The 115,343-nt window shown below is 28.1% G+C and carries 119 protein-coding genes, 2 tRNA genes, 3 rRNA genes and 1 pseudogene (2 of these 125 running past the window's edge); 68 read left to right on the forward strand and 57 right to left on the reverse strand.

Annotated elements, in window-relative coordinates; translation table 11 throughout:
• A protein-coding gene (gene pyrG, locus AACT_RS14715) for a CTP synthase (protein ID WP_172128162.1) crosses the window boundary here: on the forward strand, window positions 1-1,012 show its 3' portion. The gene continues 605 nt to the left of window position 1, outside the view; only the last 1,012 of its 1,617 coding nucleotides appear in the window; the start codon falls outside the window, past its left edge; its stop codon occupies window positions 1,010-1,012.
• Window positions 1,012-2,577 (forward strand): single-stranded-DNA-specific exonuclease RecJ, encoded by a 1,566-nt coding sequence (gene recJ, locus AACT_RS14720; RefSeq protein WP_172128164.1) that lies wholly within the window; start codon window positions 1,012-1,014, stop codon window positions 2,575-2,577. Before pyrG ends, recJ begins: the two co-directional genes overlap by 1 nt.
• Here recJ and AACT_RS14725 read toward each other — a convergent pair.
• Both AACT_RS14725 and AACT_RS14730 read right to left on the reverse strand, forming a co-directional pair.
• Window positions 2,572-3,168, reverse strand: a complete 597-nt coding sequence (locus AACT_RS14725) for a FlgO family outer membrane protein (protein WP_172128166.1) — start codon at window positions 3,166-3,168, stop codon at window positions 2,572-2,574. The genes recJ and AACT_RS14725 overlap by 6 nt on opposite strands.
• Window positions 3,168-3,809 carry a FlgO family outer membrane protein gene (locus AACT_RS14730; RefSeq protein ID WP_172128168.1) on the reverse strand — a complete coding sequence of 214 codons (642 nt, stop codon included), beginning with the start codon at window positions 3,807-3,809 and terminating at the stop codon, window positions 3,168-3,170. The genes AACT_RS14725 and AACT_RS14730 overlap by 1 nt, the downstream gene beginning before the upstream one ends.
• Before the next feature lie 161 nt (window positions 3,810-3,970).
• Between AACT_RS14730 and AACT_RS14735 the strand changes: the two genes are divergently transcribed.
• From AACT_RS14735 to AACT_RS14760, 6 genes are read left to right on the forward strand one after another with little or no spacing between them, the layout of a single operon-like run.
• On the forward strand, window positions 3,971-4,522 hold the full coding sequence (locus tag AACT_RS14735) for a DJ-1 family glyoxalase III (RefSeq protein ID WP_172128170.1): 552 nt from the start codon (window positions 3,971-3,973) through the stop codon (window positions 4,520-4,522).
• Between the two features lie 51 nt (window positions 4,523-4,573).
• Window positions 4,574-5,341 carry a UDP-2,3-diacylglucosamine diphosphatase gene (locus tag AACT_RS14740; RefSeq protein ID WP_172128172.1) on the forward strand — a complete coding sequence of 256 codons (768 nt, stop codon included), beginning with the start codon at window positions 4,574-4,576 and terminating at the stop codon, window positions 5,339-5,341.
• Entirely contained in the window at window positions 5,307-6,089 is a 783-nt protein-coding gene (locus AACT_RS14745; protein ID WP_172128174.1) for a patatin-like phospholipase family protein, read from the forward strand. The genes AACT_RS14740 and AACT_RS14745 overlap by 35 nt, the downstream gene beginning before the upstream one ends.
• Before the next feature lie 25 nt (window positions 6,090-6,114).
• Window positions 6,115-9,660, forward strand: coding sequence for a DNA polymerase III subunit alpha (gene dnaE, locus AACT_RS14750; RefSeq protein ID WP_172128176.1), 3,546 nt, complete (start codon window positions 6,115-6,117; stop codon window positions 9,658-9,660).
• Window positions 9,657-10,445, forward strand: a complete 789-nt coding sequence (gene surE / locus AACT_RS14755; protein ID WP_172128178.1) for a 5'/3'-nucleotidase SurE — start codon at window positions 9,657-9,659, stop codon at window positions 10,443-10,445. The genes dnaE and surE overlap by 4 nt, the downstream gene beginning before the upstream one ends.
• Window positions 10,446-10,455: 10 nt before the next feature.
• Window positions 10,456-10,719 (forward strand): hypothetical protein, encoded by a 264-nt coding sequence (locus AACT_RS14760; protein ID WP_172128180.1) that lies wholly within the window; start codon window positions 10,456-10,458, stop codon window positions 10,717-10,719.
• 39 nt (window positions 10,720-10,758) lie between these two features.
• Here AACT_RS14760 and AACT_RS14765 read toward each other — a convergent pair whose 3' ends face one another.
• The 3 genes from AACT_RS14765 to AACT_RS14775 all read right to left on the reverse strand — a co-directional run bounded on the left by AACT_RS14765 (window position 10,759) and on the right by AACT_RS14775 (window position 12,857).
• Entirely contained in the window at window positions 10,759-11,898 is a 1,140-nt protein-coding gene (locus tag AACT_RS14765) for a tyrosine-type recombinase/integrase (protein ID WP_172128182.1), read from the reverse strand.
• Complete coding sequence (locus tag AACT_RS14770) at window positions 11,895-12,305, reverse strand: hypothetical protein (protein WP_172128184.1); 411 nt, start codon at window positions 12,303-12,305, stop codon at window positions 11,895-11,897. Before AACT_RS14770 ends, AACT_RS14765 begins: the two co-directional genes overlap by 4 nt.
• A gap of 147 nt (window positions 12,306-12,452) precedes the next feature.
• Window positions 12,453-12,857 (reverse strand): hypothetical protein, encoded by a 405-nt coding sequence (locus AACT_RS14775; RefSeq protein WP_172128186.1) that lies wholly within the window; start codon window positions 12,855-12,857, stop codon window positions 12,453-12,455.
• A gap of 187 nt (window positions 12,858-13,044) precedes the next feature.
• Between AACT_RS14775 and istA the strand changes: the two genes are divergently transcribed.
• The gene (gene istA, locus AACT_RS14780; protein ID WP_228720489.1) at window positions 13,045-14,571 is read left to right on the forward strand and encodes an IS21 family transposase; all 1,527 of its coding nucleotides are present in this window, start codon (window positions 13,045-13,047) and stop codon (window positions 14,569-14,571) included.
• 22 nt (window positions 14,572-14,593) lie between these two features.
• A complete protein-coding gene (gene istB / locus AACT_RS14785; protein WP_172127369.1) occupies window positions 14,594-15,340 on the forward strand; it encodes an IS21-like element helper ATPase IstB in 747 nt (248 codons plus the stop codon).
• A 50-nt stretch (window positions 15,341-15,390) separates the two neighbouring features.
• On the opposite strand, the gene AACT_RS14790 is transcribed toward istB, so the two are convergent.
• Window positions 15,391-15,699, reverse strand: coding sequence for a hypothetical protein (locus AACT_RS14790; RefSeq protein ID WP_172128188.1), 309 nt, complete (start codon window positions 15,697-15,699; stop codon window positions 15,391-15,393).
• Window positions 15,700-15,848: 149 nt separating this feature from the next.
• Here AACT_RS14790 and AACT_RS14795 point away from each other — a divergent pair, with 149 nt between their 5' ends.
• On the forward strand, window positions 15,849-16,913 hold the full coding sequence (locus tag AACT_RS14795) for a hypothetical protein (protein ID WP_172128190.1): 1,065 nt from the start codon (window positions 15,849-15,851) through the stop codon (window positions 16,911-16,913).
• Window positions 16,914-17,079: 166 nt separating this feature from the next.
• On the opposite strand, the gene AACT_RS14800 is transcribed toward AACT_RS14795, so the two are convergent.
• Window positions 17,080-17,547 carry a hypothetical protein gene (locus tag AACT_RS14800; RefSeq protein ID WP_172128192.1) on the reverse strand — a complete coding sequence of 156 codons (468 nt, stop codon included), beginning with the start codon at window positions 17,545-17,547 and terminating at the stop codon, window positions 17,080-17,082.
• Between the two features lie 185 nt (window positions 17,548-17,732).
• Between AACT_RS14800 and AACT_RS14805 the strand changes: the two genes are divergently transcribed.
• Window positions 17,733-20,771, forward strand: a complete 3,039-nt coding sequence (locus tag AACT_RS14805; protein ID WP_172128194.1) for an Eco57I restriction-modification methylase domain-containing protein — start codon at window positions 17,733-17,735, stop codon at window positions 20,769-20,771.
• A complete protein-coding gene (locus AACT_RS14810) occupies window positions 20,772-21,053 on the forward strand; it encodes a hypothetical protein (protein ID WP_172128196.1) in 282 nt (93 codons plus the stop codon).
• Here the strand turns inward: AACT_RS14810 and AACT_RS14815 are convergent.
• The gene (locus AACT_RS14815) at window positions 21,050-22,651 is read right to left on the reverse strand and encodes an IS1634 family transposase (RefSeq protein ID WP_172124149.1); all 1,602 of its coding nucleotides are present in this window, start codon (window positions 22,649-22,651) and stop codon (window positions 21,050-21,052) included. The genes AACT_RS14810 and AACT_RS14815 overlap by 4 nt on opposite strands.
• A gap of 97 nt (window positions 22,652-22,748) precedes the next feature.
• On the opposite strand from AACT_RS14815, the gene AACT_RS14820 reads away from it, so the two are divergent.
• The 3 genes from AACT_RS14820 to AACT_RS14830 all read left to right on the forward strand — a co-directional run bounded on the left by AACT_RS14820 (window position 22,749) and on the right by AACT_RS14830 (window position 24,202).
• Window positions 22,749-23,231, forward strand: a complete 483-nt coding sequence (locus AACT_RS14820) for a hypothetical protein (protein WP_172128198.1) — start codon at window positions 22,749-22,751, stop codon at window positions 23,229-23,231.
• Window positions 23,232-23,346: 115 nt separating this feature from the next.
• Window positions 23,347-23,973 carry a recombinase family protein gene (locus tag AACT_RS14825; RefSeq protein WP_172128200.1) on the forward strand — a complete coding sequence of 209 codons (627 nt, stop codon included), beginning with the start codon at window positions 23,347-23,349 and terminating at the stop codon, window positions 23,971-23,973.
• A complete protein-coding gene (locus AACT_RS14830; protein WP_172128202.1) occupies window positions 23,966-24,202 on the forward strand; it encodes a DeoR family transcriptional regulator in 237 nt (78 codons plus the stop codon). Before AACT_RS14825 ends, AACT_RS14830 begins: the two co-directional genes overlap by 8 nt.
• A gap of 50 nt (window positions 24,203-24,252) precedes the next feature.
• On the opposite strand, the gene AACT_RS14835 is transcribed toward AACT_RS14830, so the two are convergent.
• The 14 genes from AACT_RS14835 to moaC form a co-directional block, all read right to left on the reverse strand.
• The gene (locus AACT_RS14835) at window positions 24,253-24,462 is read right to left on the reverse strand and encodes a hypothetical protein (RefSeq protein WP_172128204.1); all 210 of its coding nucleotides are present in this window, start codon (window positions 24,460-24,462) and stop codon (window positions 24,253-24,255) included.
• A 32-nt stretch (window positions 24,463-24,494) separates the two neighbouring features.
• Window positions 24,495-25,421, reverse strand: a complete 927-nt coding sequence (locus AACT_RS14840) for a helix-turn-helix transcriptional regulator (protein ID WP_172128206.1) — start codon at window positions 25,419-25,421, stop codon at window positions 24,495-24,497.
• A 27-nt stretch (window positions 25,422-25,448) separates the two neighbouring features.
• Window positions 25,449-25,880 carry a hypothetical protein gene (locus AACT_RS14845; protein WP_172128208.1) on the reverse strand — a complete coding sequence of 144 codons (432 nt, stop codon included), beginning with the start codon at window positions 25,878-25,880 and terminating at the stop codon, window positions 25,449-25,451.
• A gap of 19 nt (window positions 25,881-25,899) precedes the next feature.
• On the reverse strand, window positions 25,900-26,364 hold the full coding sequence (locus AACT_RS14850) for a hypothetical protein (protein WP_172128210.1): 465 nt from the start codon (window positions 26,362-26,364) through the stop codon (window positions 25,900-25,902).
• Window positions 26,306-26,446, reverse strand: coding sequence for a hypothetical protein (locus tag AACT_RS14855; RefSeq protein ID WP_172128212.1), 141 nt, complete (start codon window positions 26,444-26,446; stop codon window positions 26,306-26,308). Before AACT_RS14855 ends, AACT_RS14850 begins: the two co-directional genes overlap by 59 nt.
• Window positions 26,446-26,907: a hypothetical protein gene (locus tag AACT_RS14860; RefSeq protein WP_172128214.1), complete on the reverse strand. Its 462-nt coding sequence runs from the start codon at window positions 26,905-26,907 to the stop codon at window positions 26,446-26,448. The genes AACT_RS14855 and AACT_RS14860 overlap by 1 nt, the downstream gene beginning before the upstream one ends.
• Window positions 26,908-26,918: 11 nt before the next feature.
• Complete coding sequence (locus AACT_RS14865; RefSeq protein ID WP_172128216.1) at window positions 26,919-27,188, reverse strand: hypothetical protein; 270 nt, start codon at window positions 27,186-27,188, stop codon at window positions 26,919-26,921.
• Window positions 27,189-27,286: 98 nt separating this feature from the next.
• On the reverse strand, window positions 27,287-28,414 hold the full coding sequence (locus AACT_RS14870; RefSeq protein ID WP_172128218.1) for a Fic family protein: 1,128 nt from the start codon (window positions 28,412-28,414) through the stop codon (window positions 27,287-27,289).
• Window positions 28,415-28,521: 107 nt separating this feature from the next.
• On the reverse strand, window positions 28,522-29,133 hold the full coding sequence (locus AACT_RS14875) for a hypothetical protein (RefSeq protein ID WP_172128220.1): 612 nt from the start codon (window positions 29,131-29,133) through the stop codon (window positions 28,522-28,524).
• Window positions 29,134-29,191: 58 nt separating this feature from the next.
• Window positions 29,192-30,478, reverse strand: a complete 1,287-nt coding sequence (locus tag AACT_RS14880) for an McrC family protein (protein ID WP_172128222.1) — start codon at window positions 30,476-30,478, stop codon at window positions 29,192-29,194.
• Window positions 30,468-32,828, reverse strand: coding sequence for an AAA family ATPase (locus AACT_RS15565; protein WP_228720500.1), 2,361 nt, complete (start codon window positions 32,826-32,828; stop codon window positions 30,468-30,470). The genes AACT_RS14880 and AACT_RS15565 overlap by 11 nt, the downstream gene beginning before the upstream one ends.
• Entirely contained in the window at window positions 32,825-34,306 is a 1,482-nt protein-coding gene (locus AACT_RS14890; RefSeq protein WP_172128224.1) for a DUF2779 domain-containing protein, read from the reverse strand. The genes AACT_RS15565 and AACT_RS14890 overlap by 4 nt, the downstream gene beginning before the upstream one ends.
• Before the next feature lie 369 nt (window positions 34,307-34,675).
• Window positions 34,676-34,939: an HP0495 family protein gene (locus AACT_RS14895; RefSeq protein ID WP_172128226.1), complete on the reverse strand. Its 264-nt coding sequence runs from the start codon at window positions 34,937-34,939 to the stop codon at window positions 34,676-34,678.
• Window positions 34,940-35,419 (reverse strand): cyclic pyranopterin monophosphate synthase MoaC, encoded by a 480-nt coding sequence (gene moaC, locus AACT_RS14900; protein ID WP_172128228.1) that lies wholly within the window; start codon window positions 35,417-35,419, stop codon window positions 34,940-34,942.
• Window positions 35,420-35,532: 113 nt separating this feature from the next.
• On the opposite strand from moaC, the gene rpsU reads away from it, so the two are divergent.
• Window positions 35,533-35,745, forward strand: coding sequence for a 30S ribosomal protein S21 (rpsU, locus tag AACT_RS14905; RefSeq protein WP_041655391.1), 213 nt, complete (start codon window positions 35,533-35,535; stop codon window positions 35,743-35,745).
• A 504-nt stretch (window positions 35,746-36,249) separates the two neighbouring features.
• Here the strand turns inward: rpsU and rrf are convergent.
• The 5 genes from rrf to AACT_RS14930 form a co-directional block, all read right to left on the reverse strand.
• Window positions 36,250-36,365, reverse strand: a 5S ribosomal RNA gene (gene rrf, locus AACT_RS14910).
• A gap of 268 nt (window positions 36,366-36,633) precedes the next feature.
• Window positions 36,634-39,547: ribosomal RNA gene (locus tag AACT_RS14915) — 23S ribosomal RNA — on the reverse strand.
• Between the two features lie 425 nt (window positions 39,548-39,972).
• Window positions 39,973-40,048, reverse strand: a tRNA-Ala gene (locus tag AACT_RS14920).
• Between the two features lie 95 nt (window positions 40,049-40,143).
• Window positions 40,144-40,220, reverse strand: a tRNA-Ile gene (locus tag AACT_RS14925).
• 104 nt (window positions 40,221-40,324) lie between these two features.
• Window positions 40,325-41,841 (reverse strand): 16S ribosomal RNA (locus AACT_RS14930).
• The 16S, 23S and 5S rRNA genes sit together here with 2 tRNA genes alongside, the layout of an rRNA operon.
• A 568-nt stretch (window positions 41,842-42,409) precedes the next feature.
• Between AACT_RS14930 and AACT_RS14935 the strand changes: the two genes are divergently transcribed.
• Together AACT_RS14935 and AACT_RS14940 are read left to right on the forward strand one after the other, a co-directional pair.
• Window positions 42,410-43,108, forward strand: a complete 699-nt coding sequence (locus tag AACT_RS14935) for a Bax inhibitor-1/YccA family protein (RefSeq protein WP_172128230.1) — start codon at window positions 42,410-42,412, stop codon at window positions 43,106-43,108.
• A gap of 40 nt (window positions 43,109-43,148) precedes the next feature.
• Window positions 43,149-43,553 (forward strand): thiamine-phosphate pyrophosphorylase, encoded by a 405-nt coding sequence (locus AACT_RS14940; protein WP_172128232.1) that lies wholly within the window; start codon window positions 43,149-43,151, stop codon window positions 43,551-43,553.
• On the opposite strand, the gene AACT_RS14945 is transcribed toward AACT_RS14940, so the two are convergent.
• On the reverse strand, window positions 43,505-44,200 hold the full coding sequence (locus AACT_RS14945) for a methyltransferase (RefSeq protein WP_172128234.1): 696 nt from the start codon (window positions 44,198-44,200) through the stop codon (window positions 43,505-43,507). The two genes, AACT_RS14940 and AACT_RS14945, sit on opposite strands and share 49 nt — an antisense overlap.
• Window positions 44,201-44,306: 106 nt before the next feature.
• Between AACT_RS14945 and secG the strand changes: the two genes are divergently transcribed.
• From secG to AACT_RS14990, 9 genes are read left to right on the forward strand one after another with little or no spacing between them, the layout of a single operon-like run.
• Entirely contained in the window at window positions 44,307-44,663 is a 357-nt protein-coding gene (gene secG / locus AACT_RS14950) for a preprotein translocase subunit SecG (protein ID WP_172128236.1), read from the forward strand.
• Window positions 44,664-44,684: 21 nt separating this feature from the next.
• Entirely contained in the window at window positions 44,685-45,626 is a 942-nt protein-coding gene (locus AACT_RS14955; protein WP_172128238.1) for a polysaccharide deacetylase family protein, read from the forward strand.
• 13 nt (window positions 45,627-45,639) lie between these two features.
• On the forward strand, window positions 45,640-46,197 hold the full coding sequence (gene frr, locus AACT_RS14960; RefSeq protein WP_172128240.1) for a ribosome recycling factor: 558 nt from the start codon (window positions 45,640-45,642) through the stop codon (window positions 46,195-46,197).
• 2 nt (window positions 46,198-46,199) lie between these two features.
• On the forward strand, window positions 46,200-46,808 hold the full coding sequence (gene pyrE / locus AACT_RS14965; protein WP_172128241.1) for an orotate phosphoribosyltransferase: 609 nt from the start codon (window positions 46,200-46,202) through the stop codon (window positions 46,806-46,808).
• A complete protein-coding gene (locus tag AACT_RS14970) occupies window positions 46,808-47,290 on the forward strand; it encodes an RDD family protein (RefSeq protein ID WP_172128243.1) in 483 nt (160 codons plus the stop codon). The genes pyrE and AACT_RS14970 overlap by 1 nt, the downstream gene beginning before the upstream one ends.
• Window positions 47,290-48,378, forward strand: coding sequence for an MFS transporter (locus tag AACT_RS14975; protein WP_172128245.1), 1,089 nt, complete (start codon window positions 47,290-47,292; stop codon window positions 48,376-48,378). The genes AACT_RS14970 and AACT_RS14975 overlap by 1 nt, the downstream gene beginning before the upstream one ends.
• Window positions 48,379-48,421: 43 nt before the next feature.
• On the forward strand, window positions 48,422-49,075 hold the full coding sequence (locus AACT_RS14980; RefSeq protein WP_172128247.1) for a hypothetical protein: 654 nt from the start codon (window positions 48,422-48,424) through the stop codon (window positions 49,073-49,075).
• Window positions 49,076-49,110: 35 nt separating this feature from the next.
• Window positions 49,111-50,925, forward strand: coding sequence for a mechanosensitive ion channel family protein (locus tag AACT_RS14985; protein ID WP_172128249.1), 1,815 nt, complete (start codon window positions 49,111-49,113; stop codon window positions 50,923-50,925).
• A 47-nt stretch (window positions 50,926-50,972) separates the two neighbouring features.
• Window positions 50,973-51,938, forward strand: coding sequence for a DUF475 domain-containing protein (locus tag AACT_RS14990; RefSeq protein WP_237682641.1), 966 nt, complete (start codon window positions 50,973-50,975; stop codon window positions 51,936-51,938).
• Between the two features lie 9 nt (window positions 51,939-51,947).
• On the opposite strand, the gene mgtE is transcribed toward AACT_RS14990, so the two are convergent.
• From mgtE to AACT_RS15015, 5 genes are all read right to left on the reverse strand, one after another.
• Entirely contained in the window at window positions 51,948-53,312 is a 1,365-nt protein-coding gene (gene mgtE / locus AACT_RS14995; protein ID WP_172128253.1) for a magnesium transporter, read from the reverse strand.
• Between the two features lie 2 nt (window positions 53,313-53,314).
• Window positions 53,315-54,298 (reverse strand): zinc transporter ZntB, encoded by a 984-nt coding sequence (gene zntB / locus AACT_RS15000; RefSeq protein WP_172128255.1) that lies wholly within the window; start codon window positions 54,296-54,298, stop codon window positions 53,315-53,317.
• Between the two features lie 12 nt (window positions 54,299-54,310).
• Window positions 54,311-55,048: a YaaA family protein gene (locus tag AACT_RS15005; protein ID WP_172128257.1), complete on the reverse strand. Its 738-nt coding sequence runs from the start codon at window positions 55,046-55,048 to the stop codon at window positions 54,311-54,313.
• An 8-nt stretch (window positions 55,049-55,056) separates the two neighbouring features.
• A complete protein-coding gene (locus AACT_RS15010) occupies window positions 55,057-55,482 on the reverse strand; it encodes a YchJ family protein (RefSeq protein ID WP_172128259.1) in 426 nt (141 codons plus the stop codon).
• A 99-nt stretch (window positions 55,483-55,581) separates the two neighbouring features.
• Window positions 55,582-55,854, reverse strand: a complete 273-nt coding sequence (locus AACT_RS15015; protein ID WP_172128261.1) for a ComEA family DNA-binding protein — start codon at window positions 55,852-55,854, stop codon at window positions 55,582-55,584.
• 139 nt (window positions 55,855-55,993) lie between these two features.
• On the opposite strand from AACT_RS15015, the gene AACT_RS15020 reads away from it, so the two are divergent.
• Window positions 55,994-56,404, forward strand: a complete 411-nt coding sequence (locus AACT_RS15020; protein WP_172128263.1) for a hypothetical protein — start codon at window positions 55,994-55,996, stop codon at window positions 56,402-56,404.
• Window positions 56,405-56,421: 17 nt separating this feature from the next.
• Here the strand turns inward: AACT_RS15020 and AACT_RS15025 are convergent, their stop codons facing one another.
• Window positions 56,422-57,069, reverse strand: coding sequence for a Crp/Fnr family transcriptional regulator (locus AACT_RS15025; protein WP_172128265.1), 648 nt, complete (start codon window positions 57,067-57,069; stop codon window positions 56,422-56,424).
• A 115-nt stretch (window positions 57,070-57,184) separates the two neighbouring features.
• Here AACT_RS15025 and AACT_RS15030 point away from each other — a divergent pair, with 115 nt between their 5' ends.
• Window positions 57,185-57,532 (forward strand): nitrous oxide-stimulated promoter family protein, encoded by a 348-nt coding sequence (locus tag AACT_RS15030; RefSeq protein ID WP_172128267.1) that lies wholly within the window; start codon window positions 57,185-57,187, stop codon window positions 57,530-57,532.
• A gap of 3 nt (window positions 57,533-57,535) precedes the next feature.
• Here AACT_RS15030 and ung read toward each other — a convergent pair whose 3' ends face one another.
• From ung to AACT_RS15045, 3 genes are all read right to left on the reverse strand, one after another.
• Window positions 57,536-58,180 (reverse strand): uracil-DNA glycosylase, encoded by a 645-nt coding sequence (gene ung, locus AACT_RS15035; RefSeq protein ID WP_172128269.1) that lies wholly within the window; start codon window positions 58,178-58,180, stop codon window positions 57,536-57,538.
• Between the two features lie 80 nt (window positions 58,181-58,260).
• Window positions 58,261-59,652, reverse strand: coding sequence for an aldehyde dehydrogenase family protein (locus AACT_RS15040; RefSeq protein WP_172128271.1), 1,392 nt, complete (start codon window positions 59,650-59,652; stop codon window positions 58,261-58,263).
• Between the two features lie 20 nt (window positions 59,653-59,672).
• Complete coding sequence (locus tag AACT_RS15045) at window positions 59,673-61,319, reverse strand: acetolactate synthase large subunit (RefSeq protein WP_172128273.1); 1,647 nt, start codon at window positions 61,317-61,319, stop codon at window positions 59,673-59,675.
• 227 nt (window positions 61,320-61,546) lie between these two features.
• Here AACT_RS15045 and AACT_RS15050 point away from each other — a divergent pair, with 227 nt between their 5' ends.
• The 4 genes from AACT_RS15050 (at window position 61,547) to AACT_RS15065 (ending at window position 64,412) form a co-directional block, all read left to right on the forward strand.
• A complete protein-coding gene (locus AACT_RS15050) occupies window positions 61,547-62,140 on the forward strand; it encodes a LemA family protein (RefSeq protein WP_172128275.1) in 594 nt (197 codons plus the stop codon).
• Complete coding sequence (locus tag AACT_RS15055) at window positions 62,140-62,757, forward strand: TPM domain-containing protein (RefSeq protein WP_172128277.1); 618 nt, start codon at window positions 62,140-62,142, stop codon at window positions 62,755-62,757. The genes AACT_RS15050 and AACT_RS15055 overlap by 1 nt, the downstream gene beginning before the upstream one ends.
• Window positions 62,754-63,662, forward strand: a complete 909-nt coding sequence (locus AACT_RS15060) for a TPM domain-containing protein (protein ID WP_172128279.1) — start codon at window positions 62,754-62,756, stop codon at window positions 63,660-63,662. The genes AACT_RS15055 and AACT_RS15060 overlap by 4 nt, the downstream gene beginning before the upstream one ends.
• 93 nt (window positions 63,663-63,755) lie before the next feature.
• Window positions 63,756-64,412: an HAD family hydrolase gene (locus AACT_RS15065; RefSeq protein WP_172128281.1), complete on the forward strand. Its 657-nt coding sequence runs from the start codon at window positions 63,756-63,758 to the stop codon at window positions 64,410-64,412.
• 25 nt (window positions 64,413-64,437) lie between these two features.
• Here the strand turns inward: AACT_RS15065 and AACT_RS15070 are convergent, their stop codons facing one another.
• Window positions 64,438-65,253: a DUF4405 domain-containing protein gene (locus AACT_RS15070; protein WP_172128283.1), complete on the reverse strand. Its 816-nt coding sequence runs from the start codon at window positions 65,251-65,253 to the stop codon at window positions 64,438-64,440.
• A gap of 105 nt (window positions 65,254-65,358) precedes the next feature.
• Between AACT_RS15070 and AACT_RS15075 the strand changes: the two genes are divergently transcribed.
• A complete protein-coding gene (locus tag AACT_RS15075) occupies window positions 65,359-65,604 on the forward strand; it encodes a hypothetical protein (RefSeq protein ID WP_172128285.1) in 246 nt (81 codons plus the stop codon).
• Between the two features lie 50 nt (window positions 65,605-65,654).
• Here AACT_RS15075 and AACT_RS15080 read toward each other — a convergent pair whose 3' ends face one another.
• Window positions 65,655-67,013 (reverse strand): IS4 family transposase, encoded by a 1,359-nt coding sequence (locus AACT_RS15080; RefSeq protein ID WP_172124157.1) that lies wholly within the window; start codon window positions 67,011-67,013, stop codon window positions 65,655-65,657.
• Between the two features lie 137 nt (window positions 67,014-67,150).
• On the opposite strand from AACT_RS15080, the gene AACT_RS15085 reads away from it, so the two are divergent.
• The 3 genes from AACT_RS15085 (at window position 67,151) to AACT_RS15095 (ending at window position 70,033) form a co-directional block, all read left to right on the forward strand.
• Window positions 67,151-68,329 carry a zinc-binding metallopeptidase family protein gene (locus tag AACT_RS15085; protein WP_172128287.1) on the forward strand — a complete coding sequence of 393 codons (1,179 nt, stop codon included), beginning with the start codon at window positions 67,151-67,153 and terminating at the stop codon, window positions 68,327-68,329.
• A gap of 124 nt (window positions 68,330-68,453) precedes the next feature.
• Window positions 68,454-68,876 (forward strand): MarR family winged helix-turn-helix transcriptional regulator, encoded by a 423-nt coding sequence (locus AACT_RS15090; protein ID WP_172128289.1) that lies wholly within the window; start codon window positions 68,454-68,456, stop codon window positions 68,874-68,876.
• A gap of 2 nt (window positions 68,877-68,878) precedes the next feature.
• The gene (locus AACT_RS15095) at window positions 68,879-70,033 is read left to right on the forward strand and encodes a multidrug effflux MFS transporter (RefSeq protein WP_172128291.1); all 1,155 of its coding nucleotides are present in this window, start codon (window positions 68,879-68,881) and stop codon (window positions 70,031-70,033) included.
• 13 nt (window positions 70,034-70,046) lie between these two features.
• Here the strand turns inward: AACT_RS15095 and AACT_RS15100 are convergent, their stop codons facing one another.
• Together AACT_RS15100 and AACT_RS15105 are read right to left on the reverse strand one after the other, a co-directional pair.
• Window positions 70,047-70,430 carry a hypothetical protein gene (locus AACT_RS15100; protein ID WP_172128293.1) on the reverse strand — a complete coding sequence of 128 codons (384 nt, stop codon included), beginning with the start codon at window positions 70,428-70,430 and terminating at the stop codon, window positions 70,047-70,049.
• Window positions 70,431-70,610: 180 nt separating this feature from the next.
• Entirely contained in the window at window positions 70,611-71,855 is a 1,245-nt protein-coding gene (locus tag AACT_RS15105; protein WP_172128295.1) for an adenylate/guanylate cyclase domain-containing protein, read from the reverse strand.
• 287 nt (window positions 71,856-72,142) lie between these two features.
• On the opposite strand from AACT_RS15105, the gene AACT_RS15110 reads away from it, so the two are divergent.
• The 7 genes and pseudogenes from AACT_RS15110 (at window position 72,143) to AACT_RS15135 (ending at window position 75,349) form a co-directional block, all read left to right on the forward strand.
• Entirely contained in the window at window positions 72,143-72,538 is a 396-nt protein-coding gene (locus tag AACT_RS15110) for a bacteriohemerythrin (RefSeq protein ID WP_172128297.1), read from the forward strand.
• Between the two features lie 60 nt (window positions 72,539-72,598).
• Window positions 72,599-72,985: pseudogene (locus tag AACT_RS15745) on the forward strand (bacteriohemerythrin); the annotation flags it as partial.
• Between the two features lie 90 nt (window positions 72,986-73,075).
• Window positions 73,076-73,441 carry a hemerythrin family protein gene (locus AACT_RS15750; RefSeq protein WP_430385348.1) on the forward strand — a complete coding sequence of 122 codons (366 nt, stop codon included), beginning with the start codon at window positions 73,076-73,078 and terminating at the stop codon, window positions 73,439-73,441.
• 8 nt (window positions 73,442-73,449) lie between these two features.
• The gene (locus AACT_RS15120) at window positions 73,450-73,794 is read left to right on the forward strand and encodes an antibiotic biosynthesis monooxygenase family protein (protein ID WP_172128301.1); all 345 of its coding nucleotides are present in this window, start codon (window positions 73,450-73,452) and stop codon (window positions 73,792-73,794) included.
• Entirely contained in the window at window positions 73,778-73,969 is a 192-nt protein-coding gene (locus tag AACT_RS15125; RefSeq protein WP_172128303.1) for a hypothetical protein, read from the forward strand. Before AACT_RS15120 ends, AACT_RS15125 begins: the two co-directional genes overlap by 17 nt.
• A gap of 61 nt (window positions 73,970-74,030) precedes the next feature.
• On the forward strand, window positions 74,031-74,429 hold the full coding sequence (locus AACT_RS15130) for a hypothetical protein (protein WP_172128305.1): 399 nt from the start codon (window positions 74,031-74,033) through the stop codon (window positions 74,427-74,429).
• A gap of 98 nt (window positions 74,430-74,527) precedes the next feature.
• Window positions 74,528-75,349, forward strand: coding sequence for a hypothetical protein (locus AACT_RS15135; protein WP_172128307.1), 822 nt, complete (start codon window positions 74,528-74,530; stop codon window positions 75,347-75,349).
• A gap of 23 nt (window positions 75,350-75,372) precedes the next feature.
• Here the strand turns inward: AACT_RS15135 and AACT_RS15140 are convergent, their stop codons facing one another.
• The 4 genes from AACT_RS15140 to AACT_RS15155 form a co-directional block, all read right to left on the reverse strand.
• Window positions 75,373-76,656, reverse strand: coding sequence for a DASH family cryptochrome (locus AACT_RS15140; protein ID WP_172128309.1), 1,284 nt, complete (start codon window positions 76,654-76,656; stop codon window positions 75,373-75,375).
• Window positions 76,657-76,702: 46 nt separating this feature from the next.
• Window positions 76,703-77,071 (reverse strand): HepT-like ribonuclease domain-containing protein, encoded by a 369-nt coding sequence (locus AACT_RS15145; protein WP_172128311.1) that lies wholly within the window; start codon window positions 77,069-77,071, stop codon window positions 76,703-76,705.
• Complete coding sequence (locus AACT_RS15150) at window positions 77,064-77,354, reverse strand: nucleotidyltransferase family protein (RefSeq protein ID WP_172128313.1); 291 nt, start codon at window positions 77,352-77,354, stop codon at window positions 77,064-77,066. Before AACT_RS15150 ends, AACT_RS15145 begins: the two co-directional genes overlap by 8 nt.
• A 398-nt stretch (window positions 77,355-77,752) precedes the next feature.
• Window positions 77,753-78,997 (reverse strand): IS110 family RNA-guided transposase, encoded by a 1,245-nt coding sequence (locus AACT_RS15155; RefSeq protein WP_172128315.1) that lies wholly within the window; start codon window positions 78,995-78,997, stop codon window positions 77,753-77,755.
• A 301-nt stretch (window positions 78,998-79,298) separates the two neighbouring features.
• On the opposite strand from AACT_RS15155, the gene AACT_RS15160 reads away from it, so the two are divergent.
• Window positions 79,299-79,667: a DUF2237 family protein gene (locus tag AACT_RS15160; RefSeq protein ID WP_172128317.1), complete on the forward strand. Its 369-nt coding sequence runs from the start codon at window positions 79,299-79,301 to the stop codon at window positions 79,665-79,667.
• A gap of 155 nt (window positions 79,668-79,822) precedes the next feature.
• Here the strand turns inward: AACT_RS15160 and AACT_RS15165 are convergent, their stop codons facing one another.
• The 4 genes from AACT_RS15165 to AACT_RS15180 form a co-directional block, all read right to left on the reverse strand.
• The gene (locus AACT_RS15165; RefSeq protein WP_172128319.1) at window positions 79,823-80,152 is read right to left on the reverse strand and encodes a type II toxin-antitoxin system RelE family toxin; all 330 of its coding nucleotides are present in this window, start codon (window positions 80,150-80,152) and stop codon (window positions 79,823-79,825) included.
• Entirely contained in the window at window positions 80,133-80,402 is a 270-nt protein-coding gene (locus AACT_RS15170) for a ribbon-helix-helix domain-containing protein (protein ID WP_172128321.1), read from the reverse strand. The genes AACT_RS15165 and AACT_RS15170 overlap by 20 nt, the downstream gene beginning before the upstream one ends.
• Window positions 80,403-80,705: 303 nt before the next feature.
• Complete coding sequence (locus AACT_RS15175) at window positions 80,706-81,362, reverse strand: RusA family crossover junction endodeoxyribonuclease (RefSeq protein WP_172128323.1); 657 nt, start codon at window positions 81,360-81,362, stop codon at window positions 80,706-80,708.
• Window positions 81,363-81,414: 52 nt separating this feature from the next.
• Window positions 81,415-82,641, reverse strand: a complete 1,227-nt coding sequence (locus tag AACT_RS15180) for a BaiN/RdsA family NAD(P)/FAD-dependent oxidoreductase (RefSeq protein WP_172128325.1) — start codon at window positions 82,639-82,641, stop codon at window positions 81,415-81,417.
• 96 nt (window positions 82,642-82,737) lie between these two features.
• Here AACT_RS15180 and AACT_RS15185 point away from each other — a divergent pair, with 96 nt between their 5' ends.
• The 4 genes from AACT_RS15185 (at window position 82,738) to AACT_RS15200 (ending at window position 85,477) form a co-directional block, all read left to right on the forward strand.
• A complete protein-coding gene (locus AACT_RS15185; RefSeq protein WP_172128327.1) occupies window positions 82,738-83,739 on the forward strand; it encodes an ATP-binding protein in 1,002 nt (333 codons plus the stop codon).
• Window positions 83,740-83,741: 2 nt separating this feature from the next.
• Window positions 83,742-84,884, forward strand: a complete 1,143-nt coding sequence (locus tag AACT_RS15190) for a vWA domain-containing protein (protein WP_172128329.1) — start codon at window positions 83,742-83,744, stop codon at window positions 84,882-84,884.
• Window positions 84,885-84,957: 73 nt separating this feature from the next.
• Window positions 84,958-85,212 carry a prevent-host-death protein gene (locus AACT_RS15195; protein ID WP_172128331.1) on the forward strand — a complete coding sequence of 85 codons (255 nt, stop codon included), beginning with the start codon at window positions 84,958-84,960 and terminating at the stop codon, window positions 85,210-85,212.
• On the forward strand, window positions 85,202-85,477 hold the full coding sequence (locus AACT_RS15200) for a type II toxin-antitoxin system RelE/ParE family toxin (RefSeq protein WP_172128333.1): 276 nt from the start codon (window positions 85,202-85,204) through the stop codon (window positions 85,475-85,477). Before AACT_RS15195 ends, AACT_RS15200 begins: the two co-directional genes overlap by 11 nt.
• Here the strand turns inward: AACT_RS15200 and AACT_RS15205 are convergent.
• Window positions 85,474-85,794: a cupin domain-containing protein gene (locus tag AACT_RS15205; RefSeq protein WP_172128335.1), complete on the reverse strand. Its 321-nt coding sequence runs from the start codon at window positions 85,792-85,794 to the stop codon at window positions 85,474-85,476. The genes AACT_RS15200 and AACT_RS15205 overlap by 4 nt on opposite strands.
• Before the next feature lie 209 nt (window positions 85,795-86,003).
• Here AACT_RS15205 and AACT_RS15210 point away from each other — a divergent pair, with 209 nt between their 5' ends.
• From AACT_RS15210 to AACT_RS15255, 10 genes are all read left to right on the forward strand, one after another.
• The gene (locus AACT_RS15210; RefSeq protein ID WP_172128337.1) at window positions 86,004-87,272 is read left to right on the forward strand and encodes an O-acetylhomoserine aminocarboxypropyltransferase/cysteine synthase family protein; all 1,269 of its coding nucleotides are present in this window, start codon (window positions 86,004-86,006) and stop codon (window positions 87,270-87,272) included.
• Window positions 87,273-87,281: 9 nt separating this feature from the next.
• Window positions 87,282-87,695: an RrF2 family transcriptional regulator gene (locus AACT_RS15215; protein ID WP_172128339.1), complete on the forward strand. Its 414-nt coding sequence runs from the start codon at window positions 87,282-87,284 to the stop codon at window positions 87,693-87,695.
• Between the two features lie 22 nt (window positions 87,696-87,717).
• Window positions 87,718-88,650: a cysteine synthase A gene (cysK, locus tag AACT_RS15220; protein ID WP_172128341.1), complete on the forward strand. Its 933-nt coding sequence runs from the start codon at window positions 87,718-87,720 to the stop codon at window positions 88,648-88,650.
• Between the two features lie 48 nt (window positions 88,651-88,698).
• Window positions 88,699-88,929, forward strand: coding sequence for a DUF2061 domain-containing protein (locus AACT_RS15225; RefSeq protein ID WP_172128343.1), 231 nt, complete (start codon window positions 88,699-88,701; stop codon window positions 88,927-88,929).
• Between the two features lie 8 nt (window positions 88,930-88,937).
• Window positions 88,938-89,642: a phosphoadenylyl-sulfate reductase gene (locus AACT_RS15230; RefSeq protein ID WP_172128345.1), complete on the forward strand. Its 705-nt coding sequence runs from the start codon at window positions 88,938-88,940 to the stop codon at window positions 89,640-89,642.
• A gap of 74 nt (window positions 89,643-89,716) precedes the next feature.
• Window positions 89,717-90,628 carry a sulfate adenylyltransferase subunit CysD gene (gene cysD, locus AACT_RS15235; protein WP_172128347.1) on the forward strand — a complete coding sequence of 304 codons (912 nt, stop codon included), beginning with the start codon at window positions 89,717-89,719 and terminating at the stop codon, window positions 90,626-90,628.
• A 56-nt stretch (window positions 90,629-90,684) separates the two neighbouring features.
• On the forward strand, window positions 90,685-91,032 hold the full coding sequence (locus tag AACT_RS15240) for a four helix bundle protein (RefSeq protein WP_172128349.1): 348 nt from the start codon (window positions 90,685-90,687) through the stop codon (window positions 91,030-91,032).
• A 43-nt stretch (window positions 91,033-91,075) separates the two neighbouring features.
• The gene (cysN, locus tag AACT_RS15245; RefSeq protein ID WP_172128351.1) at window positions 91,076-92,533 is read left to right on the forward strand and encodes a sulfate adenylyltransferase subunit CysN; all 1,458 of its coding nucleotides are present in this window, start codon (window positions 91,076-91,078) and stop codon (window positions 92,531-92,533) included.
• On the forward strand, window positions 92,533-93,627 hold the full coding sequence (locus tag AACT_RS15250) for a sulfite reductase (RefSeq protein WP_172128353.1): 1,095 nt from the start codon (window positions 92,533-92,535) through the stop codon (window positions 93,625-93,627). The genes cysN and AACT_RS15250 overlap by 1 nt, the downstream gene beginning before the upstream one ends.
• Window positions 93,628-93,739: 112 nt before the next feature.
• Window positions 93,740-95,041, forward strand: a complete 1,302-nt coding sequence (locus AACT_RS15255; RefSeq protein ID WP_172128355.1) for an aminotransferase class V-fold PLP-dependent enzyme — start codon at window positions 93,740-93,742, stop codon at window positions 95,039-95,041.
• Between the two features lie 30 nt (window positions 95,042-95,071).
• Here AACT_RS15255 and AACT_RS15260 read toward each other — a convergent pair whose 3' ends face one another.
• Complete coding sequence (locus AACT_RS15260; protein ID WP_172128357.1) at window positions 95,072-96,961, reverse strand: sensor domain-containing diguanylate cyclase; 1,890 nt, start codon at window positions 96,959-96,961, stop codon at window positions 95,072-95,074.
• Window positions 96,962-97,357: 396 nt separating this feature from the next.
• Here AACT_RS15260 and AACT_RS15265 point away from each other — a divergent pair, with 396 nt between their 5' ends.
• Window positions 97,358-98,254 carry a metallophosphoesterase gene (locus AACT_RS15265; protein WP_228720501.1) on the forward strand — a complete coding sequence of 299 codons (897 nt, stop codon included), beginning with the start codon at window positions 97,358-97,360 and terminating at the stop codon, window positions 98,252-98,254.
• A gap of 146 nt (window positions 98,255-98,400) precedes the next feature.
• Here the strand turns inward: AACT_RS15265 and AACT_RS15270 are convergent, their stop codons facing one another.
• Window positions 98,401-98,814, reverse strand: coding sequence for an Hsp20/alpha crystallin family protein (locus AACT_RS15270; protein ID WP_172128361.1), 414 nt, complete (start codon window positions 98,812-98,814; stop codon window positions 98,401-98,403).
• A gap of 332 nt (window positions 98,815-99,146) precedes the next feature.
• On the opposite strand from AACT_RS15270, the gene AACT_RS15275 reads away from it, so the two are divergent.
• Genes AACT_RS15275 through AACT_RS15285 form a run of 3 tightly spaced genes read left to right on the forward strand, consistent with a single transcriptional unit; the run spans window position 99,147 to window position 105,968 of the window.
• Window positions 99,147-102,512, forward strand: a complete 3,366-nt coding sequence (locus tag AACT_RS15275) for a transglutaminase family protein (RefSeq protein ID WP_172128363.1) — start codon at window positions 99,147-99,149, stop codon at window positions 102,510-102,512.
• Window positions 102,513-105,002: a circularly permuted type 2 ATP-grasp protein gene (locus AACT_RS15280; RefSeq protein ID WP_172128365.1), complete on the forward strand. Its 2,490-nt coding sequence runs from the start codon at window positions 102,513-102,515 to the stop codon at window positions 105,000-105,002.
• A gap of 3 nt (window positions 105,003-105,005) precedes the next feature.
• The gene (locus AACT_RS15285; RefSeq protein WP_172128367.1) at window positions 105,006-105,968 is read left to right on the forward strand and encodes a transglutaminase family protein; all 963 of its coding nucleotides are present in this window, start codon (window positions 105,006-105,008) and stop codon (window positions 105,966-105,968) included.
• Here AACT_RS15285 and AACT_RS15290 read toward each other — a convergent pair.
• The 5 genes from AACT_RS15290 to typA form a co-directional block, all read right to left on the reverse strand.
• Window positions 105,955-106,887, reverse strand: coding sequence for a M14 family metallopeptidase (locus AACT_RS15290; protein WP_172128369.1), 933 nt, complete (start codon window positions 106,885-106,887; stop codon window positions 105,955-105,957). The genes AACT_RS15285 and AACT_RS15290 overlap by 14 nt on opposite strands.
• Window positions 106,874-107,827 (reverse strand): M14 family metallopeptidase, encoded by a 954-nt coding sequence (locus AACT_RS15295; RefSeq protein ID WP_172128371.1) that lies wholly within the window; start codon window positions 107,825-107,827, stop codon window positions 106,874-106,876. Before AACT_RS15295 ends, AACT_RS15290 begins: the two co-directional genes overlap by 14 nt.
• A gap of 3 nt (window positions 107,828-107,830) precedes the next feature.
• Window positions 107,831-108,490 (reverse strand): alpha-E domain-containing protein, encoded by a 660-nt coding sequence (locus AACT_RS15300; protein ID WP_172128373.1) that lies wholly within the window; start codon window positions 108,488-108,490, stop codon window positions 107,831-107,833.
• A 1-nt stretch (window position 108,491) separates the two neighbouring features.
• A complete protein-coding gene (locus AACT_RS15305) occupies window positions 108,492-109,850 on the reverse strand; it encodes a circularly permuted type 2 ATP-grasp protein (protein WP_430385349.1) in 1,359 nt (452 codons plus the stop codon).
• 305 nt (window positions 109,851-110,155) lie between these two features.
• Window positions 110,156-111,970, reverse strand: coding sequence for a translational GTPase TypA (typA, locus tag AACT_RS15310; RefSeq protein ID WP_172128399.1), 1,815 nt, complete (start codon window positions 111,968-111,970; stop codon window positions 110,156-110,158).
• A gap of 177 nt (window positions 111,971-112,147) precedes the next feature.
• Between typA and AACT_RS15315 the strand changes: the two genes are divergently transcribed.
• From AACT_RS15315 to AACT_RS15330, 4 genes are all read left to right on the forward strand, one after another.
• Window positions 112,148-113,770, forward strand: coding sequence for a phosphoethanolamine transferase (locus AACT_RS15315; RefSeq protein WP_172128401.1), 1,623 nt, complete (start codon window positions 112,148-112,150; stop codon window positions 113,768-113,770).
• Window positions 113,751-114,440 (forward strand): phosphatase PAP2 family protein, encoded by a 690-nt coding sequence (locus AACT_RS15320; protein ID WP_172128403.1) that lies wholly within the window; start codon window positions 113,751-113,753, stop codon window positions 114,438-114,440. The genes AACT_RS15315 and AACT_RS15320 overlap by 20 nt, the downstream gene beginning before the upstream one ends.
• Window positions 114,437-114,802, forward strand: a complete 366-nt coding sequence (locus AACT_RS15325; protein ID WP_172128405.1) for a diacylglycerol kinase — start codon at window positions 114,437-114,439, stop codon at window positions 114,800-114,802. The genes AACT_RS15320 and AACT_RS15325 overlap by 4 nt, the downstream gene beginning before the upstream one ends.
• A gap of 92 nt (window positions 114,803-114,894) precedes the next feature.
• Window positions 114,895-115,343, forward strand: partial view of a PhoX family protein gene (locus AACT_RS15330; RefSeq protein ID WP_228720502.1) — the 5' portion only. 1,756 nt of this gene lie beyond the right edge of the window; 449 of the gene's 2,205 nt are visible here — the first part of the coding sequence; its start codon is at window positions 114,895-114,897; the stop codon falls past the right edge of the window.

The raw sequence follows: 115,343 nt of genomic DNA on the forward strand, positions 1-115,343 counted from the left end.
TACTCCTCATATGTTAGTTTGTAGAACAGAAAGAGAATTACCAAAAATTTTAAAAGATAAACTTGCACTTGCTTGTGATATTGATAGAAATGCAGTTATTGAAGCAGGTGATGCACAATCTATTTATCAAGTTCCTTTACAATTCATTAAAGAAGGTATTTTAACTCCATTATCAGAGCATTTTAATATCAAAATTAAACCAAATATGGAAAAATGGGATACTTTAGTTAAAAACATTTTAGTTCCTCAATCTGAAGTAACAATTGCATTTGTTGGGAAATATCTAGATTTAAAAGAATCATATAAATCACTTATTGAAGCATTAATTCACGCAGGCGCACACTTAAATACAAAAGTAAATATCCACTGGTGTGATAGTGAGAGAATCGAAGATGTAGGAGCTTATGAAATTATTGGAAACTCTGATGCTATATTAGTTGCAGGTGGATTTGGACACAGAGGTGTTGAAGGAAAACTAGCAGCTATTAAATATGCAAGAGAAAACAAAGTTCCTTATCTTGGAATTTGTTTAGGTATGCAACTAGCAATTATTGAATTTGCAAGAAATGTTCTTGAACTTGAAGATGCAAACTCTATTGAATTTGATCCTAATACTAAAAACCCATTGATTTATTTAATTGATCAATTTATGGACCAAAATGGAGATACTCAACTAAGAACACATGAATCACCAATGGGTGGAACAATGAGACTTGGAGAATATCCATTTGAGCCATTAAAAGGTACACATCTTCAAAAAGCTTATGGAAATAATGATGTTTATTTTGAAAGACATAGACATAGATATGAAGCAAATCCTGCATATAAAGAAGCATTAGAGAAAGCAGGAATGATAATTTCAGGTCAATCAAATGGTTTAATTGAAGCTGTTGAATTAAAAGATCATCCTTGGTTTGTAGGCGTTCAATTCCATCCTGAATTTACTTCTCATTTAGAAACACCAAATCCAATTATTTTAGAGTTCGTAAAACAAGCAGTTAAAAATAAATAATGTCTAAAATAACAAAGAATAGACTTTTTGAACTACTTTCAGCAAGACATTTGAATAATCCTTATTCAAAACTTGCTGATATTCCTTCTCCTGATAACTTTAAAGATATCCACATTGCAACTAAAAGAATTAAAAAAGCCATTTTAGAAAAAGAAACTATTACAATTGTAGGTGACTATGACGTAGATGGTGTTGTATCAACTACTATTATGCTAGATTTTTTTAATACAATTGGCGTAAAAGTAAATCATATTATTCCAAATCGTTTTGAACATGGATATGGTCTTTCTGTAAAAATAGTTGATTTAATAGATGATGGTTTAGTAATAACTGTTGATAATGGGATTTCAGCATATGAGGCATCTGTAAAACTAAAAGAAAAAAATATTGATTTAATCATTACAGATCATCACACAGTAGGGACTCAAATACCTCTTGCACTTGCTATTATAAATCCAAAACAACATGACTGCAACTTTGAATTTAAAGATATTTGCGGAGCGCAAGTTGCTTGGTATTTATGTGCAGCTATAAAAAAAGAGTTAAACTTAGATATAAATATGACTAAGTTTTTAGATTTACTTTGTGTTGCAATAATTGCAGATATAGTGCCAATGACTGCTTTAAATTATACCTTAGTAAAACAAGGTTTAAAAAAAATCAAAACCTCTTCAAGGGAAGCCTTTAAAAGGCTAAATGAAGTTATGTCAAAAGAGTTCCTAGTATCAGATGATATAGGTTTTTTCATAGCTCCAAAACTTAATAGTGCAGGAAGAATGGATGATGCTAGTGTTGCTTTATCTTTTTTATTATCTGAAAATGCATTTAATGCAAATGAAACTTTATCTTTATTAGATGAACTAAATAACTATAGAAAAACCTTACAAGAAGAGATTTCAAGAAAAGCTGATTCAAAAACTGATAAAAATGATAATGCTGTTATTGTTTGGGGTGAAAATTGGCATGAAGGTGTTATTGGAATAGTTGCTTCAAAACTATCAAACGCACATAAAAAACCAGCTTTTATTTTTTCTATTCATAATGGAATTGCAAAAGGAAGTGCAAGAGCTAATGCTAACATCAATTTATATGATGTTATTACAAAAGCAAAGCATTTGTTATTAGGTTATGGGGGACATAAGAATGCAGCTGGATTATCATTAGATGCTTCAAATCTTGAAGAGTTTAAAACTATTATAAATGAAGAATTAGAAAGCTCAAAAGATGATTTACATATAGAACCTATTACACTTGGAGAACTTGATGTTTCTTCTGTAGATTTAGATTTTATCTCTATAATAGAACAATTTGAACCATATGGATTAGAAAACCATAGACCAATTTTTAAAATATCAAATGCAACTTTAGTAAAATATGATTTATTGGGAAAAGATAAAAATCACTTAAAATTAACACTAAACTGTGAAGGTGTAATATTTGAAGCTTTAAAATTTAATGACTCAAATACCAATATTCCGCAAAATTTAGATTTAATTGTATCAATAAGTAAAAATGAGTTTAGAGGAGTAGTTACCCCTCAATTTTTAATTCAAGATATTTTATAAAACTAAAAAAGGTCTTGAAGCTGGAGCTTTTTTAGTACTTCCACCTTCACTATTTCCTTCAAGTCCTAAAATCTCATCATCAATATCAGTTCTTGCATATGAAGAAGATAAGATATATCCTGTATTTATATCTATTAGTTTAATAAAAACATTTAAACTTCTACTTGTAATTGAATATGTTCCAACAACTGCATATCGTGATTTAACTTTATCAGAGAGTATTCTATCTTTTTCTCTAGTTAATAAATTAAAACCTGATTTACCAAATTCAAACTCTTTTCCAAATTCAACTTCTCTAACAATTATATTTAAAGAAACTAAACTATCTTTTAACATACTTGATAATAAAAATCCAAGTTGTGATTTATTTTTTAATTTATCTAAATTCACAAAATCAGAAACTAAAACAACATCATCAGCTTGTAAATTCTTTTTTATTTTATTAGCAGAATCATCAACTAATTTTGAAACTAAAGAGTGAAAATTATTACTTCCGTTTATTGGATTTTTATAAGCACACGAAGTGAAAAGAAGTGAAAAGAGTGATGAAATTATAACTAATTTCAAAACTCTTAAAAAAGATAATGACATTATCTTTCTTTTACTATATTAATCGTTCTAGCGGGGGCACAATCTCCAAACATCATACAATCATTTGCAACACCATGTGCGTAAGTAGATCTAGCACTTGTTATGATTTTTCCAGTAATATTATCAATAACTCTTGCATTTAACATAATTCTACCAGCTTGTCTTGAGTAAGTTCCAACAACTACATATGTATTTGGGATACTACCTTTGATTTCATAGGGTTTTCTTGAAATAAAATATTCACCTTCTTCATTTATTGAAACAGCCATTTGACCTCTAAATTCAATAATATTAAACCCTCTATTTGAAAGTTCATTTATTAAACTTTCGCTTATAACTCTTCCAAATTCAGTTGTTTTTTTGAATTGATCAAGTCTTACAAATGAAGTAATAAGAACAGGTTTATTTGTATCCATTTTCTTATTTTGCATCATTTGTGCTGCTAGCGATGAGATAGTAGCATCTAGTGTATTTTGAGTAGTTACATATTTTTGATTATCAGCTGCAACTTCCAAATGTTGTTTTGTAGTTTGAACTCTATCATTTTCTTGAGAAAGAGCATCATTACTTTTGTGTGCACATCCTACAGTTAACAATAAAGAGCTAGCCAAAATACTTGACTTTAGAACACTTTTAAACATTAAAACCCCTTTTCATAATTCTTTAAATTTTATTTAAAGTTAGCTTAGATACTCTTGAATGATTGTTTACTACTTTAATTTTATTATTATATCTTATATTATTTAGAATATTATTTTAAAGTAAGATAATATAAAATCATTTAAAAATTATAGGAGAAATTATGGCAAAAATTATAATACCAATTTCAAATGGATTTGAAGAAATTGAAACAATTTCAATTATTGATGTATGTAGACGTGCAAATATAGAAGTTACTATAGCAGCTGTTGAAAACTTACAAACAATAGGTGCGCATAATGTGAAAATAGAAGCTGCTTGTAAAATTGAAGATATAAATTCTGATGATTTTGATATGATTGTTTTACCAGGTGGTTTGCCAAATGCTTTTACTCTTGCAGAAAATGAAAAAGTTCAATCATTATTAAAAGAGTTTAAAGAAAAAAATAAAAACATTGGAGCAATTTGTGCAGCACCATTTGCTCTTCATAAAGCAGGTGTTTTAAATGAAAATTTCACTTGTTATCCAAGTTTTGAGCAAAAAATAAAACTAAATGGTTACCACGAAGATGATGCTGTTGTAATTGATAATAAGGTAATTACTTCAAGAGGTCCTGCAACTGCTATGATATTTGCTCTTGAAATAGTAAGTATTCTTTGTGGTGAAGAAACATCAACTGAAGTTAAAAATGGTTTATTAATGGCTGATTATTAATAAATAAATTTTTGTTATTCAATTGTAATCAAAAGGATTTAAAATGCCCTTATGAAATACAAAAGCATTTTTATATCAGATATACATCTAGGAACACGCTTTTCAAAGGCTAAAGTTCTTTTAAATTTTTTAAAACATAATGAATCAGATCAATTAATTTTAGTAGGAGACATCATTGATGGCTGGGCTATAAAAAGAAAATTGATTTGGCCGCAAGAACATTCAGATGTTATTCAAAAAATTCTAAAAAAAGCTAAAAAAGGAACAAAAGTAACGTTTATTACAGGGAACCATGATGAATTTCTAAGACCTTTTGTTCCTTTATTATTAGGAGATTCTGTAAGTATTGCAAATGAACTTGAATATGTAGCTATAAATAAAAAGAAATATTATATAACCCATGGAGATTTTTTTGATTCAATTACCATGACAAAAAAATGGTTAGCAATTTTGGGTGATTATGGATATGATCTACTTCTACACTTAAACGTTGTTTTAAATTTTCTTAGAAAAAGAATCGGTATAAAAAAGTACTGGTCACTTTCAAAATATGTAAAAGACAATGTAAAATCATCTGTTTCATTTATTAGTGATTTTGAAGCTGTTTTATCCACCCATGCAAAAAACAAAGGATATGATGGTATTATTTGTGGACATATTCACAAAGCAGAAATTAGAGATATTGAAGATATTGAATATCTAAATTGTGGAGATTGGGTTGAATCTTGTACTGCAATTGTGGAAACATATGAAGGTGAATTTAAAATAATAAATTGGTTAGAAAATGATAACTCAAGTAAAAAGAATTCCAACGAATAATCTAGCATTAGCCTTAAGTGGAGGAGCAGCACGTGGTGCTTTTCATTTAGGAATACTTGACTTTTGCGAAGAATATAAAATAGAGATAAAAGCTTATAGTGGATCATCTATTGGAGCTATAATATCAGCTTCCCATGCAAGTGGAATAAGTGCAAAAGAACAACTAAAAATATTCTCATCTAAAGATGTAAGACAAGCTTTGAAATTTAACTACTTTAGAAATGGTTTATTAAAAATAGATTCTTCCAATAAAATCATAAAAGAGCTTCTTCCAATTGAAAAACTAGAAGATATTCCAAAACCTATTTGGGTAAATGCTTATGATTTAAAGAAAAAAGAGTTGCATTATTTCAATTCTGGAGATACAGTTACCCTATGTTTAGCATCAAGTGCATTAGTACCTTTATTTAAGCCTATTGCTTATGAAGGTATGAATTTAATTGATGGTGGATTATTTGATAACATTCCTATTCGTCCACTACTTGATAAAAATTATGATATTTATGCCATTGATTTATTCGCTAAAGACAATGAAATCAAAACAAAAAACTTCAATCCATTAAGAAATATAAAAAAATCTTTATTTAAACAATTACATGAAAACCACAAACATTCACTCGAAAATACTAATTATTATTTAGGGAGTAAACATATTAGAAATTTTTCACTTTTTACTTTTAAAGAATTAGAACAGTGTTTTAACTTAGGTATTAAAGAGGCTCAAAATCATTTTTTAGATATACTATAAATAAAAATACAAAAAGATTTATATTATGTCACAAACACCACAATTTACCCATCTACACTTACATACAGAATATTCACTACTTGATGGTGCAAATAAAATTAAACCCCTAGCAAAAAAAATAAAAAAAATGGGAATGACTAGCGTTGCTATGACTGACCATGGAAATATGTTTGGAGCTATTGATTTTTATAATGCAATGAGAGCAGAAGGTATAAAACCAATTATTGGAATGGAAGCATATATTCATAATAGTGAAGACCTAGGAGATAAAACAACTAGACAAAGATACCACTTATGTTTATATGCAAAAAATGATATAGGTTATAAAAACTTAATGTTTTTAAGTTCACAAGCTTATATGCATGGATTTTATTATTACCCTCGAATTAATAAACAACTTTTAAGAGAAAATTCTGAAGGCCTAGTTTGTAGTGCTGCCTGTTTACAAGGTGAAGTTAACTGGCATTTAAACACACAAAATGAAAGAAACGTAAAAAATGGTGCAAAAGGATATGAGGGTGCAAAAGCTGTCGCACTTGAATATAAAGAAATCTTTGAAGATGATTTTTATTTAGAAATAATGAGACATGGAATTGGTGACCAGCATTTTGTTGATGATCAAATCTTACGAATCTCAAGAGAAACAGGAATAAAAGTAGTTGCTACAAATGATACTCACTATTTAGAACAAAAAGATGCTGACGCACATGAGGCTTTTATGTGTATTGCGATGAATAAACTTTATGATGATCCAAATAGATTAAGACATAGTGTTCATGAATTTTACTTAAAATCACCAGAACAAATTGCAAAATTATATGCAGATATTCCTGAAGCCATTGAAGCAACTCAAGAGATTGCTGATAAATGTAATTTAGAAATAAAACTAGGAAACCCTACTCCTCCCAATTTTAAATTTACAAGACAAAAAGCTGAAGATTTAAATTTAACACTACCAGAGCCAGAGCTTGAGTATTCTCTTGAAAATGATAAAGTTTTATTTATTCACGAATGTCGAATAGGATTAGAAGATAGATTAAAAATTGTTCCAGAAGAAAGACATCAAGAATATAAAGATAGACTTGAGGTTGAAATTGAAATTATTAATAATATGCGATTCCCAGGATATATGCTTATTGTTTGGGATTTCGTAATAGTTGCTAAACAAATGGGAATTCCAGTGGGTCCTGGACGAGGATCAGCGGCTGGAAGTTTAGTTGCCTTTTCTTTAAAGATCACAGATATTGACCCAATTCCTTACGGTTTACTTTTTGAGAGATTTCTAAATCCAGAAAGAATATCAATGCCCGATATTGATATGGACTTTTGCCAAGCAAGACGTGGGGAAATTATTGATTATGTTGTTCAACAATATGGTCGAGCCAACGTTGCTCAAATTATTACCTTTGGTAAACTCTTAGCAAAAGGGGTAATTAGAGACGTTGCAAGAGTTCTTGATATGCCATATGCAAGAGCAGATGCTATGGCAAAACTAATTCCTGATGAATTAGGAATAAATCTTACAAACTCATATGAAAAAGAACCAAAAATAAAAGAACTTTGTGATGCAGACCCACAAGCAGCAAGAGTTTGGGAATATGCTTTAGCGCTTGAAGGATTAAATAGAAATGCAGGAACACACGCAGCAGGTGTTGTTATTTCAAATGAGCCTTTATGGAAAAAAACACCCCTTTTTAAACCCTCAGGACTTGATACGCTAGCAACTCAATATAATGGTAAATACGTTGAGGATGTGGATTTAATTAAATTCGACTTCTTGGGTCTTAAGACCCTAACAGTTATTGAAGAAGCAAATAAACTAATAGAACAACGTCATGGAAAAAGAGTTGATTTCATTACCACAGATGTAAATGATAAAGGTGTCTATGACCTTATTCAAACTGGAAATACAATTGGACTATTCCAAATAGAGTCAGATGGTATGCAAGATTTATGTAAAAGATTGAAACCTTCAAATTTTGAGGATATTATCGCCGTTCTTGCACTTTATAGACCAGGTCCAATGGAATCAGGAATGCTTGATGACTTTATTGATAGAAAACACGGTCGAGCAGAGATTAACTACTTCTACGATGAATTTGATGCGCCTTTAAGACCAATTCTTGAAACAACTTATGGAGTTATCGTTTACCAAGAGCAAGTAATGCAAATCGTACAGACTATCGGTGGATTTAGCCTTGGAGGTGCCGATTTAGTTAGACGAGCTATGGGTAAAAAGATTAAAGAAGAGATGGATAGATTAAAAGGAGAATTCGCAGTTGGTGGAGTAAAAAAAGGTTATCAAAAACCTCACTGTGAAGAACTTTTCGATCTTATCGTAAAATTTGCTGGATATGGATTTAATAAATCTCACTCAGCAGCTTATGCACTTGTAACATTTTATACTTCGTATTTAAAAAAATATTATCCATCAGAATTTATGGCAGCTTTACTTACACTTGAGAAAGATAACACAGATAAAGTTGTTAAATATGTGGATGAAGTAAAAAGACTAGGACTTGATTTATTTCCACCTGATATTAATAAATCAGATTTAGTATTCTCAGCTAAAAAAATTGATGGTGAAGAAGTTGTAATGTTTGGAATGGGTGCTATTAAAGGTGCTGGAGATGTTGCAATTAAATCTATTTTAAAAGCAAGAGATGAAGGTGGATTATTTACTGATTTAGCAGATTTTATTTCAAGAATTGATGGAAGTAAAGTAAATAAAAGAGTAATAGAATCACTTACGAAAGCAGGAGCCTTTGATAGTTTTGGTTATTCACGTCACGCATTACTTGAACAAATAGAAAAGATTGTTGAAACAGTAGGAAAAGCAGCACAGGCAAAAAAAATGGCTACAGGTTCTTTATTTGGAGATTGTGATGAACTTACAAAAATAGATATAGAGTTAGAGCATCTTCCTGAATATAATGCAAAAGAAATATTAGAGTTTGAAAAAGCTTCTTTAGGATTTTATGTATCTGGTCATCCACTTGATCAATATAGAGAACAACTAGAAAAAGTAAATTATACACTTTCTTCTCAAATTGATGAACTAGCAGATGGTAGTCAAGCAATTTTTGTTGGGAAAATAGAAAATATTACTGAAAAAATATCTAAAAAAGGTAATAAGTTTGGAATTGCAACAATCATGGATTTACATGGAAATATTGAGCTTATGCTTTTTGAAGATAGATTAAAAGAGTTAAAAGAGAGCTATAACTTAGAAGAGCCAATTGCCTTTAAAGTAAGAATTTCAAAAGATGATAACTTCACAAGAATGAATATCTTAAAAATAGAAACAATCTTAGATGCACAAAAAGAAAAAGTAAAAACCAAACAAAAAGAAGTCCAAGAGCCACCATTAACAATAGCACTTCCTTTTACAAATGATGAAAGCACTATGTATAAACTATTTGATATAGTTGCAAATAATCAAGGGAAAAGAGAGTTAAAACTTTTGATAAAATCAAAACTTGCAGACTTAGAGTTAGAAACTGGTTTTAAAGTTACATCTCAAGTTGAAAATTTAATTCAACAAATAGAAGGAGTATATGTAGTAGCATGAAACACATCCTATTAACAAATGATGATGGTTTTGATGCGGTTGGATTAAAAGCTTTAATAGAAGCATTATTACCAATAGCAAAAATAACTGTTGTAGCACCGGCAAGAAATAAATCAGCTTGTGGTCACTCATTAACTTTGGATAAACCACTAAGAATGATTTGTGTAGAAGATGATTATTATAAAATAGATGATGCTAGTCCAACTGATTGTATTTTCATTTCTCTTAGTAATCTATTTAAAGAAGGTTACAAACCAGACCTTGTAATAAGTGGTATAAATATTGGTGCAAATATGGGAGAAGATATAACATATAGTGGAACAGCAGCAGGTGCAATGGAAGCTGTAATTCATAAAGTTCCAGCAATTGCAATCTCTCAAGTATGTAATGATAAGTGTGAAGATATAAAAAATGGATGGGATTTTGAGTTAGCAAAAAAAGTTATTGTTGAACTTGCAAGTAAAATATTGGATAATTCCTTTCCATTAGATGAAAGAAAGTTTTTAAATGTTAATATTCCACCAATAAAAGCTGATGAGTGTAATGGAATAAAAGTTACTAAAGTTGGATATAGAGAATATGGTAATGATACCCATAGACATTTAAATCCAAGAGGTGAAGAGTATTATTGGATTGGATTACATCCATTAATCTGGAAACCATCAGAAAAAAAAGATTGCGACTTTGAAGCAATAAAAGCTAATTATGTATCAGTTACACCTATTATGCTTGATTTAACTTCTTACAACGATATTCAAGCCATTGAATCATGGCTAAAAAAATAAAAGGGAAAAAATGAATTTTACACAATCATTATTAAAACATATTGATAAACTTGTTGGATCGTTAAGATCAGATGAACAATTACAAGAAATTTTAAAAAGAAAATTTACTAAAAAAGAGTACAAAGTATTTGTGGCTTTTGAAGAAGGTAAATCAATTGAAGAAATTAAAACTCTTGTAAAAGAAGACGAAGAACAAATTAAAAAACACTATAAAGTAGCTTGTAAAAAATTAAATCAAGAAAAAATGAAACAAGAGTTAGTATCTTACGAATAAGATACTTGTTTTCGACTAAAACTCCTTGTTTACGCTACTTTAGGCAACATCTATATCCGATAGAGACGAAACAGAGACGTTTTCTAGGAATAATGCACGCTTTTTCCTATCCTTTTTATTCTCTGATAACTTATAAAAATGTGTATAAGTTCTCAGTGTAATATCAACATTTTCATGTCCCATCATTTGTGAAACCCAAGAAATATCTTCCCCTTCATTTATCATCATTGATGCAAAAGTATGTCTTAACTGATACAAATATCTATTATCATCTTTTGATAACAATTTTTTAAACCTTGATGCAATATTATCATGACTGTAAAATGGTTTATTGTTAGAACTACAAAATACTTGATTAGCAACATTATCTTTTGTAAGAGAATATTGCTGTAGAAAGTATTTTTTTACAATTGGAAGTATTTCAATTTCTCTTCTTGATGCTCTTGTTTTTGGTAATCCATCACTTCCAAGAATTCTTGTCTTATTTATTGAAATAGTTTCATTTTCAAAATCTATATCATCCCATCTTAAAGCTAATAATTCACCAGGTCTCATTCCTGTAAATGCTGATATTGCAATGAAATTTTTCAAATAGCCATCTGCTTTACTTATTAAATCATTTACCTCATCCAACGAAAATGGATTAATTTTTGATGATGTTTCAAGCTTCTTTTGTTTTTTTGGCTTTAATACTTGAGCAAAAGGATTTTTCTCAATTAATTCCTCAAACAATGCATCTCTTAAGATTTGATTGAATATTGCTCTAAATTTTTTTACACTTGATTCTTTATATGATTTCAATTTATCATTTTGCCAATCAAGTAATTCCATAGATTTAATACTATCTAATCTTCTTTTCCCAAAATATGGGAGAATATGTTTATTGAAATTCATTAAATTTCTTTTTGATACATGTTCTCTTCTATCGTTATTATGACGCTCAAAACATATCAATGCATATTCTCCCAAAAGAAAAACTTTTTTTTCTCTTTTGTTTGGGTCAAATGTTCCTTCATTTATCTTTTTTTCTATATCTGGGATAATATTTTTTTCTAATAATTTCCTATTTTTAGAATTATCTTTTAATCCCATAGAACGTCTTATTCTTCTTCCATTTCCATAATGAATATCTAAATATAAAATATCACTATCTTTTTTTGTTCTTATCTTAACACTCATAAAATACCTTCCTCGGCACTTCTAGACCCGTTAAATATATCTAATCTTTGTTTTAGACCTTCTAAAGTATCCTTATTTGTATCTTTTCTTTTTCTTCCAACTTGTCCTGATTGTTTAAATTTTATAATTTCATCAGCAAAGAATACCTTGCAGTTTTTTTCATTATAGTAATGAATACCTTCTTCAAATATATTATTCTTAATATATGTATTAAATGTAGTTTTTGTGATTTCTAAAAAATGAATCACACCATTTTGAGTTGTTAAATCTGGAGTGTAAAGGTTAATAGAAGAATTTAAACTTCTAATTTCTTCCAATACTTGCATCATAATTTCTTCTAAATACATCTTACTAGCCATACCAGAAGATGAAATACTTTTTTCTAAATACTTAATTTGTTCAGTCACGTTGACTCCTTTTTAAGTATTTATTAATTTCATTTCAGAATAATTGAAAATATACTAATATTTAAGAGTCTAAAGTTATAAATAATTATTCTATAAAGATTATAAAATAGACTCCTTATGATAAATTGTAACTATAAAAGTATAAAATTAAATGTATTCTTTTTTATATCTAGATTTTATAAAATGTCTTAATGCTGAAATACTGCCATAGCCTAAGTCTTTTAATATTTCATTCGGTGCTTTTCCACAATTTAATCTATATCTTATTATTTCTTTATCTCTATCAAATTGACTTACTCCTTTTTTATTTTTTGGTCGTCCAAACTTCCAAACTTTATTTTTAGCTAGATGTTCATTTTTTTTATTATCTCTTCCTATTTTTTGAATTGATTTCTTTAAAAAAACATTTAGATTATCCCTTTGTGAATATTTTATATCTGATAAAAGCAGGTATTCAAATTCCTCATTTTCTGATTTCAAGCTATGACTAAAATATTCACTAATATCAAAATATATGTTCTTAATAAAGATAATGTCTTTATTAAATTGCATACGCCGACCACATTCGGACAGCCAGCCGATTAACATCCGGACACTCAGCCGAAGTTGATTCGTACACTTTGCCGATTTACATTCGGACAATTTAATTAATTTCCGGCTGGAAAATTAAAGTAGAAGTTTTTCTAAAATTTAATTACACTTTGTTAAAAACAAGGGGTAAAAAATGAGGAGACTTTCTATGAAAAAAATTAAAGATGTATTGAGGTTAAGATTCATTACCAATATATCCTATCGTCAAATAAGCAGAGCTTTAAATACCCCAAGTTCAACCGCTGCTGATTATTGTAAAAGATTTGAAATTACAAACTATAAAATAGATGAATTTCTTACATTAGATGAAGATGAAATTTATCAATTATTGTTCCCTGAAAAATCTTTGCCAAAAACCTATAAAACAAGACCTATCCCAAATGTAGAATATATTCATAAAGAAATAGCTAAAAAAGGTGTTACCTTTGAATTACTATGGCAAGAATATAAAGAGCAATATCCTGATGGTTATGGGTGTAGCCAATTTAAAGAATACTACTACAAATATAAAAAGAGATTAAACCCAAGTATGAGACAAACATATATTCCAGGTGAAAAAATGTTTGTAGATTATAGTGGCTTAACAGTACCTATTGTAGATTTATCAACAGGAGAATTTATAAAAGCACAGATATTTGTAAGTGTATTAGGATTAAGTGGATATACCTATGTTCATGCAACAGCTTCTCAAAAAGTTGAAGACTTTATAAAATCCCATGTAAAAGCATTTGAATTTTATGAAGGGGTTCCTAAAATACTGGTTCCAGATAATCTTAAAAGTGCAATAATTTCAAATAATAAAAAAGGAATTGTGTTTAATGATAATTATGCAGAACTTTCACGTCATTATAACTTTGCAATAGAACCAGCAAGGGTAAGAAAACCCCAAGATAAAGCAAAAGCAGAACAAGGTGTACAAGGTATCCAAAGATGGATATTAGCTGTATTTAGGAATAAGACATTCTTTAATGTTGATGAGATAAATGAAGCTATATCTCCATTACTTGATATTTATAATAATAAAATTATAAAAAGGATTGGTAAAAGTAGAACTTATTTATTTGAAGAAAATGAAAAGAAGTTTTTAGAAGTTCTTCCTGCAAATAGATTTATTTATAAAGAGCTAAAAATTGCAAGTGTTAATATAGATTACCATGTTGAATTAAATAGATCTTTTTACTCAGTTCCTTTTAAATATTTAAAAGAAAAAGTAGAAATTAAATACTCTACAACATTAGTTGAAATTTATTATAAATCAAAATTAATAGCTACTCATCCAAGATTATATAAAATAAATGATTCGTCTACTATAAAAGAACATATGCCATTAAATCATCAATATCAAAATGAGAAGATGAATCCACAAAGACTTATATCTTGGGGAAGGAATATAGGTGTTGAAGCAAAAGAGTTTGTAGAAAAAAGATTAGATGAAGCACAATATCCAGTAAAAGCGTATCGCACATTAATAGCAATTTTATCATTAGCAAAACTTTATGGAAAAATAGAGTTAAATTTAGCACTAGCATATGCTCTTAAAATTGATGCAAAAAGTGTTAAGTCGATTGAATCTATTTTATCAAAAAAATTATATTTAGTGGCTGCAAATAATGTTGTAAAATCAAATGTGTTTAATAATCATGAAAATATTCGTGGTTCTGATTATTATAAATAAAATTAAGAATAAAGGCTAAAAAATGAATCAAACTACAATAATAAATAAATTAAATGATTTAAAATATGATGGATTTAAATCAGCATACTTAAGACAAATAGAAGATACAAATTATAGTAAATTAAGCTTTGATGAAAGAGTATATAATTTACTAGAAGCTCAAGAGATATTTCTTCAAAATAAAAGAATATCAGTGAATTTAAGATTGTCAAAAATAAAAGATAAACAAGCATCTTTAGAAGATATAGATTATTCTTCAAAAAGAAAAATTGATAAATCAATTATTAAAGATTTATCAAATATGAACTTTATTAGGAATCATCATAATGTAATAATTTCAGGTTGTACAGGTACCGGAAAATCATACATTTCCCAAGCTTTGGGAAATAGAGCAGTAATTGATGGATTTAGAGTTTATTATATAAGAGTTCCTACTCTTCTTGAAGAGATAAAGATTTCAAGAGCAACAGGAACATATACAAATTTATTAAAAAAGTACTCAAGATTTCAATTACTCATTTTAGATGACTTTGGAACTTCAACAATTTCAACAGATGATGCAACAAATTTATTTGAGATAATAGAAGATAGAACAGAGATAAATTCCACAATAATAACTTCACAACTACCTGTTTCAAGTTGGTATGATTATTTAAATAATGACACAGTTGCAGATGCCATTTTAGATAGGATAATTCACTCATCACATAGGATAGAATTAGAAGGAGAATCAATGAGAAAATTAAGATCAAAAATCAATAAAATTTAAAAACATTCGGACACTTATGATATAATTTTACACTTAGAAAATTTCTACTTTTAAACTGTCCGAATACTTCTGGCTGGGTGTCCGAATGAATCGGCTGGAGCATTAAATATTTTAACTAAATAGTTAATATCAATTGTAATATGGAAAATATCGAAAACAATTATATTGTCAAAATTTTTAATTTTATTTTCAAACTTTTTCCTAAATTCTAGAGTTGATAAATTTCTTCTACTTATATATTTAACATTACTAATCTTTTCATAATTACTCAGAAAATCAAAAACTCTTAATTGCTCATCTGTCAACTTAAAATCCTTATTTATTAGTAATAAAGTTTTTCTTTTTTTTTCTTTTCTCATTTTATACTTTCTTAGTTTATATAATCAATAGATACTCTAATTTATAGTATCTAAATAGGATTAATTTTCTAATTAATTCATTAAATTAATCATCACTTTCTCTTAAATCTTATTTTTTTGAAAATAAATAATTAAAAAAGGATTCAAAAGTGCATGTACAAAAATTAAAAAAAATTGAAAAAAAAGAGATTAGGGAAAGTATAAAGAAGGACTATAACAACGATTGTATACTAACTATTTCTAATAAGTTAAAAGTTTATAGTTATACCGATATATATAAGAGCTATAATATTTATATTGCTATTGATTCTATTCATATATCAACTTTTCTAAATCCTTATGATATAGAAAAAGACAAAATTAATAATTTTTATATAGAGAATAAAGAAACTAATATTATTTATATAAAAAAATTTAACTTATACATAAATAATAGTGTAAATATCAATATATTATTTCACATACAAACAAGAACTTATACTTATGAGTTTAGTGGATTACATCAATATAAATCATTGAATTCTACATTAATTTATATTTTAAGATTAGTTTATAAATCTGCACATAATGTAAAAAGAATTGATATTGCATTAGATGTATTTTCAGATAAATCACTATTTAATATTAATCCAATATTTAAGAATTTCCAACTCAAAAGTATAGAAAACACTTTATATATTAATGAAAAATATTCAAAAAATAAAAAGAAAGTAGAAGTTGTAATTTATCCTAAAATATTAAATTCTTCAAAAACATTACAAGTATATAGTGATATTACAAGAATAGAAGTACGTATGGAAAATAGTTTTCTTAAAAATAAAAAGATAAATGATATTTTTCATGAAACATCATCTATAAAAAAATTACACAAGAATTTAATTGATATATTAAACAAATGTAATATCACCTATGCAAATGAATTAAGTAATTTTAATTCTTTAAAAATAGAAGAAAGTTTATTTAATTTTATTAGATTTCTTGAATCAGATGAAAATAAGATAGAATATTTAAATTATAAGAAGTTTATAGGAGAAGTTGAAAAACAAAATAATATATTATCAAAAATTTGTAATACCTATAATATAGAATCTATGGAAGAATTTAATAGTTATATAAAAGAAAATAAATTAACTATACATAAAATTTCCAAGGAATGTAAAATTCATAGAAATACTATTTTCAAAATTTTCAAAAAATTTGTTTTTGATAACTGAAAAATATTTTAAATAGCTTTAAAACCAAGCTCAAAATCACTTTAGAAGCCAAAACTATAGAATAAACATAACATTGCTTTCTAGGTGCTTGTATGGGCTTTAAAATACATATAAATAAGATATAAATATCAATACTTTTTTAAATTCTTTGTTGGTTTTTATTTTACTACTTTTTTATAAAAATACCAAACAGATGTAAAAAATATTCTTTTATATCTATATCTTTTTTTGAGTCTTTTAATTTTGATTGATAGGTATAAATCTTATCAAGTAGTAAGTATTTTTCTATGTGAGAAAGTGTAGTGATTTTTGGAAGTATTTCTATGATGATTTTATTATCAGTAGAAAGTTTTTTACTACACAATTGTAAAAACTTCTCAGGGAATTCTTCAAATAAATTTGTTGGTTTTTCTTTGTAATCTAATTCTACTAAAAATTGAAGTTCACTCTTTGTGAAAGTTGGAATAATAGTTTTTTTATATGCTCTTAATAAAAGATTCAAGTCTCTAGCTTTATCAAAATAATCATCTGATTTTTTTAAAAACTCATATAGTTCTGGTCTACTTTCACTCCAGTTATATAAAGTTTTACTAGCAATCCCAAACTTTTTTATAATCTCACTATTTTTTAGCATATTGACCTCTTTTATTTCTATGAATAATAATAGATGGTCATATAGATATGAATATTTCATAAAATTATTTATTTAAGCTAAATAAACATATAATTAATTTTTAACATTAATTATATGTCATTATGACAAACTTTAAAAATATAATTAATAATACTTGCTTTAACGACAATCAGAATAGGAAGAATATGCAATTATTTACAATACATTTACTACAAAATCAAATTAAAAACCAAAATAAAGATTTATTAAAAAATAGATGGGATAATTTTCAAAACTTTTTAAAAAAGACTTCAGAAATAAAAGAATGGAAAGAAGAAAAATATCAGGAAGGATTTTTAAAAGATATTTTCCAAGATTGTCTTGGATATACACTTGATACTACAAATTCTAAAGAATTTAATCTTGAAAGAGAAAAGAAAAATATTAACAATAGTAAAAAAGCAGATGGAGCTATATTAGTAAATGGTAATGTTGTTGGAGTTATTGAATTAAAAGGACAAGATACAAAGAACTTTGAAACAAAAGGCAAAAATGTAATAGAACAAGCATTTGGTTATCTTACCTCTCATAGTAGAAAATTTGCACATTATGTAATAATTTCAAACTTTGATGAAATAAGATTTTACATAGATGATAAACTTAATTATCAATCTTACTCACTTTTTAATCTTACCTATGAAGAGTTTGAAGAGTTTCATTATCTACTATGTTATGAAAATATTAAACAAAATATTCCTTTACAACTAAAAGAACAACAAGCTACCCATCAAGATGATATTTCAAATAAGATTTATAAACAATATTCACAACTTAGAGTACAACTATTTAATAATTTAATTGAAAAAAATGAGAATATTGATAAAAATATTTTACTAGCTAAAACTCAAAAAATACTAGATAGAATGATATTTATATTTTTTGCAGAAGATAGAGGAATTATTCCATCTGATACAATTGATAAAATTATAGAACAGTTTAAAAATGATTATAGGCATGAATCTCTTTATAGTCATTATAAAATATATTTTGATGCAATCAATAAAGGTAATGATAGATTAAATATATCAGCTTATAACGGTGGTCTTTTTGCGAGTGATGAAATACTTGATAATCTTATAATAGATGATATTGTATTACAAGAAATTCCTTCTCAACTAAGTAAATATAACTTTAATACAGAGATAGATGTAAATATCTTAGGACATATTTTTGAGAATTCTTTAAATGATATTGAAGAATTAAAAGCATCAATAAATGATGAAAATTTTGATAAAACAAAAACAAAAAGAAAAAAAGATGGAGTATTTTATACACCTGAATATATCACAAAGTACATAGTAGAAAATACACTTGGAAAACTATGTGATGAAAAAAAAGAGTTATTAGGATTAATTGACATTAATATCGAAATACCAAAGAATCCTGCAAAATTAAATAAAACCGAATTAGCTATTGAGCAATCACTTAAAGATTATAGAGAATATCTTTTATCTTTAAAAATACTTGACCCTGCTTGTGGAAGTGGTGCATTTTTAAATCAAGCTTTAAACTATTTACTAAAAGAACATGATTTTATAGATGAAAGTGAAAAAGTATTATTAGGTGGTGGTGGATTGTTTGGTGAAGAAAAATTTGCTAAAACAGACGTAAAAAAAGAAGTATTAGAACATAATCTTTATGGTGTAGATATAAATGAAGAAGCAGTTGAAATAGCAAAACTTTCACTTTGGCTAAGAACAGTAGAAGTTGGTCGTCCACTTACAAGGTTAGCTGATAAACTAAAAGTTGGAAATTCTCTTATAGATGATAAAAGTGTAGTAAATAATGCCTTTGAATGGGAAAAAGAATTTCCAGAGGTGTTTGTACAAGGTGGTTTTGATGTAGTTATTGGGAATCCTCCATATGTTGATAATAGAGGATTTGATAAAAATATTTTAAAATATTATTTTGAAATATATATTAATTCTTTTGGTAAATCAGGAACAGATAATTTTAAAACTACTAAATTCAATTTAATTGCACCATTCATTGAATTAACTTATAAATTGTTATCAAACAAAGGATTAACAAGTTTTATTATTCATAAAAATATTTTTAAAACTAATTCGTATAGTAACATCCGAAAATTTATATTAAATAATTATAATATTAAATCTTTAACAGATTGGGGTTCTGGACAGTTTCATGATGTAGTAGCAGAAACAGCAACATTTATATTCGAAAAAAATAAGACTAAACAAAATGAAATAAAAATAGAATTTTATAAATTATGTAATAAAATAAATGAAAGTAAGGAATTGCAAGATATTTATTTAAAAAATTACGACTATATTTTCAGCATATATACAATAGAAAGTGATAGAAGTATTTTAATTAAAGCAAAAAACAATTCATTATCTCTTGAGAATATAGTAAATATCAATAATGGAATTGTAACAGGAAATGACAAGAAATATATTTTTGGAAAAAAAATAAGTGATATATTAAAACCTATAATTAGAGGTAAAGACATATCAAAATATTGTTATATCAACCCGATTGAATATATTGAATATAATAAAGAGAATTTATTAAGAGCAAGAGATGAAACTATTTTCTTGGCAAATGAGAAATTAATTATGCAAATGATAAATACACAATTTATTATTACATTTGATAATAATCAAATTTATAATTTAGGTACAACATATGCTTTAACTTTAAAAAATTTAGATTTCAACATTAAATTTATTTTATCTGTACTATCTTCTAAATTTCTAAATTGGTATTATAAAAAACAATTTACCAATGAATCAGAACTTACAAATGCAATATCAACAAAAAACTTATTTGAAATACCAATAAGAGAAATTACTTTAGAACAACAAGAACCATTTATTCAAAAAGCTGATTTAATGCTTGAATTAAATAAAAAATTACAAGAAACAAAACAAAATTTTTTAAAAGAGTTAGAACTTGAAAAAGTATCTAAAAAACTTCAATCATTTGAAACACTAGAATTCGATGAGTTTGTAAAAGAGTTTACAAAAGCTAAAAAAATAAAACTTACAAAACTAGAAGAAAGAAAATTCAAAGAGGAATGGCAAGAATTATTTGAACACGATAAACAAAAAGCTTTAGAACTTCAAACACAAATCAATCAAACAGATAAAGAGATAGATACTATGGTTTATGAGTTATATGGATTAAGTGAGGATGAGATTAAGATTGTTGAGGGTGTTTAAATGCAGAGTTATTTCATAAATCTAGCACTAATAACTGATGGTATTGGTGCTTTTCTTATCTTTTTGAGTTTTAAAAAGAGTTCTAATAAATTACATATTATTAATTCTTTTATGAACACAGAAGAAACCATAGACACTTTTGTCAAAGAAAAACTATATGCAAAGTATGGGGGATTATTAATCTTAATAGGTTTCTTAGAACAACTATCTATTATAAATATTTTCAAAGTTTACTCTTTTCAACATATTCCTGACTTTCTCATATGGACACACACTTTTTAACTATTTTTAATTGCATTATAAACTTGTTGTTGAATTTCATCAAATTTCAAGTAGACTAATTTTCCATTTGTTCTAAGTGCAAACATATGTTTAATTATATCTCTTAAAAGTTTTTGTGAGAATTTAAATTTAATATTATTTTCTTTAAGTTTTGAATCAAACTCTTTATAAATTGAGTATGATACAAATGAAATAAGAATATGAGCCTTTATTCTGGTTTCTAGCCTATGGTATATGGGTCTGATTTTAAGATCAGTTTTTGATATTCTAAATGCTTGTTCTACTGCATATTGATTATTATAGTGTTCTATAATTTCACTTGGTGTTAGTGTAAAATCATTTGTAATAAAACCTTTTATACCATCTAATTTTGAATCATTATCAACTTTTTGATTATTGATATTAAAAGTGATATCACATTTATGATCATCGATGTTAAGATATTTAGCATAGTATGATAGTTTTAAATCTTTTTTTGTGATAGATTTTGAGAATTCAATTTTTTTCTTTAATCTTTCAAGTGCTTTATCTCTATTATGTTTATCTTTCTTAGCTCTTGCCGTTGAATATGAAAGAACTAACCTTTGATTGATATTTATGGATTGTTTATTGTCATTCTCATCAGTATATGGTATATCTTTATTAAATTTAAGTGTATGAGTTACTCCATCATTTAAAAATATCAAGTTTGATATTTGCTCTTTTAAATCATTTGATATATTTTTTATTTTGGCTGCAAGGATATATTTATATCCATTATTTTCAAGATATACTAGATTATTATTGTTTAGCATTCCTCTATCAGCTACAACTACAGGTTTATTTTTTAATTGAAATTTATTTTGAAACTTTTTAAGTACATCAACTAAAGTATGTCCCTCATATTTATTACCCTCATAAACCTCAAAGCTTAATGGATATCCTTGTAGTGTTGTAAACAATCCCAGTTGTATCTGAGGACGTGCTAATTTACCCTCTTTACTAAATCCAATACGTCTAAGATCGTCTTCACTCTCAGATTCAAAGTACAGGGTTGTAACATCATAAAATGTAAATGCAATAGTTTGGTTCATTTTTGCATAAGTATGATCAAATACACATTTTTCAATTTGTAGTTTTAAATTCTCTTCATAAAGTGTATCTAAAAATCTATAGATAGCATTTTTATCTACACTCTCTTTTTTAAAATATTCAAGATAATCAATCAAATATAATTTACTACCAGGATACAGTAATCTTGATACAACAAGATTTTTAAACATCTGAAGTCTTTTACAATCCAAATCTACACTAGAACATCCCAATCGTTCAAATAATTTTCCATAGATTAATTCATCACCTATTGGTATTAAATCATTATTTCCAAGTTCTATGAATATTAACTCTTCATTTTTATTTTCATCAAATAAAGTAGGATACATTTGTTGACGCAGTTCTTCTAAACGTTTATTTGCAACATCTAAATAAATTTGTAAATCTAAATCATTTTTTACACAAGCAATAGTTTCTATAACCTTATATTTCCTATGAACTCTATCGATAATCTGAATACTGATTGTTCCACTACTATTTTTCTTCTGTCTAATATGTAAACTCATACTAAAATTGTAGCAGGTTTTAGACTATAGGACACACACTTTTATGAATTTTATAGTCTATAAAGCCCTTTAATAAGGGATATCACTTTTAGAAAAATTGATTTTTGATAAAAATGAGAAAGTCAGGAGTTATTTCATAAATCTAGCACTAATAACTGATGGTATTGGTGCTTTTCTTATCTTTTTGAGTTTTAAAAAGAGTTCTAATAAATTACATATTATTAATTCTTTTATGAACACAGAAGAAACCATAGACACTTTTGTCAAAGAAAAACTATATGCAAAGTATGGGGGATTATTAATCTTAATAGGTTTCTTAGAACAACTATCTATTATAAATATTTTCAAAGTTTACTCTTTTCAACATATTGAACTAATTTCATTGATTTTATTTGTAGTTTTTACTTTTGTATTGATACTTTCTGTTATGTATCGATTAATCAATGAAAAGAAAATATTGAAAGATGAAATTAAAAAATTTTATAAACCAAATAAATCAATTCAAAATGATGATATGATAAAAAAAGACAATCAAATAGAAAAGAACAAAAAACAAGAAGAATTAATGAAACTTTTTTAATAACTCTAAATGAACATCTAAACATATAATATTTATAAGTTTAGATGGTTAGATAAAGTTATATTTTATATAACTCTAGTTATAATTTATAAGATTAAACTTATAAAGGTTGAAAATGAGTAAATATTTAGCATATATTAGAGTATCAACTGACAAACAATCATTAGAAAATCAAAAACATAAAATTCTTGAATATGCTTATGAAAATAAAATCAAAATTGATGATTTTATTCAAATTGAAATTAGTAGTAGAAAAAATCAGAAAGATAGATTATTAGATGATGTATTTCTTAGACTAAAAGATAATGATACTTTAATAGTAACAGAATTATCTAGACTAGGAAGAAATATGCTAGAAATTTTAAATTTAATTGAAAGATTTAATAAATCAAATATTAAATTAATTTTTGTAAATCAACCTGAACTATCAACTGCAAATAATGCTCTCTCAAAATTACTACTTTCTATTTATGGATATTTTGCAGAAACAGAAAGAGAAATCATAAGTGAGAGAACAAAGCAAGGTTTAGCAGTTGCAAAAGCTAAAGGTAAAAAACTAGGTAGACAAAAAGGGCAACAAGTTACAAGTAAATATGACGAATTTAAAGATAAAATAGAAGAACTATATATATTAGGTTTATCTGTACAAAGAATCGTTGATTACATTGGAATAGGAACTCAAGCTTCATTAAGTACCTATATAAAAACAAGAAATATTTTAAGAAAGGATAAAAATGTATAAACATGATTATGATAAAAAACTTTTTAGACTTATTGATATTTTAGGTAAACTTTATAGAGAAGAAAATCTCTCTATTGATGAATATGCCCAAGAATACAATGTTTCTACAAAAACGATTCAAAGAGATTTTAATGAAAAACTTACATCCTTCCCCATTTATCAAGATGGAAAAATTTGGAAAATGAATAATGAAGAATTTACTAAATTATATTTTGATAAAAATCGTTGAACCCACTAAATATTTTAAACTGGAGCTTCTTACGTAGTCTATACAATTTTCTATATATTATCAACTCTTTTAATTAACTCAAATTCATCTGTTCCTTCTAATATTAAGTCATTACAACATTTAAGAGAAAACTCATTTATAAATTTAGCTTTAAAATTATCTATATTATTTTCATTTAAATTATCTAAATCTAAACACCATCCATAATCTTCATATATTTCTTCATTAATATTTATAAATTTTTCTATTCTTTCTATCATTAATTTCCTCTTTTAACTAAACAGGTTTATATTTAAATATTCAAATAACTCTTTAAATCTTCACAAATCATATCATCTATCCATTTTGGCTCTAGTATTTTTAGATTAGGTAACCAATATTTTATAATAGGAATTATTTCCATTTCATGGGTGATTTTAATTGAAATAATTGAACTTCCATCTTCATTTATTGATTCAAATATTTGAGAAGGTGAAATTGGTTTTCTTTTTATATATTTTGTAATATCTTTTGATATTTGTATTTTTACTTCAAATGGTTCTTTTGTGTTATCAAACCAGATACTTGAAACTTTTTCTAATATTCTATCTATTCTATCATCAATTAAAAAAGTTGTACTTAGTGTTTTTAAATTTGATATATTTTTCAAATAGTATTTTTTAATTGATTCAGTATTTTTTTCATCAATTGCTAGAAGATACCAATATCCCTCAAAGTTTACTATTTTCAGTGGTTTCAATGTAAGATTTGAAATATCTGAATTATTTGATATATAGTTACAAGTTATTTCAAATTTTGATTTTATAGCAATTTCAAGATGATGAATTATTTCTAATTTATCTTCAATATCTTCCATATTAATTTTTGCATAAATAGGATTATAATCATGATTTTTGATTTTTGATAATAGATTTTTTGCTTTAGTAGAAAATTGATTACCAACACCATCAACTAGTTTTTCCATAATATCTAAAATAACTTGTTCTTCTATTGATGTAGATTTTTCTATTTTAAAACCGTCTTGCATTTTCCAAAGTCTATTATCTTGATAAATAGGAAAAGCAACTAGTCTTTCATTGAAATCTCTTTGAATTGTTCTAGTACTTACATTAAATTCATCTGCTAGTTCTTTTACTGATAAGCTATCACCATTGTATAGTTTAGATAGTATTGAAACTAATCTTGTTAATGTTTTATCATAATCGTGTTTATATGCCATTGTTTTTACTTTTATTTGAATTTTAAATTATTCTACACAATTGTATTTTAATTGCACATATCTTTTTGTAGTTAAATCTTTATAAACCAACTCTTGGGAAATAACTCCACCTTTTTTTGGAGGTGGAGTTATTTTTATATTTCCAAGAGTTTTTGATTTTATATAAATATCAAAACCTAAAAGATAATCTAAATCATAATAATCATCATACTCTTCAACTTTTACACTTTCATTTGGTTTTACATTTTCATAATAATACTTAGGATTTTTCTCTAAAGCAGAATCTTCAATCAAACCAAAACTATCACTAGAAACTACATCTAAAGTCTCATCACTTTCATTTACAAAATATAAAGCTCCTTTATAATTTAGAAGAGAGAAAAGCACTTCTCTTTTTATAGGTCTTGGAGGAAATTCTGGATATTCCCATTTTAGATTATTTGTTCTATCTTGTTTCATTTATTCATCCTTTTTTACTTTAATCATAATATTGATAAGTAACCTTTATATCACTATAAATTTCACCAATATTTAATATATCTTCCCAGTTTAAATCACTATGGTCATAAAGAGAGTGAAACAACCAACAATGATAATCATCTTTCATAATATGATTTTCCCAAGAATTAAATTCATTATGATTAGAATCATTCCAAGGATATATACTTCTTTTTATTGAGATTCTTTTGAGATATTCATATATGATTGTTAAAAAATTATCATCATCTTTTTTATAAGAGGGATGATTTTCTTTTAACACAAATTTTATTTCTAATTCTATTTCATAATCTTCTAATAAATCATCTTTATTAGATAGTTTATAAATCAAATCTTTATCAATTTTTATAGCTTCTTTTATTAGTTTATCTTGCAAATTTTTTAGTCTAATATTTAAGCTTTGTAATTCTTTTAATTGATAAATTGTTAAATCTTTTACATCCATAATAAATTGCCTCTTCATAACTTCTAACTATTACATCATAATTATCTTGAGGAATTCTCAAGTCATCTAAATATAACTTCATTAAACCTCTCCTAAATCAATAGTATTCATATGTTTATGTTCTAAATTTCTAAAATACTTATGAAGCATTTGTTTGTTTTTTTTTGTTAATGATTTAATACTTTTCTTTTGTCTTGGAAATGAATCATGAATTGCCTTTTCATATTTCAAAAAAGTATCAATTTCTTTTTTATATGGATATTGTTCATATAATAAAGCTTCAAACTCTAAAAAACCATTTTCTTCCACATGTATAATAAACATTCCTTTATTTGTATCAAAAATATAAATACCTTGAACGCTCTCTTTCCAAGGTGTTCTTGATTTTAAATAAACTGTTGCACACCCTTTATCTTTACAATTACACTTCGAATATATAAATAGTTTATTTTGTATATATCTATTTCTAAATTCTATTTTTACGAACTTAAAGAACCTTTTTAAAAATTCTAAAAAAATTGGTGTATCATTTAGTGAGTGCATTTATCATGTCCTTATAAGTTTATATTTTCTAAATATATTGATTTTAAAATTTCTTTAGATTTTTCGCATAATTCAATTTCATGACAGCTTGGCTTTTCTGATTTTTCATATACATATTTAACAGGAACGGCATATTGTGAATGATACGAAGAACTACCCTCAAAAGGTTCAATTAACTTTACACAATAATCTTTTGACCAGTACTCTAGTTCACCTTTTAATAAAACACCATCTACTGTTGTTTCGATTTGAATTGTTTTTGTTTTTATATTTTTATTCATTTTTCATTATCCTTTTATTTTAAAACAGTCGATACATTTTTTACTGTTTTTATATTGTAATTATAAGATAGCTATGTGACAACATTATGTCTGTTTAATTAAATATTAATAACATAACTTACATTTCTACCAGCAGTTCCTTCTTTTTGTTTAATACATCCACATTCAATTAATTCAGATAAATCTCTTGATGCTGTGGCTGATGTAGTATCTGCAATACTCATATATTTTTTTTTACTTAAATTTCCTTTGAAATCATCAATTCCAATATCTAAAATAAAGTTAAGTACTTTTATTTGTCTTGCATTTAAATTATTATTTTTATATTTATCCCAAAATTTTGTTTTTTGTACAATAAAAGCTAATTTCTTTTTTGTATCAAGTAATGCTTCATAAAGTGTAGATAAAAACCATTCACACCAAATTGTAATATCAAGGTGATTATCCTCTTTTTTAATATATCCAGTTGTTTGTTCAAGTGCTTTATAATAAGCTTTTCTATTTGTATTTATAGCACTTGACATAGAGTAAAGTCTTGATATTTTTGAGTTTTCGATTTTTGATAAAACCAAATCTGTAATTGCTCTTGTGATTCTTCCATTTCCATCATCAAAGGGATGAATAATTACAAACCAAAGATGAGCAATACAAGCTTTTATTAATCCTTCTTTTGTTGAATTAAACCAAGTTAAAAAGTTATTCATTTCATCTTCAAGATTATCTCTTGGCGGTGCTTCATAATAAACTTCTTCATTTCCTGCATAGCCACCAACTATTTGCATAATATCATCACCTCTAAAAGTAGCTATATTAGTTTGATTAAATCCTTCATAATCTTTTGGAAAAATTGCACCATGCCAAGCAAAAAGTCTTTCAAGTGTTAAATCTTGATTGTAGTTTGTATTTGCATCAATTAGCACTTCAATAAGATATTCAACAGAATTATCAATCTTTTTATAATCAATATCTCTAAAACCCATTTTCTTTTGAATAGATGCTTTTACACTATCACGATTTAATATTTTTCCTTCAATTGCAGATGTTGCTATTGCTTCATTTTCAAGTGCTTCTATTTGTCTATTTATTACATTTGTATTATCCATAGTTTGAGTAATAGCTATTAAGTAGCCTTGTTCTATTGATATTTTTTGGATTAAGTCTTCTAGTTTTTTAGAATCATAGGTAAAGTGTGGATAATCTTTTTGTTGCCATATCCATTTTTTCATAAGATTTTTCCTTTATGATACGATTATTTATTATAATCATATCATAAATGATGTGAATAAACTGTTTTATCGTATCATTTTCTAAATATTCTTTTTAATTTCATTTATTATCCTAATAAATCTTCAACCGTATATCTATCTAAAATATATTTTTTCAACTTTTTAAATTCATCTATTAATATTTTATTTGAATCATTTAATTTAGTTTTTAATTCAACTTTTAATTCATAAGTTGATACATCAATTTTATTATATTCATTTAGATAAATACTATCTGAATCATCTAAATCAATTTTAAGAGCATTTGTATGTAATTGTTTTGAATTTTGTTCAATAAATCCAATACTATATTCTTCCATTATAAAACCATATAAGCTTTTTGCATTATATATTTTATTTATATAACTTTCACTCATATCTTCATGACTTAGATATGATAGATTTAAAAGATATTCTTTAAGTGAATCATTTAATTTCTCTAAATCTTGATTAAGAAAAAATCTCCATTTATCAGAAGGCTTACCAAAAGATGAGTTTTGTAAATTGGCTTCATTAAAATCATGAACTAAATAATGGTTTGCAACTAAATTAATATCACTTACTACTTCTTCTAAACATCTATATGTAGAATAAACTCTTTTAGGATTTTCTAGATTTTCTTCTTTTTTTAGTGCATCATCAAAAACTTTTTTTGTGATAAATATTATATCTTCTAACATATTTGTTCCCTTTTTTACTTTTTGTATAATAAAAGTATATAGTATTAAGTAGACAGCTTTATGTCTGACTATATTTAAAAATCTCATACTTTTCTTCATTTTTATGAATTTCATTTTTAAAACAATGTTTATTTTCACATACATCAAAAAATAAAACATTTAAATGTAACTCATCTTTTAATTTTTTCTCTTCATCATTTCTAAAATATTGATAAGAGTTTTGAATATCTAATCCATCATAAGGATAAATTAAATACATATATTTACAATCTTTATATTTTGTTCCATATGCATATAATTGATACATATCACTTTGTGAGATACCTTGATGTGTTTTATCTTCACTAAGCAGTTTCCATTTTGTATCAGCTATTATTTCACCCTTATTAATAACTATATCAGGTTTTAATTGGAACTTTGAGATTTTTCCATCTAAGTAAGCTAAATGATGTTCTTTATCTTGAGCTGTAATATCATCAAAATTACCATTTCTCTTTAGATAATCATACACATAAGATTCAAAAAGTAAATTCATATCAAATAAAAGAGCAAATGCAACATCATTTCCTTTATAAGGTGAGAATGAATTTTCAAGTAAAAAAGTTTTGCACCATAAAAGAACTTGTTCATAATCTTTCATTTGTCTATTTAATTTTAGATTTGAGAAATCTGTTTTTATATTATGTGAAATTCCCATTTCATCAAATACAAATAAAAATTCTCTAATTCTTTGCTGATTTTTATTTAACTTTGATTTTTTATACAGATATTGAAGTGTAGTTTTTATAAGCCTATTTTCTATTCTATCACTCATAAATTCTTCATATTGAACAAAAAAACGCTCTTTATGAATAGTGTTATATTTTATTTGTTCAGATATTTTTAGTTTACCTTTTAAAAATCTTAGATTTTCTTCTTTGCTAATATAATCTGATTTTATACCTTTTTTAATAAGTTTAGATAACTCTTCTAAAAACATTGATATAAATATTTCAAGTAAAGGCATTTTTGAAGATTTTAGATTTGCCATATTAAAGTTTTTGAATGGAGATTTCTTTAGAGTTTTTAACATCTTTATTAAAATCTCTTTTGATTTATTCTCATCTACATTTTGAATTTTAGGCAATATCTCTATTATTGTTCCATCTTTTGTTTGTATTACACCTACATAGTTTTGGGCTTGAAGAACTTTTCCAAACCCTTTTTTTGTAGTAATTTTTAGATATTGGGCTGTTTCTTCATTGTCTAATACAAATTTTTCTAATGCTTCAAAAGATTCAGGTTTAATATAATTTTCCTTATCTTCATCTCTATATTGAAGATATTGAAACTCTTTAATTATCAATTTTATTTTCCTCTTCTATAATCTGTTTTATTTGAGGATAATTACTATAAATTTTAATATACATTATTTCTACAAAGATATTATTTACCTTATATTCTATAGCTTCATTTTCAATATCAGGATGGTCAAATCCTAAAATTTCTTCTTCTGTTATTACTTTACTTTGTATAAATTGATATTCTAAATATTCTTTTAAATTTGATTTCTTTTTAAATTGTTCAGGATGGTCTCCTAAAACAATTTGAATTTTTTCCCAATCATCATAAAAATACTCTTGTAATAATGGAATGATTTTATTCCTAAAAATATTGTCAAGTTCTACTTTTTTATCTAATATTTTTTCATCTTTTAAACTCATAAAATAAGCATGACCTATTGTGTGGTCTCTATCATATAAATATTCTATTCTTTTATTTACAGTTTCAAGAAGAGATTTAATATTAATTTTATCTACCATTAAATCATTACCATTCTCATCTTTAAGCAAATCAGGATTAGGCATCATCTCTTCAAAATGAAATCTTCTTCTTAATGCTGTATCCATTAAAGCGATACTTCTATCTGCTGTATTCATCGTACCTATAATATATAAGTTTTGTGGAACGCCAAATTCATCTCCACTATAAGGAAGTTTTACTCTTATTTCTTCATCTGCACCAATTCTTTTTGATGGTTCTATTAATGTAATAAGTTCTCCAAAGATTTTTGAAATATTTCCTCTATTTATTTCATCTATTATTAGGATGTAGTTTTTGTTATTTTCTTTTTCTGATATATCATTTTGAGTTAATAAATTTTTCAATGAATCTAATTTTGTATTATTTTTAATATCATAAATTGACATTTGTGAAAATTGTTTTTTTAATATTTTTTCAAAAGAAAATGCTTCATCTGGAACCAATAACCATTCAACTTCTCTTGATTGTACATATGTTCTTAATGTATCATCATCTATATATTTATAATCACCAATAATTTTGGCTATAGCTCTTAATTTTCTATTACCATAAGATACTAAAACTATATCATCTTTTTTCATTTTATTTTTTAATATATTTATTGCTGTTGGCGGGTAACTATACTTCTCATTGTCATCAAGTTTTTTAGCAATTGAATCTCTATTTACACAATCACTAAAATCTAATCCATTTCCAAATCCGAGTAAAATTTTATTATTTTCAATACAATAATTGAATAAATAGTCATCTTCACTATTTTGAGAATCCCCTAAAGATATTTTCCAAACATTAACTTTTTCATCAAAATCATAAATAGACTTTTTTTCTGATTTAATACTCTTTGCTTGTTCACATAAGCGTTTAAAAATACCTGCTTCAATATCATATGTAATTATTTTATTTTCATTATCAGTGATTGTTTGTGCTTTAATCCCTTCAACAAACTCTTCATATCCATAACTTTGATGAAGTGTTACAAACTCTATTTGACCTCTTTGTTCATCTTTAAAATATTCAAACAATCCTTTTAAATGCTGTCTTTTTTTAATTTCATCATTAATCTCTAAAATTCTATTATATGTTTTTTCAATAGGTTCTATATCATTGCCATCTTTATCTTTTACTTTAAAATCATATTCTGTTTTTCTATCATTTTCTTTTTCAAAAATAATTTCTAAAGCTTTATTAATAGTATTATATGTTTTCCCAGTTCCTGGACTTCCATATAATATTTGGTTTAAGGGCTGAAATTTCATTATTATATCTTCTGAATTTTCAAATTCTTCTTTTTCTTCATAAACTTCAATTTCATCTTTTTTATCATTAAGTTTTGTTTTCTCCCATAATTTTGTTGAATAATCAAAAATTGATATATTCACTGGTTTATTATTTATTAATTCTTCTTGAATTTCATAAATTTTGTTTTTACTAGATAATTCATTTAATGCTTTTTTTGCAAAGATATCAATTAAATCACCTTTTTCTGCATATAAAAAAGCGATTTTCCATTTTATTCCATCTCCAAAAAGAGTTGAATTTTCTATTTCTTTAAAATTCTTTTTTATTGCAAATTCAATTATTTTAATAATTTCATTTTTAACTTTCTGGAATGCATCAGTACAATTAGTACCTAAACTTTTATGCCATGCATATTTTTCATCATATAGGATATTTATTTTTGTAGGTACTTTATCGTACATATATATCTTAAATTTTGAACTATCTCCACCTCTTATACTTCCTATATCTGGTGTATTATGTTCTAAATCATAAGTAAAATCTTTTCTGTTTTTACCACCTTTTGAACTATAATCTTCAATTGTTAAATTTTTTATTTTATTCAAATTCCATTTTTCTGTAAACTTATTCTTTGTTTCTTCTGCAATACTCATCTAACACACTCCTTCAATTTATCTAAAATTCTAACCATTGCCAAAGTATCCAATTTACAATACTCCAACAAAGCTTTTCTATATTCTTCTTTTTTATTTATATCATCAATTTTTGATAGATTTGCGAAAGCCTGCATTGCTTCACCACCATTATGAATTAAGTTTAAATCTTTATATGCATTTTCAAATTCTGGCACAAGTGCTGGAAGTACATATTTGATTGAGTAACTTCCTTTCATTAAAGGTGTATAGTAATCTTTTTTTTGAAATGGAATCATCAAATCATGACAATTATCATGTATATTCATAAGATGAGAACCTAGACTTGTATATAAATCTGCTAGTTTTCTAATAACACCTTTTTCAAATCCCATATTGTATGCTAATACTGTTACATCTTTTGGTATATGATTAGTAAGGCTTATTGCTATTTGTTCTCTTGGGTCTATGCTATCAGGAGATAAGAACTCTTTATGTTCCAAAGTTCCATCTTCATACTCTATATGCAAGGAGTATTGAAATGGTATTTGTTGATAAGGACTTAGTCCTATAAATTGTGGAACTGCTTGTTGAAAAGTTTCAAAATCTAAATGATAAATTGGATAAGTTAATGTTTCTAAAAACTCTTTTATTGCAGGTTTATTTATAATAGTTTTATTTTGTTTTTCTGAAGCTATTTGAATTTGTTGTGATACAGAAAATGATTCTAAATCTTCTAATTGTGAAAATTCTAATATTCCATTTTTATAATATTCAAATTTCTTTTTTGTAGATAATCTTGAAATATCAAATATACTATATTTGGGAATATGCTTCCAACAATAATCAATTGCATCACATGAGTAAGGATTTGAACAATGCGTTCCTATATCTATATTTGGTTCAATTGGATTTGAAATAGTATTTCTAAAACTTTCAATATTACTTTTAATATTTTTTTGAAGCTCTTTTATTTCAAGTGTTACATCAACTATAGAAAAAAGTTGATTTATATCTAAAGTTTCACCTCTTACATAACTATTGTTTATATGTATTATATTTACTTGTTTTACATTATATCCTAAGCCATTTAATACATAGTATTGAATAGAAGCATCGTGTAAATAAACATCTTTAACTTCTGTTGAGCTTTTAACTTCGTAGATTTTTACTTCTTTTTTAGCTGCATCTACAATTTCTAAAATATCAACTGCAACAAAAATATCATCATAAGAAAATGAAGCTTCATAAATATTTTTCATTCCCATATTAATCCATAACTTAGTTTGAATAATCATATCTTCAAATCCAAGTTTAAAGGGAACTGTTTTACCATTTGGGAAAAGCTTACAAGCTAAATCCCCTACATCATTTCCATTTTCAAAAATAGCTTGGGCTGAATCATCAGGTAAAGATAAAACTTCTTTTTTGTTTTTCTTTAACCAAAGAGATTTTTGACATTGTAAACCTCTTGTATATAGTGATTTTGAAAGTTTCATATTAACCTTAAATTTATAAATAAAAAAATTATACCATTCAAATGACTCTCAAATGACTCTTTTTTATTTTTATTGCTAAATTATAGTTAGAAATTAGGAAAGCTTTATGTCTGGAAGATGAAAATAAATTTTTAGATTTTTGTTTTGTAAATTTATATAATAGTATTAAAATACATTAGTTCTTTTTAATTAAAATGGTTACCTAGATTGACTGTAAGATATTTGTCTCTTAATAGAGACGAAATAGAGACGGTTTTTTTATCAATTTTTAGTAAAAGTAGAAATTAGTGTGTCTAAAAGTACCTATTTTTAGCTAATTTGATTAAAAAACATCTGTTGTTGTATCTTACGAATAAGATACTAATTAACTTATAAAACCATTTTAATATTAGAATGGTCCCCTAGCATTTTATAAATCTCTTTTCTATCATCTTCATTATGTACTAAAAGCTCTAAAGTATAACTTTTAAATTTACCTTTACTACTAACTTTTGATTCTTTAACTTTATGCTCTCTATTTGAGATTACTTCTTTAACAGTAATTTTAATATCAATATGTGTTAATGCAACTAATTTATATTCCCAGTTACATGGATAATCTAGTTCTAATTTTTCTTTACTCAAATCAACCATCTATAAATCCTTTCTGTTAAAATCACCACTTTTACCACCTGATTTATTTTCTAATTGAACCTTAGAAATAATCATTGATTTATCAATAGCTTTAACCATATCATAAATAGTTAATAAACCAACAGAAACACCAGTTAGAGCTTCCATCTCAACACCTGTTTGACCATTTAACTTTGCTGTTACGATTAGTTTAAATCCAGGTAATTCAGGTTTTTCTTCAATATCACAATTTATTCCACTTAATAATAAAGGATGGCACATAGGAATTAAATCACTAGTTTTTTTAACTCCCATAATAGCTGCAACTACTGCTGTTTGTAATACTGGACCTTTTTTTGTAGTATTTGAAATAATCGCATCAAAAGCATCTTGTGACATTGTAATTTCACCTGATGCAATTGCAATACGTTTAGTTTCACTCTTATCTGATACATCAACCATTTTAGGTCTATCATTCTCATCTAAATGTGTTAAATTCAAAATAATCCTTTTTCTTAAAAAAATATTATAATCTAATAATAGTTAAATAAGAATTAAGTAAACTTTAAATATAATGCAGACCTAAAATTTAAAAAAGAAAGTGGGTGATTTTAGTGCCAGGTATAAAAGTTAAAGATAGCGAATCTTTTGACGAAGCTTATAGAAGGTTTAAAAAGCAATGTGATAGAAATCTAATCGTAACAGAAACAAGAGCAAGAAGATATTTCGAGCCGATGACAGAGATTAGAAAAAAACAAAAAATTTCTGCTAGAAAGAAAATGTTAAAAAGACTATACATGCTAAGAAGATACGAATCAAGATTATAATATTTTGTTTTGTTGAACAAAAAAAGGAGAAACTCTTTGAGTTTCTCCTTTTTTTTTGCCTTAATTAATTTAGAAATTTATAATAAAAACATTTATTGATAAAATTAAATGAATAAAAGTATTCACACCTAAAAAACCTCTTCTAGAAAGCAAAAAAACAACAAACCCCATACCAAGACTAAGTAAAATAGAAAAAGCCCGTATAATAGAAATATAGAGGATTATTAATTTTGAATGATTAATTGTGAATTATGAATGGAAAAGAGGATTTGTATATTTGTAATTGGTATATTGGTCTATTAGTGTATTAAAAATTGATGCTAAGTATTAAGCGCTAAGTAAAAAACCAGAATTCAGTGCTCAGAATTCAGTGCTCAGAGTTCAGTGCTCAGAAAGTCAAGCCAAAAAAGATAAAACCCAAAAAAACAAACTAAAAAAAAAGCTTCTACCTAAAAATACTTTTTAAAGTATGAATAAGTAAAAGCTTTGATTAATAAACTCAAGAGCTGGCAGCGGCCTACGTTTCCACCAGGGGACCCGGCAGTATTATCGGCGATGAAGTGCTTGACTTCCAGGTTCGGAATGGGACTGGGTATTTCCACTTCTCTATAGCCACCAGCAAAGTTGAGTGTTAAATTTAATTTTGAATGCTTAATTTTGAATTTTGAATTAAAACCCAAATTAAGTAAATTATACTTAACACTCAACTCTATACTAGAGTTAAGAAAAAATAATGTTAAAGTCTTAAAATAAACACAATTTGTTTATTAAATATATCCTGCGCTTATGCATAACCATAAAAGCTACGGTTCCGAAACTATAAAAGTGAAGCAGTTCACTTTTAATAACGTTTCTCATATATTTAATAAGATAGTAAACCAAAGAATATAAAATAAGCCAAACGTTCTATTAGTACTAGTCAGCTAAACGTCTTACAACGCTTACACATCTAGCCTATCAACCAGTTAGTCTTACTGGGAACTTCAGGGAAAGTTAATCTTAGAGTTGGCTTCGAGCTTAGATGCTTTCAGCTCTTATCACATCCGTACGTAGCTACCCAACGATGCTCTTGGCAGAACAATTGGTACACCAGTGGTACGTTCATCCCGGTCCTCTCGTACTAGGGACAAATCTCTTCAACTTTCCTACGCCCACGGAAGATAGGGACCGAACTGTCTCACGACGTTCTGAACCCAGCTCGCGTACCGCTTTAAATGGCGAACAGCCATACCCTTGGGACCTACTTCAGCCCCAGGATGCGATGAGCCGACATCGAGGTGCCAAACCTCCCCGTCGATGTGAGCTCTTGGGGGAGATCAGCCTGTTATCCCCGGCGTACCTTTTATCCTTTGAGCGATGGCCCTTCCACACAGAACCACCGGATCACTATGACCGACTTTCGTCTCTGTTCGACTTGTATGTCTCACAGTCAAGCTAGTTTATGCCATTATACTCAACTGGCGATTTCCATCCGCCATGAACTAACCTTTGTAAGCCTCCGTTACTTTTTAGGAGGCGACCGCCCCAGTCAAACTACCCACCAGACATTGTCCTGAACGAGGTTGACTCGTCGCAGTTAGTAACTCAAATATTCAAGGGTGGTATCTCAAGGATGGCTCCATATGTACTTGCGTCCATATATCATAGCCTCCCACCTATCCTGCACATGAATATCCAAGCTACAGTGTCAAGCTGTAGTAAAGGTGCACGGGGTCTTTCCGTCTTTCCGCGGGTAGGAGGAATTTTCACCTCCACTACAATTTCACTGGATCCCTGGTTGAGACAGCTCCCATCTCGTTACGCCATTCATGCAGGTCGGTATTTAACCGACAAGGAATTTCGCTACCTTAGGACCGTTATAGTTACGGCCGCCGTTTACTCGGGCTTCAATCAAATGCTTCGCTTGCGCTGACATCATCAGTTAACCTTCGAGCACCGGGCAGGCGTCACACCTTATACATCCACTTACGTGTTAGCAAAGTGCTGTGTTTTTGGTAAACAGTCGGGAGGGACTCTTTGTTGCAACCTCTCTAGCTTTTGGAAGCAAGTTCCTATACCAAAGTAGGCACACCTTATACCGAAGATACGGTGCTAGTTTGCAGAGTTCCTTAACCAGGGTTCTTCCACGCGCCTTAGAATACTCATCCCACCCACCTGTGTCGGTTTACGGTACGGGCAACATACAATATACTTAGTGGCTTTTCTTGGCACGACAGTATCATCGATTCTCCCTCTCCTCCGAAGAGTGTCAGGAGCCTGTAAGATCTCGGCCTCATGTAACCCGGATTTGCCTAAGTTACAGCCTACGTCCTTCGACCCACTATTCCATCAGTGAGCTCGACTAACTCTATGCGTCCCCACATCGCGCTTGTATGTTGGTATTGAAATATTAATCAATTTGCCATCGTCTACCCCTTTCGGACTCGACTTAGGACCCGACTAACCCTACGATGACGAGCATCGCGTAGGAAACCTTGGGTTTTCGGCGTTGAGGATTCTCACCTCAATTATCGCTACTCATGCCTGCATGCTCACTTCTATCCGCTCCAACGCTCCTTACCGGTACATCTTCAACGCTGAATAGAACGCTCTCCTACCACTCAATTAAAAATTGAATCTAAAGCTTCGGTGCACATCTTAGCCCCGTTATATTTTCCGCGCAGAATCACTAGACCAGTGAGCTGTTACGCTTTCTTTAAAGGATGGCTGCTTCTAAGCCAACCTCCTGGTTGTCACAGTAACTCCACATCGTTTTCCACTTAGATGTGACTTTGGGACCTTAGCTGTTAGTCTGGGTTGTTCCCCTCTCGACGATGGATTTTATCACCCACCGCCTGACTCCTGTGATTCCACATATAGTATTCATAGTTTGATAGGGTTTGGTACCGCGGTAAGCAGCCCTAGCCCATTCAGTGCTCTACCCCTATATGCTACAACACAAGGCTATACCTAAATATATTTCGGAGAGAACCAGCTATCACGAAGTTTGATTGGCCTTTCACCCCTATCCACAAGTCATCCCAAGACTTTTCAACGCCTGCGGGTTCGGTCCTCCACTGGCTCTTACACCAGCTTCAACCTGCTCATGGATAGATCACTTCGTTTCGGGTCTGCAGCATCTGACTAATTCGCCCTATTAAGACTCGCTTTCGCTACGGCTTCGTACTTGACTTAACCTTGCCAGACACCACAACTCGCAGGCTCATTATGCAAAAGGCAGTCCATCACCCTGATAAATCATAGGGCTCTGAATGATTGTAAGCTAATGGTTTCAGGTTCTATTTCACTCTCCTCGCTGGAGTACTTTTCACCTTTCCCTCACGGTACTTGTTCACTATCGATTTGTAAGTAGTATTTAGGATTGGAGGGTGGTCCCCCCAGTTTCAGTCAAAATATCACGTGTTCCGACCTACTCAGGATACCATTAGAGCTATTGAAAATTTAAATTACAGGAGTTTCACCTTCTATGCTACACTTTTCCAAGTATTTCATCTATCTTCTTTAGTCTCATATCATGGTCCTACAACCCCCAATGCAAGCATTGGGTTTGTCCTAATCCGCGTTCGCTCGCCGCTACTGACGGAATCTCGTTTGATTTCTCTTCCTCTGGCTACTGAGATGTTTCACTTCACCAGGTTAGCTCCCCGTAGGGTAATATAATTCTCATTATACTGGGTTGCCCCATTCGGAAATCCTCGGATCAAAGCTCTTTGGCAGCTCCCCGGGGCTTATCGCAGCCTAATACGTCCTTCATCGCCTCTTACAATCTAGGCATCCACCATTAGCCCTTAATAGCTTATTAATAAACAGAATTAAATTCTGTCGCATTTTTGATAATTATTCTTTGGCTACTATCTTATTAAACATATTTAAATTAATGAATCTAATCATCAACTCTTACATCTTAATAAAATTAGTTGTGTTCTATCTATTTCAAATTATCTTAAAAAAACAAGTTTTTTCAAGGTAACAATTTTTAGATAATTAAATTTTTGTTTTTAAATTATGTTCTTTCGAACGTAAATTAAACGAAAAAATTAAAGACTTTAACATTATATTTTTAAATATCATTTTAGATTTCTCTAAAAGTTTTGATTCGAAAATCAAATATAAATTCAAACTAATTTGAACTTATATTTAATTTTACTCTCAAGCTAAATTATTATAACTGAACTTTAAATTCTATCTTCTGAGCACTGAACTCTGATTACTGAACTCTAAAATAGGTGGTGGAGAATAGCGGGATCGAACCGCTGACCTCCTGCGTGCAAAGCAGGCGCTCTCCCAGCTGAGCTAATTCCCCTGGGACTAATAATTTTGAATTCTAAATTCTGAATTTTGAATTAAAAAAATTAATTCAACATTTAAAATTTAACATTCAACATTATAAGATTATCATGGTGGGCCTACCAGGACTTGAACCTGGGACCTCACGATTATCAGTCGAGCGCTCTAGCCAGCTGAGCTATAGGCCCCTACTACCTATTTAAATAATCTTTATAAACCGAATATATAAAATCTTTGCCATTTTCTTTATTTGATATTTGAAATCAGAAACGAATCTGATCTCTTATCTCTGAAAGGAGGTGATCCAACCGCAGGTTCTCCTACGGTTACCTTGTTACGACTTCACCCCAGTCGCTGAATCCACTGTGGAAGGTAGCTATTTTAGCATCCCCGCTTCGAATGAGTTCAACTCCCATGGTGTGACGGGCGGTGAGTACAAGACCCGGGAACGTATTCACCGTAGCATAGCTGATCTACGATTACTAGCGATTCCAACTTCATGTAGTCGAGTTGCAGACTACAATCCGAACTGGGAGATATTTTTGAGATTTGCTCCACGTCACCGTATTGCTGCTCTTTGTATACCCCATTGTAGCACGTGTGTAGCCCTGGACGTAAGGGCCATGATGACTTGACGTCATCCTCACCTTCCTCCTACTTGCGTAGGCAGTCTCATTAGAGTTCTCAGCCGAACTGTTAGCAACTAATGACGAGGGTTGCGCTCGTTGCGGGACTTAACCCAACATCTCACGACACGAGCTGACGACAGCCGTGCAGCACCTGTATATAAGTTTCTGCAAGCAGACACCAATCTATCTCTAGAAAGTTCTTACTATGTCAAGTCCAGGTAAGGTTCTTCGTGTATCGTCGAATTAAACCACATGCTCCACCGCTTGTGCGGGTCCCCGTCTATTCCTTTGAGTTTTAATCTTGCGACCGTACTCCCCAGGCGGTACACTTAATGTGTTAACTGCATTACTGCAAGGTCGAGCCTCACAACAACTAGTGTACATCGTTTAGGGCGTGGACTACCAGGGTATCTAATCCTGTTTGCTCCCCACGCTTTCGCGTCTCAGCGTCAATAATGTTCCAGTAGATCGCCTTCGCAATCGGTATTCCTTCTGATCTCTACGGATTTTACCCCTACACCAGAAATTCCATCTACCTCTCCCATATTCTAGATAAGCAGTTTCAAAAGCAGTTCAATAGTTGAGCTATTGGATTTCACTTCTGACTTACCTATCCGCCTACACGCTCTTTACGCCCAGTGATTCCGAGTAACGCTTGCACCCTCCGTATTACCGCGGCTGCTGGCACGGAGTTAGCCGGTGCTTATTCATATGGTACCGTCATTATCTTCCCATATAAAAGGAGTTTACGCACCGAAATGTGTCATCCTCCACGCGGCGTTGCTGCATCAGACTTTCGTCCATTGTGCAATATTCCCCACTGCTGCCTCCCGTAGGAGTCTGGACCGTGTCTCAGTTCCAGTGTGACTGATCATCCTCTCAAACCAGTTAAGCGTCATTGTCTTGGTGAGCCATTACCTCACCAACTAACTGATACTGTACAGGCCGATCCCAAAGCTATAAATATTTCCCTTGCTGACTTTTGTCATAAAGGCATATAGAGTCTTAGCAGACGTTTCCATCTGTTATCCTCTTCTTTGGGGCACGTTACCTATATATTACTCACCCGTGCGCCACTTAGCTGACAATTATAGCAAGCTATAATCCGTTCTCGTTCGACTTGCATGTGTTAAGCACGCCGCCAGCGTTCACTCTGAGCCAGGATCAAACTCTCCATAAATTGAAGTTTTTGAACTTGACTTCTTCTGTATTATTTTACTAATTACAAAATTATCACTCATAAGTTAATAGACAAGTTTAATATGTTTTACCATACTTTTCTTGTTTTATATATTTAACATTATTCTTATTTTTAATCTGAATAAATTGACAGATTTAAACAACAAGAATTACATATTCGGTTTACAAAGATTACTTTATAAACGTTATAATTTATTTTAAAGATCATCCACATTCAAACTATCTCGTTACCATCACACTTTCGTTTGATGCGTTCCAGTCAAATTGGACGGGAATTATAATAGATTCCTCTGGGTTTGTCAAGACCTTTTAGCTGAAATTTGGCTTAAATTTTTGGATTTACGTTTTTTGGTGAATATTACTTATTTTTTATAGTAATTCTCTAGATATATATGCTTATTGTTTAATTTTTAATCAATTCTATTAATCATCTATTTACTTTTTTCATCTATTATTACCATTAGAGTGTAATATATGTGTTATTTAAAGATATTATTAAGTCTAACAATATAGAATTGCACAATCAAAAATATAAAAAGGAAATAACTATGTATAATAGAGATTATTTATCAAATCAATCTACACAATATACTCAAGAGTCTTCTCAAGCTCAGCTGATGAGTTTCTTGAAAGCTACTTATCAATTATTTGCTGGTTCATTATTAGCAGCAACTGCTGGTGCTTATATTGGATTAGGAATTGTTTCAATACTAATGGGACCTGTTAAATGGGTTTTATTTGCTGTTGAATTAGCATTAATCTTTTTTGTTATCCCAAGAGTTAAACATACTCCAGGTGTTAACTTAGCTGTATTATTTGCTTTTACGTTTATTACAGGTTTAACAATTGCTCCTTTATTAACAGCAATTTTTGCAATGCCTAGTGGTGCTGCAATTGTAGGTCAAGCATTTTTAATGACTTCTGTTGCTTTTGGTGGGATTTCAATGTTTGCAATGACAACTAAAAGAGATTTCTCTTCTATGGGTAAATTTTTATTCATTGCTTTAATTATTATGATTGTTGCTGGTATTTCAAATATCTTCATTCAATCTTCAATGATGCAATTAGCAATCGCTAGTGGTGGTGCTTTATTATTCTCTGCTTTCATTTTATATGATACGCAACAAATAATTAAAGGGAATTACGATTCTCCTATTGAAGCTGCATTATCTTTATATTTAGATTTCTTCAATTTGTTTATATCTTTATTACAAATTTTAGGAATTATGAATAGCGATGACAAATAACAAAACTAACTCTTTTTAGAGTTAGTTTTAACTATATCATATGAATCAATCTTACTTAAGACTTATCGATGCTAATCTAAACAGACTACGTGAAGGAATTCGTGTTGTTGAAGATATATTTAGATACGTATATAACGATAAACAAACTGCCCTTAAACTAAAAGAGCTTAGACATAAAGCTAGAACTAATAACTACAATGAATTACTAGAAACAAGAGATGTTAAAAATGATGTTTTACGAGCTTCAATTAAAAGTGAACAAAATAGAAGTGATATGAACTCAATATTAATTGCTAATTTTAAAAGAGCTCAAGAGAGTTCACGAGTTTTGGAAGAGTTTTGTAAACTAATATCTATAGAAGATAGTGAAACCTTTAAATATATTAGATATGAGCTTTATAACTTAGAGATTGTTTTAACAAAAATTACTTCAAATTCCAAATAATTTAAATCATACTCTTTATATAATTTTTTTGCATTTTTAAATTCTAAAGTTGCACTTGCACCACTTACACCTGATTTTTTTATATAATCAAATAGATCTTTTTTATTATCAAACTCTAATTTATACATAATTGTTTCAAATTCACATTTAAAATATTTACTAAAAGCTTCTTTTATTGATATTTCATCTAAGATTGGAGATTTTGTATTTGTAATTTCTTGTATTTTATTAAAAGTATTAGAAGTAAATAAAACTGCATTTATTTCTTTTGAAATCATTGATAATTGTTTTATGATTTTTGATAAATCTTTTGACCATTGTAAAGCTGATGAAGATAATATTATGTCATATGAATCATTTTTAATTTCATCTAAAAATTCTTGTGTATCAAAATCAAAGCACTTTACTTCGATATTTTTACCTTTTGGATGAAGTTCACACATTGAAGCTGAAAAATCAATTGCTTTATAATATTCAATATCCCATGAAATGTTATTATAAACTTGTCCTGAGCCACAACCTAATTCTAGAATTCTTTTTGCTTGTGTTTTTAACTCTCTAACTAATGACTTTGCAACAATTTGTTGAATGATATTATGATTTTTATATTGCTTCGCGTATTTTGAAAACTGATTCTTAACTGACAAGTTTACTCTTTATAAATGGCTTAAAATAAGGTTTAACATTTATTTTAACTTATTTTTAATAAGTTTTAGATAAAATAGCTACCATTTTTTAAAAAGGAAATAGATAATGACATCTACACTTTTAATCGTTCAGTTTGCTTTAGCAATTGTAATAACAATAATCATCTTACTTCAAAAAAGTTCAAGCATAGGTCTTGGTGCATATAGTGGAAGTAATGATTCTTTATTTGGTGCTAAAGGTCCGGCAAACTTCTTAACAAAAGCTACAATGGCTTTAGGATTAGTGTTTGTAATAAACACTGTTGCACTTGGTTATTTATATAATCAAGAAAGAAATAAAAGTGCTGTTGATTCAATAAAAACAGACTCTTTAATTCCTGCAACTCCTATTACTCAAACTGAACCAGCTGCTCCTGCTGCTCCAATAGCGATTCCAGTTCCAGCAGTTCCTGAAAATAAATAAGAAACAAAAGAGTAAGAAAATATGAAGTATTTCTTACTTATTTGTCTTAGCTATTTTTATGTTCAAGCTAATTCACATATTTTTGTATATCATCGTTTCGGAGATGAAAAACATCACAGTACAAATACGACTTTAAAAGAGTTAGAAAAAGAGTTTGAATACTTTAAATCTAATAACTATAAAGTTGTAACTGTTTCACAAATATCAGAAAAACTAAAAAATGGTGAAGAAATACCTGATAACTGGATAGCTTTTAGCATTGATGATGCATATAAAAGTTTTTATACTAATGCTATCGAAATATTCAAAAAATATAACTACCCTTTTTCACTTTATGTTTATGTTGAAGCTACTGAAAAAAAATATCCTGATTTTATGACTTGGGAAGAAATAAAAGATGCATCTAAATATGGTGAAATATCTTTACACTCTTATGGACATAAACACCTAACAAAATTATCAGATGATAAAATTTTTGAAGATACAAAAAAAGCTTACGATATCTTTGTTGAAAAATTAGGATTTAAACCTAAGGGATATACTTATCCTTATGGGGAATATGATCAAAGAGTAAAAGAAGTAGTCAAAAGATTTAATTTTGAATATATAGCAAATCAAAATAATGGTTCTGTAAATAATAAAAGTGATATTTATGACTTAAATAGAATTGCACTTGTTGGTGATGTTAATTTAGAAGAAAAGTTAAAATACAATACATTAGAAGCTACTTGGATAGAACCCAAAGTTTATCCAAAAGACGGTAGGCTAAAACATGTGAAAGTTCAAGTTGATCCTGGTATAAAAAATGCAAAATTATTTATATCAAGCTATGGTTGGCAGGATATCAAAGTTAAAAATGGTATAATTGACATCAAATTAGATAAAAAACTAAATTTAAATAGAAATAGAGTAGCCATTAGTACTGATTACTATACTATTTCAAATAAACTATTAATCAAATAAAAGGAGAAAATATATGTTAGAAGAAATATATGCTCAAACTAAAGATCATATGGAAAAGTCTATCGAGGCGTTAAAAAAAGATTACAAATCTTTAAGAACTGGAAAAGTTAACCCAAATATCTTAGATGGTGTTAGAGTTGATTATTACGGAACACCAACTGAATTAAGTCAAGTAGGTTCTGTTTTATCTCCTGATGCAACTACAATTGTAATTAACCCATGGGAAAAAAATCTTTTAGGTCCTATTGATAAAGCTCTTCAAGCTGCGAACATTGGTGTTAATCCAAATAATGATGGTGAAGTAATCAAATTATTTTTCCCTCCAATGACTGTTGATCAAAGACAAAATACTGCTAAACAAGCAAAAGTTATGACTGATAATGCAAAAGTTGCAATTAGAAATATTAGACAAAATTCTAATACAAAAGTAAAAAATCTTTTAAAAGATAAAGAAATTACTGATGATGAGAGTAAAAGAGCTCAAGATGAAATCCAAAAGATAACTGATTCTTATGTTGTTAAAGCTGATGAAACTTTAAAAGCAAAAGAAAAAGATATTTTAACGGTTTGATGATGAACGTAGCACAAATATATAAAGATGCGCAAGCATTATTAGAAGGTCACTTCAAATTAAGTAGTGGAAATCACTCTAAATTTTATTTACAATCAGCAAAAGTTTTAGAAGACCCTAAAACTGCTAAATTATTAGCTGAAGCCTTAGCTGCTCAAATCAAAGAAGCTGGTATCAAAGTTGATGCTGTTTGTTCACCTGCACTTGGTGGATTAATAGCTGGATTTGCACTTGCAACTGCTTTAGATGTAAGATTTATTTTTGCAGAGAGAGTTGAAGGTGAAATGTCAATTAGAAGAGGCTTTGAAGTTAAAGATGGTGAAAACTATATTATCTGTGAAGATATTATAACAACAGGTGGAAGTGCTCTTGAAGCTGCTAAGCAAGTTGAAAATGCAGGTGGAAACATCGTAGCATATGCAGCACTTGCAAACAGAGGATTCTGTTCAAGAGTTGGAAGTGATATTGAAGCTAAAGATAATTGTAAACTACCGCTTAATAAACCACTTTTTGCACTTGATGATTTTACATTTGAGATGTATTCACCTGAAGATTGTCCTATGTGCAAAGAAGGAAGTATTGCTTATAAACCTGGATCAAGAGGAAACTAATGTCTAAATGGAGAGATGTAAAACAAAATAGAGTACAAAACAAAGTAGTTAATGACTCTAAAGTAAAATCACCAAAAAGTGATTTAGCATCTCTTGGCTTACGATTAAAAGCTTTTCTTACAGATACTTTTTTAATCACCACTCCTATACTTTATATAGTTATATATTTAATTATGGGAAGTGGTGAAGACTTTGCTCAAAATAGATCTTTGGGTTGGGGAATTATTTTTGCTGTTCATGCGAGTATAATTTTAATTTTTTGGTTAAAAAATGGACAAACTCCAGGGCTTAGAGCCTATGAAATAAAATTAGTAGATAGTATTACTAAACAAAGAGTATCTGTTATTCAAGTTTTAATTAGATATGTAACTACTTTATTTGCAGTTGTTTCTATTTTCCTACTATTTTTGCCTTTTTTTAATAAAGATAAAAAAACTATTCAAGATATATTTTCAAACACAATTATCATCAATGATAAATGATGTTCTTTTTTAATCTCTCTGCATTTTATTTTTTTTACTTTGCAGCTGTTGGTGTATATATAATATTTTTACCAAAGGTACTTCACGATATTGGTTACAGTACTTTTGATATAGGTATAGTTTTTGCTCTTGCACCACTTATGAGATTTATAACTCCATTTTTATTTCTAAAACATGTTAAACTTGATCAAAATATGTTTAAATCTGCCCTATTCTTATCTGTGATTTCATCAGCATTATTTTATTTAACAATTGATAATTTTTATTTATTTGTAATTAACAATGCATTATTAGGAGCTTGTTTATCATTAATTTTACCATATCTTGAAGTAACAGCAATTTCTACTTTAGGAAAAGAAAAATATGGAAAATCTAGACTTTACGGCTCAATTGGATTTATGTTTATTTCTTTGGTTTTAGCAAAATTCCTATCAGAACCATATATTGCGATTCACTATTACTTATTTTTAAATGTTGCTACAGTTACTTTTGCATTACTTTTATTAAAATTTGATGTTGAGCATAAAATAACACAAGAAAAAGAATCTTTTTCATTTTTTAAATATTGGCCTTTTTGGTTAAGTTTATTTTTTATGCAAATGAGTTTTGGAGGTTTTTATAATTTCTTCACTATTTATGAAACTGCACATGGTATAAGCCTGGAGATGACTTCTTATCTTTGGTCATTTGGTGTTATATGTGAGATCTTGGTTTTTTATTTTCAAGCACCACTTTTAAAAAATAATCTTCTTACAATAATAAAAATTTGTGTTGCAATAACTGTAGGTCGATGGCTTTTGTTGTATATTTATCCAGACTCTTTAACTGTGACATTTTTTACTCAATCACTTCATGCATTTTCATTTGGACTTTATCACAGTTCTGTAATTATTTATCTATATACTTTATATGAAAATAAAAAATTAGCACAACAGTTTATGTATGGAGTTGCCTATGGACTGGGTGGTTTTATAGGTGCTTTAGTTGCAGGAGCTGTTTATGGAGAATACCTATTCTTATATAGTGCCTTATTTTCTTTGATTTCTTTGATTACTTTATTTTTTGTAAGGAAAAATCAAATTTTGTAGTATAATTCGAAAAATTTATACAATATAAAAAGGATGCCAGCAATTGCCAGCAAAACACTACTCTTCAATTTTTAGAGAGATTAATAGTTGTAAATTCCTAAAAATTCAATCCCTTACTTTATTTATTATAACTTATGTTGATTGGACTTTAATTCCTTTTGTAACTAAATTTGAAGGTACTTATTTGCCTGTATTTATGATTAGTTTTTATATGCTTATTGGCGCACTTGATGGTTTTATTCAACCCTTATTTAAAAATATAAGAATTCATAATATTTATTTATTTGCAATATTCTTAGATATTTTCCAAATTTTTTCATATCTTGTATTCTCTTTTTCAGTTATAGCTTTTACATATGTAATATTAACTGTATTTACAATTCAAGGAATAACATTTGAAATAGCAAGAATTCATACAGTTGATTTTATGCAAGATGAGAAAGTCCAACTAAAAGACTATTTAATGATTAGATCATTAATGATTTCAGCGGCAATTGTATCTGGAAGTATAAGTTCTATGATATTTGATTACTTTAGTGTTAATCTAAATTACTTATTTGTATTCCTATCAATTGTTGGTATTATAGGAATATATTTTCAAATAATTCTATATAAGAAATTTAAAAAGAAAGTAAATACATCTGAAGTTATTGTAGAAATTGATAAAAAAGAACTTTTTGAAAAATTTAGAGTTTAACTAAATTTTTCATACTATATAAAAAAGGAAAACAAATGAAATTAATATTTTTAATACTATTTTTAATATCAAACTCTTTTGCTATTGCAATTGACAAAAGTTGGTATGAAGATACAAATGAAAATCTTACGAAAATTTATGATGAGCAAGCAAATAGAATAAGCTTAATTAAAAATACTGCAGTGAATGAAGAAAAGGAACAAATTGATTATCAATTGTTACTATTGAAAAAACTTCAAACTCTAATAAAACAAGATGATACATTCGCTTTTCCTGAAACAATAGAAATAAATTCAATAGATTCTTATATAAAGAAAGTAAAAGAATATATAAAAATTGATTTAGAATATAATAATAAACAAAATGAGTTTAATGATACCTCAAAAAAGATTGAGGTTTTAATTGAACAAATAAGTAAATATACAGATAAGAACGAAGTTCAAGCAGTAAATGCTCAATTACTTTTTGCTTTTTATACTTTGAAAAATAAAAACAATAAAATTGCCATTGATGCTTATGCTGAATATCAAAAAAGATTCAAAAAAAGATTATTAGAAAGTATTGATAGTTTAAAGATTGAAACAAATGAAGAATTAACTACAGAGATTCAAAAAATACAAAGTAATTATGAACAAACTATAAAAGATCAGAAAAAAATACTATTAGCTTTAGACAAAGCAATAATTAGTGAAAATACAAGTAAAATAGAATCTCTTAATAATAATATTGAAGAGTTAAAAAGTGATAAAAATAAAATAGTTGAGACTTTAATTTATTTAAAAGTTGAAGAACTATTACCATATTTAAAAAATAAAAAATCACAGTATTTTGATTTAAGTAAAAATCTACAAACTTTTAATATAGATAATGGTTCAAATTATGATTCATTAGTAGAATTATTTAAATACTTATCAAGAGAACGTATTGGTGTTGCAAAAAGTACCTTTGCAGATACGAAAGAGAGTTTTCTAGATATTCTAAAATATGGTTGGACTGAAATAAATAATCCTTTAATTCCAATAGGAGATGGAGTATCAATTTTAGCTGTTATTAAATTCTTCTTGATCTTTATTTTTGGATTTACTATTGCAATTTTCTATAAAAGAAAAATATCAAATGCCGCAGGATATTTAAAAAATAGTTCACCTGCTACAAAAACAATGCTTGCAAATTTAGGATATTACTTCCTTGTAATCCTAACATTTGTATTTGCATTGAACTCTGTTGGAATTGACTTATCTTCTCTTACAATTCTAGTTGGGGCATTATCAGTTGGTATTGGTTTTGGTTTACAAAATATTGTATCAAACTTTATTTCTGGAATTATTCTTATTTTTGAGAAATCTATTCAAGTTGGAAATATCATAGAAATAAGTGATCAGTTTAGAGGAAGAGTAACTCAAATAAATATGAGAAGTAGTGTTATTAATACTTTCGATAACATTGATATTATTATTCCAAACTCTACTTTAATGCAAAACAATGTGATTAACCTTACATTTTCTGATGATATTAGAAGATTGCATGTACCCTTTGGAGTAGCTTATGGAACAAGTTCTGATTTAGTAATTGATGTTATATTACAGGCTTTATCAGAATCTGATTTAGTTTATATAAAAGATGATGATAGCAAACAGCCAAAAGTTTGGATGACTGGAATGGGAGCTTCTAGTGTTGATTTTAAACTATTAGTTTGGATAAATGCAAATACAAATAAGTTAGGTGTAGATTCATCAAATATGTCTGATTTTTTAATTTTTATTTATAAAACATTACAAAAAAACAATATAGAAATACCATTCCCACAACTTGATTTAAATATAAAGAAACCATTAGCTGAGATACTTTGAAATACTTTGCCTATTCTTTTCTTATAACTTTTATAGCATTAGGATATATGGCATTCTTAGGCTTTACACAAGGAGGTTTAGAGTCGTCTCTAGATTTCCTATGGCTAACACTTGTTTTAATCCTTATGGAGATATCTCTCTCTTTTGATAATGCTATTGTAAATGCATCTATATTAAAAAATTGGAATGCTTTTTGGAAAAAGATATTTTTAACAGTTGGTATATTAATTGCTGTATTTGGAATGCGACTTTTATTTCCATTATTAATAGTTGCTTTTACTACAAATTTATCCATAATCGAAGTATGGTCTCTTGCATTAAATGATCCCGAACAGTATTCTCAAAAGCTAGTTTCTCATCACGTAGAAGTTTCAGCATTTGGTAGTATGTTTTTACTTCTTGTTTTTCTAAATTTTTTGTTTGATGATGGAAGAAAGATTTATTGGATAGGTAGGTTTGAGCAAAAACTTGCAAACTTTGGTAAAACAAAATTTATATCTTATCTTGTCTCTTTAATCTCATTATTTTCTTTTTCACTTATTATTGAAGATGCAAGAATGATGGACTTTATAATCGCTGGACTTTGGGGAATTGGTGTTTATTTAACAATCCATTTAATGACTCATTTCTTAGAAAACAGTGGTGAGAATCTTAAAGACCTCATAAAATCAGGTAGTATTGCTGGATTTATATATCTTGAAATTCTTGATGCTTCTTTTTCTTTTGATGGAGTAATTGGAGCATTTGCTATAACAAAAGATATTATCATTATTATGGTAGGACTTGGAGTTGGAGCGATGTTTGTCAGATCTATGACTATCTACTTAGTTGAAAAAGGAACTTTAAATGAGTATGTTTTTTTAGAACATGGAGCACATTATGCAATTGGTATTTTAGCTTTTATTATGCTTTTAAATATAAAATACCATATTCCTGAAGCGATAACTGGACTTATTGGTATTTCATTTATTTTATTGTCTTTATACTCTTCAATTAAATATAATAAGAGATAAGCTCTCTTATTATAATAAAATTATTGTTGCAAGTCCTAAGAAACTAAAAAAACCAACTACATCTGTCACAGTTGTTAAAATTACTGTTGAACCAATAGCTGGATCGATTCCTTTTTTTTGTAAAATAATAGGAATAACTGCACCGAAAAATCCAGCACTAAATAGATTTATAATCATTGATATAGCAATTACTACACCTAATAAAGGTATGTTAAACCAAAGATAGGCAACTACTCCTATAACTGCTGCAAATAGTAATCCATTTACAATTGAAATCATAACCTCTTTATATATAATCTTTTTTGCATCTTGATAATCTATCTCACCTAAAGCCATTTGTCGCACTGTTACTGTTAGAGTTTGTGTTCCTGCATTTCCACCCATTGAAGCAACAATCGGCATTAAAACTGCAAGTGCTACAAAAGATTGAATAGTTGCATCAAATAAACCAATAACTAAAGAAGCTAAAACAGCAGTAATTAGGTTTATACCAAGCCACATAGCTCTATTTCTTCCAATTAAATAAATACTCTCTTCATGCTCAGCATCATCACTAACCCCAGCAAGTGAGTATAGTTGTTTTGTATCTATTTGTTGAATAATATCATGGATATCATCATGTGTTATTCTTCCAAGTAATTTATTATTACTATCAACAACGGCTAAGGCACTTAAATTATAGTTTGTAAACATATCAACAGCATCTTCAATATCTTCTTTGTCATTTAAACTATAATTTGTAAACTTTTCTTCAGGAAGATCTGCATATTTTAAAGTGTAATCAAATAAAATAAGTTCTTCTAGACCAATTGAGCCAATGTATTCATTATCAACGGTTACAATATGTGCATGAAAAATATTATCTAAAATATCATCTTCTTTTAATTGCTTTAATCTTTTTAAAGAGTCTCCAATATTTTCATCTAAAGAAACTTTAAAAAGCTCATTTTGCATATAAGCACCAGCTTCATCTTCTTCATATGAGTTCAGGTGTTTTATTGTTTTTTTATCTTCCTCATTTAATTGAGAAAGAATAGTTTCAGCAGCTTCTTCATCATTTTGTGAGATATTATAAATAAGCATACTTGCATCATCACTATCCATTTTTGAAGTAATGTTTGCAATTTTTTTATCACTTAATACATCTGAAATTTCTTCTTGCACATAATTAGGCATCTCACATAAAATTTGCGCAAGTAATTCACTTGGCATTTTTTTACAGATATATTCATAATCATCTTCATTTGTTTCTCTTAACTCAACAAGCTCTTGAGCCAAATCATAAGGATGTCTTTCGAATTCATCATTTTTAAAATCTGCAATTATTCCTAAAAAATATTCTCTTGATATTATTGTTTCTTCTGTATCTATCATTTTTAAATCCATTTCTTCTTTTTAAATATCCAATATTGAAAACTAACGATTGCTATTAATATTAGTGAGAAAATATTAAAAGCATTTTGATTTTCGGCACCTGGGATTCCACCTATATTTATTCCTAAAAGTCCAGTTAAAAAACTTAATGGTAAGAATATAGCTGAAATTATAGAAAGTACATACATTTTTTTGTTCATTTGATCGCTTAACATATTTGAAAGTTCTTCTTGAATTAAAGCTACTTTATCTCTTATTGTATCTAATTCTTCGATATGCCTTATTAGCTGGTCGTTTGTTTCTCTTAATTGTAATCGTTCATATTCATTTATCCATGTTATTTTATCATGGTAAAGTTTATTCATAGCCTCTTTTTGAGGGAAAAGATATCTTCTTAAAATGATGGATTCTCTTCTAATTGCTAATATTTCATTTCTAAATTTAATATCACTAGAGTCTATTATATTTTCTTCTAAATAATCAGCTCTATCTTCTATTTGATCAATTATTTCTTCCATTCTATCAGTAATTCTATAGGTTAAATCTATTAGAAATTCAGATGCGCTTTTAGGACCTGTTCCTTTTTTTAAACTTGTTATTAATTCACCAATTGATAAAAGATTTCTTCTTCTTGTACTTATTATTAAAGTTGCTGAAACATATAGTCTAACAGAAACCATATCTTCAGGTTTAGAGTTTGGATTTAAATTCACACCCCTTAAAGCAATTAACAAAGCATCTCCTAAAATAGTAGTTCTAGGTCTTGTTTCTTCTGTCAAAAGTGCATCAATAGCAATAGAATCAATATAACTTTTATTTGTTATCCAATCTATTGCTTCAGGACTTGTATAATCAAAATGTAACCACAAAATTTTATCAGATTTATCAACTGTATCAATTTCTTCATAGGTTAATTCTTGAGCATTTCCTTGCTTATCAAGTAAATATGCTTGAACAGGATTGCGTGTTGCTATATTATCTTGCATTTTATTCTGCCTTTAAATTATTGAATAAACTATTTCAGTTTTATCTTTTTGTTTTTTAATCTCTTCAATTTTTAAATTTGGAATTTGCATATTCATTAATTCATCAATTGTTTTTATATTGTTAATAGCAAGTAGTTTTAAAATAACTCCTCTATATGCTTTTGCCCAATGGCTTACAACTTTCCCCTCTTTTATAAATTTCATAGTTGTATATGGTTTCTTTATCTTGTAAAATTTTTCATAGAAGCCAGCTCTTAAATCTATAAGGTCTTCATCTTTTAAAGTTTCATCTAAAATTGATGAAAAGTTATCATTATAGAATTTCTCTATTTTTACATTGTCAAAGGTTTCACCTTGCTTTAGTTTATAATCAGGAATAAAATCACCTGAATTAATAGGTCCAAATAAATTTGAGAAAATCAATACATTTTTATCAATATAAGATTGTTCAACACTGTTTAACTTTGAATATTCTAAGTAATCAAAAGCTACACCATCATATCTATTAATAGCCTTCATGGTAAGACCATCAAATATGTTCTTTAAATATTGCTCTATAACATTTTCTTTTTTTGTACCAAATAGTTTTATTAACTGTTCCTTTGAAGCATTTGAAATATATTCTTGATAGTGCTTTACAATTTCCATTCTTGTTTCAAATAACTCAGGAAATAAAAAACTATCTTTATTAATAGCAGGATTAGTGCCTCCTGAAATTTTTGTTTCACTTGGGGAAAATAGTATTTTCATTTGTATCCTTAATCTATAAATTGGCCATCAACATAAAGCCATTTTCCATTTTCTTTTAAAAATCTACTTTTTTCTGTAAAAGAGATATCATTATTATATTGTTTCAAAGTAGCTTTAAAAGTGACAAAGCTTTCTGTATCTTCTGAATTTTCTTCCAAGAAATCTAAAATTTCTAATTTCTCAAAATTAGTATTTCTCGAAAAACTCAAAATATCTTCTTTCCAAGATTTAATATCACTTGTAAAATCAGAATTATTTTCATGTGTTGTAAAGATTATATAATCAGCATTTTCTGCTGCAAATGCACAAAATCTTGATTTCATTAATTCAAGAGCTGTTTTAGGTAATTTTATTTTATCATGAAATACTTTACAACATTTTTTATATTTTTGTAAAGAGCCACAAGGACAAGTGTTGTTAACAGGAAGTTTCAAATTAGTCCTTAAAATTTTTAAGGGATTCTATCATAATTGAGTAAAAAATTAAAGTAAGGATAGTCCTTACTTCAACTTATATTTTTTGTGAGTTGCTTTTTATTTCTTTTCTATCTTTTTTTCTACTTTTTCTTTTGTATCCATATTACTTTCTTTTACACTTGATACAATACTATCTCCAAAACCTTTAATATTTTTTAAATCTTCTGGCTCATTTATTTTATTTGTTTTTCTATATTCAATAATAGAATCGGCTTTTTTATCACCAATACCTTTAATACTCATCAACTCTTCTTTTGTAGCAGTTTGCAAATTTATAGCAGCAAACATAAAAGATACACATAACATTAATAATGCAACAATTTTTTTCATTTTAACTCCTTTTTTAATAATGTTTTTAATTATATATAAATAAACTTAATTATTATTTAGGCCAAAGGAGGAATTCACAATCTTTTTTAAATAAACTCTTTTATATAATAATCAATATCTAAAATATACAAGGAGAAATATGGATAATCTTCCAATACAATTTGCATCGAATTTTATTTCTATCATATTAGTTGGTGTTTTAATTTATAGTTTTTTAAAACATAAAAAAGGAATAAATGTAATTGCAAAGTTAGATGAATTAAAAGAGCAAAATCTTTTAACTCAAGATGATATTAATTATATCAGTAAAAATGAAAGAGAATATAAAGAGAAGTCTGAAAAAGCTGATGCTTTAGCAAAACTTTTAATGCCTATATTTATCTTAATAGTTGGAGTTTTATTTATATATCTACCTACTAGTGAAGCAATGATTCATTTAAATGCTTTTGTTGTTGCTTTTATATTAATTCAACTTAATAAAATTAATAAAAAGAATACATACACTCTTTTAAAAGATTTAAAAAGGTCTGCAAATAAAGAAGAGAATTAATTCTCTTCTTTTAATTTTTACTCCACAATATAATTTTTTAATCTATCGTAATCTAATATTTTTATATAACCTTTTTCATTTTGTATAATTTTCTCATTTTTTAATTTTGCTAGTTTTCTTGAAAATGTTTCAGGAGTAATATTTAATATTTGTGCAATTTTTACTTGTTTTAAATTTATAAGTATTGCTTCATTATCAAATAAAAATTTTGCAATTTTTTCTAAGCTATTTGAACTAATATTATAGTTTATAAAACTTTCCAAGGCTTTTATCTTTTTTGTTAGTGATTTAATAAAGAAAATAGCAATCTCGGGTTTTAATAAAAACTCCTTCTTAAACTTCTCATAATCAATTAATAAAACCTCTGCTTTTGTCTCAAAAGAGCAATTTGCAGGGAATTTTGACTCTTCATAATTTACAATTTCTGCTATTAAAGAAGGTGCCATTAAATTATGAATTACTACTTCATTGTCTTTATGGTCATATGTATAAAGTTTTGCGATTCCTTTTATTAATAGATGTAAATATTTTGCTTCGTCACCTTTATAAAAAAGTATTTCATCTTTATTAAAATGCTTTTTAACTGATATTTCTTTTAATCTTATTAATTCTTCTTTTTCTAAAAAGCTAAAGAAATAAAAATCTTCTAATCCTGTTTTTTCCATTTATTCTCTTTTTTGTTGATTGTTGTCAATGTCTATTTTCGTATTTTATGTAATTATATTGAAATTAAAGTTAAATAGGATAAAACTAGACCTAATTAAAAATAAAAGGAAGAAAATGACAAGCGAAAAATTTGAAATTGAAATAAATACCTTAAAATCTTTTTTTGAAGTTTATTGTAAAGATAAACATGAAAATCAAGAAAATAGAAATGTTACATTAGAGTATAAAAACAAAACTTTTGAAATAGAATTATGCTTATGTAAAGAGTGCCAAGATGCAATAAACTATTCATTTGACAGACTTTTACAATGTCCAAATGAAATAAAACCAAGATGTAGAAAATGCCCAACTCCATGTTATGAGAAACCTAGATGGAAAAATGTTGCAAAAGTGATGATACATTCTGCAGTAAAATTATCTCTATCTAAAATGAAATCAAGAGTTAAAAATATTTTTTCTTAGCTTTTACCAGTTTATTTGTTTTTTACCTAAACTCTTTAATATTTCATTTGTTTTAGAAAAATGTTTGCAACCAAAAAAACCTCTATATGAAGATAATGGACTTGGATGAACACCACTTAATATATGATGCTTTGACTTATCTATTATTTTCTCTTTTTTAATAGCACTACTTCCCCAAAGAATAAAAACAACATCTTTGCAATTTTTAGAAATGAATTTAATCAAATTATCTGTGAATATTTCCCAGCCTAGTTTATGGTGAGATTTTGGTTTTGATTCTTCAACTGTTAATATGCTATTTATTAGTAATGCTCCATCTTCTGCCCATGATGTTAAATCACCATTTTCACAAACAGAGCTTCCAATATCATCATTTATCTCTTTTAGTATATTCACCATTGAAGGCGGGTTTTTTATATTACTTGGTGTTGAAAAAGCTAAACCTTGGGCTTGCCCTGCTCCGTGATATGGATCTTGACCTAATATAACTACTTTTAAATTCTCAAGTGAGGTTAAAGTAAAAGCATAAAATATCTTATCTTTTGCTGGAAAAACTACTGAGCTTTCATAAGCCTTATTAACTTCCTTTATCAGTTTTTGATAATACTCTTTACCCTGCTCTTCTTTAAAGAAATCATCCCATGTCATTGCTGTATCCTTATATTTTAGAAATAAAAAAAGCTAAGGCTTTAAAACCTTAGCTTTTATAAAAATCTTTTATTTTATGATTATAAAACAGAAGATTTAATAACCATCATTTTTTCATTTGAACACTCTTCCATAGAGTGATGAATTCCACCAAGTCCAAGTCCTGAAGCTTTAGCTCCTCCAAATGGCATCCAGTCAACTCTGAATGCTGTATGGTCATTTACCATTACCGCTGTTCCATTTAATCTTTTTACAGCTCTTAAAGCAGTATCAAGATTTTTTGTAAATACAGCCGCTTGGAAAGATACATCTAAAGCATTTGCTCTATTAAATGCATCTTCAATATCTGAGTATGAATAAATACAAACAACTGGTCCAAATACTTCTTTAGTTGATACTAAAGCATCATCAGCAGGGTTTACAATTACAGTTGGTTCATAACAAGAATCTGAAATTCTTTTTCCACCAACTAAAATCTTTCCACCTTTAGTAACAGCTTCATTAACCCACTCTTCAACTCTATTTACTTCATTATGGTTAATAAGTGGTCCAACTTCAGTTTTAGGGTCTAATTGATCACCTACAACTAATTTAGAAGCATAAGTAGCTAATTTACTTGCAACTTCATCAACAATTGATTCATGAACAAATACTCTTTGAACAGAAACACAAACTTGACCAGCGTGGTAGAAACCACCTTTACCGATTGAAGGAATTAATTCATTAATATCAGCATCAGCTTCAACAATAACAGGAGCCACTCCACCATGTTCAAGTGCTACTCTTGTTCCAGGAGCTACTTTAGAATTTAAATACCAACCAACAGCTCCAGAACCTATAAATGTTAAAGCATTTACTTTAGGACTAGTTGCAAGTAGTTCTCCACCTTGTCTATCACAAACAACAGCTTGTGCCCAACCTTTAGGAAGTCCTGCTTCTTCTAAAATCTCAACTACTCTAATTGCACTCATTGGAGTTTGAGTTGCAGGTTTAATAACAACTGAACAACCAACAGCAATAGCAGGAATTACTTGATGAATTGCTAAGTTTAATGGGTGATTAAATGCAGAAATAGCAGCAACAACACCAATTGGTTCTTTAAAAGTATAAGCCATTCTATTTGCTGAACTTGCAGTATGCCCCATAGCAATTTGTTTACCTTCTCTAGCTCCTAAAGCTTCAATGGCTAGTTTAACACCATTGATTGCTCTGTGAACTTCAACTTGTGAATCAAGCCATGGTTTCCCACCTTCGCTTGCGCAAAGTTTTGTTAATTCATCAATTTGAGAAGACATAATTTTTACTACATTTTCTAAAATTTCTACTCTTTTATAAGTTGGTAATGCATTTTTATGGTCATCAAAAGTATTTCTAGCTAATTCTAATGCTGTTTCTACTTCTGCCACTGATCCATATGGCACAGTTCCTACTACTCTTCCATCAAATGGCGACGTTACTTCTATTGTACTCATATTTTTCCTTTAAAATTTTATTATATTAAACACTGTTTTTTAGCTAATAAATCATTTAAAATTGCATGATTTAAAGAATAATCAACTGCTAAATCAATTAAGTGAACACCTTTAGTATTTACACATTCTTCTAAAGTTTTTTCAAACTCTTCAACTGATGTTGGTCTATGTCCACTTGCTCCATAAGATTCAGCATATTTTACAAAATCAGGATTTCCTAAATCTAAACCGAATGTTTCAAATCCCATTCCTGTTTGTTTCCATTTAATCATTCCATATGCATTATCATTTAAAATAATTACAGTTAAATCAAGTCCTAATCTAACCGCAGTTTCAAGTTCTTGTGAATTCATCATAAATCCACCATCTCCACAAACAGAAACAACTTTTTTATCAGGATTTATCATTTTAGCTGCCATTCCAGAAGGAAGTCCAGCTCCCATAGTTGCTAAAGCATTATCTAATAATAATGTATTTGGTTGTGCACATCTATAATTTCTTGCAAACCAGATTTTATAAACACCATTATCAAGTGTTACAATATCTTCATCATCTAAAATTTGTCTAATACTTCTTACTGCTCTTTGAGGTAAAATTGGGAATCTATTATCACCAAAATATTTATTTAGGTGAGTTTTAACTTCTGTTACCATTCTTTTGTAGTAATCAAATTCCCAATGCTCTTGTGGAGAAATTGCAGTTGTTAAACTAGCAATATTTGAAGCGATGTCACCAACAACATCTAATTGTGGGAAATATGTATCATCAACTTCAGATGGGAAGAAATTAACATGAATTACTTTTGTAGCGTCTGGTGTATTTTCCATAAAAAATGGTGGTTTTTCAATAACATCATGACCTACATTGATAATTAAATCTGCTCTTTCAATTGCGCAGTGAATAAAGTCATCTTTAGATAATGCAGCAGTTGATAAACATAATTTATGATTTTCATCAATTACACCTTTTCCCATTTGAGTTGAGAAGAAAGGAATTCCAGTTTCATTTACAAAATCTGTTAATGCATTTCCAATTCTTGTTCTATTAGCACCTGCTCCTATTAATAATAATGGTCTTTTTGCTTTTTCAATCATTTTTACTGCATCTGTAATTGCATCTTTTCCAGCTTTTGGATATTTGAATTCTCTTACTGGATAGATATTAAATTCCACTTCTTCAGCTGCTATATCTTCAGGTAATTCAATATGAACAGCACCTGGTCTCTCTGTTGTTGCAATTTTAAATGCTTCTCTTACCATTGATGGAATGTTATTTCCATTTACAACTTGTTTAGCATATTTTGTCATTGGTTTCATCATACCAACGATATCAATAATTTGGAATCTACCTTGTTTTGATTTTTTAATAGGTTTTTGACCTGTAATCATCATCATTGGCATTCCACCTAATTGTGCATAAGCTGCACTTGTAGCGAAATTTGTAGCTCCAGGGCCAAGAGTTGATAAACAAACTCCAACTTTTCCAGTTAATCTACCATAAGTTGCTGCCATGAATCCAGCTGCTTGCTCATGTCTTGTTAAAATTAGTTTAATATCTGATGTTCTAAGTGCTTCAAGAAAATCAAGATTTTCTTCACCTGGAATACCAAAGATATATTCAACACCTTCGTTTTCTAAAGCTTTTACAAATAGTTCTGATGCATTCATTTTATATACTCCGTTTATGTTATAAAGATTATTGATAATCATATTTAATACTTATTAAAATTTAGCCTTTTTTCATAATGATTATCAAAAAGATACGAAATGTGTAAGAATTTACACAAAAGGGATTATAGTTTATTCCTCCTTATATAATAATCTTTTTTTGTGCTAATTTATAGCTTCTTAATAATATTTTTTATACTATTGATAAATTTATAAAAAGGTTATTAATGAAGAAAATCCTAATAATAGTAATATTGGCAATTATTGTTCCCTTAATTTATCTAATATTTTCAAATTACAACAATATTCCAAAACTTGATGAAAATGTAAAAGAGAAATGGTCACAAGTACAAAATCAATATAAGAGAAGAGCTGATTTAATACCAAATTTAGTAGCAACGGTAAAAGGTTATGCGGAACATGAAAAAAGCACTTTTGTAGAAGTTACAGAAGCTAGAAGTAAAGTTTCACAAATGAATATTAATGCAGATACGCTTAATAATCCAGCAGCAATGCAACAATTTGTAGATGCACAAGCTGGACTTTCAGGAGCTTTATCTAAACTTATGCTTGTTGTTGAAAAGTATCCAGATCTTAAAGCAAATGAAAACTTTATGGCTCTTCAATCTCAACTTGAAGGAACAGAAAATAGAATTACTGTTGCACGAAAAGATTTTATTGAAGCTGTAAAATTATATAACTTGGAACTTCGAACAATGCCTGGAAAACTAGTAGCTGCAATAGTACATCCAAGTGCACAAGTAAAAGAAACATTTACAGCAAGTCCAACAGAACAAGAAGCGCCGAAAGTTCAATTTTAATGACACTAAGTAGTGATGAAAAAGAGCTGATTTCAAAAGAAATAGAAAATCTTGAGAAATTAAGTTCTTGCGAACTTGTTGCAGTTGTAACAAAAAGAAGTGATTCTTACAAACTAGCTGCTGCAATGGTTGCTATTTTTAATCTCTTTTGTATTTCAGTTTTTTTTATATTTTTTAGTGAAAAAGCTGTTTTTCAAATATTACAAATTCAATTTCTTGTATTTATAGGTTCTTATCTTTTATTAAATAAATTTAAAAAAGTTTTTCTAAAAATTCTTCCAAAAAGTTATAAGTATCAAATATCTTCTGAAAATGCAAATAGACAATTTTATAATTTACAATTAGACAAAACAAAAACAAAACATGCAATTATGTTTTTTGTGAGTTTTGATGAGAAATATGTTGAGATAATTACAGATAATGTTATTTCAAAAGAAATACCAAATAGTCATTGGCAACTAATTGTCGATGAATTTATCGATGATGTAAAACAAAATCAGCTATTTGATGGCTATATAAAAGCAATTAAAGCTTGTAATGCAATTTTAATTGAGAAATTTCCAATAAAAAAAGATGATATAAATGAACTTTCAAATGAAGTGATTGAGTTAAAATGAAAAAGATATTATTAACTCTATTTTTACTCGTAAGTTTTTTAAAAGCGGATATTACAGAATACTTTCCAAAACTCGATGGAAGAATTGTTGACCAAGTTAATTTAATATCAAGTCCTGTAAAAAATGATATTAATACTATTTTAGAAGAACATGAAAAAGAAACATCTAATCAAATAGTAGTAGTTATTTTAGACTCTTTACATGATTATCAAATTGAAGATTATTCTTATCAACTTGGACGTTATTGGGAAGTTGGACAAAAAGATAAAAACAATGGTATTTTACTTGTAATTGCCATGAAAGAAAAGAAAATTAGAATTGAAGTTGGATATGGTTTAGAAGGGGCATTAACAGATAAAATTGCTTATGAAATCATAAACTATACCATCAAACCTAATTTTAAAGCATCACAATATGAACTAGGTATTTTAAAAGCAATTAATGAAATTATACTTGCAATAAAAGGTGAATATACAGCAAAAATTGTTGATGATGAATTTGATGCAAAGTCCAATGAATTAATATCTTTAGGATATTTTGCAGTAATATTCTTTTCAATATTTACCCATGGAATCTCACGAAGATTAAGAAGTCAGTTAATATATAAAACTACAAAAGCTTCGTTATTTTCATCATTTTTTGGATTTTTCTCGTTTGTTATGGCTCAATCATTTACTAATCAATATTTAATTATCTCTATTATCGTATTTGCCGTTGTGTTTATTTTTAATTTTATAACTAGTAAAAAAGTAGATTTCGATAAGCTTCCAAAAAACAATAGCAATAATTCGAATAATTCAGGTGGTTTTAGTTCTTCAAGTAGTGGTGGATTTTCAAGTTCAGGTGGTGGCTTCTCAGGCGGTGGCGGTGGATTTGGTGGTGGAGGAGCAAGTGGAGGATGGTAATCTTCTCTTGACTTTTTATAAAACTACCAAATTTTCTTTCTAAGAAACTTTACTCTAATGATAAATTAACTAAAATCCTTTAAAAGGATTAATATGAATAATAAAGCAATTATATTTGATTTAGATGGAACACTAATAGACTCTTTAGAAGATATTGCTGTTTGTATGAATCAAGTTTTAGAAGAACTAAATTTACCAAGTCATCAAATAGAAGATTATAAATATTTTGTAGGTGGAGGCATTTCCATCCTAGTTGATAATGCACTTGATAAAAATACAAACGATGAAATAAAAGCAAAAGTTACTGAAAAATTTAAAATAGTTTATGATCAAAAATTACATGCAAAAACAAAACCTTATGATGGTATTTATGAACTTTTAGATGAACTTCAAAAATTAGACTTTAAAATAGGAATCTTATCAAACAAACCCCATGAATTTACTATTGCATATGCAAATAACCTATTTTCAAAATATGAAATGAAAGAAGTACATGGTCAAAAAGCGCATATTCCTAAAAAACCAAATCCAACAGCTGCTATTCAAATAGCACAAAGTTTTGATGTTCCTTGCGAAGAGATTTATTTTGTAGGGGATACAATGGTTGATATGCAAACAGCTGTTAATGCAAAAATGATAGGAATTGGTGTTCTTTGGGGATTTAGAGATGAAGATGAACTAATGGAAAACGGTGCTACTTTTGTAGTAAAACATCCTTTAGATATTTTAGAAATAGTAAATAAAAAGTAGAATTTTCTACTTTTTATTATACTTTTTAATCTGCTTTTTTAAAGCCTAGTTTTTCAAGTATATCTGATGGACTTAAATCTTTACTTTCTGCAATATCTTTAAACTTATCATCCTCTTTTGCATCTAAACCTAAACTTTTTAATTTTGAAATAAACTCATCACTGCTTATTTCTAAAGTCATAGCAACTTCTTTTATAGATTTTTTTCCAAGACCTGAAAGGGGAACTGTTTTTTGTTCACCTTTTTCAAAGTTTTTTCTCAATATATCATAAATGAATTTTGGACTTATGCTATTTGTTTTAGCTATTTGAGATAAGCTTTGTTCATCTTCAAATGCAATATTATTTGATGTTAATATATTTTTTGATCTTTCTAAATCATAGTTTAGTTTTTTTGTAAAACTTTTTAAAGAGGATAATTCAGCGTGTGAATAAGGTGAAGTTCCATACTCTTTTTCCCATGAATTTTTTATATCATCTCCAAAGTTTAGAAAATTTGAAAAAGGACTAACTTGATAAATAGTTCCAAATAAAAATATCAAAAACAAAATACTTGCAATTATCATATCTTTAGTAAATAAAATAAATTGTCTAGCTTCATTTTTCATATAGCTAATCAAAGGCTTCCAATTATAATAAACATGTAAAATAGTTGCTATTATAAACAAAACCATAAAACTTGAATGGATTTGACCATACAACTCTTTAGAAATACCAAATAGCTCCCAATTTGCCCAATTGGCAACTCGACCAGGAGGTGTGATAAATAGTATTATCCCTGTAAATGTCATAGTAAACATAGCTAAAAGCATAGTTAGTGAAGTGATTTTTTTAAGATTCATAGCAACTCCTTCTTTTTTATATTTTAGCACCTTTTTTGTAACTATGTATTAACAATATTTAATAAAATAGTATAATAGTATTCTATACCAATTATAGGATTCCAAATGGCAAATAAATATCAAACTGTAAGTTGTCATTTTTATGATGAACTTGAAGCTTTAGCTGTAAAAAAAGTACTTTCGAATATTACATATTTAGAAAATGAAAATGAAATAAATGTAGAAGATTTAATTGTGGATTTTAAAACAAAAAATAAAGAAGAGTTTTTAATACTAAAAAATGGAACTCAAATAAGATTAGATAAAATAGTAAGAATAAATGGAATAAATACACCAAATCTTCAATGCTAAGTTTTAATTTTATTAAAGCTTGTAAATAAGATATTAAGTATAAAAGTAACTCAACTTTCGCACATAAAACCAAGTTGCTTTTTGGTATGAATGCGTAAAACATTGATAATAAGCTCTAAATCTTTATTTCTCTTGACAATTTCTGTAGTTTGGAGCAAGTTTTCTAATATTTTTAGGAATAGTTCCATTGAAATAGCAAGGGTTTCAAGCTGACACTCTAAGTCTTTGAATAAGTTTCCTAAAGTTTGTGGTTCATTATTGATACGATTGATATAGCTTGTTAAATTGTATGCAAGGAATGATAGAGTGATTCTAGCTATTAGGGCTTCATAAATGCGGTTTTCCTCTTTACCGAATTGAAAGTATTCCCTTAGGTCTTTATATCCTTGCTCAATATTCCACCGTTTTTTGTATGTATTTATAATCTCTAAATCTGATAAATGTATATTGGTTGAAAATATTGGTATTAGATTTTCTTTGGTTCTTATAAATACAATCTTTACTCTTCCAAGTGTTTTATGTGTAGTGATAGTTGAAACATAGGAGTATTTGATGGAATTATAGTTACCAAGTTTTGAAGTTTTATTTTGTTTTTCATGATTATATAGAGCTTCAAGTGTTTTATATTTCCCACTAAACTGCCAGATTCTATTGCTTTTTGCAACCCTTGCAATCGTATCCAAACCATTATCTCTAACCTCTTTGATAAAATTTGGTTTTGCATACCAGCTATCGACAAGTAGATAGTCTGCATATATTCCTGAACTTAAAGCTCGTTTTAGCATATTTATTGCTTGGATATTTTTACCGTTTCTCCCTTCAATTCTTCGTTTATAGGCATTGCTTCTATGGTGATATTTATTATCAATAGAATCTATAATTTGATTTTTATTATAGTTCATGGAAAAATCTAGCATCATATCGGTATGAGTATCACTATAGTTTAGTGATACAATATTTAAACCCTTAACTACTCTTTTATCTTTATTGCTCCATAAATTCTTACAACTGCCTTCTATATATTTTCCACGCTTAATTTCAACTGTGTCATCAATGATAAATACTTTTGTATCAGTTGGCTTTTGCAATGATGAAAGTTTATTGATTAAGTTCACGGATGTGAGCAACAATAATTTTCTCCAGTTGTATTTACTATTTTTTAGTAATCTATAATAAACATCTTTCTTAAAACTGTCATTACTATATTTCATAAAGGATGAGATCTTTTTATTAATAAGGAACATATATAAAAATTGTAAGATCACCATATACGGCGGCACACCTACATCACGCTTGATAAAATTACTTTGTTTTAAAATACTGCTAAAATTTATATCTCTTAAAACTAAAACTATAGGATTCTTTAACACACTCTTCATAGCAGTTTCGATAAAATTGTCAATACCCATAAAAAGCCCTTATATATTAATGTTTGTGGTGAACAATTATAGCTAAAAGTGTCTATTTATGGGGTTTAATGAAGCTTTTGAATATAGTGAATTTATGATTTTCTATGTGCGAAAGTTGAGTAAAAGTAAGGATATAAATGAAAACTTTTAAATGTGACTGTGAAAATAATCAAATACTGTTTTTTGAAAGTAGCTCTTGTGTTGCTTGTGAAAGAGTAGTTGGAGTTGATGATAATTTTAATAAAGTAGAAACATATAACTTAGATGAAAAGAGCGGTTACTATTTTAAAGCAAATCAACCAGACATTCATTATAAAAAATGCGATAATAATGCTAACTATCACATTTGTAATGGTATGGTTAATATGAATAATTTTGAACCCGTACCAAATAAAGATGAAGTCTTATGTTTTGCTTGTCGTTTTAATGAAACTATTCCTGATTTATCAATTGTTGAGCATATTCCTTTATGGAAAAAAATGGAAGTAGCAAAACGTCGAGCTATTTATACACTTAAAGCATTATCTCTTCCATTAGATAATATTCAACAAAATCCAAAAAGTGGTTTGAGTTTTGATTTCACAACAGACCGTGATGTAAGTGACCATTTCTTGACTAAATTAGATGATCAAGAAACAGTATTTACAGGTCATGATAATGGACATATTACTATTAACCTAGCTGAAGCAGATGAAGTTGCTCGTTCTAATACAAAACATGCCATGGGTGAGCAGTACCGTACATTACTTGGTCATTTCAGACATGAACTTGGTCATTACTATTTTGAAAAACTAATTGCCAAATCAAAAAAGAAACATGAACTATGTAAAAAATATTTTGGTGATGATGAGTTAGATTATCAAGAAGCTCTTAAAAAACATTATGAAAATGGTGCTCCAGAAAACTGGAGTGATCACTTTATAAGTGAGTATGCTACTATGCACCCATATGAAGATTGGGCCGAAACTTGGGCACATTATATGCATATTATGGATACTTTAGAAACAGCAAAAAACTTCAATATTACGGGTTCTATTGGAGATAATTTATATAGTGGGAATGTTGGTGATTTAAAATTACCTCAAAGTTCTTACTTCTTTTCATCTCAAACATCAATAACAAGTATCTTAGATACATGGATGGACTTTTCTGTTATTCTTAACTCTTTAAATCGTAGTATGGGAATGAATGATGCCTATCCCTTTGTATTAACACAATCAGTACGAACAAAACTTTCTTTTATTCATCATGCGATTCATGATAAACTAGATCGTATGCCAGAATTAACAGATGAAAAAAAAGAGACATTAAACTAAAAGTATCTTTATTTTAAATTCTAAAAAGTAAAAATAGTAAATCGCCCTTTAGGGCGGTTAAATACTTTTAATCTTTTCAAAAGGTTGTATATGCAACTATTGTATATACAATTAAAGGATTAAAATGTCTTATGACTTAGAAAGCTCTATTGGTTTTAAAATAAACCAAACAGCAAATAAAATAAACAATAAATTCAATACCCTACTTCAAAAATATGATATTGCACCTGAACAAAGAGCAGCACTTGAAATCATAAAATATGAAAAAGAGGTAAATCAAACAAAAATAGCAAATATTCTTGCAAAGGATAAAACCACAATAAGCAGAACATTAGCAAGCTTAGAAAAAAAAGGTTTTATTCTAAAAAAACAAATTAATAAAAGAACAAATCTAATAGAACTAACGCCCCAAGGGGAAAAAATTTTAGAAGAAAGTGTTCTTATAGTAAAAGAGTTTAGAAAAAAAGTATCTTCAAATCTTGATGAAAATGAAATAAAAAAAATTGTTGAACTTCTTGAAAAAGTAGCTTTTAATATGGAAAACTAATTATGAAGAAATCAATAAATCACATATATTTAATCATTTTATTATCGGTATTATCTTCAGTTGCACCAATGGGAGTTGATACATATTTACCCTCAATTCCAGATATTGCAAAATCATTTAATGTAAGTATTCACAAAATCGAACTTTCATTATCAATATTTCTAATTGGTTTTTCAATTGGTCAAGTATTTGGAGGCCCTATTTCCGATAGATATGGAAGAAAAATGAGTTCTATCTTTGGACTTTTAGGTTATGCCTTATTTAGTTTTATTATCATCTTTAGCTCAACTATTTATGAATTATGGGTTTATAGATTCTTTGAAGCATTCTTTGGAGGAATTGTTGTAGTAAATGCAGCCGCTGCTGTGAGAGATAGATTTCATGGGGCTGAAGCTGCAAAAGTATTTTCACTTATTGGAATGGTAAGAAGTTTAGCTCCTTTATTAGCTCCTGCTATTGGAGCATTTATTATTCACTTTTTTAACTGGGAAGCTGTATTTATATTTTTAACAATTTATGCTTTAATTGTGGCTTTTTTTGTTTATAAAGATTTAGAAGAGAGTTATACATATACAAAACAAAATGTATTTGAATCATTTAAATTAGTACTAAGCCATAAAAATGCCTTAAAAGCAATGTTGACTTTAGGTTTTAGTTTTGGTGGTTTTTTTATAATTATTGCAAAGACATCTTTTATTTATATAGAATATTTTAAAATTCAAACTGATTATTTTCCATTCTTTTTTGGAATAAATTTTATAGTTTTAATGCTAATGATTAAAGTAAATGTGAATCTACTCAAAAGTATAAATCCTATTAATCTTGTAAAAATTGCTCTTTTAATTCAGGTAATTTCAGGAGTTTTATTTGTCTTAAATTATGAGAATATTAGTTTGATTTTAATTATGATTTTAATAGCATCATATATGAGTATGATGGCTTTTATATTTGGAAATTGTATGGCTTTGACTTTGGAGCATTTCCCAAAAAATGCAGGAGTTGCTTCAGGAGTTGTAGGAGTTTTACAGTTTGGATTAGGGGCGATTATTTCTTCAATTGCACTATCATTTCACAGTGAGACTTTTTTACCAATAGCTTTTAGTATTTCAATCATTTCATTTCTTGCATTTTTAATAATGCGAACATATAAGATATAAAAGAGTAACTCTTTTATATCTCTAATTCAAAAAAAGATTCTTCAATTTTTTCATATTTTGCGATAGAACATGAAATTTTTATTGCATTTTCATAATCTTTAAATTCATCAACAAAAAGTTTTTGTAATTTTTCTAACTCAACACATCTAAAAATAAAATATCCTAAAACCTCCGTTCCTCTTGAACCTGTTTTTTCTATTCCAAAGCTATCAAATTTCCAATCTATTCCTTTTGAGAAAAAGAATACTTCTGAAAGTCTTTTTTCTAACTCATCTCTTACTTTATTATCATACGCTTTTAAATGAACATAAAATGCAACATTTATATTAAACTGTGATTGAACTAACTTTTCTTGTTCCTCATTGCTTGGGTTTTCTATAATATTTGAACTACTCATATTAAAATGCTTCCTAGTTTTTTTGTGTATTATAGTAAGATTATTTGAAATTCTACTAAAGGATTAGCGAATAAATATAAAATACTTTAAAAAAAGTTGCAAATCTAAAGGTTCTTAAATGATTTTATAATTCATTTTTTTGTGTCCTATTTGCTATTAGCAAATCAGTTTTTAACTAAATTAATTTTTATAATCACTAATAAAAGAAGGTAATCCATTTTGTTTATATTTTTCTTTTAGTCCTTTTAACAGATACATTTTGAGATTACCTTTGTTTTTTGCAGGAATTTCACCTCTACTTTCTATATCAAAATATTTCTCTATCTTGTTTTTTAATTCTTCTGAAATATTCACTTCTCCTGGCACTCCAGAGGATTCCATTTTACTAGCTGTATTTACAGTGTCACCCCAAATATCATAACTAAACTTATGTTTACCAATAACACCAGCTACAATTTCTCCAAAATGTATTCCAACTCTAACTTGCCAATATCCACCACAAGACATTGCTCTTGTTTTTGCAAGTTCATTTATTTTTTCAACCATTTCTAGCCCTGCTAAACATATATTAAAAATATGATGTCTGTTTTCTTGAGGAACCCCTCCTGCACACATATAGCCATCTCCCAAAGTTTTTATCTTTTCTAATGAAAACTTTTTTACAATTGCATCAAATTCTCTAAAACATATATCTAGTTCATTTACTAACTGTTTTGAATCCATTTGCTCTGTAAGTTGAGTAAATCCTTTAAAGTCTGTAAAAAGTACAGAAGCTTCTTTTATATGAGTAGGTTCTACTTTTTTTTTCTTTTTTAGTTCTTTTGCTATTTTTATTGGTAAAATATTATTTAATAGATCTTCACTTTTTTCCCAAGCATCTATAAGTAGGAATTCAAAGTGTTCTATAATCCAACCTTGATGTTCCATGTTTTGTTCATAAATTATATCCCAAGACTTTTTTATTTTTGCCTCATCATTTTTATAATACTCTCTAATCATTTCATGTAGAATTTTTCTAAGTTCTGCTTGGGATCTTAAAAAAGTCTGCATGTTTAATCCAAATTTTTTATGATCAAAATTTTTTAATATTTCTACAACAGTTTTTTTGTATGTTTTTCTACTCTCTTTTGTTAGATTTTGTAAGTCTTTTATGGATTCCCAAAATACTATATCAAATCCCTCAAAACTTGAATCATAATAGTTTTGTTTGTTTAATCTAATAACATTAAGTTCATATACAAAATTAAATTCAATAGGCTTTATGTTAGGATAAGATTTATAAATCTCATTATGTACTTTTTTTATTCCAATTCTAGCTGGCTTTTTCCCAATATCAATATTATTTAGTATTTTCTCGTCTTTACTCAATTCAATATTAATATGAGTTAAAAATGAAGATGTTAAGTAGTTTAAAAAAGATTTCATGATTTTACCTTGCTGTTAAAAATATTTGATTTTATGGGGTTGTTAGTATATCTAATTAGTATTTTAATATAACGGGAGTGCCAACATTTTATAGAACACAAAATCTCTGGCACTTCCCAAGCTTTTAGTGGTTTGTTTTAAACATTTCTCAACTTTTTACTTCTGGAGCAGTTTTACTAATGAAAAGATTATTCAAAAAGAGCTTATTTTTATATTTACAAAGCTTAAATAACAGGATTTATTTTACTCTTTTATAATATAATCATAAACCATACAGAAGGATTTTAATGCAAAACAATGATCAAGAGATACTTATTTGGCGTTCAGAATATAATATTAATAATTTTAAAATAGACTCTGAACATCAAAAACTTTTCGCAATTGCAAGGGAAGCTATAAATGTAACAAAACTAAAAGATGATATAGAAATTAATACTAAATTAAAAGAAATTATTACTAAACTTTTTGATTATGTAAATTATCATTTTAAAAATAAAGAAATACATGAAAATATTGTTAATACAATAAATGAGTTTGTAAAACAACTTGCAACTTTAAGTGAAGATAGTTTTGAAAAAGAACTAGCTAAACTTATAGATGGAACTATTGTTCATCATATAGTTCAAGAAGATAAAAAAATCATCTCTTGGCTAAAAGCCAATTCAAGCCAAAACGATTCCTAGTTTATTGCTTTTTAGTAATATTTATATACAATTTAAATAATTATACTATTAGGAATTTTTATGGATAAAAATATTGAAAATTTAATTTGGAAATCAGAATATAACATCGGAAATTTGAAGATAGACCAAGAACATCAAAAACTCTTTTCCATAGCTAGAAAAACTCTTTCAGTGGTGAAACTAAATAATGATGAACAAGAAATAGGAAAAATAAAAGAGCTAATTACTGAACTATTTACTTATGTGGGAACACATTTTTCTAATGAACAAAAATACATGAAAGAAGTGAAGTATCCAGAGTTAGAAAATCATATATTACTTCATAAAAACCTATTAGATGTGCTAACAAATTTAATATCTCAATTAAATACTATGGAATTAAAAGAGATAGAAAAATCTTTATATAGTTTTATTGAAGAGTATTTTATTAGACATATTATTTTAGAAGATAAGAAAATAAATCTCTGGAATTGTTCACTTGAAGATTTAAAAAGTCATTCAGGATGGAAAGATATTTATAGTGTTAATAATGAAATTATAGACAAAGAGCACAAAGAACTTTTTAATATTGCACAAGAAGCATTTGCATATGTTGAAGAAAAAGATAAAACTAAAAAAATAAAAGAGATTGTAACAGATCTTTATGATTATATGAAAACACACTTTTCTCACGAAGAAAAATTTATGCAAGATATTAATTATCCAAAAAGTGAAGAGCATAAAAAACTTCATAGGGAGATTATTTTAAAAATAAATGAATTTGTAAAACAACTTCCAACTATGAATATAAGTGATTTTGAAAAAGAGTTATCTAAAATCATAGATATATCTCTTGTTCATCATATTATTCAAGAAGATAGAAAAATAATTGCATGGGAAAGAATGAATCCACATAAAAAATAGGAGAAACTATGTACGCAGTTATATTTGAAGTTTGGCCAACAAAAGATGGTAAAGAAGAGTATTTACAAATTGCATCAAAATTAAAAGAATTTTTACAAAATTGTGAAGGATTTATCTCAATTGAGAGATTTCAAAGCCTAATTGAGGAAAACAAACTTTTAAGTCTATCTTTTTGGGAAGATGAAAAAGCAATAGAAATTTGGAGAAACATGTTTGAACACAGAATCGCTCAAGATAAAGGAAACACTGGAATCTTTGAAAAGTATAGAATAAGAGTAGCAAATGTTCTAAGAGATTATACGAAAGAAGAAAGAGAACAAGCTCCAAAAGATTCAAATGAACATAGAATTTAGATTTTTGCAAAAAGCAATTGCTGATAAAAACTATATTTCATTTACCTATGAAGATAAAAACTACAAAAACATCAAACCTTTAAAACTAGATGATAAGAACAAGCTTCATTGTGATAAAACTTTTTTTGATTTTGAGAAAATAAAGAAATTACAAATTTTGAAGAATAAGTTCTGAAATTACACAATTTGTTAATTTTTAAACTATATAATACGCAAATTTATTTTTAAGGATTAACATGAAAAAAATCGTATTTACTACATTACTATCAATTTCTTCAATTTTCGCATTTGATATTGGTTCAGTTACAAAAACTGTAGGTGCAGCAACTGGGATAACTGCTGAATCAATCGGTACACAATTAGCTGATATGGCAAAAGCAAAAGCTCCTGAAACTGCTGCACAAGCAAAATCTTATTGTACACAAGCTTCAACATATAAATCATTTGTAGGAATTGCTGATGATGGTATGATGGCTAAAGCTATTGATATTTGTGCTGATAAAGCAAGTGAAGGATTAGAAGGTAAAGTAAGTGAACTAAAAGATAAAGCTACTACTGAAGCTGTAAAAGCTGTAACTTCTGATTCATCAACTCCATCTTTAATGGGAACAGCAGGTAAATTATTAGGTAACTAATACTTTTGTCAAACCCTTTTTGGGTTTGATATTCTTTTTTTATTTTCTCTTTACAACAAATAAATGTTATGATTCATAAAAAAAATATAGGTAATAATATGAATACAACAGACTTAATGAATACCGCTCTTAAATTAGCACACCTTGATAAAATGCCTTATGATACAGATATCATAGTTGCAGGGGAAAACATAAAAAAAGTACTTATTGGTATAGATATGGAAACTCCAGAGCTATTACTTGCACAACAATTGGGATTTGACTGCGTTGTATCTCACCATCCAAAAGCAGATTCATGTGTAGTTGATTTTGCAAAAGTTATGGATGTGCAAATAGATAGAATGGTAAAATCAGGAATTCCAATAAACAAAGCTCAAAAAGTTCTTCGAGCAAAACAAATAAGTATAGATATGACAAAACACGCTTCAAACTATGACCGAGTTAGTTCAGCGGCAAGACTTATGAAAATGCCATATCTAAATATACATATTCCAGCTGATTTTATAACAGAAGAAATCGTACAAACAAGACTAGATAAGGCATTTAAAGATAAGCCAAAAACAAAACTAAAAGATATCATTGAAGAATTAAATTCATGGGAATATTTTATAGATAAAGTTGCTCAACCAATTATTAGAGTTGGTTCAAATGATGACTACGCAGGTAAAATTGAAGTTCTTATGTCAGGTGGAACAAACGGTGGAGCAGATGTTTATAAATCATATTTCCATGCAGGTGTCGGAACAATAATAGCAATGCACGTTCCAGAAGATGTGCAAAAAGCAGTAATAGAACAAAACATCGGAAATATAATCATAGCACCTCATATGCCAAGTGATAGTATTGGTTTACTTGAAATTGTGAAGGCTTGGAGAGCTCAAGGTGTTGAAGTGACTTGTATGAGTGGGATTGTGGAGTAAAGATTTATATAACTCTCTACGCCCTATTCACTTTCAAAAAACACCTCTTTTTTAACTACTTCACCCATAGTTCTATAATCAATATTTTCTTTTGATTTTTCCTTATTTAACCACTTGTTTATATAATCTTTTCCATTGTACATTTGCGTTTGTCTTTCTATATCAAATATTCTATAAGAAGAATCATTTCCAACATGGGATTGATAAGCCCAATTCCCATAGTTTGAAGCTGGATTATAATCTACTAAAAGGCTTTCAAAAAAAGCAGCCCCTATTCTCCAATCTAGTCCAAGATTTTTTACAAAATAACTGGCTACTATTTGCCTATTTCTATTACTAAGCCAAGCACTTGATTTGAGTTCATTTATACTTGCATCTATTAAATCAACTCCCGTTGATGCATTAAAGAAATTTTTTAGAGACTTTTCATCTTTTCTAAAGTTATAGTTTATTTCTTTTATTCCCGATTTTAAAAAGAGTTTATTTTCACTATATTTCATTACCAAATAAAAAAAGTCTCTCCATAAAAGTTCAAAATAAATCCAGTAAGAAGAATCACTTTTATATGTTTTTTCTTCTTGTATTTTAATCTCATGATAAATTCTTCTAGGACTTATACACCCAATTGCTAGATATGCTGAAAACTTAGTTGAATTATCAAAACCACTCATTTCATTTCTTGTTGATTTGTATTCATGAATTTTAGGAAGATACATTTCTAGTTGTTTCAAGGCTTCATCTTCTCCACCTTTGAAAACTATGGCATTTGAATTTTGTATTGATACTGTAGGAATTTTTATATCAAGAGATTTAAATTCAATAGTTTTTTTTCTAAAAATTTTATCAAGTGGTTTTTGAATTTCTATCTTTTCAGCTTTATTTCTAAAGTGAGAGAAACTCTTTTTATAATCAAAAACAAAAGGTTCAATCATTGTTTGAGAAAAGAAAGATTTATAAGGGTATTTTTGAAGTTTCTTTTCAAAAGATTTTTCTTCAGTCCCAACTTCCTCATCATAATAAATAGTAATCTCATAAGACCCAGAAAGTTCTTTTAAACTTTGTTCAATATCATCAACGATACCTAGATTTATATCATATTTCAAAAGATTGGTTTTAAGACAAAGCAGTGATTCTTTGATTAGTTTTTCTCTAAAAATATCACACTTTTTAAAGTCAAATATCTCGCCTTTGAGTAATTCTAAACTATATAATCCTAAGACATAATCATTTTCATTACATGCGTCATATAAACAGTGGTTATCATCAATTCGAAGATTGTTTCTAAATATTATTATTGCTAATTTCATGTTTGTATTTTAGCAAAGGACAAAGAGTTTTAATAATGATATATTGTTAGTTAATATAATCTTTTAATTCTAGTATCTTATTTTCCAATTCTTCTAGTTCATTAGAACAAATATCAAAAACTGTTTCTGAGTCAATATCTACATAATGATGAGAAATAAAATCTCTAGTTTTAATAATTCTACTCCAATAATTTTTATCTGAAACTTTTAATAAAAGACCTCGTTCCCTTTTATCTAAGTTTTTTAAAGCTTCGCCAATAGCTTGAATTCTCATTGAAATTGCATCTAATTTATCAAGACCATCATCTGAATCTAAAAAATCATCACTTGATTTTATACTTTTAAATCTTCTATTTATTAGTCTAATACTTTCTAAAATAAAATCAATTAGTTCGATAGTTGTAGATTTATCCATAAATTACTTCTTTTTGAATTTCATTAAAAATAGCGCCACCACTTCTTTTGTGTTTATGCATTAAATCTATTTTTTTATTATAAAGCTCTTCTAAAAATACCCATAATCCTGAGATATTTTTAAATGTTTTATTTTTAAACTCTACATATATATCGATATCACTATTTTCAGTTTGCATATCTTTTGCATAACTTCCGAAAAGTCCTATTTTATCAACTTCAAAAGTATTTTGAATATAATCTTTTTTTTGAATAAGTTTTTCTAAAATATCATTTTTTGTCATTTAGTCTCCCTTATTGTTTTCATTATTATAACTAATATTTTTATAATAAATACAGAAGATATATATATTTTGAGTTTAGTACTGTTTCTTGTAGCTAGATATTTAATTGCTTTTTTAGATGAAATAATTAAGTATACTATCCCAAGAATTTTAATTTTTAGAATTTTTAAATAAGCCTTCCTATAAAAGATAGCTTAAATAAAAGATAAAATAAAAAAAGTGCATACTTTTAGGTTTTATCTTTAAAGTACTATAAAAAATAGTATTTTGAAGATGAAATTTATTTCATCGTGAACAAGTAAAATGGTATTGGCTTTTATATAATTGCCAATTTATAGTATTAAATTATTTGTTTGAGTTTTTTTACAATTTACTGTTAATTACATCTAAAATTAAGATTAAGGATGTGCTACAAATACACGTGTTGGATTATATGCTTGGTTATGATTATAGATAGCCCAAATAATATAAGCTAGTTTTCTAGCAACTATTATCAAAGCTTCTTTTTTAGCACGACCTGATGCTACTTGATTTCTAAATATTTGTTTTAGTTCACTATTATGCCTGATTGCTGCAACTGATGCTAAATACAATGCTTTTTTTGCATATCTAGCTCCTCGTTTAGCTAAGTGTCCATATTTTAAAGTATTACCTGATTGTTCTTGAGTTGGATAAAGCCCTAAATAACCAATTAAAGATTTAGCATCTTTAAATCTATCAAGATTTCCACATTCAGCAAGTAATGCTAATAGGGTTTTATCAGATACTCCAGGAATTGTTCTTAAGTTATCTAATACAGAGGAGATATAATCTTCATCCTCTTTATTCTCTTGTGTAGATTCAATTTGTTTATCAAATATTTTTATCATCTCTTCTTCTAAAGATTTGATTTCTTCTTGCAATGCTCTAATAAGCTTAATATTTGATCTGATAAAAAATGCTCTAGCATCTTTGGCTACTCCTGAATAAATTGTATCTTTTGCTATTGATAATAAATGTTCAGCTTTAACTTGATTAAAATTATTACCTTTTATATTTCTAAAAAGTTTTAATATTCTATCAACTGAAACATACTCAAAGTGTTTAGCTGTAGGATACTTTTCAAGTAATATTAAACCTGTTACACTAAAAGGATCTTTAATAACTTTATCTAGTTCTGGAAATACAACAGCAAGTAGTGATGATGTTTCTCTTTTAAGTGATTTTAGTTTTTCTTTAATATTCTCTTTATGTCGAAATAATACTTTTAAGGATTGTACTTGTTCTTCATTTACATACCCTTTTGAGTATCTTCCACTTTTAATTAAAAGTGCAATTATCATAGAATCTATATTGTCATTTTTAACATACTTCATAGTAAGCATATTCCTATATTGTGAAGTTTGATATGGATTTAATAATATCACATTATAATTTAAATCTTTTAAGTACCTATAAAGATTTTCAAATAGTAATCCTGTAGCCTCCATGCCAATAAGAATATCTTTAGTATCACAGTTAAGTGATTCAATATTATTGATTAGTTTTTTAAATCCAGCAGTTGATGAATTAAAAGGAAATGGTTTTATTATCATCTCTTCTTTATCATTAATCACACTACAAACACTAAAAGCTTTAGCAATGTCTATTCCAATATAAAACATAATACATCCTTAATCTTAATTCTTGATTTATGCTCACAGCCTCCTATTATGGATGGTAAGAGATATAACACTTCCATAGCTTCCTAAATAGGTGAGTTTATACAATCAAAATAATACGCTTTGTTTGGTGATATAAATTAAATATTATTCACAAGGAAAAGAAGATCATTTAATGATGTAATTAACTGTGAATTGTAAAAAAATTTAAACTAATTAAATTTAATACAAACATAAATAATATATACAACTTTTATTCTGTTTTAGTAATAAAAGTTGATTATGTATTATAGGAGGAAATAATATGCAAAAGAAGTTAAATGTGCTAAGTGAACCACTAGAACCCTGTAGTGTAAATCCTCTAACTGGATACTATCGTGATGGTTGTTGTTTTTCAGGAAAAGAAAATGCTGCTATTCATGCTGTTTGTATCTATGCGACTAAAGAATTCTTGGAATATTCTAAAGAAGCTGGTAATGATCTTTCAACTCCAATACCTGAATATAACTTCCCAGGTGTTAAACCAGGAGAGAGTTGGTGTTTAGGAGGATATAGTTTTGTCAAAGCACATCAAGCAGGTAAAGCACCTCAGATATTTATACATTCTACACATGAACGTATGTTAGAACTCATTGATTTAGAAACATTGAAATCTTACGCTATTGATTTATAAGATAAGTGCATTAGGTTGATTTAGATATTAAAATATTTTTGATTTAGTACAGTTTGTAGCAGTTAGATATTTAACTACTATTTTGGAGTGTTCAAGGTTCTGTGTCAGTATTAAGTATACTGTCTCCGAATTTCTGGAGTAGATTATTCTACTCCTTAACTCATTTGTTCATTTAAGATTTTAATTAAAACTTCTTCTTTTATATTTGGAACTTCTGTCTTAGAGTATATTTTTAATAAATATAATTTTTCATTTTTATCTATGTAATAATAAATAACTCTAAATCCACCACTTTTACCAACTTTTGAAGATGAATTTTCTAATCTTATTTTATATAAATCGGATGATAGTTCAATCCCTGATTTTGGATTTTCTTGTAAAATATCATTTAATTTTTTTAAATCAATTGGTAATTTTTTATTCTTCTTAAAAAGTTCTTTTGCATCTTTTTTAAAAGATTCTAAGCTAATTATTTTCAAGTTCATTTATCAAATCTTCTAAAGTATCTTCTTTTTTATTAGTAGAAATACTATTTTTGAGCTCTTTTACTGAAGTTTCAAATTCACTATAAAAAATATTTTCTTTTTGAGCTTCAACATAAGATTTAATAGCTTCAATTATAACTTCACTTCTATTAACAGAAAAAGTCTTAGTAAATTCATCTATCTCATCAAGTAAATATTTAGGAACACGTAATCCTACTTGTTGTTTTTCTAAAGATGATAAAGTATTCATATTTATCCTTTTGTTTTACTATATTATATATAATAGTTTGACGTTTGTCAATTGGAGTAACTGGGATATTTTATATTTCTTTATTGTGATGCTTTTTACTTTTCTTTTTAGTAAAGAAAAGTAGCAAAAGATTTAATACTATTTGTAGGCAAAAGCGTTCGATAAGTTCCAAAATATCTAAAAAATAAAATGAAATCTTAAAATTTTAAAACTCGGCTAAAGCCTCAAACAGTTCAAATTTCTTAACAGATTTAATTTGATTTTTTTTTACACTATTTTGAAAATGTTCACATTTTTATTTTTCTAATTATTAATTAATTCTATAATTTCTTCTTTTCTCTTAATTGGAAAATCTAATATCCTAGATTTATGAAAAATTCTTTGTATTGGTAAAATTCCTTTTGCATCATAATAAGAAACTCCTTCTTCTAAAGCTTTATTCCTATAATTAATCATCATTTCCCAAACACTTACACATCTTAATAAGAATTCTTTACGATTTTCTTTTTCTTTTAAACTTATTGGTAAACATAAATTATCAAAATTAATGAAATATAAGTCCTCTTTTTCAATATAATCTTCTCTTAATAATGATTTAACCTCTACTTCTAAAAATTGAACATCCCGTTGATAAGAATCTAGCCAAAGGCAGTTAATCGCCTGAACTTGGTTATCATCTATCATTATCCCATCTTTACCAGATAGTGCATCTAATAAAGGTTTAACAATATTATCTAAATCTGCTATCGAATCTTTTTCATATCTTAATTCCTCATGAATATGCCATGTAATAATTATCTTAACATCACCAGAAAATAAAACATCGATATCTTTTATTAACTCTTTTACATAATTTTTGAAATCTTCTTTTTTAACTGGTTTAGCTTGTAAAGAAACTGGTTCTCTATTTATTTTAATGTATAACTCACCGAATTCTTTTATATTATTTCTTAAATTCAAAATATAAGCCTTTTATTTTTCTAAATATTGTCTTTTTTTAATTTTGTGTTCCCTATTTCCCTAAACTCTTCCCAACTAAATACCCACTCGCCCACGCAAATTGAAGGTTAAAACCTCCCCTATTTCCTACTATATCTAGAACTTCTCCTGCGAAGTATAGATTTTTCACTAGCTTACTCTCATAAGTTTTATTATCTACCTCAGCAGTTCTTACACCTCCACCACTGGCTTCTGCGTGTCCGAAACCTTGGGTGTCTGTTATTTTTAGTTTCCATTGATTTAGTTGGTAAGCTAAGGCTTTTATTTGTTTTGCGTTTATATCGGCGGCTTTTGTATCTATGTTGATTTTACAAATATCTAATAATACTGGTGCTATTTTATTTGATACCATTCCTGTTATTATATCTACGGCTTTTTGACTTGGGATAGTTTTAAAAAGTGTTTGGATTTGGTCACCTAGGTCATTTCTGTTTATTTTTGGGAAGAAATTTATTGCTATTTTTACATCTTGGTATTGGCTTAGATTTAAAACTGCTAGTTGTGAAATATCTAATATCGCAAATCCTGAAACTCCATAACTTGTGAATAATACATCACCAAAAATCTCTTGCTCTAAATTTCCATTTACATATAGGCTTACATTACACTCTTTTTTTACACCTTGAAGTTTTCCATTATAGGTATTGTCAGTTTTTAGTCCTACAAGTGAAGGGTATGTTGGATTGAAACTGTGTCCAAATTTTGAGGCAAAATCTAAACCGCTTTCGTTTGCATTTAGTTGTGGAGCTGCACCTAAACCATTTGAGATTAGTACTTTATCATATGCTTTATATTCATTATCTTTGGTTGTGATATTGAACTTATCTTCTACTTTTTCAATGTCTGTTATCATTGATTCTAAATATATATTCACACCCAATTCTTGTAAAGCTAACTCTAAAAGATTAGTTACTGATTTTGCTTCATTTGATAAGGGATATACTTTTCCACTTGGTTTTATATCAAGTAAAAGTCCTATACTCTTGCAGAACTTTTCAAAGGCTTTGAAATCAAACTCTTTTAGTGCAAAACTTGTAAAGTCTGGATTTTCTCCTAGATAGTTTTTTGAAGTTATTTGATTGTTTGAGATATTACATCTTCCATTTCCACTAGCAAGTATCTTTTTACCTATACCTTTATTTGCATCAAATAAATCTATATGTAAATTTTTGTTTAATCTTTTGGCAGTAATGGCGGCAATTATTCCTGCTGCTCCTGCTCCTATTATTGCTATTTTCAAATCTATCCCTAAAAGTTTTTTTGATTATAGCTAATAGACTCTTTCAAATACAAGGAACGTTAATTGCAATACATATTCCATAAATAAAGGATATGTATGAATCCACAAAAAATAAAACGCTCAGTAGAACACTTGAGTGAACGAAAAGTACCTATATTCTTATGGGGACCTCCTGGTATTGGAAAATCTTCAATCATTGCTCAAATTGCAAAGGAAAAAGGAATAGCTTGTATAGATTTAAGACTATCTCTTCTTGACCCTACAGATTTAAGAGGAATTCCATTTTTTGATGCAGTTAATCAAACAGCTATTTGGGCACCTGCTTCATTTTTACCAGATGGTAGTATTAAAGAGGGAATTTTGTTTTTAGATGAGCTTAATACTGCTGCTCCCATGGTTCAAGCTTCTGCTTATCAGTTGATTCTTGATAGAAAAATAGGTGAATATACACTTCCTGATGGTTGGGCAATAGTTGCAGCTGGAAATAGAGAAAGTGATAGAGGTGTAGTTTTTAGAATGGCCGCACCACTTGCAAATAGATTTATTCACCTTGATATGGAAGTAAGTGTTGATGACTGGAGAGCATGGGCTATAAACAATAATATTGATTTATCTATTATCTCTTTTATCTCTTATAGACCAGATGCTTTGTTTACTTTTAATACTCAAAGTGATACAAAAGCCTTTGCAACTCCTAGAACTTGGCATTATGTAAATGAAGTTTTATTATCAACTCCTGAAGATGATTTGATAATGGCACTAATTAGTGGAGCAATTGGTGAAGAGTTAGCAGCTTCATTTTTAGGTTTTAAAGCAGTTATAAAAGATCTTCCAAATATTGATGGAATTTTAGATGGAACTGAAAAAGAGTTTCCAACAGATACCTCAGCTTTACATATACTTTGCACAGCCTTAGCAATTAGAATTTCAGAAGATACAAGAACAAAAGAGTTAGAAAATCTTCTTAATTACTCCCTAAATCTTCCAGGAGAGTTTTCTGTCATGATTATTCAAGATTTAAGACAAAGAAGTATTGAACTTGATTATCTAAAATCTTGGCCATTGTGGATGAAAAAATTCAACACGCTACTACGTTAATTATGAATGCAAACACACTTTTAATCAAAGCCAAAAGCCAACTAACAACAAAATACCCATATTTTGGAATGTTGGCATCAAGATTAAAACATGAAGAGAGTGAAAATATAGAATCTTATGCTAGTAATGGGGTAAGGTTTTTATATAACCCTGATTTTATAAACAGTTGTACCATTGAAGAGCTCTCTTTTATTTTGACAAACTGTGTTATGCATCACATTTTATCTCACCAACAAAGAAAGCTAAAAAGAAAAGGTTACCTTTGGCAATTAGCAACTGATTATGCAATCAATAATCTACTCGCTAAAAATGGTATGAAAATGCCTCAAGGCATAAATTATGATAAAAAATTCAAAAATATGTACGCTGAAGAGATTTATGATTTTCTAAAAAAAGAGTTAATTGAGAGTGGAGTTGATGCTTTTGATGATGAAAAAACACAAGAACATGATGAGCAAAATAACAATAAAGATAATACTCAAAAGTTTAGAAAAGTAAAAAAAATACAAGAAAATCTAGATGAACGAGATGAAGAACAATGGGAATACGCAAGCGCACTTGCAAAAGAGGTATCAACTAGAAAATCTTTAATGCCTTTAGGTTTTGAAAGACTTGCAAAAAAAGTAGTAGCCCAAGATATAGATTGGAAGTTTGAACTTTACAATGCCATAAATCGCCACATGAGAAATAATTACGCCTTTATGCCACCAAATAAAAAACATTTATACAGAGGTTTTGCCCTGCCCTCACTTACAAGTGATACTTTGAGTTTAATAGTTGCCATTGATACCTCAGGTTCTATTCAAGAAGAGATTTTGGGAGCATTTATTGAAGAATTTAAAGCTATTATGCAAAACTTTCCAGCAGTTAATATTGAACTTTTAATAGCAGATGCAAAAGTTCACGCTCACTATAGTTTTAGAGGTGCCCAAGATATAGAGTTTACCCTAAAAGGTGGAGGAGGAACGGACTATCGACCAGTTTTTGAATACATCGATGCAAACTTCCCAATGTCAAGTATGCTATTATACTTCACCGATGGAGATGGTATCTTCCCTCGAATCCCACCATCGTATGAAGTTCTTTGGGCATTATCAAATAAAAAAGAGAGAATTCCTTTTGGTAGAGCTTTGGTGATTTTTTAATTCTTAGAAAAAATTTTGACAAATTCAATAATATGCTATATAATACTTTTAAAAGTACTATTAGGAGTATTATATGATTATAAATGCAAATGAAGTAAAAACAAAAGGTGTTTCAATCTTTGCAAATCTTCTTGAAAAATTTGATGAACTAATTATCAATGTAAGAGGTAAAAACCAATATGTCGTACTTGATATAGAAAGATATAAAGAGTTAAGAGCAAATGAACTTGATTTGGCATATCTAAAATCACTTCAAGATATAGAAAAAGGTAACTTCAAAGTTCAAAGTGCACAAGAACATATTGATGAGTTAAGAAATGAATTATAAGTTAGTCATCACAGATGAATATAAAAAACGACTAAAAAGATTCCTAAAAAAACATCCTGATATGTTTGAAAGATATTCTAAATGCATATTTATACTAGAAAATGACCCTTTTCACCCAAGCCTTAGACTTCATAAATTAAAAGGTAAATTAGCAGATTTTTATTCTATTTCTATAAATATGGAATATAGGGTTATTATTGATTTTATCATTAAAGATGGTGAGATTATTCCTATTGATATTGGTTCACATGATGATGTGTATTAATAAAAAACCGCAAACCAAACCGTAGGTTCATCCAAACTTGTAAACTTAACCCTATGTTTTTGAAAAGCTTCTATATTTAAACAGTCACCTTTTACAAGCTCAACTTGCTTATCTTCAAATTCAAGTATAGCAAATCCCTCAAGAAGCAATATAAATTCACTTTTTTCTTGTTCATACCAAAAATTTTCTGGTGATTTTTGGCCGTTTGAAACTATCTTTTCTACTTTTATGCTTTCATTTTTAAAAATTTCAAAAAAAATTTCTTCACTTTTATCTACTATTATTTGCTCAAAAATATTGTATTTTTCTACACACATAAACTATCCATAGTATTGATTTATTGGTATTTTAGCAAAACTTTCTTAATCATCTGATATAATCTTGATTGATTTAATCAAGTTAATTAATCACCCCTATTTTAAAGGGTATTATATTAATTGTGATTAAATTACTTGACATTGATAAAAAAATGTTCTATAATTCCAACATAAAAAGAAAATAACAAAAAGAAGAAAGGAAGAATAATATGCAAAACGAAACAATCGCAATACACGCTGGTTATAACAAAAAAGAAGGTCATGGTTCAATGGCTGTTCCAATAACACAAACTACTGCTTATGCATTTAGAGATTCAGAACATGCTGCTAATTTATTTGCCTTGAAAGAATTAGGTCCAATCTATACAAGATTGAATAACCCAACAACAGATGTTTTAGAGCAAAGATTTGCTGCGCTTGAAGGTGGAGCTGCTGCTTTATGTGTAGCAAGTGGTCAATCTGCAATTTTTTATTCAATTGCAAATGTTGCACAAGCTGGAGATAATATTTTAATTTCTGATAAATTATATGGTGGAGCTGTTACTTTATTAACGCATACTATTAAAAGATTTGGAATTAGTGCAAAAGTATTTAAAAGTGAAGATGCTTCTGATTTAGAAGAACAAATTGATGATAAAACAAAAGCAATTTTCTTTGAATCATTATCAAATCCACAAATCGCTGTTGCTGATGTTGAAAAAATAGTAGAAATAGCAAAAAGAAATGGTGTTTTAACAATTTGTGATAATACAGTTGCAAGTGCAGCTTTATTTAATCCTATTAAATGGGGTGTTGATGTTGTTGTTCACTCAACTTCAAAATATACAAATGGTCAAGGTACAACTATTGGTGGAATCATTGTTGAAAGAGATGGATTAGCTTCATTCTTTAAAGCAAATGAAAATAGATATTCTGATTTTACAACACCTGATGCTTCATATCATGGTTTAGTTTATACAGATGTTCCATTACCAAACTTTTGTTTAAGAGCTAGATTAGCATTACTAAGAGATATTGGTGCTGTTCAATCTCCTCATAATTCTTGGTTACTAATTCAAACTTTAGAAACTTTAGCTTTAAGAGTTGATAAACACTCTGATAATGCACTTGAAGTTGCTAAGTTTTTAGAATCACATCCAAAAGTAAAAGCTGTAAATTATCCAGGACTTACTTCTAATAAATATTATGAAAAAGCACAAAAATATTTCAAAGATGGAAAATCATCAGGATTAATTTCATTTGATGTATCTTCATTTGAAGAAGCAAGAAAAGTAATTGATAGCGCTAAATTATTTTCTGTTGTTGTAAATATTGGAGATAGTAAATCACTTATTGTTCATCCAGCATCTACAACTCACTCACAAATGAGTCCAGAAGAGTTAGCAAAAGCGGGTGTTAATCCTGTGACAATTAGACTTTCTATTGGTTTAGAAAATACTGTTGATCTTATTGAAGATTTAAATCAAGCATTAAATTAAGAACTTGATATGCCATTAATATCAACAAAAGGCGTATATGGACTAACTGCCATGTACGAGTTAAGTAAGCATCAAGATGATACTCCCATGCAAATCAAGGATATATCATCTAATGCAAACATTCCTCAAAATTATTTGGAACAATTATTAAGTAAGCTAAGACGAGCTGAACTTGTAAAAAGTATAAGAGGTGCAAGAGGTGGATATATACTTGCAAGAAGTCCTAGTGAAATTAAAATAGTTGATATTTTAATTGCATTAGAAGATGATATAAAAATTGTAGATGTGAAAGCAGATAATCCAATTTTAAATATCTTTTTTGATGAGTCGAAGAATAGTATGAAAAAGATTTTTGATATTAGCCTAGATAAACTAGATGAATATCAAGATAAATATAATGAATTTTTACATTACAGTATATAAATAATAAATAAAGGAAAATGATATGAAATTTGCAAATAATATAACAGAATTAATCGGAAATACACCTTTAGTAAAATTACAAGGTGCAAGTGACGCAAGTGGAGCTACGGTTCTAGGTAAATGTGAGTTTATGAATCCATCACACTCTGTAAAAGATAGAATTGGAACAAATATGATTAACGCAGCTATCAAAGCTGGATTAATTAAAGAAGGTACTACAGTAATTGAACCAACAAGTGGAAATACAGGTATTGCATTAGCTTCTGTTTGTGCAGCACTTGGAATTAAATTAATTCTTACAATGCCTGCATCTATGAGTATTGAAAGAAGAAGATTATTAAAAGCATTAGGTGCTGACTTAGTATTAACTGCTCCTGAAAAAGGAATGAAAGGTGCTATTGAAAAAGCTGTTGAATTACAAGAAGAAACACCAAACTCTTTTATTCCTCAACAATTTGGAAATGCTGCAAATCCTGAAATTCACAGACTTACAACTGCAAAAGAAATTTTAGCAGATACAGATGGGAAAATCGATATTTTTGTAGCTGCTATTGGAACAGGTGGAACAATAACTGGAACTGGTGAAGTTTTAAAAGCTAATAATCCTAATGTTCAGATTATTGCAGTTGAGCCAGAAGCATCACCTGTTTTAAGTGGTGGAAAACCAGGACCTCATAAGATTCAAGGTATTGGTGCGGGGTTTGTTCCTGATGTTTTAAATACAACAGTTTATGATGAAGTAATTCAAGTTTCAAATGATGATGCGATTGCTAGCTCTAGAAAACTTGCACAAACAGAGGGATTATTAGTTGGAATATCTGCAGGTGCAAATGCACATGTTGCTGCATTAGTAGCTGCTAGACCTGAAAACAAAGGTAAAACTATTGTAACAATTTTATGTGACACTGGTGAAAGATACCTAAGTTCAGGTTTATATGATTATGATGAAGAGTAAAAACTCTTTATCATAATTGTTTTTATATATAAAATTAGGAAAGAATAAATGCACGAAAAACCGTATAGGTCAGTGGTAAAATCAATATCATGGAGAACATTAGGGACACTTGATACTATGATAATCTCATATTTTGTTACAGGTAATTTAGTAATGGCAGCATCAATTGGTTCAATTGAAGTTGTAACAAAAATGGCATTATATTATTTTCATGAGAGAGCTTGGAATAAATGCTCTTTAGGTAGAGTAAAACCTCCTGCAAATGATTATCAAATTTAGGTGAAATAATGAGTAAAAAAGAGTTAGTAGAAAAATTAAACAAAGATTTAGAAAATAAATCAACTCAAGAAATAGTTGAATTCTTTTTAAAAAATTTTGAAAAAACAGCATTAAGTTCGAGTTTAGCAGCAGAAGATCAAGTTTTAACAGACATGATGCTAAAAGAGAATAAAAATGCAACAATATTTACATTGGATACAGGGAGACTTCATCCTGAAACTTATGATGTAATGGATGCAACAAATCTAAAATATGGTGTAAAGATTGATGTATTTTTCCCAAATAGTGAAAAAGTACAAGAGTTGTACCAAAGTCAAGGGGTAAATGGACAATACGAAAGTATTGAAAATAGAAAAAATTGCTGTGGTGTTAGAAAAATTGAACCTCTTAAACGTGCTTTAAAAGGCCTTGATGTTTGGATTACAGGATTAAGAGCTACTCAAAGTGTGACAAGAATTCATATGCCTTTAGTTGAATGGGATGAAACATTTGGTGTAATCAAAGTTAATCCTTTGATTAATTGGAATGAAATAGATGTATGGGATTATATAAAAGAAAATAAAGTTCCATATAACAAACTTCATGATAAGGGATTTCCAAGTATTGGATGTGCACCTTGTACAAGGGCTGTAAAAGATGGTGAAGATATAAGAGCAGGAAGATGGTGGTGGGAAAACCCAGAACACAAAGAGTGTGGTTTACACAAAAAATAAATTTTAATTTTAAATATAAAGATGAATTCAAACTTTTAATTTGAACTAGTCAAAATTAATGGAGAAGAATAAAAATGATAAGTAAAGAAAGATTAACCCATTTAAAACAATTAGAAGCAGAATCAATGCACATAATGAAAGAAGTAGTAGCAGAATTTCAAAACCCAGCAATGTTATACAGTGTTGGTAAAGATTCATCTGTTATGTTACATCTTTTACAAAAAGCATTTTATCCAGCACCACCTCCCCTTCCATTGGTTCATGTTGATACAACATGGAAGTTTAAAGAGATGATAGAGTTTAGAGATAGACGAGCAAAAGAAGTTGGTATGGAGCTTTTAGTTTATATCAATCCTAAAGGGGCTGAAATGGATATCTCTCCTTTTACTCACGGAAGTGCTTTACATACAGATGTTATGAAAACGGAAGGTTTAAAAAATATGTTAAACATTCAAAAGTTTGATGCTGTATTTGGTGGAGCTAGACGTGATGAAGAGAAATCAAGAGCAAAAGAGAGAATCTACTCTTTTAGAGATAAAAATCACAGATGGGATCCAAAGTCTCAAAGACCTGAACTTTGGAATATCTATAATGGAAGACACACAAAAGGTGAATCTATTAGAGTATTCCCATTATCTAACTGGACAGAACTTGATATTTGGCAATATATTTATTTAGAAAATATTTCAATTCCTGATTTATATTTCTCAAAAGAGAGAGAAGTAGTTGAATATATGGGAACTAAAATCATGGTAGATGATGAAAGAATGCCTGAAAGTTTGCGAAAAACAGCTAAAAAAGAGATGGTAAGATTCAGAACTCTTGGATGTTATCCACTAACTGGTGCTGTTAACAGTGAAGCAACTACTTTACCTGAGATTATTCAAGAGATGTTAATTTGTACTACAAGTGAAAGACAAGGAAGATTAATAGATAGTGATGGTGACGCATCAATGGAGAAAAAGAAACAAGAAGGATATTTTTAAGCTTTGGCTTTAAATAGTGTTCAGAGTTCAGCAATCAGTGTTCAGAGGGAAAAGATATGAGATGTGAAAAACTTGATGTTTGGAAGCGAAGTGCTAGGATTAGTGTCGAGATTTACAAACATTTTGCATCTTGTAAAGATTTTGGATTTAAAGACCAAATTACTCGAAGCAGTTTATCTGTTCCTTCTAATATTGCTGAGGGTATGGAAAAAGATTCTAAAAAAGAACAACATAGATTTTTAGAAATAGCAAAAGGCTCTTGTGCTGAACTTATAACACAAATTTATATAGGCATAGAGATTGACTATATAGAAAAACAAATAGGCTTATCTTGGAAAAAAGAGATAAAAGAGATTTTAAAAATGATAGTTGGATTACAACTAAAATTAAGCTCTGAGTACTGAACTCTGAGCACTGAATACTAAAAATTTAACGGAGTAAAATTTTATGGCACATCAATCAGATTTAATAGCAGAAAATATAGAACAATATTTAAAAGAACACGAAAACAAAGAAATATGTAGATTTATCACTTGCGGAAGTGTTGATGATGGTAAAAGTACTTTAATTGGAAGACTTTTATATGATTCAAAAATGATTTTTGAAGATCAATTAGCAGCAATTGAAAAAGATAGTAAAAAATCAGGAACTACTGGTGATAAAATCGACTTAGCACTTTTAGTTGATGGACTAGCAAGCGAGAGAGAACAAGGTATTACTATTGACGTTGCTTATAGATTTTTCTCAACTGATAAAAGAAAGTTTATCATAGCAGATACTCCAGGTCACGAGCAATACACTAGAAATATGGCAACGGGTGCTAGTACTGCTGATATTGCTATTATTTTAATAGATGCAAGACAAGGGATTTTAACTCAAACTAAAAGACACTCTTATATTGCTTCATTATTAGGTATTAAAAACCTAATTGTTGCAATTAATAAAATGGATTTAGTTGATTTTAGTGAAGAAGTTTTTGAAAATATTAAAAGAGATTATAATGAGATTATTGAATATCTTCCTCATCATAATGATTTGAATATTCAGTTTATTCCTATTTCTGCTTTAGATGGAGATAATATTTTAACTATTTCACCTAAATGTTCTTGGTATAAAGGTCTTCCTTTAATGCAATTATTAGACCAAACAGAAATACATAAACAAGAGTCTTCTTCATTTAGATTACCAGTTCAATATGTTGTTCGTCCTCACTTAAACTTTAGAGGTTTTTCAGGGACGATTTCAAGTGGAAGTATTAGTGTTGGCGATGAAATTACAGTATTACCTTCAAGAAAAACATCTAAAGTAAAATCAATAGTATCAAATGATATCAAAGATTTAAGACCAATTGGAAAAGATGAAGTAGTAGAAACTATTCAAACTGCCTTTGCTCCAATGGCTACAACTATTACACTTGAAGATGAGATTGATATATCTAGAGGTGATATGATTGTAAAATCAAGTGATATTCCAAAAGTATCAAATCACTTAAGTGCAATGGTAGTTTGGATGGATGAAACTCCACTTAAACTAAACCAAAACTATATTATCAAAAGAGCAACTTCTGTATTAAATGGAGCTTTTAATTCAATTGAGTTTAAAAAGAACATTAATACATTTGAAGAGATTGATGCAACACAACTTGCTTTAAATGATATAGCAAAATGTACAATTTCTTTAGATAGAGAAATTGCAGTTGATCCATACCATGAAAACAGATATACAGGAAGTTTTATAATTATTGATAAATATACTAACTCTACTGTTGGGGCTGGTATGATTGTTTCTTCTATTGAAGGTTTTGCTCATTTAGAAGAAGAGAAAAAAGTTTATACTCAAGCTGAAATTGAACTAAATGAATTCATTAGAAGAAATTACCCACAGTGGGATTGTAAGGCAATATAATGTCTAATAATTTAGCATTAAATATAGAACAAATAAAAAAAGAAAAGAGTGGGATAGATGTCTTAGCTGATATCTATATCTACTCTATTTTTGGTGAAAAAATAACGCCTAGTGATTTAGAAAGATTCAAATGGTATGGACTTTATGCACAAGATGAAAAACAAGAATTTTTTGAGCTAAAAATTCCACTTGAAATGGGCGAATTGAACCTAGTACAAATAGAAACATTAAGTCAAATTTCTAAAAACTATGCAAATAATTCATTAAACTTATTAAGTTCTCAAAAAATAGAATTAAGAAATTTAAAGCTACATAATTTACCAAATATTTTTAATATGCTTCACAATGTTGGATTAAATACAGAATTTGAAGCAGGTCATACAGTAAGAAGAGTACTAACTTGTCCCGTAAATGGAATAGATGAAACACAATTATTTGATGTAACAGATTTAGCAAGTAGATTAAATAAAACATTTATTGGCAATAAAAAATTTGATAATTTACCAAATAAACTTCAAATGGCAATAAGTGGATATGAAGAAGGTTGTGATGTTCAATTTACTCCTGATGTTAGTTTTAATGCAACAAAAGATTTAAAAGAGAAAATCGTTTTTGCAGTAAAAATAATGGATAGAACAATAGGATATGTAACACCTCCACAAGTTTTAAATACTGCTAAAAGTATTGCTCGTATTTATAAAGATTATGGAGATAGAGAAAATCCCCAAAATAACTCTTTTGGAGCACTTGTAAACAGTTGGGGATATGATAAATTTTATGATATTTTAAATGCATCAATTAATTATAAAATTGAGAAAAATATTTTTATCAAAAATAATCCAAGCCCAAGAAAACCTCGAATGGGAATAAACAGTAGTAAAATAGAAAATGAGAGCTATATAGGATGTAGATTTAATTTAAGTACCATGAAAGGTTCAACTTTTGATTCTTTACATCAATTACTAAAAAAACATGAGGTTTCTAAAATAAAAATTACTCATAAAGCAAATATAATTATTTTAGATGCTCCTTCTAAAAATGCACATACTTTAGCAAAAGAACTAGAACAAATAGGATTTAATCCTTTTTCTTAAAGCACTGATAAAAAAGCTTTTTTAAAAGCTTTTTTATTCAAGCAAGCTCTTATGCTAAATAACTTAAAATTATAAGATTAATAAGATAAACAAATTAAATGAGCCAAACAATATGAACAAAAATATTTTTAGACCTTTTTTCAATGAGAATACGGATGTATTAAATTTCATTAAATACAACACTATTGGGAAAAATAAAAAAGAGTATTTTGATTATACAGCCTCAGGATTAGCTTTTAGACAAATAGAAAATAGAATCCATGATGTACTTGAAACTTATGCGAATACTCACTCAAAAGAAGCATCAAACGCAGATACTACATCAAACTATTATGAAGAGGCAAGAAGAAATTTGGCAAAAAATTTGCAATTAAATGATGAATTCGCAATACTTCCAAGTGGATGTGGAACAACAGCTGCCATAAAAAAATTTCAAGAATTATTGGGAATATATATTCCTCCTGCAACTGTAAAAAGATTTGGAATAACAATAGCTAAAAAGAAACTTCCTCTTATCATAGTAGGACCTTATGAGCATCACTCAAATGAAGTAAGTTATAGGGAAGCATTATGTGAAGTAAAAAGAATAAAACTTACAATCGATGGATTAGTTGACCTTGTTCAATTAAAAGAGATTTTACAAGAAAATATACATAGAGAGATCATTGGTTGTTTTTGTATTGCTTCAAATGTTTCAGGAATAATAACACCCTATGAAGAAATATCAAAACTTCTTAAACACTATAAAGCAAAAGTTTTATTTGATGCAGCAGCCTCAAGTCCATATATAAATGTACCTTGCCATCTTTATGATGCTTTAGTTTTATCCCCCCATAAACTTCTAGGAGGTCCTGGATCTTGTGGATTATTGATCATCAAAAAAGATTTAATAGATACTTCAATACCTCCATCATTTGCAGGTGGAGGAACAGTTGAATATGTAAATAAAGAAACTCAAGTTTATCAAAAAAATATAGAAACAAGAGAAGATGCAGGAACTCCTCCAATCTTACAACTAATACGAGCAAGCTTAGCATATCAGCTAAGAAATGAAATTGGTTTTGAGTTTATAAAAAAACAAAAGGATGAATTAAAAAGATATTTCATAGATGAATTAAAAAAGATACCAAATTGTGAAATCTATGGAAATCAAGAAGTTGAGAACATAGGTATAGTCTCTTTTAACATAATAGGCTTTAATCCTTATGAATTATGCAATAAACTATCAACTCAAAATAACTTCCAAACACGAGCAGGATGCTCATGTGCAGGGCCTTATGGACATGATTTATTAGGAATTCAAACACTTGATATCAATAATAAACCAGGATGGGTAAGAATTTCTATTCATTTTTCTCAAACAAAAGAAGAGATTGTAAGCTTAATTGAAGGAATAAAAAAGATTTTAAATTAAACTTCTTCTATTTAAAATAAAATCATACTATTAGAAACTCAACGTATCTATTGAATAAATATTATTTCTTCCAGCTTTTTTTGCAAAATATAAAGCATCATCACATCTTTGATAAATATCATCTTTTGAGAAGTCTCTTATATTTTCACTAAAGAAAAGTCCAATTGAGACTGTTAAATATGAAGAAACTTTTGATGATTTATGTTCTATTTTCAAATTATGGATTTCATCTTGTATTTTTTTAGCAAAAACTAATGCCTCTTTTTGATTTGAAGCGATAAATATTAAACCAAATTCTTCACCACCTAGTCTAAAACTAATATCAGTACTTCTTGTACAGCATTTTTTCATTGCTTTTGCAACACTTTCGAGGGCATAATCACCCTTTAAATGCCCATAACTATCATTATACTGTTTAAAAAAATCTATATCTATCATCAACATAGTATAAGGGTTATTAAATCTTTTCGCATTTTCAACCGAACGAGTAAATATATTATTAAATTCTCTTTTATTATAAAGTTTTGTCAACTCATCAGTTACAGATATTAATTCTATTTTTTTCTGATAAGAAATATCTTGAGAGTATGCAATAAAATTTACTATATTTTGATTTTCATCTAATTCTGGAGTTATTAATATTTTTGTATTAAAAATTTCTCCATCTTTTTTAACATTTGTAAGTTCACCTTCCCAAATTTTTTTATTATTAATTGTCTCCCATAACTCTTTATATACTCTATTTTCAGTTTTTTCATACCTTAATATATTATGTCTTTTACCAATTAATTCTGCTCTAGTATATCCTGTCAAATTACAATATGATTTAGACACATCAATAATTACACCATTTTTATCCGTAACACATAAGTTTACATATTCATCAATTACTCTTATCTTTTTTTCTAAAGTATCCTTTAATTTATGTAACTTATCATTTAATAAATTTGGAATAATAGATAAAATAAATGCCAAGAAAATTGAAAGTCCTAAAACTATCATAGAAACAATTAGAATATAATTTCTTTCATTTTCTATAATTTTTATTAATTCATTTTCATTTGGTTCATAAAAAATAGTTAATTTATCATCATTTGGTATAACAGTATCAAGAGAAAAAGATAAAAAACAACTATTGATATCCTCATTTGAGAACTTATTTTCTATATATTCAAGATATTTAAAAAAATTAAAATCTCTTTTAATACTCATTGACCAAGAATTATCAACAATCTTTGAATCTATTTTCATTTTGTTATAAATAAATTCTCCATCTTTATTATAAATAGAAATATTAAAAAATGGTGAATTAACCAAATTATTTATAGTATTTTCAAAAAATACATTCATAATCAATACACCTTTAAATACTTCATTATAATAAATTGGAACTCCCATTCTAAGAGTTGGAATAAAAGGTTTTTCGATTTTTCCATACTCTTCATTCAAATCTACTCTTGAAAACCAAATCGTATCTTTTTTTATATTCTTAATTTCATTAAAATAATATCTACTTGCTTTATTTTGTAAATCTTTATCTTCTATTTTAATTACAGGTGAAGAAATATTATCTCTTTCAAATCTTATTTTTTCATTTCCATTGGAATCTAAAAATCTTAATTGATAAATATCTTTATCACTATTTATCATTAGAGAAAATAATTCAAAAACTTCTTTATTAGTTTCTAATTCTAAATATTTTTTAAATGTTTTATTCTCTTTTAATGCTATTAGATCATTTTTTAAACTATTTATTTTTAATTCTAAAGAGTATAATTTATTTTCAAAAGTACTCTCTTGTCTTTGAATTAATTTTGTTTTTGTTTCTTTATCTTTATAATAATTTGAAGTATGATATGAAATCCCTGATATTAAAGCACCATAAATAATAAATACTATTAAAAATAGGATTTTTGTCAATAATGGCCGTGGAAGAAAAAAAGATAATAATTTATTTATTTGAGACAAGAATAATCCCTAGATAATTTTTAGCCATTCTATCTATCTTACACTTAATTACCACTATAATCTGTTAACAAAGACTTAACAATTCATTTATACTTCATTAACCAAAATTGTTTACAATCCCAAATGAATTTTATAATATTTTTTTCAGTTTTTACAATTGTTTTTGCTTTTCAAACCTTGATAATAAAAAAGCGTCTTATAAATAAACTTGATTTTAATTATAAGACCAAAAAGTATCTAAGCTTAATACTATATATAACTTTTTTTGGGGTACTTATATATCCCATGGCTAGATACTATCCCCTAGTGCCAAATTGGCTCTATTTGCTCCTTTCCCTACCAATTGGGGTGATTTTTTTAACATTTATAATTACATTATTACATGAAATCATCTCATTTGGATTTTCAAAAACTTCATTTAAAAAAAATCGTAGAGAGTTTTTTAAAAAAGGTTTAGATATAGGTGCTATTTCTGTTGTAATTGCTACAAATGCAAAAGCCATTGACAATGCAAGAGATATAGAACTTGAAGTTGTTGATGTAAAAATCAATAATCTAACACAGCCCTACTCTATTGTTCAACTAAGTGATATTCATATTGGTGGATTAATTGATAAAGAGTTTATAAACTCTTTAGTAAAAAAAGTAAATATTTTAAATCCTGATGTAATAGTAATCACAGGTGATTTAGTGGATACAAAACTAGCTTTTGCAAAAGCAGCACTTGATGAACTAAAAAATCTAAATTCTAAATTTGGAACATATTTTATAGTTGGGAATCATGAGTATTTTCATGGAGTAAAACCTATTATTGATTATGTAAATTCACTTGGAATAAAAACATTAGAGAATGAAAATGTATATATAGGACCAAAAGATAATGGTTTTTATTTATGTGGAGTTTATGATAGATTTGGAAATAGATATGGTGCGTATAAACCTGATATTAACAAAGCTTTAGAAAATACAAATACTCATCCAACAGTTTTATTAGCTCATCAGCCAAAATTTATAGAAGAGATAGAAAACACAGTAGGGATTGATTTAATTCTTTGCGGACATACTCATGGTGGTCAAATTTTTCCATTTAATTTTTTAGTTAAACTTCAACAGCCATATGTAAGAGGTTTAAATACTCATAATGAATTTACTCAAGTTTATGTAAATAAAGGTACTGGATTTTGGGGACCACCTATGAGATTAGGTGCTAGTTCTGAGATAACTTTTTTAAAGTTATCTTCTTAACATTTTATTTACTTACTAAAAAAAATGCTGTTAAAATAGATATAGTATAAATACTCATTAATATAATATAATCACTCTTACTTACTTTATTTTTTTCTAATTTATTCACTTAAACTCCTTTAATAATAAGAAGGAGATTCTCCTTCTTATTTTACTGTTATACTTTTCTTATTATTATCTTCTTTTAATTTTGGAATGATTACTTCTAATACTCCATTATCACTACTTGCTTCAATATTTTCTATATCTGCATTATCAGGTAAAGTAAAACTTCTTGAGAATTTTCCAAAATATGTTTCTACTTTATAGAAATCTTCTTCTTTTATTTCATCTTTTACTTTTCTTTCACCACTGATTGTTAAGATTCCTTTGTTTATATCAACTTTAATATCTTCTTTTTTTACACCTGGTAAATCAACATCTACATGGTAGGCAAATTCACCTTCTCTTGTATTAACCACTGGAACAAAAGCACTTACACCTTCATTCTTTGATTGATTATATAAGTTTTTTTCTATCTCTTTTATTTGTTTAAATGGGTCAAATTTTGTTAATAACATTTCAAACTCCTTGAAATAAAATTATACTTGATACTTTATATATCAAGTTGATGGAATTTTAACATATTTATTAGCACTTGTCAATACCTAGTGCTAATTATTTTCAATAATGGTTATTTTGTAGTATTTAGTATTAGCACTATGATTGTATATTTGCTAATACTAGTTATTGAGAATATAAACACTCTTTTTTTCTGATTTTTTTATTTATGTCATAAAGTTATACAATGTCAAATTTTAAATACATTTGTATTACTTAATATACAATATTTAAAGATAGTAATTCTTTTATTTATGTATAATGAATCTAATTTAAAAAATAAGGATTAAATATGTCTTTAAAAGTAGTAATTTCGCATAGAACTGCGTACAAATATGATAGAAATATCTCACTGTCTCCACATATAATTAGATTAAGACCAGCGCCTCACAGTAGAACTCCAATAGAAGCCTATTCCTTGAAAATAAAACCAGAAGGTCATTTTTTAAACTGGCAACAAGATCCATTTGGTAACTACATGGCAAGACTTGTTTTTCCTGAGAAAACAAAAGAGTTTTCAATTGATGTAGAAATTATCGCTGATTTAATTACATTAAATCCTTTTGATTTCTTTGTTGAAGAAAGTGCGACAAACTATCCTTTTGAATATAAAAAAGATCTAAAAAAAGAATTAAAACCCTATTTGAAGATAAATGAAGATGGCAAACTTTTAAAAGAATTCGTAAAAAGTATTGATAAAAGTGAAAAACCTATTATAGATTTTTTAGTAGAAGTTAATCAAAAAATCAATCAATATGTAAACTATACAGTAAGATTAGAAACAGGTGTTCAAACTTGTAAAACTACTCTAGAAAAAGAATTAGGTTCTTGTAGAGACTCAGCTTGGCTATTTGTACAAGTTTTAAGACATTTAGGATTAGCAGCTAGATTTGTATCTGGATATTTAGTTCAATTAACAGCTGATGTTAAATCACTTGATGGACCAAGTGGTCCCGAAGCTGACTTTACAGACTTACATGCATGGACGGAAGTTTATATTCCAGGTGCAGGATGGGTTGGACTTGATAGTACAAGTGGATTATTTGCAGGGGAAGGTCATATTCCACTTGCTTGTACGCCTCATTATAACAGTGCTCATGCAATTGAAGGTTTTAGTGATAAATGTGAAACTGAATTTGAATTTGAAAATAAAGTTACAAGAATTTTTGAATCTCCAAGGGTTACTAAACCATACAAAGAAGAACAATGGGATGCTATTTATAATCTTGGATTTAAAGTTGATGAAGATTTAATAAAAAATGACGTAAGACTTACAATGGGTGGAGAGCCTACATTTGTATCTATTGATGATATGGAATCACCTCAATGGAATAGTGAAGCAGATGGAGAACATAAAAGATTATTAGCAAATAATTTAGCAAGAAAACTTCTTGCATCAAATACAAATGGTGGATTATTACACCATGCACAAGGAAAATGGTATCCAGGTGAACCACTTCCAAGATGGCAAACAAGTATTTACTGGAGAAAAGATGGAAAAGCTATTTGGGAAAATCCTGAATTGCTAGCAGATATGAATAAAACATATCCTTACACAACAGAAGATGCTAAAAAATTCATATCAACACTCTCTTTAATTTTAGGAGTTAGTGATGAAAATGTAATTCCAGCATATGAAGATCCAATTTATTACATTATGAAAGAAGCAGAACTTCCTTTAGATGTTGATCCTTTAAAATTTGATTTAAAAGATCCTCTTGAAAGACAAACAATAGCTAAAAAGTTATCTCAAGGACTTAATAGTGAAGTAGGATATGTACTTCCAATAAACTTTGGTGCAACAAAATGGATTACTTCAAAATGGGAATTTAGACGTGGTCATTTATTCTTAGGAGCAGGAAATTCTCCTTTAGGATTAAGACTACCTTTAGAATCATTAATAGTAAAACCTCAAGTTGAATTAGAACAAGAGTTCGAACATGATTTATTTGCTTCTTATCCTATTCTTGGGGAATATATAACTTCTGTTCAAAAAAGAGCTAAGAAAATGAGTAAAAAAACTACTCTTAAAAATAAATACGAAGCCTTTGTAAGAACTGCCCTTTCTATTGAAATTAGAGATGAAAAACTTTGTATTTTCCTTCCACCAATTGAAAAAACAGAAGTTTTCTTAGACTTAATTGCTTCAATTGAAGAAACTGCAAAAAGATTAAATATTTCAGTAATTATAGAAGGTTATGAGCCTCCTCATGATTTAAGAACAGATAGAATCAAAGTTACTCCAGATCCAGGTGTTATTGAAGTAAATATTCAACCAACAAGTACTTGGAAAGAATTAAGTGATAACTTACTTTCTTTATATGAAGATGCAAGACTTTGTAGACTTGGAACTGAAAAGTTTATGTTAGATGGAAGACATACAGGAACAGGTGGTGGAAATCACGTAACAATTGGAGCGATGGAACCTAGTGATTCACCACTTTTAAGAAATCCTCAATTACTTAGAAGTTTAATCACATTTTGGCAACACCACCCAGGTTTATCATACTTATTCTCAGGGGCATTCATAGGACCAACTTCTCAAGCTCCAAGAGTTGATGAAGGAAGAATGGAAAATCTTTATGAATTAGAAATTGCCTTCTCTCAAATTCCAGAATCGGGAGATGTTCCATTTTGGTTAACAGATAGACTATTTAGACATATGTTAACAGATATTACAGGAAATACTCATAGAAGTGAGTTTTGTATAGATAAATTATATTCACCTGATTCAAGTAGTGGAAGACTTGGTATCTTAGAGCTAAGAGCTTTTGATATGCCTCCTCACTCTCAAATGGCACTTTTACAAATGCTATTAGTTAGAGCCTTGGTTTCTTGTTTCTGGAAAAAACCATATAAACATAGTTTAGTTAGATGGGGAACAAGACTTCATGATAAATTCTTACTTGAGCATTATGTAAAAGAAGATTTAAAAAGTGTTGTTGAATACTTAAATGATGAAGGTTATGAATTCAAACTTGATTGGTTTGATCCTTTCTTTGAATTTAGATTCCCATTATATGGTATGACATCAATTCAAGGAATGCCTGTTGAAATAAGATCAGCAATTGAACCTTGGAATGTTCTAGGAGAAGAATCAGGAAGTCAAGGAACATCAAGATATGTTGACTCTTCTGTTGAAAGATTACAAATAAAAATAGCTAATTTCAATGAAGAAAGATATGTAGTATCTTGTAATGGAGTTCAAGTACCTCTTTCTAAAACAGATATTGAAGGAGAGTATGTAAGTGGAGTAAGATATAAAGCATGGCAACCATGGTCAGCACTTCATCCTACAATTAAAGTAGATACTCCTTTAACTTTTGATATAATAGACAAATGGAATACTAGATCAATTGGTGGATTTAATTATTTTGTTGCCCATCCAGGAGGAAGAAGTTATGATTCATTCCCTGTAAATTCTTTTGAAGCAGAATCAAGAAGAATAAACAGATATTGGGACTTTAATCATTCACAAGGAGAAGTTACTCCTTATGAACCTAAAATAACTGGAGAAGCTAATACTATTTTTGCATATGAAGCAAAAAGAACATTAACAAACAAAAAAGGAAGTAAAAAACTTTACTTCCATGAAATGCCAAAAAATAAAGAGTACCCACATACATTAGACTTAAGACAAAGGTGGATGAAAAAGTAGATGTCGATTTTTAATAGTTGTAAAATAGAAGCACCTTTTGATGAGATGTTTGACAAAAATTGTAATGTCAAACCTCATTGGAAAGAAATATACGATAATTTAGAGCGTGTAGGAATAAAACAACTAGAGCAAAAGCAAATAGAAATCGACTGGCGACTTGAAGAAAATGGGGTTACTTATAATATTTATAATGATCCAGAAGGAACAAATAGAAGATGGAATTTAGATCCAATTCCATTTGTTCTTGAAAATGAAGAATGGGAAGAAATTTCAAAAGGTTTAAAACAAAGAGCAAAACTATTAAATCTTATTTTCAAAGATTTATATACTGAACAAAAATTAATAAAAGAAGGAATTATTCCAGCTGAGATAATTTTTGGACATAAGGGATTTATTCCTGAAGTATTTAATTTTGAAAATACAGATTATTATACTATGAAATACTATGCTGCTGATATTAGTAGAGGTCCAAATGGTAAGTTCTGGGTGATTTCAGACAAAACTCAATCACCATCGGGATTGGGTTATGCTATTGAAAATAGACTTACTATGAATTCAATTCTAAATGACTTATATCCAAAAGTTGAAATCCTAAAAATTGCAAGATTTATTGAAGATTTTAAAATTATGCTAAAAAACAACTCTTCAAAAAATAATGAGAATCCATTAATTACTTTATTGACTCCTGGACCACACAATGAAACATATTTTGAACACTCTTATCTTAGCTCATTTTTAAATCTTACATTAGTTCAAGGTGAAGATTTATTAGAAAAAAACAACCAACTCTGGCTAAAAAGTTTAAGTGGTTTAAAAAGAGTCGATGCAATGATTAGAAGAGTTGATTCAGCCTATTGTGATCCACTTGAATTAAGATCGGATTCTCAACTAGGTGTTGCTGGATTAGTAAATGTTATTAGAAAAAATAACATATCAATGATAAATCCTATTGGTGTTGGGATTTTAGAAAACATTGGACTAAACCCTTTTATGAAAAATATTGCTAAATTTTTATTAAATGAGGAATTAATTCTTCCACAAATAGCCACATGGTGGTGTGGACAAAAAGAAGAATTAGATTTTGTTATTAAAAATATCAAAACGTTAATGATTAAAAAAATAAATCGAACGGATGGTATTGAAATACATATTGGAAATAATTTAGATGAACAAGAATTGTCTGATTTAATAAAAAGAATACAAAGAAACCCTAATTATTATGTAGGTCAAGAAATCATTGATTTCTCAACTGTTCCATCTTTTAATAAAGGAAAGATAGAACCAAGAAATGCCGTAATTAGAGCATTTGCATATTTGGATAAAAATGAATTTAAAGTAATGCCTAGTGGATTAGTAAGAGTTTCAGCATCAAAAGATTCATTAGTTGTTTCAAACCAAAAAGGTGGAACAAGTAAAGATTTATGGATCCTAGGTAAAAATGAAGAATTTACTGGAAATAATGTTTTTAAAAATAGAGAGGTTATTGACTCAAGATTAGAAAATATATCTACAAAACGTGCAGAAAATCTTTTTTGGTTAGGAAGATATCTAAATAGAGCTATAACAGTTGCTAGAATGATTAGATTTAATCTTAAAAGTATGCTAAACATAAATAGATACGATGATAATACAAATGCTAAAAAAGCAACAAAAATTTTAAATACATCCCTTACTCATCTAACTATGACCTATCCTGGTTTTTTAACAGAAAATGATATAAAACCAATTGTTGAGATTATTGATTTAATTCAAAATAGTAATAGAGCAGGAACACTATCTTTTTCTTTACATATGCTTGGAAGTATAAATACAAATGTGAAAAATCTACTTACAATGGAAGCATGGAGAATTTTTGAAAAGATGCAAAAAGAGTGGTTATCATATGGTAAACAACAGATAATTACTAATAGAGAACATATTAGTGAACTTGATAAACTTCTTATTTATCTTATGGCATATAAAGAATTAATCGATGAAAGTATTTTTAAAGAACAAGGATTAATACTTTATGATATTGGTTGCAAAATAGAAATTTCTCAACTTTTAATATCAAAATTAAGATCATTATTAACAAATAAATTAGATATGTTATTAGAATATGATGTTTTAGATTCATTACTTAATTCTTATGAAAGTTATAATTCATATAGAGCTTATTATAAATCATCTCTAGAGATAAGTAATGTATTAGAATTTCTTTTATTTAATACTAAATATCCTAAATCTTTAATTTATATAATAGAAGAACTATTATCAGATTTAAATGATTTACCAAATAATATAAAGAATTCACACCTTAGTAGTTTTGAAGAACCTATATTTAAATGTTATTCAATGCTAAAACTATCAAATGCAAAAAGACTTTTAGATATAAAAGAGGATGAATTCATTTATAAAGAATTAGATGAATTTTTAGCTCAAATCTCTGACAATTTGGCTCAAACATCAGAAGAGCTTACAAAAACATATTTTTCACATAATAATGAGTAGAACATGATTTACGAAATATATCACGAAACAAAATTTGAATATGGTGCTATTGTTACATTTAGTCATAATATAGCTAGATTGAAACCTAAAACTTGTCTAACACAAACATTACTTGAATATAATTTAAATATTTCACCAAAGCCATATGAAACCAATGAATTCGTGGATTATTTTGAAAATACAAATAACTTTATGCTAATACGAGAATCCCATAAATCACTTATTGTAACAGCTATTTCAAAAGTTGAAAGAATAAATAGTGCTATTTATGAGCACATAAAAAAACTCCAAGAAGTAAAGATAACTTTTAAAGAAGCAAAAGATAGACTAGCTAAATTTAATAGTGAAGATGTATTTGCAAAACAATACTTATTTGAAACAGATTCAATTCCAACAGCCTCTGATGATATAAAAGCATATGTTCTAGAATCATTTAATGATAACAAAAATTTATTTGAATCAATTAATGAATTTATGAAAAGAATTTTTACTGATTTTAAATTTGTATCTGGTTTTAGTGATGTTACAACACCTATAGAGACAATCTTTAGAGAAAAAAAAGGGGTATGTCAAGATTTTGCTCAGTTTGCTATTTCTTCTCTTAGGAGTATCGGTATTCCTACAAGATATGTGAGTGGTTATTTAGAAACTTTGCCACCTGAGGGTAAGGAAAAACTTTTTGGCGCTGATGCTTCCCATGCATGGTTTTCAGCATATATTCCAGGTTTTGGCTGGGCTGATTTTGACCCTACAAATAATAAAATACCAAATGAAGAGTATATTATATTAGGATATGGGAGAGATTATTTGGATATTGCACCATTAAAAGGTGTAGTTCAAAGTAGCGGAAATAGTATTTTAGGTGTTAAAGTAAACGTACAAAGAGTAGAAGAAAAACAAACTATTTCAGCTCAAGAAAGCCAAGTTCAGCAAATCCAATTTCAGAGCCAAACTAACCAATTTTAGCGACTCTGAAAGCAACAGCATTTTCATAAATTAATGAATTACTATAAACACAAGTTATCATTCCATTACAAGGTGAGAGAATCTCATATATTATATTTCCTTCTAATGAGTGAACAACCTCTCCTATAACTTGATCTTTTGATACATAATTTCCTGGAAGTTCTTTTCCAATAAAAATACCACTTTTAAGTGATTTTATTACTTCAATTGAGTCCCTATTTATAACAGTTGATTCATAACCATTAAAAATATGATAATCAATAATTCCACTTTTATCCATAAATCTCGTCATTGCTTGATTGATCTGACTTGCAATTTTTTTATCTATTTGAGTTTCATTTGAACACATAATTGAGAAAGCTTTAGTTCCCCAAAGTTGCCAATTATATTGTAAGGTTACCGTATCAATTGATTTCATTTTTTTATGATGAAGAATTTTAAATCCAAATTTCTTTGCAGCTTTTAAATCTTCATATCCACTTTTATATAATTTGATATAAGGTAAGCAAACTGCTGGATCTGGTCTTTTTTCTAAAATAATTCCATATGTATATCCATTTAATACATCAAATACTTTTTTTGCAATTCTTTGTGTTGTTTCACCTAATTCATATCCTGGAAACATCATATTTAAATCAGTATTATCTAAAGGCCAGAATCTTTTCCCAATATTTAAAGCATAGTGATTAATAGATGGAATAATTAAGATATTACCTTTTATATTTTCTTTTTCTATTTTATTTTTAAAAAAATCCACCATAGTTGAAGCACAATATAAAGGCAAGATAGTATCTCCGCCCATTGCACCAACTATTGCAATACTAGGAGCTTTAGGATCACTACCTTCAAATAAGTATCCTTCTACAACTAATGGAGCTCTACTTAATGATTCAATTCTTAAAATTTCAATTTTTTTCATCGTTTTCTCCAAAAATTCTTGCAAGAAGTGAGCCTTCATATACAACTGGATATTCTCTTAATGTAAATAATATACCATCAGCAGGTGAAATTAGTTCACAATGAATTGTTCCAGTTAATGGATCAACAATATCACCTATCTTATCACCTTTTTTTATAATCGCACAGTGATCAAGAGCAGGAACAAATAAACCACTTTTTGGTGCATTTAAATAAAACACTTCACCTACTTCTGAATTAAAAGCTTCTCTTGTAATAAAATCATCTTTACAATCAATAATTCCTTCCTTATTCATAAGATTTAAAATCCCGAGTAAAAGCTGATGACCATACTCTTTTGTAAGCCTCATACCAACACCCATCTCAACAACTAATGTTTTTGTACCCATTGAGTTAAGAGTATGAGAGAAAGTTGATTCTAATACAGTTACAGCATCATGTATCCATATAAAATCACAGTTTAACATTTTTGCAAGTGGTAAAGTAGATTTAGAGTATTCTTTATTAATTCTAATTTGGGGAATTTCTCTTAAAAAGATATTACTAGAATGAATATCTATAGCGATATTACTTCCTTTAACATCTTGAGCAAGAGCATAAACTACTTGTCCTGGCAAAAATTCATTTGGACTTCCAGGAAAAGCTCTATTTAAATCAACCTCGTACATAGGAAAACCTCTAGTAATAGTATCAACTCCTAAAGAGTTAACTGCTGGATAAATATCTACTATACCTTTTAGTTTTTCACTATTTTTATTTAACCAATCTGCCAATAAGTATATTACTAATTGACCTTCTAGTTCATCTCCATGAATACCACTTACAATGGAAATTCTCTTTTGTTTCTTTGAAGTTCCAGTAGATGATTCAAATCTTGTTCTTCTTATAGAAAGCTTTTCACCTACAGGTAAATCTGAACTAAAAATTTCAGTTGTTTTCATTATTTACTCAATTATAATTTTATTTATCTTACCATTTATTGAATCCAATATCACTTCATAAGAATCATTTTCATCATGTGGTCTAAATTTTGCATCTGGTGCTAAGATTTCTACTATTTTATCTATTTCATCCATAACAACTAAAGAAAGTCTTTTGTTTCTTTCTAATCTTAGATGAAAATCATCTTTTTCAACCAATTTTCCTAATCGAATAAAATAATCACTTGTATTTCTTTTTTCTTTTCTAGTTAATTCACCCCAGATTTCACTAATTAAAGACAAGATAGTATCAATAAAATTACAGTCAACTTGAAAATGAACACTTCCTTGTTTTATAAAATCTGATAATTCAATAACTGTTCCAAATGCTTCAGTATCCATATTAGATCTACATATAATTGCATTTTCTCTTGCACATTCCATTAATGTATTTATATTAGAAGTGTGATCTCCAAATAAAGCATTATTCAGAAATTCTTTTGAATCTTCGTATTCAATTTCTAATTCAAATTTATTATAAAGTTTTTTACCAGCGTCTTTATCTATATCAATGATATCATCAAAAGCTGTTACAACTTCTAATAAAGTTGATTCTACTCTTTCTAAATATCTTCCAAACCAATATAAACCATTTGCTACGTTTGCAGTTAATAATTGCTCCATTTTATTCCTCCATAACCCAAGTATCTTTAAATCCACCACCTTGTGAAGAATTAACTAGATAATTTCCTGCTTCCATTGCATATCTTGTTAATCCACATTTCCAAACTGTTGGTTCTTCTGCCATTACAACATAAGCTCTAAAATCTGCTTTTCTAGGTACTATTTCATTATTTAAATAGCATTTTTCATCATAGAATTCAACTAATTCTTGAGCAATAAATCTTCTTGGATTTGCTTCAATAATTGTTTTTAAATCTTCTAATTGAATTTTTGTCATTGCATGTCCAAACATTACACCATAACCACCTGCTTCTGCAACATCTTTAATAACTAGTTTATGTATATTTTCAAATACATATTTCTTATCATCTTCAAAATATGGTAAATAAGTAGGAGCATTTTTAAGTATTGGCTCTTCACCTAAATAATATTTAATCATTTTAGGAACAAAATAGTAAATACCTTTATCATCTGCAACTCCATTTCCAGGTGCATTCATAAGTGCAACATTTCCACTTAAATAAGCTTCCATAATTCCAGGAACCCCAATTAAACTCTCTTCATTGAAGAATTTAGGATCTAAAAACTCATCATCTAGTCTTCTATAAATTGCTCCAACTCGAATGTCTCTACCATCATAATTTTTAAAATAAACTACTTTATTTTTAACAATTAATTCATTGTTTCTTACAAGGTGTGCACCCATTTTTTTTGCTAAATAAGCATGTTCATAATATGCTGAGTTATATCTTCCTGGTGTTAAAACTACATTTATTCCACCGCAGTTTACATAATCCATCGATTCTCTTAATATTGATGGATATTCTTTTATAGGCTTAATTTTAAGTTGTTCAAAAAATTCAGGATAAAGTTTTCTATAAGTATCTCTAATTGATAAAGGATAACTAGCTCCACTTGGAACTCTTAAATTATCTTCTAATATAACCCAATCATTTGTAACTGTATCTTTAACTAAGTCAATACCATTAATATGTGTTCTAATTTTTTTTGATGGTGAGAAACCATGAAGTTCTTTTAAATAGCCTTTTGCTTGATAAATAAACTCTTCAGGAATAATATTATCTTTAACAATTTTCTTTGTAGTGTATAAATCTTCTAAAAAAAGATTAAGTGCTTTAATTCTTTGTGTTAGACCTCTGTCTAATTTATCAAACTCTTTACTTTCGATAATTCTTGGAATAACATCAAAAGGAAGAGACCTTTCTATAAAATTTCCATCTTTATAAAGATTGAAATTAACCGCAAACTTATCCATATATTTTTGGAATTCATCTATTTTTTGTCTATCTTGCTTTGAAAATACTTCCCAAAATATATCGTTTACATTACTCTCATTTATATTTACCAATTTACACCTCCTGAGCTTATAAATTCTAGTCTTATTATTCTAAATAATATATAAATAATTTGTAGTATTTCTTATTTATCTATATAAAAAGTATACAATTTTATGTAAATGTATAGTTTTTGTGTGAAAAAACACTTTTTTTATTGTTTTGGGCAAAAAAAAAGGAAAGATAGTTTACTATCTTTCCTTTATATGGGAGTTGCGTTAATTAGAAGAAAATTATATATTTATTATACTTTTCTTTTTTTCTCAACATTGAAGCTAAAGCTTCAAGTTTTGCTTAAAAGAATTTCTTATTAATTATATTTCTCTTTTTTTGCAGTTCTTTTTCTAACCGTTGGGTCTAGTTCTCTTTTTCTAACTCTTATAGAAATAGGAGTAACTTCAACAGCTTCATCTTCTTCAATCCACTCTAATGCATTTTCTAAAGACATAGATCTTGGTGGAACTAATTTAATAGCTTCATCAGCACCTGAAGATCTAACATTTGATTGTTGTTTTCCTTTAGTTGGGTTAACATCTAAATCATTGTCTTTTGCATGTTGACCAATAACCATACCAACATATACTTTATCTTGAGGTTTAACGAACATAATTCCTCTATCTTGTAAGTTGAAGATTGAATAACCAACAGCTTCTCCAGCTTCCATAGAAACTAATGCCCCATATTTTCTAGATTCAACAGTTCCAGAGTATGGTCTAAATTCTAAGAATGAGTGATTCATTACACCCTCACCTTTAGTTTCAGTTAAGAACTCAGTTCTAATACCAATTAAACCACGTGCAGGAATTTCAAACTCTAATCTTGTATAACCAGCACCCATTGGTACCATATTAGTCATATTAGCTTTTCTTTTTCCAAGTTTTTCAATAATAGCACCTGTATGCTCATCTGGTAAGTCAATTACTAAATGTTCGAATGGTTCCATTTTAACACCATCTTCAATTTTTGTAATAACTTCAGGTCTTCCAATACAGAACTCAAAACCTTCTCTTCTCATATTTTCAGCAAGAATACAAATTTGTAACTCACCTCTTCCGTTAACTTTAAATTTACCTTCACCAATTTGCTCATAATTCATAGCAATATTAGTATTCATTTCAGCAGATAATCTTTCGTTGATTTTATTTGAAGTAACAAATTTACCTTCAGTTCCTGCTAATGGAGAATCATTTACTGCAAATGTTACAGATAATGTAGGCTCTTCAATATGCATAGGGTCAAGAGGCATTGGATTAGCTGGATCACATAAAGAATCTCCAACATCAATAGTTTCAAAACCAGCAACAGCAACGATATCACCTGTTCCAGCTGTTTTAATATCAAATCTATCCATACCTTTAAATCCGATAAGTTTAGAAACTCTACCTTTTACTTTTTCACCATCAGCTTTAACTAAAAGAACAGTTTCACCCATTGAAATAGTACCGTTGAAGATTCTAGCGATTCCAATTTTTCCTATGAAGTTATCATAGTCAAGTGTAAATACTTGTAATTGTAAACCATTTTCATCAGAACCTACTGGTTTTGGAACTTCATTTAAAATTGTTTGAAATAAAGGAGTTAAATCTTTATTTTCATCATCTAATGATAATTTTGCATAACCATCACGTGCTGCTGCATAAACAACTGGGAATTCTAATTGCTCTTCAGTAGCGTCCATTTGTGCAAAAAGGTCGAATACTTCATCAATAACTCTATCTGGATCTCCACCTGGTTTATCAATTTTGTTAATAACAACGATTGGTCTGTGTCCTAAAGATAGCGCTTTTTTAACAACGAATTTAGTTTGAGGCATAACACCTTCTTGAGCATCAACAAGTAATAAAACAGAATCAACCATTTTTAAAACCCTCTCAACTTCTCCACCAAAGTCAGCATGGCCTGGAGTGTCAATAATGTTAATTCTTACACCTTCATAATCAATAGCTGTATTTTTAGAAAGAATTGTAATTCCTCTTTCTTTTTCGATAGCATTGCTATCCATTACTCTTTCATCAACATTTTGGTGTGCTGAAAAAGTACCTGATTGTTTTAATAACTCATCTACTAGTGTAGTTTTACCGTGGTCAACGTGTGCGATTACGGCTATATTTCTAATGTCTCTCATTGAATCTCTTTGATATAAATTTTCGCGATTATACTAAAACCTAACTTATATATAGATATATACAAGGTAAACATTGTATATTATTTTAAGAATATGAATAAAAATTAATTTAGTATTAATTACTTATTAATTAAATCAAGGTAAAATACGCACAATTACAAACAAAAAAGGATTTTTTTGAAAGAATTTTCTCAAGCAAAACTTATTTTCTTAAGTGCCATATTTTTTACACTATTTTATAACTTTTCATTTTTTACAAATGTTATAAATACATATCCCATTGAAGGAATAAATGTAGTTCGTTTAATATCTGTTGCAATTTTACTACTATGTTTAATAATATTTTTATTTACACTTTTTAGTTCTAGATATACAACTAAACCTCTTTTAATAATTGTATTAATCGTTTCATCTTTTACTGCATATTTTATGGATACCTACCACGTAGTTATTGATGATAGTATGATTAGAAATTCTATGCAAACAAATTTAGCTGAATCATCTGATTTATTTTCCTTAAAATTAGTTATTTATGTATTTTTACTTGGATTATTACCATCATACATTATATATAAGACAAAGATTAATTATAAGTCTTTTAAAAATGAAGTTTTTTCTAAAGTAAAAACAATAATTTTATCTTTAATAGTTATTTTAATAATTGTTTTTTCTTTTAGTAAATTTTACACATCATTTTTTAGAGAGCACAAACCTTTAAGATATCATGTAAATCCAATTTATTGGATTTATAGCATAGGGAAATATGTAAACACAACTTTTAACAGTGGCCCAATTCTTGTGAAACAAGTTGGTGAAGATGCAAAAATCAAAGAAGAAGCAAATCATGATGAAGTAGAAAAAACTGAACTTATTATTATGGTTGTCGGAGAAGCTGCTCGTGCAGATAGATTTTCTTTAAATGGGTATGAAAAAGAGACTAATCCACTTCTTAAAAAAGAAGACATAATAAATTTTTCAAATATGTATTCATGTGGAACATCAACAGCTGAGTCAGTTCCTTGTATGTTTTCTATTTATGATAAAGCTGATTATGACTATAAAAAAGGAATATCAACTGAAAATGTTCTTGATGTATTAAAAGGTACAAATAATATTGAAGTTTTATGGAGAGATAATAATTCAGATTCAAAAGGAAATGCACTAAGAGTTGATTTTGAAGATTTTAGAACATCAAAAACAAATACAATATGTGAAGAAGATGGTGAGTGTAGAGATGAGGGAATGTTAGTAGGACTTGATGAATATATAAAGAAACACAAAGGTAAAGATATTTTAATAGTTCTTCATCAAATGGGAAATCACGGACCTGCTTATTATAAAAGATATCCTAAAGAGTTTGAGAAGTTTACACCTGTTTGTAAATCAAATCAGTTAGAACAATGTACCCAAGAAGAAGTTAGTAATGCCTATGATAATGCAATTTTATATACTGATTACTTTTTATCAAAAGTTATTAATTTTCTAAAGCCTTATTCAAACGATTATGAAACTGCTATGGTTTATATGAGTGACCATGGAGAAAGTTTAGGTGAGAATGGTATTTATTTACATGGACTTCCATACTTTATGGCTCCGGATAATCAAAAACACATTGGCGCGCTTATGTGGTTTGATGGAGAAATAAAAGATGAAATAGATACAGATAAGCTTAATACATATAAAAACAATTCTTTTTCTCAGGATAATTTATTTCATACACTGTTAGGACTATTTGAAGTAGAAACTGAAGTTTATAAAAAAGACATGGATATTATTCACAATGCTTCTAAACCTGAATAAACAAATATTAATTACAGCTATTTTATTAATAGCTGTGATTGCTTTATTTCAATTTAGTGATTTAGATATATTTGTTCAAAACTTTTTTTATAACTTTGAATCAAAAACATGGCTGATAAATAAAGATGAACCTATACTTAAATTCTTTCTTTATGATGGTTTAAAGATAGGGCTTATAATTTTTGCTGTACTTATTTTATTGGCATTAGTTATTTTTAGAAAAAAACCTCTTATTCAAGAGTATAAAAAAGGTTTAATTATAGTTTTATTGTCAGCTATTTTTGTTCCTTTAATGATTGGTTCATTAAAAGCTATTTCAAATACTCCTTGTCCTTGTAATATTGTTAATTTTAATGGAGTTTATCCTGATATAAAAGTTTTTGATTCATATCCAAAAGATTTTGTTCAGCCATCAAAAGCAAAATGTTGGCCTGCAGGTCATGCAAGTGGTGGTTTTGCTCTAATGGCATTTTTTTTCCTATTCAAAACTCAACTTAATAAAAAAAGAGCTGTAGCTGTAGCTTTAGTTGTGGGTTGGAGTATGGGTTCGTATAAGATGCTTTTAGGAGATCATTTTTTAAGTCATACTATAATTACTATGATGATGGCTTGGCTTATAATCTTAATAATAGTAAAATTAACACAATTTAAACAAAGGCAAGAAATTTGAGAAATCAACCAAAATATAATTTTTTCAAAAACACCTCTTATGCATTAAAAGGCTTAGTAGACTTAATTAAAACAGAAACATCATTTAAAATAGAGTTAATTATTACTATTATTTTACTTCCTGTAATTATTTTTATTGATGTAACTCTTACTAATAGAGCTTTAATGTTCATCACTTTAATGGGAATGTTATTAACAGAAGCTATAAATAGTGCAATTGAAAGAGTTGTTGATTTAGTAACTTTAGAACATCATCACATGGCTGGACGAGCCAAAGATGTTGGAAGTACTGCTGTATTTTTAAGTATTTTTATCTTTGTAGTTACTTGGAGTATTATTCTAATAGATACTTATATCAAATGACATTTTGTAACCTAAGTGTAAGTAAATATCTTTTGTAATTATTTTGTAATCTTTTCTTCTTATGATACTGCAAATAAAAGAAGGAAGAAAATATGAAAGACTTACTTACAAAAAACCATCCAATGTCACCAAATGGTCAAGACTCTATCTCTAAAAACAATTCATATAATTTATCATTAGAAGAAATAATTGAAACAAGAGTTTCAAGAAGAAGTGTAATAAAAGGTAGCTTAGCTGTAGTTGCAGGAAGCTTCTTAGGATTAAACTTAACTGGCTGTACTAATAATCCTAGTAGTACACTATCTGCTGTAGCAGCTGCTGCATTATTAGATTTTGATTCTGTTCCTAAAAATCTAGATGATATGGTAACTGTTCCTAGTGGATATTCAGTACAAGTATTATATAGATTAGGTGATCCAATTAATTCTTTTACTTCTGATTATATAAATGATGGAAGTGATACAGACTTTAATTATAGAGCAGGAGATCACCATGATGGAATGTCATATTTTGGTATGAATACAGCTGGAACTGCCAAAGA

Origin of the sequence: Arcobacter acticola, assembly GCF_013177675.1 — a bacterium.
Lineage (GTDB): Bacteria > Campylobacterota > Campylobacteria > Campylobacterales > Arcobacteraceae > Aliarcobacter > Aliarcobacter acticola.

What these genes read in the sequence shown, in the direction of transcription:
- recJ (WP_172128164.1), top strand. Translation starts at nt 1,012, where the DNA reads ATGTCTAAAATAACAAAGAATAGACTTTTTGAACTACTTTCAGCAAGA.
- AACT_RS14725 (WP_172128166.1), bottom strand. Translation starts at nt 3,168, where the DNA reads ATGTCATTATCTTTTTTAAGAGTTTTGAAATTAGTTATAATTTCATCA.
- AACT_RS14730 (WP_172128168.1), bottom strand. Translation starts at nt 3,809, where the DNA reads ATGTTTAAAAGTGTTCTAAAGTCAAGTATTTTGGCTAGCTCTTTATTG.
- AACT_RS14735 (WP_172128170.1), top strand. Translation starts at nt 3,971, where the DNA reads ATGGCAAAAATTATAATACCAATTTCAAATGGATTTGAAGAAATTGAA.
- AACT_RS14740 (WP_172128172.1), top strand. Translation starts at nt 4,574, where the DNA reads ATGAAATACAAAAGCATTTTTATATCAGATATACATCTAGGAACACGC.
- AACT_RS14745 (WP_172128174.1), top strand. Translation starts at nt 5,307, where the DNA reads ATGATAACTCAAGTAAAAAGAATTCCAACGAATAATCTAGCATTAGCC.
- dnaE (WP_172128176.1), top strand. Translation starts at nt 6,115, where the DNA reads ATGTCACAAACACCACAATTTACCCATCTACACTTACATACAGAATAT.
- surE (WP_172128178.1), top strand. Translation starts at nt 9,657, where the DNA reads ATGAAACACATCCTATTAACAAATGATGATGGTTTTGATGCGGTTGGA.
- AACT_RS14760 (WP_172128180.1), top strand. Translation starts at nt 10,456, where the DNA reads ATGAATTTTACACAATCATTATTAAAACATATTGATAAACTTGTTGGA.
- AACT_RS14765 (WP_172128182.1), bottom strand. Translation starts at nt 11,898, where the DNA reads ATGAGTGTTAAGATAAGAACAAAAAAAGATAGTGATATTTTATATTTA.
- AACT_RS14775 (WP_172128186.1), bottom strand. Translation starts at nt 12,857, where the DNA reads ATGCAATTTAATAAAGACATTATCTTTATTAAGAACATATATTTTGAT.
- istA (WP_228720489.1), top strand. Translation starts at nt 13,045, where the DNA reads ATGAAAAAAATTAAAGATGTATTGAGGTTAAGATTCATTACCAATATA.
- istB (WP_172127369.1), top strand. Translation starts at nt 14,594, where the DNA reads ATGAATCAAACTACAATAATAAATAAATTAAATGATTTAAAATATGAT.
- AACT_RS14790 (WP_172128188.1), bottom strand. Translation starts at nt 15,699, where the DNA reads ATGAGAAAAGAAAAAAAAAGAAAAACTTTATTACTAATAAATAAGGAT.
- AACT_RS14800 (WP_172128192.1), bottom strand. Translation starts at nt 17,547, where the DNA reads ATGCTAAAAAATAGTGAGATTATAAAAAAGTTTGGGATTGCTAGTAAA.
- AACT_RS14805 (WP_172128194.1), top strand. Translation starts at nt 17,733, where the DNA reads ATGCAATTATTTACAATACATTTACTACAAAATCAAATTAAAAACCAA.
- AACT_RS14810 (WP_172128196.1), top strand. Translation starts at nt 20,772, where the DNA reads ATGCAGAGTTATTTCATAAATCTAGCACTAATAACTGATGGTATTGGT.
- AACT_RS14815 (WP_172124149.1), bottom strand. Translation starts at nt 22,651, where the DNA reads ATGAGTTTACATATTAGACAGAAGAAAAATAGTAGTGGAACAATCAGT.
- AACT_RS14825 (WP_172128200.1), top strand. Translation starts at nt 23,347, where the DNA reads ATGAGTAAATATTTAGCATATATTAGAGTATCAACTGACAAACAATCA.
- AACT_RS14830 (WP_172128202.1), top strand. Translation starts at nt 23,966, where the DNA reads ATGTATAAACATGATTATGATAAAAAACTTTTTAGACTTATTGATATT.
- AACT_RS14835 (WP_172128204.1), bottom strand. Translation starts at nt 24,462, where the DNA reads ATGATAGAAAGAATAGAAAAATTTATAAATATTAATGAAGAAATATAT.
- AACT_RS14840 (WP_172128206.1), bottom strand. Translation starts at nt 25,421, where the DNA reads ATGGCATATAAACACGATTATGATAAAACATTAACAAGATTAGTTTCA.
- AACT_RS14845 (WP_172128208.1), bottom strand. Translation starts at nt 25,880, where the DNA reads ATGAAACAAGATAGAACAAATAATCTAAAATGGGAATATCCAGAATTT.
- AACT_RS14850 (WP_172128210.1), bottom strand. Translation starts at nt 26,364, where the DNA reads ATGGATGTAAAAGATTTAACAATTTATCAATTAAAAGAATTACAAAGC.
- AACT_RS14855 (WP_172128212.1), bottom strand. Translation starts at nt 26,446, where the DNA reads ATGAAGTTATATTTAGATGACTTGAGAATTCCTCAAGATAATTATGAT.
- AACT_RS14860 (WP_172128214.1), bottom strand. Translation starts at nt 26,907, where the DNA reads ATGCACTCACTAAATGATACACCAATTTTTTTAGAATTTTTAAAAAGG.
- AACT_RS14865 (WP_172128216.1), bottom strand. Translation starts at nt 27,188, where the DNA reads ATGAATAAAAATATAAAAACAAAAACAATTCAAATCGAAACAACAGTA.
- AACT_RS14870 (WP_172128218.1), bottom strand. Translation starts at nt 28,414, where the DNA reads ATGAAAAAATGGATATGGCAACAAAAAGATTATCCACACTTTACCTAT.
- AACT_RS14875 (WP_172128220.1), bottom strand. Translation starts at nt 29,133, where the DNA reads ATGTTAGAAGATATAATATTTATCACAAAAAAAGTTTTTGATGATGCA.
- AACT_RS15565 (WP_228720500.1), bottom strand. Translation starts at nt 32,828, where the DNA reads ATGAGTATTGCAGAAGAAACAAAGAATAAGTTTACAGAAAAATGGAAT.
- AACT_RS14890 (WP_172128224.1), bottom strand. Translation starts at nt 34,306, where the DNA reads ATGAAACTTTCAAAATCACTATATACAAGAGGTTTACAATGTCAAAAA.
- AACT_RS14895 (WP_172128226.1), bottom strand. Translation starts at nt 34,939, where the DNA reads ATGGTTGATTTGAGTAAAGAAAAATTAGAACTAGATTATCCATGTAAC.
- AACT_RS14935 (WP_172128230.1), top strand. Translation starts at nt 42,410, where the DNA reads ATGTATAATAGAGATTATTTATCAAATCAATCTACACAATATACTCAA.
- AACT_RS14940 (WP_172128232.1), top strand. Translation starts at nt 43,149, where the DNA reads ATGAATCAATCTTACTTAAGACTTATCGATGCTAATCTAAACAGACTA.
- secG (WP_172128236.1), top strand. Translation starts at nt 44,307, where the DNA reads ATGACATCTACACTTTTAATCGTTCAGTTTGCTTTAGCAATTGTAATA.
- AACT_RS14955 (WP_172128238.1), top strand. Translation starts at nt 44,685, where the DNA reads ATGAAGTATTTCTTACTTATTTGTCTTAGCTATTTTTATGTTCAAGCT.
- frr (WP_172128240.1), top strand. Translation starts at nt 45,640, where the DNA reads ATGTTAGAAGAAATATATGCTCAAACTAAAGATCATATGGAAAAGTCT.
- pyrE (WP_172128241.1), top strand. Translation starts at nt 46,200, where the DNA reads ATGAACGTAGCACAAATATATAAAGATGCGCAAGCATTATTAGAAGGT.
- AACT_RS14970 (WP_172128243.1), top strand. Translation starts at nt 46,808, where the DNA reads ATGTCTAAATGGAGAGATGTAAAACAAAATAGAGTACAAAACAAAGTA.
- AACT_RS14975 (WP_172128245.1), top strand. Translation starts at nt 47,290, where the DNA reads ATGTTCTTTTTTAATCTCTCTGCATTTTATTTTTTTTACTTTGCAGCT.
- AACT_RS14985 (WP_172128249.1), top strand. Translation starts at nt 49,111, where the DNA reads ATGAAATTAATATTTTTAATACTATTTTTAATATCAAACTCTTTTGCT.
- AACT_RS14990 (WP_237682641.1), top strand. Translation starts at nt 50,973, where the DNA reads ATGGCATTCTTAGGCTTTACACAAGGAGGTTTAGAGTCGTCTCTAGAT.
- mgtE (WP_172128253.1), bottom strand. Translation starts at nt 53,312, where the DNA reads ATGATAGATACAGAAGAAACAATAATATCAAGAGAATATTTTTTAGGA.
- zntB (WP_172128255.1), bottom strand. Translation starts at nt 54,298, where the DNA reads ATGCAAGATAATATAGCAACACGCAATCCTGTTCAAGCATATTTACTT.
- AACT_RS15005 (WP_172128257.1), bottom strand. Translation starts at nt 55,048, where the DNA reads ATGAAAATACTATTTTCCCCAAGTGAAACAAAAATTTCAGGAGGCACT.
- AACT_RS15015 (WP_172128261.1), bottom strand. Translation starts at nt 55,854, where the DNA reads ATGAAAAAAATTGTTGCATTATTAATGTTATGTGTATCTTTTATGTTT.
- AACT_RS15020 (WP_172128263.1), top strand. Translation starts at nt 55,994, where the DNA reads ATGGATAATCTTCCAATACAATTTGCATCGAATTTTATTTCTATCATA.
- AACT_RS15025 (WP_172128265.1), bottom strand. Translation starts at nt 57,069, where the DNA reads ATGGAAAAAACAGGATTAGAAGATTTTTATTTCTTTAGCTTTTTAGAA.
- AACT_RS15030 (WP_172128267.1), top strand. Translation starts at nt 57,185, where the DNA reads ATGACAAGCGAAAAATTTGAAATTGAAATAAATACCTTAAAATCTTTT.
- ung (WP_172128269.1), bottom strand. Translation starts at nt 58,180, where the DNA reads ATGACATGGGATGATTTCTTTAAAGAAGAGCAGGGTAAAGAGTATTAT.
- AACT_RS15040 (WP_172128271.1), bottom strand. Translation starts at nt 59,652, where the DNA reads ATGAGTACAATAGAAGTAACGTCGCCATTTGATGGAAGAGTAGTAGGA.
- AACT_RS15045 (WP_172128273.1), bottom strand. Translation starts at nt 61,319, where the DNA reads ATGAATGCATCAGAACTATTTGTAAAAGCTTTAGAAAACGAAGGTGTT.
- AACT_RS15050 (WP_172128275.1), top strand. Translation starts at nt 61,547, where the DNA reads ATGAAGAAAATCCTAATAATAGTAATATTGGCAATTATTGTTCCCTTA.
- AACT_RS15055 (WP_172128277.1), top strand. Translation starts at nt 62,140, where the DNA reads ATGACACTAAGTAGTGATGAAAAAGAGCTGATTTCAAAAGAAATAGAA.
- AACT_RS15060 (WP_172128279.1), top strand. Translation starts at nt 62,754, where the DNA reads ATGAAAAAGATATTATTAACTCTATTTTTACTCGTAAGTTTTTTAAAA.
- AACT_RS15065 (WP_172128281.1), top strand. Translation starts at nt 63,756, where the DNA reads ATGAATAATAAAGCAATTATATTTGATTTAGATGGAACACTAATAGAC.
- AACT_RS15070 (WP_172128283.1), bottom strand. Translation starts at nt 65,253, where the DNA reads ATGAATCTTAAAAAAATCACTTCACTAACTATGCTTTTAGCTATGTTT.
- AACT_RS15075 (WP_172128285.1), top strand. Translation starts at nt 65,359, where the DNA reads ATGGCAAATAAATATCAAACTGTAAGTTGTCATTTTTATGATGAACTT.
- AACT_RS15080 (WP_172124157.1), bottom strand. Translation starts at nt 67,013, where the DNA reads ATGGGTATTGACAATTTTATCGAAACTGCTATGAAGAGTGTGTTAAAG.
- AACT_RS15085 (WP_172128287.1), top strand. Translation starts at nt 67,151, where the DNA reads ATGAAAACTTTTAAATGTGACTGTGAAAATAATCAAATACTGTTTTTT.
- AACT_RS15090 (WP_172128289.1), top strand. Translation starts at nt 68,454, where the DNA reads ATGTCTTATGACTTAGAAAGCTCTATTGGTTTTAAAATAAACCAAACA.
- AACT_RS15095 (WP_172128291.1), top strand. Translation starts at nt 68,879, where the DNA reads ATGAAGAAATCAATAAATCACATATATTTAATCATTTTATTATCGGTA.
- AACT_RS15100 (WP_172128293.1), bottom strand. Translation starts at nt 70,430, where the DNA reads ATGAGTAGTTCAAATATTATAGAAAACCCAAGCAATGAGGAACAAGAA.
- AACT_RS15105 (WP_172128295.1), bottom strand. Translation starts at nt 71,855, where the DNA reads ATGAAATCTTTTTTAAACTACTTAACATCTTCATTTTTAACTCATATT.
- AACT_RS15110 (WP_172128297.1), top strand. Translation starts at nt 72,143, where the DNA reads ATGCAAAACAATGATCAAGAGATACTTATTTGGCGTTCAGAATATAAT.
- AACT_RS15120 (WP_172128301.1), top strand. Translation starts at nt 73,450, where the DNA reads ATGTACGCAGTTATATTTGAAGTTTGGCCAACAAAAGATGGTAAAGAA.
- AACT_RS15125 (WP_172128303.1), top strand. Translation starts at nt 73,778, where the DNA reads ATGAACATAGAATTTAGATTTTTGCAAAAAGCAATTGCTGATAAAAAC.
- AACT_RS15130 (WP_172128305.1), top strand. Translation starts at nt 74,031, where the DNA reads ATGAAAAAAATCGTATTTACTACATTACTATCAATTTCTTCAATTTTC.
- AACT_RS15135 (WP_172128307.1), top strand. Translation starts at nt 74,528, where the DNA reads ATGAATACAACAGACTTAATGAATACCGCTCTTAAATTAGCACACCTT.
- AACT_RS15140 (WP_172128309.1), bottom strand. Translation starts at nt 76,656, where the DNA reads ATGAAATTAGCAATAATAATATTTAGAAACAATCTTCGAATTGATGAT.
- AACT_RS15145 (WP_172128311.1), bottom strand. Translation starts at nt 77,071, where the DNA reads ATGGATAAATCTACAACTATCGAACTAATTGATTTTATTTTAGAAAGT.
- AACT_RS15150 (WP_172128313.1), bottom strand. Translation starts at nt 77,354, where the DNA reads ATGACAAAAAATGATATTTTAGAAAAACTTATTCAAAAAAAAGATTAT.
- AACT_RS15155 (WP_172128315.1), bottom strand. Translation starts at nt 78,997, where the DNA reads ATGTTTTATATTGGAATAGACATTGCTAAAGCTTTTAGTGTTTGTAGT.
- AACT_RS15160 (WP_172128317.1), top strand. Translation starts at nt 79,299, where the DNA reads ATGCAAAAGAAGTTAAATGTGCTAAGTGAACCACTAGAACCCTGTAGT.
- AACT_RS15165 (WP_172128319.1), bottom strand. Translation starts at nt 80,152, where the DNA reads ATGAACTTGAAAATAATTAGCTTAGAATCTTTTAAAAAAGATGCAAAA.
- AACT_RS15170 (WP_172128321.1), bottom strand. Translation starts at nt 80,402, where the DNA reads ATGAATACTTTATCATCTTTAGAAAAACAACAAGTAGGATTACGTGTT.
- AACT_RS15185 (WP_172128327.1), top strand. Translation starts at nt 82,738, where the DNA reads ATGAATCCACAAAAAATAAAACGCTCAGTAGAACACTTGAGTGAACGA.
- AACT_RS15190 (WP_172128329.1), top strand. Translation starts at nt 83,742, where the DNA reads ATGAATGCAAACACACTTTTAATCAAAGCCAAAAGCCAACTAACAACA.
- AACT_RS15195 (WP_172128331.1), top strand. Translation starts at nt 84,958, where the DNA reads ATGATTATAAATGCAAATGAAGTAAAAACAAAAGGTGTTTCAATCTTT.
- AACT_RS15200 (WP_172128333.1), top strand. Translation starts at nt 85,202, where the DNA reads ATGAATTATAAGTTAGTCATCACAGATGAATATAAAAAACGACTAAAA.
- AACT_RS15205 (WP_172128335.1), bottom strand. Translation starts at nt 85,794, where the DNA reads ATGTGTGTAGAAAAATACAATATTTTTGAGCAAATAATAGTAGATAAA.
- AACT_RS15210 (WP_172128337.1), top strand. Translation starts at nt 86,004, where the DNA reads ATGCAAAACGAAACAATCGCAATACACGCTGGTTATAACAAAAAAGAA.
- AACT_RS15215 (WP_172128339.1), top strand. Translation starts at nt 87,282, where the DNA reads ATGCCATTAATATCAACAAAAGGCGTATATGGACTAACTGCCATGTAC.
- cysK (WP_172128341.1), top strand. Translation starts at nt 87,718, where the DNA reads ATGAAATTTGCAAATAATATAACAGAATTAATCGGAAATACACCTTTA.
- AACT_RS15225 (WP_172128343.1), top strand. Translation starts at nt 88,699, where the DNA reads ATGCACGAAAAACCGTATAGGTCAGTGGTAAAATCAATATCATGGAGA.
- AACT_RS15230 (WP_172128345.1), top strand. Translation starts at nt 88,938, where the DNA reads ATGAGTAAAAAAGAGTTAGTAGAAAAATTAAACAAAGATTTAGAAAAT.
- cysD (WP_172128347.1), top strand. Translation starts at nt 89,717, where the DNA reads ATGATAAGTAAAGAAAGATTAACCCATTTAAAACAATTAGAAGCAGAA.
- AACT_RS15240 (WP_172128349.1), top strand. Translation starts at nt 90,685, where the DNA reads ATGAGATGTGAAAAACTTGATGTTTGGAAGCGAAGTGCTAGGATTAGT.
- cysN (WP_172128351.1), top strand. Translation starts at nt 91,076, where the DNA reads ATGGCACATCAATCAGATTTAATAGCAGAAAATATAGAACAATATTTA.
- AACT_RS15250 (WP_172128353.1), top strand. Translation starts at nt 92,533, where the DNA reads ATGTCTAATAATTTAGCATTAAATATAGAACAAATAAAAAAAGAAAAG.
- AACT_RS15255 (WP_172128355.1), top strand. Translation starts at nt 93,740, where the DNA reads ATGAACAAAAATATTTTTAGACCTTTTTTCAATGAGAATACGGATGTA.
- AACT_RS15270 (WP_172128361.1), bottom strand. Translation starts at nt 98,814, where the DNA reads ATGTTATTAACAAAATTTGACCCATTTAAACAAATAAAAGAGATAGAA.
- AACT_RS15275 (WP_172128363.1), top strand. Translation starts at nt 99,147, where the DNA reads ATGTCTTTAAAAGTAGTAATTTCGCATAGAACTGCGTACAAATATGAT.
- AACT_RS15280 (WP_172128365.1), top strand. Translation starts at nt 102,513, where the DNA reads ATGTCGATTTTTAATAGTTGTAAAATAGAAGCACCTTTTGATGAGATG.
- AACT_RS15285 (WP_172128367.1), top strand. Translation starts at nt 105,006, where the DNA reads ATGATTTACGAAATATATCACGAAACAAAATTTGAATATGGTGCTATT.
- AACT_RS15290 (WP_172128369.1), bottom strand. Translation starts at nt 106,887, where the DNA reads ATGAAAAAAATTGAAATTTTAAGAATTGAATCATTAAGTAGAGCTCCA.
- AACT_RS15295 (WP_172128371.1), bottom strand. Translation starts at nt 107,827, where the DNA reads ATGAAAACAACTGAAATTTTTAGTTCAGATTTACCTGTAGGTGAAAAG.
- AACT_RS15300 (WP_172128373.1), bottom strand. Translation starts at nt 108,490, where the DNA reads ATGGAGCAATTATTAACTGCAAACGTAGCAAATGGTTTATATTGGTTT.
- typA (WP_172128399.1), bottom strand. Translation starts at nt 111,970, where the DNA reads ATGAGAGACATTAGAAATATAGCCGTAATCGCACACGTTGACCACGGT.
- AACT_RS15320 (WP_172128403.1), top strand. Translation starts at nt 113,751, where the DNA reads ATGCTTCTAAACCTGAATAAACAAATATTAATTACAGCTATTTTATTA.